At 57.2% G+C, this 110875-nt stretch carries 120 protein-coding genes, 1 tRNA gene, 1 other RNA gene and 1 pseudogene (2 of these 123 running past the window's edge); 54 read left to right on the forward strand and 69 right to left on the reverse strand.

The window, feature by feature from the left end; all coding sequences use genetic code 11:
• Together ACR0AZ_RS04990 and ACR0AZ_RS04995 are read left to right on the forward strand one after the other, a co-directional pair.
• Positions 1 to 1046, forward strand: partial view of a PQQ-dependent sugar dehydrogenase gene (locus ACR0AZ_RS04990; RefSeq protein ID WP_480666910.1) — the 3' portion only. Its footprint begins 58 nt before the window's first position; the window shows 1046 of its 1104 coding nt (coding positions 59-1104); its start codon lies off the left edge, out of view; it ends in the stop codon at positions 1044 to 1046.
• 32 nt (positions 1047 to 1078) lie between these two features.
• Complete coding sequence (locus tag ACR0AZ_RS04995; protein ID WP_480666911.1) at positions 1079 to 1486, forward strand: hypothetical protein; 408 nt, start codon at positions 1079 to 1081, stop codon at positions 1484 to 1486.
• Positions 1487 to 1488: 2 nt separating this feature from the next.
• Here the strand turns inward: ACR0AZ_RS04995 and ACR0AZ_RS05000 are convergent, their stop codons facing one another.
• Complete coding sequence (locus tag ACR0AZ_RS05000) at positions 1489 to 2493, reverse strand: GlxA family transcriptional regulator (RefSeq protein WP_480469794.1); 1005 nt, start codon at positions 2491 to 2493, stop codon at positions 1489 to 1491.
• Positions 2494 to 2662: 169 nt separating this feature from the next.
• Here ACR0AZ_RS05000 and ACR0AZ_RS05005 point away from each other — a divergent pair, with 169 nt between their 5' ends.
• Positions 2663 to 4033 (forward strand): class II 3-deoxy-7-phosphoheptulonate synthase, encoded by a 1371-nt coding sequence (locus ACR0AZ_RS05005; protein ID WP_480469795.1) that lies wholly within the window; start codon positions 2663 to 2665, stop codon positions 4031 to 4033.
• A 54-nt stretch (positions 4034 to 4087) separates the two neighbouring features.
• Here the strand turns inward: ACR0AZ_RS05005 and ACR0AZ_RS05010 are convergent, their stop codons facing one another.
• Positions 4088 to 4762 carry a PAS domain-containing protein gene (locus ACR0AZ_RS05010; RefSeq protein ID WP_480666913.1) on the reverse strand — a complete coding sequence of 225 codons (675 nt, stop codon included), beginning with the start codon at positions 4760 to 4762 and terminating at the stop codon, positions 4088 to 4090.
• Between the two features lie 232 nt (positions 4763 to 4994).
• On the opposite strand from ACR0AZ_RS05010, the gene ACR0AZ_RS05015 reads away from it, so the two are divergent.
• From ACR0AZ_RS05015 to phoB, 10 genes are all read left to right on the forward strand, one after another.
• Complete coding sequence (locus ACR0AZ_RS05015) at positions 4995 to 5885, forward strand: YicC/YloC family endoribonuclease (protein WP_480657666.1); 891 nt, start codon at positions 4995 to 4997, stop codon at positions 5883 to 5885.
• A 16-nt stretch (positions 5886 to 5901) separates the two neighbouring features.
• Positions 5902 to 6543 (forward strand): guanylate kinase, encoded by a 642-nt coding sequence (gene gmk, locus ACR0AZ_RS05020; protein WP_480469798.1) that lies wholly within the window; start codon positions 5902 to 5904, stop codon positions 6541 to 6543.
• Entirely contained in the window at positions 6540 to 7061 is a 522-nt protein-coding gene (locus tag ACR0AZ_RS05025; RefSeq protein WP_480666914.1) for a gamma carbonic anhydrase family protein, read from the forward strand. Before gmk ends, ACR0AZ_RS05025 begins: the two co-directional genes overlap by 4 nt.
• A 6-nt stretch (positions 7062 to 7067) precedes the next feature.
• Complete coding sequence (locus ACR0AZ_RS05030) at positions 7068 to 8099, forward strand: sensor histidine kinase (RefSeq protein WP_480666915.1); 1032 nt, start codon at positions 7068 to 7070, stop codon at positions 8097 to 8099.
• Positions 8100 to 8280: 181 nt separating this feature from the next.
• Positions 8281 to 9321, forward strand: coding sequence for a substrate-binding domain-containing protein (locus ACR0AZ_RS05035; RefSeq protein WP_480666916.1), 1041 nt, complete (start codon positions 8281 to 8283; stop codon positions 9319 to 9321).
• Between the two features lie 88 nt (positions 9322 to 9409).
• Positions 9410 to 10882: a phosphate ABC transporter permease subunit PstC gene (gene pstC, locus ACR0AZ_RS05040; RefSeq protein ID WP_480666917.1), complete on the forward strand. Its 1473-nt coding sequence runs from the start codon at positions 9410 to 9412 to the stop codon at positions 10880 to 10882.
• On the forward strand, positions 10879 to 12210 hold the full coding sequence (gene pstA / locus ACR0AZ_RS05045) for a phosphate ABC transporter permease PstA (protein WP_480657671.1): 1332 nt from the start codon (positions 10879 to 10881) through the stop codon (positions 12208 to 12210). Before pstC ends, pstA begins: the two co-directional genes overlap by 4 nt.
• A gap of 12 nt (positions 12211 to 12222) precedes the next feature.
• The gene (pstB, locus tag ACR0AZ_RS05050; RefSeq protein WP_480469804.1) at positions 12223 to 13020 is read left to right on the forward strand and encodes a phosphate ABC transporter ATP-binding protein PstB; all 798 of its coding nucleotides are present in this window, start codon (positions 12223 to 12225) and stop codon (positions 13018 to 13020) included.
• Positions 13021 to 13036: 16 nt separating this feature from the next.
• Positions 13037 to 13738, forward strand: a complete 702-nt coding sequence (gene phoU, locus ACR0AZ_RS05055; RefSeq protein WP_480469805.1) for a phosphate signaling complex protein PhoU — start codon at positions 13037 to 13039, stop codon at positions 13736 to 13738.
• A gap of 12 nt (positions 13739 to 13750) precedes the next feature.
• Positions 13751 to 14440 carry a phosphate regulon transcriptional regulator PhoB gene (phoB, locus tag ACR0AZ_RS05060; RefSeq protein WP_480469806.1) on the forward strand — a complete coding sequence of 230 codons (690 nt, stop codon included), beginning with the start codon at positions 13751 to 13753 and terminating at the stop codon, positions 14438 to 14440.
• Here phoB and ACR0AZ_RS05065 read toward each other — a convergent pair.
• Positions 14437 to 15348, reverse strand: coding sequence for a LysR substrate-binding domain-containing protein (locus ACR0AZ_RS05065; RefSeq protein WP_480666918.1), 912 nt, complete (start codon positions 15346 to 15348; stop codon positions 14437 to 14439). The genes phoB and ACR0AZ_RS05065 overlap by 4 nt on opposite strands.
• A gap of 95 nt (positions 15349 to 15443) precedes the next feature.
• Between ACR0AZ_RS05065 and ACR0AZ_RS05070 the strand changes: the two genes are divergently transcribed.
• Positions 15444 to 16673, forward strand: a complete 1230-nt coding sequence (locus tag ACR0AZ_RS05070; protein WP_480469808.1) for an acyl-CoA dehydrogenase — start codon at positions 15444 to 15446, stop codon at positions 16671 to 16673.
• Positions 16674 to 16790: 117 nt separating this feature from the next.
• Positions 16791 to 17558 carry an SDR family oxidoreductase gene (locus ACR0AZ_RS05075; RefSeq protein WP_480666919.1) on the forward strand — a complete coding sequence of 256 codons (768 nt, stop codon included), beginning with the start codon at positions 16791 to 16793 and terminating at the stop codon, positions 17556 to 17558.
• Here the strand turns inward: ACR0AZ_RS05075 and ACR0AZ_RS05080 are convergent.
• From ACR0AZ_RS05080 to ACR0AZ_RS05095, 4 genes are read right to left on the reverse strand one after another with little or no spacing between them, the layout of a single operon-like run.
• Positions 17555 to 18421, reverse strand: a complete 867-nt coding sequence (locus ACR0AZ_RS05080; RefSeq protein ID WP_480666920.1) for an acyl-CoA thioesterase — start codon at positions 18419 to 18421, stop codon at positions 17555 to 17557. The two genes, ACR0AZ_RS05075 and ACR0AZ_RS05080, sit on opposite strands and share 4 nt — an antisense overlap.
• Before the next feature lie 49 nt (positions 18422 to 18470).
• Positions 18471 to 19688 (reverse strand): serine hydrolase domain-containing protein, encoded by a 1218-nt coding sequence (locus ACR0AZ_RS05085; protein WP_480666921.1) that lies wholly within the window; start codon positions 19686 to 19688, stop codon positions 18471 to 18473.
• Positions 19689 to 19691: 3 nt separating this feature from the next.
• The gene (locus tag ACR0AZ_RS05090; protein WP_480657679.1) at positions 19692 to 20720 is read right to left on the reverse strand and encodes a phosphotransferase; all 1029 of its coding nucleotides are present in this window, start codon (positions 20718 to 20720) and stop codon (positions 19692 to 19694) included.
• 24 nt (positions 20721 to 20744) lie between these two features.
• Complete coding sequence (locus ACR0AZ_RS05095) at positions 20745 to 21563, reverse strand: SDR family NAD(P)-dependent oxidoreductase (RefSeq protein WP_480657681.1); 819 nt, start codon at positions 21561 to 21563, stop codon at positions 20745 to 20747.
• Between the two features lie 112 nt (positions 21564 to 21675).
• Here ACR0AZ_RS05095 and ACR0AZ_RS05100 point away from each other — a divergent pair, with 112 nt between their 5' ends.
• From ACR0AZ_RS05100 to ACR0AZ_RS05110, 3 genes are all read left to right on the forward strand, one after another.
• The gene (locus ACR0AZ_RS05100) at positions 21676 to 22677 is read left to right on the forward strand and encodes an NADPH:quinone oxidoreductase family protein (RefSeq protein WP_480666922.1); all 1002 of its coding nucleotides are present in this window, start codon (positions 21676 to 21678) and stop codon (positions 22675 to 22677) included.
• A 129-nt stretch (positions 22678 to 22806) separates the two neighbouring features.
• Positions 22807 to 23256 (forward strand): type II 3-dehydroquinate dehydratase, encoded by a 450-nt coding sequence (gene aroQ / locus ACR0AZ_RS05105; protein WP_480657684.1) that lies wholly within the window; start codon positions 22807 to 22809, stop codon positions 23254 to 23256.
• Entirely contained in the window at positions 23253 to 24005 is a 753-nt protein-coding gene (locus ACR0AZ_RS05110; RefSeq protein WP_480657686.1) for an autoinducer binding domain-containing protein, read from the forward strand. Before aroQ ends, ACR0AZ_RS05110 begins: the two co-directional genes overlap by 4 nt.
• A 376-nt stretch (positions 24006 to 24381) precedes the next feature.
• Here the strand turns inward: ACR0AZ_RS05110 and tsf are convergent, their stop codons facing one another.
• The 5 genes from tsf to ACR0AZ_RS05135 form a co-directional block, all read right to left on the reverse strand.
• Entirely contained in the window at positions 24382 to 25257 is an 876-nt protein-coding gene (tsf, locus tag ACR0AZ_RS05115; protein WP_480469817.1) for a translation elongation factor Ts, read from the reverse strand.
• A 76-nt stretch (positions 25258 to 25333) separates the two neighbouring features.
• A complete protein-coding gene (gene rpsB, locus ACR0AZ_RS05120) occupies positions 25334 to 26134 on the reverse strand; it encodes a 30S ribosomal protein S2 (protein ID WP_480469818.1) in 801 nt (266 codons plus the stop codon).
• A gap of 168 nt (positions 26135 to 26302) precedes the next feature.
• Positions 26303 to 27139 (reverse strand): lyso-ornithine lipid O-acyltransferase, encoded by an 837-nt coding sequence (gene olsA, locus ACR0AZ_RS05125; protein ID WP_480666923.1) that lies wholly within the window; start codon positions 27137 to 27139, stop codon positions 26303 to 26305.
• 4 nt (positions 27140 to 27143) lie between these two features.
• A complete protein-coding gene (olsB, locus tag ACR0AZ_RS05130) occupies positions 27144 to 27899 on the reverse strand; it encodes an L-ornithine N(alpha)-acyltransferase (RefSeq protein ID WP_480469820.1) in 756 nt (251 codons plus the stop codon).
• A gap of 113 nt (positions 27900 to 28012) precedes the next feature.
• Positions 28013 to 28195 carry a DUF3553 domain-containing protein gene (locus ACR0AZ_RS05135; RefSeq protein WP_010440107.1) on the reverse strand — a complete coding sequence of 61 codons (183 nt, stop codon included), beginning with the start codon at positions 28193 to 28195 and terminating at the stop codon, positions 28013 to 28015.
• 44 nt (positions 28196 to 28239) lie between these two features.
• Between ACR0AZ_RS05135 and ACR0AZ_RS05140 the strand changes: the two genes are divergently transcribed.
• A complete protein-coding gene (locus ACR0AZ_RS05140) occupies positions 28240 to 28836 on the forward strand; it encodes a histidine phosphotransferase family protein (protein WP_480666924.1) in 597 nt (198 codons plus the stop codon).
• Here ACR0AZ_RS05140 and ACR0AZ_RS05145 read toward each other — a convergent pair.
• The 9 genes from ACR0AZ_RS05145 to ACR0AZ_RS05185 form a co-directional block, all read right to left on the reverse strand.
• Complete coding sequence (locus ACR0AZ_RS05145; protein ID WP_480666925.1) at positions 28833 to 30095, reverse strand: glutamate-5-semialdehyde dehydrogenase; 1263 nt, start codon at positions 30093 to 30095, stop codon at positions 28833 to 28835. The genes ACR0AZ_RS05140 and ACR0AZ_RS05145 overlap by 4 nt on opposite strands.
• A gap of 39 nt (positions 30096 to 30134) precedes the next feature.
• Positions 30135 to 31241 carry a glutamate 5-kinase gene (gene proB / locus ACR0AZ_RS05150; protein WP_480469823.1) on the reverse strand — a complete coding sequence of 369 codons (1107 nt, stop codon included), beginning with the start codon at positions 31239 to 31241 and terminating at the stop codon, positions 30135 to 30137.
• Positions 31229 to 32263, reverse strand: coding sequence for a GTPase ObgE (gene obgE / locus ACR0AZ_RS05155; protein ID WP_480469824.1), 1035 nt, complete (start codon positions 32261 to 32263; stop codon positions 31229 to 31231). The genes proB and obgE overlap by 13 nt, the downstream gene beginning before the upstream one ends.
• Positions 32264 to 32300: 37 nt before the next feature.
• Positions 32301 to 32837 (reverse strand): GNAT family N-acetyltransferase, encoded by a 537-nt coding sequence (locus ACR0AZ_RS05160; protein ID WP_480666926.1) that lies wholly within the window; start codon positions 32835 to 32837, stop codon positions 32301 to 32303.
• A complete protein-coding gene (locus ACR0AZ_RS05165; RefSeq protein ID WP_480469826.1) occupies positions 32834 to 33442 on the reverse strand; it encodes a LysE family translocator in 609 nt (202 codons plus the stop codon). Before ACR0AZ_RS05165 ends, ACR0AZ_RS05160 begins: the two co-directional genes overlap by 4 nt.
• A gap of 95 nt (positions 33443 to 33537) precedes the next feature.
• Positions 33538 to 33807 carry a 50S ribosomal protein L27 gene (gene rpmA, locus ACR0AZ_RS05170; RefSeq protein WP_039535512.1) on the reverse strand — a complete coding sequence of 90 codons (270 nt, stop codon included), beginning with the start codon at positions 33805 to 33807 and terminating at the stop codon, positions 33538 to 33540.
• An 11-nt stretch (positions 33808 to 33818) separates the two neighbouring features.
• On the reverse strand, positions 33819 to 34457 hold the full coding sequence (locus ACR0AZ_RS05175) for a 50S ribosomal protein L21 (RefSeq protein WP_480666928.1): 639 nt from the start codon (positions 34455 to 34457) through the stop codon (positions 33819 to 33821).
• Between the two features lie 208 nt (positions 34458 to 34665).
• Positions 34666 to 35472, reverse strand: coding sequence for a DUF2059 domain-containing protein (locus ACR0AZ_RS05180; protein ID WP_480666929.1), 807 nt, complete (start codon positions 35470 to 35472; stop codon positions 34666 to 34668).
• The gene (locus tag ACR0AZ_RS05185) at positions 35472 to 36305 is read right to left on the reverse strand and encodes a DUF2059 domain-containing protein (RefSeq protein ID WP_480666930.1); all 834 of its coding nucleotides are present in this window, start codon (positions 36303 to 36305) and stop codon (positions 35472 to 35474) included. The genes ACR0AZ_RS05180 and ACR0AZ_RS05185 overlap by 1 nt, the downstream gene beginning before the upstream one ends.
• A 123-nt stretch (positions 36306 to 36428) precedes the next feature.
• Between ACR0AZ_RS05185 and ACR0AZ_RS05190 the strand changes: the two genes are divergently transcribed.
• From ACR0AZ_RS05190 to ACR0AZ_RS05230, 9 genes are all read left to right on the forward strand, one after another.
• A tRNA-Ser gene (locus tag ACR0AZ_RS05190) sits at positions 36429 to 36518 on the forward strand.
• 193 nt (positions 36519 to 36711) lie between these two features.
• Positions 36712 to 37266 carry a hypothetical protein gene (locus tag ACR0AZ_RS05195; protein WP_480469830.1) on the forward strand — a complete coding sequence of 185 codons (555 nt, stop codon included), beginning with the start codon at positions 36712 to 36714 and terminating at the stop codon, positions 37264 to 37266.
• Between the two features lie 185 nt (positions 37267 to 37451).
• Positions 37452 to 38480, forward strand: a complete 1029-nt coding sequence (locus tag ACR0AZ_RS05200) for an alcohol dehydrogenase catalytic domain-containing protein (RefSeq protein ID WP_480469831.1) — start codon at positions 37452 to 37454, stop codon at positions 38478 to 38480.
• 42 nt (positions 38481 to 38522) lie between these two features.
• Positions 38523 to 39398: a branched-chain amino acid ABC transporter permease gene (locus tag ACR0AZ_RS05205; protein ID WP_480469832.1), complete on the forward strand. Its 876-nt coding sequence runs from the start codon at positions 38523 to 38525 to the stop codon at positions 39396 to 39398.
• Positions 39399 to 39403: 5 nt separating this feature from the next.
• Positions 39404 to 40501: a branched-chain amino acid ABC transporter permease gene (locus ACR0AZ_RS05210; protein ID WP_480469833.1), complete on the forward strand. Its 1098-nt coding sequence runs from the start codon at positions 39404 to 39406 to the stop codon at positions 40499 to 40501.
• Positions 40498 to 41262, forward strand: coding sequence for an ABC transporter ATP-binding protein (locus ACR0AZ_RS05215; RefSeq protein ID WP_480666932.1), 765 nt, complete (start codon positions 40498 to 40500; stop codon positions 41260 to 41262). The genes ACR0AZ_RS05210 and ACR0AZ_RS05215 overlap by 4 nt, the downstream gene beginning before the upstream one ends.
• The gene (locus tag ACR0AZ_RS05220; protein WP_480666933.1) at positions 41259 to 42032 is read left to right on the forward strand and encodes an ABC transporter ATP-binding protein; all 774 of its coding nucleotides are present in this window, start codon (positions 41259 to 41261) and stop codon (positions 42030 to 42032) included. Before ACR0AZ_RS05215 ends, ACR0AZ_RS05220 begins: the two co-directional genes overlap by 4 nt.
• Before the next feature lie 5 nt (positions 42033 to 42037).
• The gene (locus tag ACR0AZ_RS05225; RefSeq protein ID WP_480666935.1) at positions 42038 to 43924 is read left to right on the forward strand and encodes an AMP-dependent synthetase/ligase; all 1887 of its coding nucleotides are present in this window, start codon (positions 42038 to 42040) and stop codon (positions 43922 to 43924) included.
• A gap of 30 nt (positions 43925 to 43954) precedes the next feature.
• A complete protein-coding gene (locus ACR0AZ_RS05230) occupies positions 43955 to 45115 on the forward strand; it encodes an ABC transporter substrate-binding protein (RefSeq protein ID WP_480666937.1) in 1161 nt (386 codons plus the stop codon).
• Between the two features lie 60 nt (positions 45116 to 45175).
• Here the strand turns inward: ACR0AZ_RS05230 and rpsI are convergent, their stop codons facing one another.
• Both rpsI and rplM read right to left on the reverse strand, forming a co-directional pair.
• On the reverse strand, positions 45176 to 45661 hold the full coding sequence (gene rpsI / locus ACR0AZ_RS05235; protein WP_209223510.1) for a 30S ribosomal protein S9: 486 nt from the start codon (positions 45659 to 45661) through the stop codon (positions 45176 to 45178).
• Positions 45662 to 45667: 6 nt separating this feature from the next.
• Entirely contained in the window at positions 45668 to 46126 is a 459-nt protein-coding gene (rplM, locus tag ACR0AZ_RS05240; RefSeq protein ID WP_039536983.1) for a 50S ribosomal protein L13, read from the reverse strand.
• A gap of 235 nt (positions 46127 to 46361) precedes the next feature.
• Here rplM and ACR0AZ_RS05245 point away from each other — a divergent pair, with 235 nt between their 5' ends.
• The gene (locus ACR0AZ_RS05245) at positions 46362 to 46727 is read left to right on the forward strand and encodes a nuclear transport factor 2 family protein (protein WP_480469838.1); all 366 of its coding nucleotides are present in this window, start codon (positions 46362 to 46364) and stop codon (positions 46725 to 46727) included.
• Here the strand turns inward: ACR0AZ_RS05245 and ACR0AZ_RS05250 are convergent.
• Complete coding sequence (locus tag ACR0AZ_RS05250) at positions 46724 to 48127, reverse strand: aminotransferase-like domain-containing protein (protein ID WP_480666940.1); 1404 nt, start codon at positions 48125 to 48127, stop codon at positions 46724 to 46726. The genes ACR0AZ_RS05245 and ACR0AZ_RS05250 overlap by 4 nt on opposite strands.
• Before the next feature lie 99 nt (positions 48128 to 48226).
• Here ACR0AZ_RS05250 and ACR0AZ_RS05255 point away from each other — a divergent pair, with 99 nt between their 5' ends.
• Entirely contained in the window at positions 48227 to 48454 is a 228-nt protein-coding gene (locus ACR0AZ_RS05255) for a DUF1127 domain-containing protein (RefSeq protein WP_480657715.1), read from the forward strand.
• A gap of 62 nt (positions 48455 to 48516) precedes the next feature.
• On the opposite strand, the gene ACR0AZ_RS05260 is transcribed toward ACR0AZ_RS05255, so the two are convergent.
• The gene (locus tag ACR0AZ_RS05260; protein ID WP_480469841.1) at positions 48517 to 48960 is read right to left on the reverse strand and encodes a PaaI family thioesterase; all 444 of its coding nucleotides are present in this window, start codon (positions 48958 to 48960) and stop codon (positions 48517 to 48519) included.
• A gap of 49 nt (positions 48961 to 49009) precedes the next feature.
• Here ACR0AZ_RS05260 and ACR0AZ_RS05265 point away from each other — a divergent pair.
• The 4 genes and pseudogenes from ACR0AZ_RS05265 to gluQRS form a co-directional block, all read left to right on the forward strand.
• Positions 49010 to 49804, forward strand: a pseudogene (locus ACR0AZ_RS05265) (enoyl-CoA hydratase); the annotation flags it as partial.
• A gap of 251 nt (positions 49805 to 50055) precedes the next feature.
• The gene (trmFO, locus tag ACR0AZ_RS05270) at positions 50056 to 51396 is read left to right on the forward strand and encodes a methylenetetrahydrofolate--tRNA-(uracil(54)-C(5))-methyltransferase (FADH(2)-oxidizing) TrmFO (protein ID WP_480666942.1); all 1341 of its coding nucleotides are present in this window, start codon (positions 50056 to 50058) and stop codon (positions 51394 to 51396) included.
• 36 nt (positions 51397 to 51432) lie between these two features.
• Positions 51433 to 52047 (forward strand): class I SAM-dependent DNA methyltransferase, encoded by a 615-nt coding sequence (locus ACR0AZ_RS05275; protein ID WP_480469843.1) that lies wholly within the window; start codon positions 51433 to 51435, stop codon positions 52045 to 52047.
• On the forward strand, positions 52044 to 52889 hold the full coding sequence (gene gluQRS, locus ACR0AZ_RS05280; protein WP_480469844.1) for a tRNA glutamyl-Q(34) synthetase GluQRS: 846 nt from the start codon (positions 52044 to 52046) through the stop codon (positions 52887 to 52889). The genes ACR0AZ_RS05275 and gluQRS overlap by 4 nt, the downstream gene beginning before the upstream one ends.
• Positions 52890 to 52932: 43 nt before the next feature.
• Here gluQRS and hisI read toward each other — a convergent pair whose 3' ends face one another.
• On the reverse strand, positions 52933 to 53322 hold the full coding sequence (gene hisI, locus ACR0AZ_RS05285; protein WP_480666945.1) for a phosphoribosyl-AMP cyclohydrolase: 390 nt from the start codon (positions 53320 to 53322) through the stop codon (positions 52933 to 52935).
• A gap of 48 nt (positions 53323 to 53370) precedes the next feature.
• Here hisI and ACR0AZ_RS05290 point away from each other — a divergent pair, with 48 nt between their 5' ends.
• Together ACR0AZ_RS05290 and ACR0AZ_RS05295 are read left to right on the forward strand one after the other, a co-directional pair.
• Positions 53371 to 53823, forward strand: a complete 453-nt coding sequence (locus ACR0AZ_RS05290; protein WP_480657721.1) for an iron-sulfur cluster assembly scaffold protein — start codon at positions 53371 to 53373, stop codon at positions 53821 to 53823.
• Between the two features lie 57 nt (positions 53824 to 53880).
• Positions 53881 to 54519: a MarC family protein gene (locus ACR0AZ_RS05295; RefSeq protein ID WP_480666947.1), complete on the forward strand. Its 639-nt coding sequence runs from the start codon at positions 53881 to 53883 to the stop codon at positions 54517 to 54519.
• Between the two features lie 184 nt (positions 54520 to 54703).
• On the opposite strand, the gene ACR0AZ_RS05300 is transcribed toward ACR0AZ_RS05295, so the two are convergent.
• From ACR0AZ_RS05300 to sciP, 5 genes are all read right to left on the reverse strand, one after another.
• A complete protein-coding gene (locus ACR0AZ_RS05300) occupies positions 54704 to 54826 on the reverse strand; it encodes a hypothetical protein (RefSeq protein ID WP_480469848.1) in 123 nt (40 codons plus the stop codon).
• Between the two features lie 110 nt (positions 54827 to 54936).
• A complete protein-coding gene (gene recG, locus ACR0AZ_RS05305; protein WP_480666949.1) occupies positions 54937 to 57027 on the reverse strand; it encodes an ATP-dependent DNA helicase RecG in 2091 nt (696 codons plus the stop codon).
• Positions 57024 to 59276: an NAD-dependent DNA ligase LigA gene (gene ligA / locus ACR0AZ_RS05310; protein WP_480469850.1), complete on the reverse strand. Its 2253-nt coding sequence runs from the start codon at positions 59274 to 59276 to the stop codon at positions 57024 to 57026. Before ligA ends, recG begins: the two co-directional genes overlap by 4 nt.
• A gap of 125 nt (positions 59277 to 59401) precedes the next feature.
• Positions 59402 to 60118, reverse strand: coding sequence for a response regulator transcription factor CtrA (gene ctrA, locus ACR0AZ_RS05315; RefSeq protein WP_480469851.1), 717 nt, complete (start codon positions 60116 to 60118; stop codon positions 59402 to 59404).
• Between the two features lie 84 nt (positions 60119 to 60202).
• The gene (gene sciP, locus ACR0AZ_RS05320) at positions 60203 to 60496 is read right to left on the reverse strand and encodes a CtrA inhibitor SciP (RefSeq protein WP_480469852.1); all 294 of its coding nucleotides are present in this window, start codon (positions 60494 to 60496) and stop codon (positions 60203 to 60205) included.
• 129 nt (positions 60497 to 60625) lie between these two features.
• Between sciP and mnmA the strand changes: the two genes are divergently transcribed.
• Entirely contained in the window at positions 60626 to 61771 is a 1146-nt protein-coding gene (gene mnmA, locus ACR0AZ_RS05325; RefSeq protein ID WP_480469853.1) for a tRNA 2-thiouridine(34) synthase MnmA, read from the forward strand.
• On the opposite strand, the gene ACR0AZ_RS05330 is transcribed toward mnmA, so the two are convergent.
• The 18 genes from ACR0AZ_RS05330 to ACR0AZ_RS05415 all read right to left on the reverse strand — a co-directional run bounded on the left by ACR0AZ_RS05330 (position 61768) and on the right by ACR0AZ_RS05415 (position 78120).
• Positions 61768 to 62313, reverse strand: coding sequence for a carboxymuconolactone decarboxylase family protein (locus ACR0AZ_RS05330; RefSeq protein WP_480469854.1), 546 nt, complete (start codon positions 62311 to 62313; stop codon positions 61768 to 61770). The two genes, mnmA and ACR0AZ_RS05330, sit on opposite strands and share 4 nt — an antisense overlap.
• A gap of 86 nt (positions 62314 to 62399) precedes the next feature.
• Positions 62400 to 62975, reverse strand: a complete 576-nt coding sequence (locus ACR0AZ_RS05335) for a hypothetical protein (protein WP_480469855.1) — start codon at positions 62973 to 62975, stop codon at positions 62400 to 62402.
• Positions 62976 to 62979: 4 nt separating this feature from the next.
• On the reverse strand, positions 62980 to 64134 hold the full coding sequence (gene lpxB, locus ACR0AZ_RS05340) for a lipid-A-disaccharide synthase (protein WP_480666952.1): 1155 nt from the start codon (positions 64132 to 64134) through the stop codon (positions 62980 to 62982).
• Positions 64134 to 64928 (reverse strand): LpxI family protein, encoded by a 795-nt coding sequence (locus tag ACR0AZ_RS05345; RefSeq protein ID WP_480469857.1) that lies wholly within the window; start codon positions 64926 to 64928, stop codon positions 64134 to 64136. Before ACR0AZ_RS05345 ends, lpxB begins: the two co-directional genes overlap by 1 nt.
• A gap of 4 nt (positions 64929 to 64932) precedes the next feature.
• The gene (gene lpxA / locus ACR0AZ_RS05350) at positions 64933 to 65718 is read right to left on the reverse strand and encodes an acyl-ACP--UDP-N-acetylglucosamine O-acyltransferase (RefSeq protein ID WP_480469858.1); all 786 of its coding nucleotides are present in this window, start codon (positions 65716 to 65718) and stop codon (positions 64933 to 64935) included.
• Positions 65715 to 66188 carry a 3-hydroxyacyl-ACP dehydratase FabZ gene (fabZ, locus tag ACR0AZ_RS05355; RefSeq protein ID WP_480469859.1) on the reverse strand — a complete coding sequence of 158 codons (474 nt, stop codon included), beginning with the start codon at positions 66186 to 66188 and terminating at the stop codon, positions 65715 to 65717. The genes lpxA and fabZ overlap by 4 nt, the downstream gene beginning before the upstream one ends.
• A gap of 72 nt (positions 66189 to 66260) precedes the next feature.
• Positions 66261 to 66743 (reverse strand): OmpH family outer membrane protein, encoded by a 483-nt coding sequence (locus ACR0AZ_RS05360; RefSeq protein WP_480561463.1) that lies wholly within the window; start codon positions 66741 to 66743, stop codon positions 66261 to 66263.
• Positions 66744 to 66848: 105 nt separating this feature from the next.
• Complete coding sequence (bamA, locus tag ACR0AZ_RS05365; protein ID WP_480469861.1) at positions 66849 to 69209, reverse strand: outer membrane protein assembly factor BamA; 2361 nt, start codon at positions 69207 to 69209, stop codon at positions 66849 to 66851.
• A gap of 128 nt (positions 69210 to 69337) precedes the next feature.
• Complete coding sequence (locus ACR0AZ_RS05370; RefSeq protein ID WP_480469862.1) at positions 69338 to 69466, reverse strand: hypothetical protein; 129 nt, start codon at positions 69464 to 69466, stop codon at positions 69338 to 69340.
• 90 nt (positions 69467 to 69556) lie between these two features.
• A complete protein-coding gene (rseP, locus tag ACR0AZ_RS05375) occupies positions 69557 to 70909 on the reverse strand; it encodes an RIP metalloprotease RseP (RefSeq protein ID WP_480666955.1) in 1353 nt (450 codons plus the stop codon).
• Between the two features lie 6 nt (positions 70910 to 70915).
• A complete protein-coding gene (gene dxr / locus ACR0AZ_RS05380; RefSeq protein ID WP_480666956.1) occupies positions 70916 to 72088 on the reverse strand; it encodes a 1-deoxy-D-xylulose-5-phosphate reductoisomerase in 1173 nt (390 codons plus the stop codon).
• Complete coding sequence (locus tag ACR0AZ_RS05385; protein WP_480469865.1) at positions 72088 to 72870, reverse strand: phosphatidate cytidylyltransferase; 783 nt, start codon at positions 72868 to 72870, stop codon at positions 72088 to 72090. The genes dxr and ACR0AZ_RS05385 overlap by 1 nt, the downstream gene beginning before the upstream one ends.
• Entirely contained in the window at positions 72867 to 73598 is a 732-nt protein-coding gene (locus ACR0AZ_RS05390; protein ID WP_480469866.1) for an isoprenyl transferase, read from the reverse strand. The genes ACR0AZ_RS05385 and ACR0AZ_RS05390 overlap by 4 nt, the downstream gene beginning before the upstream one ends.
• 9 nt (positions 73599 to 73607) lie before the next feature.
• The gene (gene frr / locus ACR0AZ_RS05395; protein WP_480469867.1) at positions 73608 to 74171 is read right to left on the reverse strand and encodes a ribosome recycling factor; all 564 of its coding nucleotides are present in this window, start codon (positions 74169 to 74171) and stop codon (positions 73608 to 73610) included.
• A 182-nt stretch (positions 74172 to 74353) separates the two neighbouring features.
• The gene (gene acuI, locus ACR0AZ_RS05400) at positions 74354 to 75349 is read right to left on the reverse strand and encodes an acryloyl-CoA reductase (protein WP_480666957.1); all 996 of its coding nucleotides are present in this window, start codon (positions 75347 to 75349) and stop codon (positions 74354 to 74356) included.
• A gap of 102 nt (positions 75350 to 75451) precedes the next feature.
• A complete protein-coding gene (locus tag ACR0AZ_RS05405; RefSeq protein WP_480666958.1) occupies positions 75452 to 76555 on the reverse strand; it encodes a dimethylsulfoniopropionate demethylase in 1104 nt (367 codons plus the stop codon).
• A 64-nt stretch (positions 76556 to 76619) separates the two neighbouring features.
• Positions 76620 to 77324, reverse strand: a complete 705-nt coding sequence (locus ACR0AZ_RS05410) for a DUF1326 domain-containing protein (protein WP_480469870.1) — start codon at positions 77322 to 77324, stop codon at positions 76620 to 76622.
• Between the two features lie 4 nt (positions 77325 to 77328).
• The gene (locus tag ACR0AZ_RS05415; protein WP_480666959.1) at positions 77329 to 78120 is read right to left on the reverse strand and encodes a DUF2182 domain-containing protein; all 792 of its coding nucleotides are present in this window, start codon (positions 78118 to 78120) and stop codon (positions 77329 to 77331) included.
• A gap of 89 nt (positions 78121 to 78209) precedes the next feature.
• On the opposite strand from ACR0AZ_RS05415, the gene ACR0AZ_RS05420 reads away from it, so the two are divergent.
• From ACR0AZ_RS05420 to ACR0AZ_RS05465, 10 genes are all read left to right on the forward strand, one after another.
• Positions 78210 to 78941 (forward strand): FadR/GntR family transcriptional regulator, encoded by a 732-nt coding sequence (locus ACR0AZ_RS05420; protein WP_480469872.1) that lies wholly within the window; start codon positions 78210 to 78212, stop codon positions 78939 to 78941.
• Between the two features lie 101 nt (positions 78942 to 79042).
• Entirely contained in the window at positions 79043 to 80443 is a 1401-nt protein-coding gene (locus tag ACR0AZ_RS05425; protein ID WP_480469873.1) for a selenium-binding protein SBP56-related protein, read from the forward strand.
• Positions 80444 to 80456: 13 nt separating this feature from the next.
• Entirely contained in the window at positions 80457 to 81107 is a 651-nt protein-coding gene (locus tag ACR0AZ_RS05430) for a hypothetical protein (RefSeq protein WP_480666960.1), read from the forward strand.
• An 81-nt stretch (positions 81108 to 81188) separates the two neighbouring features.
• Positions 81189 to 81605 carry a TenA family protein gene (locus tag ACR0AZ_RS05435; RefSeq protein ID WP_480666961.1) on the forward strand — a complete coding sequence of 139 codons (417 nt, stop codon included), beginning with the start codon at positions 81189 to 81191 and terminating at the stop codon, positions 81603 to 81605.
• 18 nt (positions 81606 to 81623) lie between these two features.
• Positions 81624 to 81839, forward strand: coding sequence for a hypothetical protein (locus ACR0AZ_RS05440; protein ID WP_480666962.1), 216 nt, complete (start codon positions 81624 to 81626; stop codon positions 81837 to 81839).
• A gap of 14 nt (positions 81840 to 81853) precedes the next feature.
• Positions 81854 to 82216, forward strand: a complete 363-nt coding sequence (locus tag ACR0AZ_RS05445; protein WP_480666964.1) for a DUF4345 family protein — start codon at positions 81854 to 81856, stop codon at positions 82214 to 82216.
• A gap of 36 nt (positions 82217 to 82252) precedes the next feature.
• Positions 82253 to 82600: a transfer-messenger RNA gene (gene ssrA, locus ACR0AZ_RS05450) on the forward strand.
• Positions 82601 to 82697: 97 nt separating this feature from the next.
• Complete coding sequence (locus ACR0AZ_RS05455; RefSeq protein ID WP_480657760.1) at positions 82698 to 83129, forward strand: ester cyclase; 432 nt, start codon at positions 82698 to 82700, stop codon at positions 83127 to 83129.
• Positions 83130 to 83257: 128 nt separating this feature from the next.
• Entirely contained in the window at positions 83258 to 84532 is a 1275-nt protein-coding gene (gene chrA / locus ACR0AZ_RS05460; protein WP_480666966.1) for a chromate efflux transporter, read from the forward strand.
• Between the two features lie 77 nt (positions 84533 to 84609).
• Entirely contained in the window at positions 84610 to 85077 is a 468-nt protein-coding gene (locus ACR0AZ_RS05465) for an SspB family protein (RefSeq protein ID WP_480657764.1), read from the forward strand.
• A 29-nt stretch (positions 85078 to 85106) separates the two neighbouring features.
• Here ACR0AZ_RS05465 and ACR0AZ_RS05470 read toward each other — a convergent pair whose 3' ends face one another.
• Complete coding sequence (locus tag ACR0AZ_RS05470; RefSeq protein ID WP_480666967.1) at positions 85107 to 85670, reverse strand: hypothetical protein; 564 nt, start codon at positions 85668 to 85670, stop codon at positions 85107 to 85109.
• Between the two features lie 207 nt (positions 85671 to 85877).
• Between ACR0AZ_RS05470 and fumC the strand changes: the two genes are divergently transcribed.
• Genes fumC through ACR0AZ_RS05490 form a run of 4 tightly spaced genes read left to right on the forward strand, consistent with a single transcriptional unit; the run spans position 85878 to position 88329 of the window.
• The gene (fumC, locus tag ACR0AZ_RS05475; RefSeq protein ID WP_480666968.1) at positions 85878 to 87272 is read left to right on the forward strand and encodes a class II fumarate hydratase; all 1395 of its coding nucleotides are present in this window, start codon (positions 85878 to 85880) and stop codon (positions 87270 to 87272) included.
• Positions 87272 to 87448 carry a DUF4169 family protein gene (locus tag ACR0AZ_RS05480; RefSeq protein WP_480469882.1) on the forward strand — a complete coding sequence of 59 codons (177 nt, stop codon included), beginning with the start codon at positions 87272 to 87274 and terminating at the stop codon, positions 87446 to 87448. Before fumC ends, ACR0AZ_RS05480 begins: the two co-directional genes overlap by 1 nt.
• Entirely contained in the window at positions 87445 to 87666 is a 222-nt protein-coding gene (locus ACR0AZ_RS05485; protein ID WP_480469883.1) for a ribbon-helix-helix domain-containing protein, read from the forward strand. Before ACR0AZ_RS05480 ends, ACR0AZ_RS05485 begins: the two co-directional genes overlap by 4 nt.
• A 60-nt stretch (positions 87667 to 87726) precedes the next feature.
• On the forward strand, positions 87727 to 88329 hold the full coding sequence (locus tag ACR0AZ_RS05490) for a DNA-3-methyladenine glycosylase I (RefSeq protein WP_480469884.1): 603 nt from the start codon (positions 87727 to 87729) through the stop codon (positions 88327 to 88329).
• Positions 88330 to 88332: 3 nt separating this feature from the next.
• Here ACR0AZ_RS05490 and ACR0AZ_RS05495 read toward each other — a convergent pair whose 3' ends face one another.
• The 4 genes from ACR0AZ_RS05495 to ACR0AZ_RS05510 all read right to left on the reverse strand — a co-directional run bounded on the left by ACR0AZ_RS05495 (position 88333) and on the right by ACR0AZ_RS05510 (position 92688).
• The gene (locus ACR0AZ_RS05495) at positions 88333 to 89214 is read right to left on the reverse strand and encodes a fructose bisphosphate aldolase (RefSeq protein ID WP_480469885.1); all 882 of its coding nucleotides are present in this window, start codon (positions 89212 to 89214) and stop codon (positions 88333 to 88335) included.
• 72 nt (positions 89215 to 89286) lie between these two features.
• Positions 89287 to 90636: a cytochrome P450 gene (locus ACR0AZ_RS05500; protein ID WP_480469886.1), complete on the reverse strand. Its 1350-nt coding sequence runs from the start codon at positions 90634 to 90636 to the stop codon at positions 89287 to 89289.
• Complete coding sequence (locus ACR0AZ_RS05505) at positions 90633 to 91847, reverse strand: hypothetical protein (RefSeq protein ID WP_480666969.1); 1215 nt, start codon at positions 91845 to 91847, stop codon at positions 90633 to 90635. The genes ACR0AZ_RS05500 and ACR0AZ_RS05505 overlap by 4 nt, the downstream gene beginning before the upstream one ends.
• Positions 91848 to 91935: 88 nt before the next feature.
• Positions 91936 to 92688, reverse strand: coding sequence for a cytochrome c biogenesis CcdA family protein (locus ACR0AZ_RS05510; RefSeq protein WP_480469888.1), 753 nt, complete (start codon positions 92686 to 92688; stop codon positions 91936 to 91938).
• Positions 92689 to 92793: 105 nt separating this feature from the next.
• Here ACR0AZ_RS05510 and ACR0AZ_RS05515 point away from each other — a divergent pair, with 105 nt between their 5' ends.
• Positions 92794 to 93027, forward strand: coding sequence for a sulfurtransferase TusA family protein (locus tag ACR0AZ_RS05515; RefSeq protein WP_480666970.1), 234 nt, complete (start codon positions 92794 to 92796; stop codon positions 93025 to 93027).
• Between the two features lie 40 nt (positions 93028 to 93067).
• Here ACR0AZ_RS05515 and ACR0AZ_RS05520 read toward each other — a convergent pair whose 3' ends face one another.
• From ACR0AZ_RS05520 to purC, 7 genes are all read right to left on the reverse strand, one after another.
• The gene (locus ACR0AZ_RS05520) at positions 93068 to 95848 is read right to left on the reverse strand and encodes an Rne/Rng family ribonuclease (protein ID WP_480667140.1); all 2781 of its coding nucleotides are present in this window, start codon (positions 95846 to 95848) and stop codon (positions 93068 to 93070) included.
• 507 nt (positions 95849 to 96355) lie between these two features.
• Positions 96356 to 97690 (reverse strand): sigma-54-dependent transcriptional regulator, encoded by a 1335-nt coding sequence (locus ACR0AZ_RS05525; protein ID WP_480469890.1) that lies wholly within the window; start codon positions 97688 to 97690, stop codon positions 96356 to 96358.
• Positions 97691 to 97701: 11 nt separating this feature from the next.
• Entirely contained in the window at positions 97702 to 99480 is a 1779-nt protein-coding gene (locus ACR0AZ_RS05530; RefSeq protein WP_480666971.1) for a sensor histidine kinase, read from the reverse strand.
• A gap of 36 nt (positions 99481 to 99516) precedes the next feature.
• Complete coding sequence (gene purQ / locus ACR0AZ_RS05535; protein ID WP_480469892.1) at positions 99517 to 100185, reverse strand: phosphoribosylformylglycinamidine synthase subunit PurQ; 669 nt, start codon at positions 100183 to 100185, stop codon at positions 99517 to 99519.
• An 11-nt stretch (positions 100186 to 100196) separates the two neighbouring features.
• Positions 100197 to 101240: a zinc-dependent alcohol dehydrogenase family protein gene (locus tag ACR0AZ_RS05540; RefSeq protein WP_480666972.1), complete on the reverse strand. Its 1044-nt coding sequence runs from the start codon at positions 101238 to 101240 to the stop codon at positions 100197 to 100199.
• A gap of 4 nt (positions 101241 to 101244) precedes the next feature.
• Positions 101245 to 101475 (reverse strand): phosphoribosylformylglycinamidine synthase subunit PurS, encoded by a 231-nt coding sequence (gene purS, locus ACR0AZ_RS05545; protein ID WP_170374301.1) that lies wholly within the window; start codon positions 101473 to 101475, stop codon positions 101245 to 101247.
• A gap of 99 nt (positions 101476 to 101574) precedes the next feature.
• Positions 101575 to 102330, reverse strand: a complete 756-nt coding sequence (purC, locus tag ACR0AZ_RS05550; RefSeq protein WP_480469894.1) for a phosphoribosylaminoimidazolesuccinocarboxamide synthase — start codon at positions 102328 to 102330, stop codon at positions 101575 to 101577.
• A 186-nt stretch (positions 102331 to 102516) separates the two neighbouring features.
• On the opposite strand from purC, the gene ACR0AZ_RS05555 reads away from it, so the two are divergent.
• Positions 102517 to 102837 carry a DUF1476 domain-containing protein gene (locus ACR0AZ_RS05555; protein WP_480469895.1) on the forward strand — a complete coding sequence of 107 codons (321 nt, stop codon included), beginning with the start codon at positions 102517 to 102519 and terminating at the stop codon, positions 102835 to 102837.
• A 124-nt stretch (positions 102838 to 102961) separates the two neighbouring features.
• Positions 102962 to 103975, forward strand: a complete 1014-nt coding sequence (bmt, locus tag ACR0AZ_RS05560) for a betaine--homocysteine S-methyltransferase (protein ID WP_480469896.1) — start codon at positions 102962 to 102964, stop codon at positions 103973 to 103975.
• 8 nt (positions 103976 to 103983) lie between these two features.
• Here the strand turns inward: bmt and ACR0AZ_RS05565 are convergent, their stop codons facing one another.
• The 8 genes from ACR0AZ_RS05565 to ACR0AZ_RS05600 all read right to left on the reverse strand — a co-directional run.
• On the reverse strand, positions 103984 to 104760 hold the full coding sequence (locus tag ACR0AZ_RS05565; RefSeq protein ID WP_480469897.1) for an enoyl-CoA hydratase-related protein: 777 nt from the start codon (positions 104758 to 104760) through the stop codon (positions 103984 to 103986).
• 73 nt (positions 104761 to 104833) lie between these two features.
• Complete coding sequence (locus ACR0AZ_RS05570) at positions 104834 to 105295, reverse strand: cytochrome c-type biogenesis protein (RefSeq protein WP_480469898.1); 462 nt, start codon at positions 105293 to 105295, stop codon at positions 104834 to 104836.
• Positions 105292 to 107256 (reverse strand): heme lyase CcmF/NrfE family subunit, encoded by a 1965-nt coding sequence (locus ACR0AZ_RS05575; protein WP_480469899.1) that lies wholly within the window; start codon positions 107254 to 107256, stop codon positions 105292 to 105294. Before ACR0AZ_RS05575 ends, ACR0AZ_RS05570 begins: the two co-directional genes overlap by 4 nt.
• A gap of 74 nt (positions 107257 to 107330) precedes the next feature.
• On the reverse strand, positions 107331 to 107897 hold the full coding sequence (locus ACR0AZ_RS05580; RefSeq protein WP_480469900.1) for a holin family protein: 567 nt from the start codon (positions 107895 to 107897) through the stop codon (positions 107331 to 107333).
• Positions 107888 to 108499, reverse strand: a complete 612-nt coding sequence (locus ACR0AZ_RS05585) for a holin-associated N-acetylmuramidase (protein ID WP_480469901.1) — start codon at positions 108497 to 108499, stop codon at positions 107888 to 107890. The genes ACR0AZ_RS05580 and ACR0AZ_RS05585 overlap by 10 nt, the downstream gene beginning before the upstream one ends.
• Positions 108500 to 108649: 150 nt before the next feature.
• Positions 108650 to 109096 carry a cytochrome c maturation protein CcmE gene (ccmE, locus tag ACR0AZ_RS05590; protein WP_480469902.1) on the reverse strand — a complete coding sequence of 149 codons (447 nt, stop codon included), beginning with the start codon at positions 109094 to 109096 and terminating at the stop codon, positions 108650 to 108652.
• A gap of 7 nt (positions 109097 to 109103) precedes the next feature.
• The gene (argC, locus tag ACR0AZ_RS05595) at positions 109104 to 110132 is read right to left on the reverse strand and encodes an N-acetyl-gamma-glutamyl-phosphate reductase (RefSeq protein WP_480666973.1); all 1029 of its coding nucleotides are present in this window, start codon (positions 110130 to 110132) and stop codon (positions 109104 to 109106) included.
• A gap of 93 nt (positions 110133 to 110225) precedes the next feature.
• On the reverse strand, positions 110226 to 110875 hold the 3' portion of the coding sequence (locus ACR0AZ_RS05600) for a glutamate racemase (RefSeq protein WP_480666974.1). 160 nt of this gene lie beyond the right edge of the window; only the last 650 of its 810 coding nucleotides appear in the window; its start codon lies beyond the right edge, outside the window; its stop codon occupies positions 110226 to 110228.

Consider the following 110875-nt stretch of genomic DNA (forward strand, 5'->3'; position numbering starts at 1 on the left):
CCGATATCCTTGAAACGTCAGAAGGCGCGGTTCTTGTCCAACCTATGATCGAAGAGCTCGATACCCCCTGGGCGGTCGGAATATTGCCAGATGGTTCTTTTCTGGTGACTGAGCGTGACGGGCAGTTGCTGTATGTGTCTGATGGCAAATCCCAGAAAGTGCAGGGTGCCCCGAAAGTTGCTGAGAACGGGCAGGGCGGTTTGCTGGATGTGACAATTGCACGAGACTTCGGCCAGACGCGTGAGATTTTTTTGACCTTTTCCAAGCCGCAAAGCGGTGGGGCGGCAGGCACCGCGCTCGCGGTGGCGCGTTTATCGGAAAACGACAAGCGTCTGACCAACACTCGGATCATCTTTGAGGCCCTTCCCGGCGGCTCCGGTGGACGTCATTTTGGCTCACGCGTTGTCGAGGCCAATGATGGAACGCTCTTTGTCACGATTGGAGACCGGGGGGATCGGCCGCAGGCACAGAACCGGACAAATCACATCGGGTCCGTGATCCGGATTAATCGTGATGGATCGGTGCCTTCGGACAATCCGTTTGTAGGGCAGGGCGATATTCGCCCTGAAATCTGGACCTATGGCCACCGCAATCCGCAAGGGGCCGGTTTGGATGCTCAGGGGCGTCTTTGGACTGCCGAGCACGGTGCGCAGGGTGGTGACGAGGTAAATCTGATTCAGCCGGGGCGAAACTATGGTTGGCCCGTTATTTCGTATGGCAAGCACTACTCAGGCAAGAAAATCGGAGAAGGCACCGCAAAAGAAGGCATGGAGCAACCGCAGCACTATTGGGACCCGTCCATCGCGCCCTCTGGGCTGATGGTATATTCTGGTAAGCTTTGGCCGAGCTGGGCTGGAAACCTTTTCGTGGGGTCACTCAAGTTCGATTACATTTCCCGGCTGGCTGGGACACCGTTGCGCGAGGTCGAACAGATAAAAGGCCCTGAAACGGAACGCGTACGCGATATCGTCGAAGCGCCCGATGGGTCGATCTGGTATATTTCTGTAGGTGAGGGAGCAGTTTACAGGATGACACCCGACAAGTAACACAGAAGCATCACAACCTATTGGATTGCTTTATGCTACGAGTTCAGTTTATTATCGTTGCGCTTTTTTCCGCAATGCCCGTTCTGGCCGAAGAGTTTTCATCCTACGAAGAGTATCAGAGCTTTTTGGACAAGAAGATGAAGAACCGGGAATTCTCTACTGTAATCAGAGATTTCGGCGGTGCGGATGAATATACTGAGCAAGAGCTGGCCCGCATCCAGACCCAGCTTCGAGATGTGGTTCCTTATTATTTGACAAACGCGGCAGTCATTAAGCGTGTTGAATTGGAAAATGGCTTCTCGCAGGAGTTGCGAGCCTATTGGAATGACATGAAAAGCTATGTTTACTTCTACGCGCTGTTACACGAACGCGATGACGATTTGATAGTTATTCAGTTCTATCTCAACACCAATCCCGAGGAACTTTTGACAAGGTTTTAATATTAAACCGACAGCCGTCCGCTCTGCGCACCGCGCTCGCGGTAAGGCGTGGTGTTATAGTGCGCCCGGTAGCATTTTGAGAAATGGCTGGGCGAGGCAAAACCACAGGCCAGCGCCACGTTGATGACGCTCATATCGGTCTGCATCAGCAGATTGCGCGCCTTGTGCAGGCGTAGCTCCATGTAATACCGCTTGGGCGAACGGCTGAGGTAGCGGCGGAACAGACGCTCCAGCTGGCGGGTGGACATGCCCACATCCTTGGCCAGGATCGAGGGTGAGATCGGCTCTTCGATGTTCTTTTCCATCATCAGAATTACCTGACTGAGCTTCGGATGCCGCACCCCGATACGCGTCGGCGTCGACAAACGCTGGGTGTCTTGATCGGTGCGGATCGAGGAATAGATCATCTGATCGGCAACTGCATTCGCAAGATCCTCGCCATAGTCATCGGCGATAATTTTGAGCATCAGGTCAATTGATGAGGTGCCGCCCGCCGTCGTCATCCGGTTCCCATCGACCTGAAACACTGATTTGGTCAGTTCAACAGTGTCGAATTCTTCCGAGAAACTGTCCGAGTTCTCCCAGTGGATCGTGGCCCGTTTGCCTTCCAGCAATCCGGCTTTAGCCAGCGTATAGGCGGCCGTACAAAGCCCTCCGATCTTCAACCCCTTGCGCGCCTCACGGCGCATCCAGTTCAGAACCCGTTTGGTGGTCGCCGCCTGAACATCAACTCCGCCGCAGATCAGGATCACGTCGTCGCGTTGCAATTCTTCAAGATCGGCATCCAGTTTGAAGGTGGTTCCCGCCGAACACTGTACAAGTTCACCGCCTTCACCGGTCAGTTTCCAGGTGTAAAGCTCCCGGTTCGCCATCCGGTTGGCAATCCGCAGGCTGTCGAGCGCAGACGCAAAGGAAAGCAGCGAGAACTTATCCAGCAGAACGAAAACAAAATTGAGCGGCTTGCCCGCTTCTCGATCCACGGTGACAACTTGGCGTTGCTCTTGCATGGCGATGTGTCCTTGATTCGGTGCACGCCGGGTTCGAAACGTCGGCGGATATGGCTGTCACCATGCTCAAAGCTTGTTTGCGGCGTCAAGAGGCGCAAATGTGATATGGTCTCTGACGAATGCATTTTGTATAGAGACCACCTGAATTACCTCAGCGGAGATCCAAGCTATGACGGAATGGCAAAAAACGAACTGGCGCAGCAAGCCCAGGGTTCAGATGCCAGACTATACCGACGCAACCGCGCTGGCCAAAGTCGAGGCGCAGCTTTCGCAGTATCCCCCGCTGGTCTTTGCAGGCGAAGCGCGGCGTCTCAAGCAACATCTGGGTGCCGCTGGTCGCGGCGAGGCCTTCCTGTTGCAGGGCGGCGATTGTGCTGAAAGCTTTGAACAATTCAGTGCTGATGCGATCCGTGACACGTTCAAGGTGATGCTGCAGATGGCCATGGTTCTGACCTATGGCGCCAAGGTGCCTGTGGTTAAAGTGGGCCGGATGGCGGGTCAGTTCGCCAAGCCCCGCAGCGCCCCGACCGAAGTGGTGGATGGGGTGGAACTGCCTAGTTACCGCGGTGACATCATCAATGAACTGGCCTTCACACCCGAGGCACGCATCCCGAATCCCGGCAAGATGCTTCAGGCCTACACGCAGGCAGCCGCGACGCTGAACCTTTTGCGCGCCTTCTCGACCGGTGGTTTCGCCGATATGAGCATGGTGCATTCGTGGACTCTGGGTTTCACGGATGAACAGGACGTTCAGAAATACTCGGAAATTGCCGACCGCATCCAAGACACCATCGATTTCATGGGCGCTGCCGGGATTACCGCAGATAGCACGCATGAGTTCTCGACAGTTGAGTTCTACACCAGCCACGAAGGCTTGCTGCTGGAATACGAAGAGGCGCTGACCCGTCTGGATTCGACTTCGGGCAACTGGCTGGCAGGCTCCGGTCACATGATCTGGATTGGTGATCGGACACGTCAGCCCGATGGCGCGCATGTCGAATTCTGCCGCGGTGTTCTGAATCCGATCGGCCTGAAATGTGGTCCGACAACGACAGCGGAAGACCTGAAGGTCCTGATGTCCAAGCTGAACCCCGAGAACGAAGAGGGTCGCCTGACCCTGATTGCGCGTTTTGGTGCGGGTAAGGCTGGTGAGCATCTGCCACGTTTGGTCAAGGCCGTGAAGGAAGAAGGTGCCAAGGTAACCTGGGTCTGCGATCCGATGCATGGCAACACCATCAAGTCCGCGACGGGCTACAAGACGCGTCCGTTCGACTCGGTCCTGCGCGAGGTGCGCGACTTCTTCGGAGTGCATCAGGCCGAGGGCACCGTGCCCGGCGGTGTGCATTTTGAGATGACCGGTCTTGATGTCACCGAATGCACCGGTGGCGTACGCGCCGTGACGGAAGAGGACTTGTCGGATCGCTACCATACGGCCTGCGACCCGCGCCTGAACGCGACGCAGTCGCTGGAGCTGGCATTCCTGGTGGCGGAAGAATTGACCAATCTGCGCCGCGATCGCGTCAAACGTGCCGCGAGTTGAGAGACCGCGACAGTTTAGAAATCAGAACGGCGGGCCACTGACCCGCCGTTTTTCTTAGTCATCGCGGGAAGATACCAGCCGAAGATATGGTTCGGACCGCACAAACTCGCTTTGCTGTTCGGCAAAACCCATATCCTCATGCGGAGCGGGTTTGGGCGGTTGCCGTAGCTCTGACAGTTCGCGCACCCGATGATCAGTTATCGAGAAACGACGCGGTGTGGTGCCAATCACGCCGTCACTGAGCATGACACCCAGCACGCGGCTGACATCCCCAAGATCGCTTTTAAGCGGCAACAGGATCATACGAGCTTGCAGGCATGCACGGCCCAGTTTGCCTTTTGAGGTCAATCCAAGTTCGACCACAGCCGGTGCCGTGAACACCCGGTCGAGATAGGTTTTGACATCATCACGCGCGCTGGGTTCGAAAAAGGCAGTCAGAGGCATGCCGCGCACCTCCATCCCAGCCAGCTTGTTCAGGTGGCTTCCGGCGAGACGAAACCGTGCCAGACCCGGTGCAATACGTTCGAGTATGAACGTGTATTCCAGAACATTCTCTAACCCGCGAGGATCGATCTGTGACCGCATCGGCACGCCGTCGCCGCCAAGAAGGGCGGTCCAATAAGCTTCGGCCTGACGAATTGGGGACAGGCTGCGCCCGCTGTCAAATCGGTCCATCGCGACGATCTTTCCAAATCCTGAGCCAGAGCCAGTCCCGAAAAAGGTTTTCATTTCATCACCCTATCGTCAATCAGTCGCCATTTTCCTAAAATGCCATCTTTCGGGCATAGCTGGGGTTCATCAGCGCTTCCGACTGTCAGATTGACACGGGTTAATACAATTTTGGATCAATTCTTTAACGAATGGTTAACCGATCGCGTCTCTGCCACAAATGAGCAAGGTCTTGCCCCTAGCCCGTTGTTGGCATTAGGTGCGGCGAGCGGTTTTGACGGAAAGGGCAGGCATGATCAAATCCATGACCGGTTTCGCCTCGGGCAAAGGAGCGTTTGGCCCCCATAGCTGGAGCTGGGAGCTGCGCAGCGTAAACGGCAAGGGACTGGATATGCGCCTGCGCGTGCCGGACTGGTTGACCGGGCTTGAGGCTGCGCTGCGGGGGGAGCTGTCGAAACAGGTCAGCCGGGGCAACGTGACGTTATCGTTACGGCTGAACCGGGAAGAGAGCGCCTCTGACATCAAGCTGAACGTTTCAGCCATGGAGGCCGCTCTGGCGGCGCTATCGCAGACCGAGGCGATGGCCGCTGCGCGTGGTATCGAACTGGCGGGATCCAAGGCCAGTGATCTGCTGACGCTGAAGGGCATGCTTGAAGCGGGCAGCGAAGATGATGATCCCGCTCCGTTGGTTGAGAAGCTCAAGACCGAATTCAGCGGCTTGCTGGCTGCTTTCCTAGACATGCGTAAGGCCGAGGGGCAAGCGCTGGCCGGCATTCTCGGCGGTCAGTTAGATCAGATTTCTAGGCTGACAGAGACGGCTGCCGATCTGGCCGAGCAGCGGCGAGAGGAGATGGCACAGGCGCTAAAGGACAATCTGGCGCGTGTTGTCGATAATGCGCAAGGTGTCGACGCTGAACGAGTCGCGCAGGAACTGGCGCTGATCGCCGTCAAGGCGGACATCACTGAAGAGATCGACCGTCTGGCCGCTCATGTCGCCGCCGCGCGTGCGCTGCTGGATCAGGACGGTCCGGTCGGGCGCAAGCTGGATTTCCTGATGCAGGAATTCAATCGCGAGGCCAATACGCTCTGTTCAAAATCGCAAAATGCCGAGCTGACATCCGTCGGGCTTGAGTTGAAGGCGGTGATCGATCAGATGCGCGAACAAGTTCAGAACGTGGAATAGGAACGAGGGCACACACATGGCAGATCGCCGGGGTCTATTAATCATTCTGTCCTCGCCCTCGGGCGCAGGCAAGTCCACTTTGGCCCGACGTTTGATGCAATGGGACAGCGATCTGGAGTTTTCGATCTCGGCCACCACGCGTGCACCACGACCGGGCGAAGAACATGGGCGCGAATACTACTTCCTGTCAGAAGACGCGTTCAAACAGCAGGTTGCCGATGGGCAAATGCTGGAACATGCCCACGTGTTCGGGAACTTTTATGGCTCACCCGCCGATCCGGTGCGCGAGTCGATCAACAAGGGCCGTGACGTGTTGTTCGATGTCGATTGGCAGGGGGAAGTGCAGATCAGGAATTCGGATTTGGGCAAACATGCGTTGTCGATCTTCATCCTGCCACCGTCGATTCCCGAACTGAGGCGCCGCCTGGAAGGCCGGGGGCAGGACAGCGAAGACGTGATTGCCAAGCGCATGCTGAAAAGCTGGGATGAGATCAGCCACTGGGGTTACTACGATTATGTCCTGATCAACGACGATCTGGACGCGACCGAGGAGAAGCTGAAAACCATCGTCAGTGCCGAGCGGATGCGCCGCATTCAGCAGCCGCGCCTGCAGAACCACATCCGTACCTTGCAGACCGAGTTCGAGGAACAGTCATGACGATCTATGCTTTGGGAGAGCATCAGCCTCAGATTCACGAGGATACCTGGGTCGCGCCTGATGCCAACCTGATCGGTAAGGTGGTGCTGGAACAGGGGGCCTCGATCTGGTTTGGCTGCACAATCCGCGCAGATCACGAAGAGATTCGCGTTGGTGCGGGCAGTAACGTGCAGGAAGATTGCGTGATGCATATCGATGCCGGATACCCGCTGACCATCGGCGCGAATTGCACCATCGGGCATAAGGTCATGCTGCATGGATGCACGATCGGGGACAACTCTCTGATCGGCATGGGGGCTATCGTTCTGAACGGGGCAAAAATCGGTAAGAATTGCCTGATCGGGGCAGGGGCCCTGATCACTGAAGGCAAAGAGATCCCTGATAATTCGCTGGTCATGGGAACGCCGGGCAAGGTTGTGCGTCAGCTTGATGATGAGGCCGCGCAACACCTGACGCTGAGCGCGCTGCACTATCAGGACAACATGCGCAAGTTCCGCGAAACGCTGAAACCGGTCTGATATCGCATGTCGGATCCCTTTCATGCCGAGCTTGTATCTGCCATCCCGATGCCGACCCTGCTGGTTGACCAATCTGAGCGGATCGTTGCGGCGAACACCGAAGCGCGTACTCTGTTGGGTGCGGCGATTGAGGGACGGCACTTCGCCACGATCCTTCGGCAACCTCAGGTGATCGAAGCGATTGAGCAATGTATTGGGTCAAAGCAGCCTAGCAACGCGCGGCATCTGTCCAATGATGGTGCACAAGATACGACCTTTGAGGTGCAGTGCCGGTATATGAACGACTCTCGGGTTGTGCTTGTAGTGTTTCAGGATGTCACCCATCTGGAGCAGGCCGGTCAGATGCGACGCGATTTTGTGGCCAATGTCAGTCATGAGCTGCGGACGCCGCTGACTGCTCTGATGGGGTTCATCGAAACACTGCGCGGGCCTGCGCGCGATGATACGGCGGCCCGAGAGCGGTTTTTGCAGATCATGGCGGACGAGGCCAATCGGATGAATCGGTTGGTGGGGGATCTGCTGTCACTCAACAGGGTGGAAAGCGAAGAGCGGGTCAGGCCAAAGGAACCTCTGGAACTGACCGGCCTGATCCAATCCACATTGAACACCCTTCGACCTCTTGCAGATGATGCCAATGTAAAGCTGTCACTGGACGCCCCGGATGATCCGGTGACGATGGTCGGTGACAGCGATCAGTTACGACAGGTTATCACCAACCTGGTGGAAAACGGGATCAAATACGGCGGCAGCGGGGGGCTGGTTCAGGTCGTAGTGACATTGTCGGAGCGCGATACTGCCATGCGCGGGCCAGCCGTGAGAATCGGAATCATTGATCAGGGTCCCGGCATCAACCCAATACATCTTCCACGCTTGACCGAGCGTTTCTATCGCGCAGACAGCCATCGCTCGCGCGAGTTGGGTGGAACAGGGCTGGGGCTTGCGATCGTCAAACACATTGTCAACCGACATCGGGGCAGGTTGCGGGTGGAAAGTGAGCTGGGGCAGGGTGCCGTGTTCACCGTCATACTGCCCCGTTGAGGTCAGATGGCTGATAGGCGATCCGCCGCTGACGTATCGTCAAGTTAAGAAATTCTCAAAATATCCTAACTTGTCATAAAACCGTTACATACCTGTCACAAAAGGCTTACGCGCGGCTTTTAGGGCTTTGCGCAGATCATCATGGGGATGATCAGTACCCATCCTTCTCAAGGAGACTGAAATGTCCTTTGTAAAACTGTCGGCTTCTGCGCTGGCAATCGCTGCCGTCTCGGCAACTGCTGCTGCTGCACGTGACAACGTTCAGGTTGCCGGTTCGTCGACCGTACTGCCTTATGCTTCGATCGTTGCCGAACTGTTTGGTGAAAATACAGACTTCCCGACCCCGGTTGTTGAATCGGGTGGTTCGTCGGCTGGTCTCAAGCGGTTCTGCGAAGGCGTTGGCGAAAACACAATCGACGTTGCAAACGCATCGCGCGCCATCCGCGAAAAAGAAATCAAAACTTGCGCCGAAAACGGTGTGACCGACATCATGGAAGTACGCATTGGCTATGACGGCATCGTGTTCGCAAGCCAGCAGTCGGGTCCGGCCTTTACTGCATTTCAGCCGGCAGACATCTACAACGCCATCGGTTCGAAAGTCATGAAAGACGGCGCGCTGGTCGACAACAGCTTCAACAGCTGGGCCGAGTTCAATGGCGACCTGCCGGATGTTGAGATCGCGATGTTCATCCCGGGCACCAAGCACGGCACCCGTGAAGTGTTCGAAGACAAGGTTCTGCTTGCAGGTTGTGAAGCAACCGGCGCCATGGAAGCCATGATCGCAGGCGGCATGAGCGAAGATGACGCCGAAGATGCATGCCTCGACGTTCGTACTGACGGTAAGTCGGTCGACATCGACGGTGACTACACCGAGACCTTGGCCCGCATCGACACTAACACCAACGGCATCGGCGTTTTCGGTCTGGCGTTCTACGAGAACAACACCGACAAGCTGAAAGTGGCCACCATGGGTGGTATCGCGCCGTCGACCGAGACCATCGCGTCGGGTGAATACCCTGTTTCCCGCCCGCTGTTCTTCTACGTCAAGAAAGCGCATATCGGCGTGATCCCTGGCCTGAAAGAATACGCTCAGTTTTTCACTCATGATGAGATTGCAGGTGCGTCGGGTCCGCTGGCCAACTACGGTCTGGTTGCCGATCCTGAGCTGGCAAAAACGCAAGATGCGATTGCCAACGAAGTAACCTTGGGTTCGGGCAGCTAATCCATCACCCTGATTGAATTGATTGGGGGCGGCGTTTTCTGTCACCCCCAATTTTTCCCTAATCCCGATCAAGACCTATGGGGGCAGCATGCCAATTCTTTGGCTCTTTCTGATCGTGCTTGCGATCGCGGCAGTCGGATATGTGTTGGGGCGAATGCGCGCCTTGCAAAGTGCCGGAGGGGACAGTCGCAATCTACATTCTCTTCCCTCGTTTTATGGGGCGAATGTTGCGCTGAAAGTTATCGTTCCCGCCTTTGGTCTGTTGATCGTCTGGCTGCTGGTTCAGCCGCTCTACGTGAATTCTCAGGTCTCGGAGATGGTTCCCGAAACGGCGATCAAGGAAGGATCGTCGCGTAGCCTTGTTATGGCCGAAGTGCGCCGGACGGCTAATGGTCTGGACAGTGCGGTCGCTCAGGGGCATCTCACCGAAGAGACCGCACAGGATGCGCAGGCGGATATTTCCGAGATGACCCAGCGGCTGAAAGACGCGGGCCAGGTTGTGACCTCGGATATCACACAGCCCGTGTTGCATGCCGCCCAGGCATACCGGTCGATGAACTCGACCGGCTATACGATTATGTCCATTGCCGTGATACTGATCGCCTTGGCAGGTGCCGCGTTCAGCTGGTTCCAGACACATTCGGAATACCGCGCCCGCAATGTGGTTGAGCAGGGAATTCGTGTGATGCTGCTGGCGGCTGCATCGATTGCGATCCTGACGACGGTCGGCATCGTACTGTCGCTGGTCTTCAACACGTGGGAATTCTTTAAGCTTTATCCAGCATCAGAGTTCTTCTTCGGAACAACATGGGCCCCCAGTTTCTCGGGCCGTGGTGGCGCGTCTGATCTGGGTATCATCCCGTTGCTGTGGGGCACATTCTACATCTCGTTGGTTGCATTGCTGGTGGCTGTGCCGATTGGTTTGTTTGCTGCTATTTACCTCAGCGAGTACGCTTCTTCCCGCGTGCGCTCGATCGCCAAACCGATGCTGGAGGTCCTGGCCGGTATCCCGACCATCGTTTACGGTCTATTTGCCTTGCTAACCGTTGGCCCACTGTTGCTGAGCGTGTTCGGAGATGACGGCTTAGGCTGGATGAAAGCCGGCACCGCGGTGATGACCGCCGGTCTGGTCATGGGCATTATGCTGATCCCGTTCGTCTCATCGCTGTCTGATGACATCATCAATGCGGTGCCGCAGGCGATGCGTGACGGGTCTTATGGGCTGGGGGCCACCCAGTCCGAGACCATCCGGCAAGTCGTTTTGCCCGCAGCATTGCCCGGCATCGTAGGTGCGATCTTGCTGGCCGCCTCGCGCGCAATTGGTGAGACCATGATTGTGGTTCTGGGGGCAGGGGCCGCAGCACGGCTCGACCTCAACCCGTTCGAGGCCATGACAACCGTCACCGCAAAGATCGTCAGCCAGTTGACCGGCGACGCGGATTTCGCCTCGCCCGAAGCGCTTGTGGCCTTCGCGCTCGGCATGACCTTGTTCATCCTCACGCTGGGGCTGAACGTTTTCGCCCTTTATATCGTGCGTAAGTATCGGGAGCAGTACGAATGACCGACGCCAGCATGCAAAGCCCCGAAACCGGCCGTCACGCGGTCTCGCTTACGGCGTCCGATGCACGGACCAAGAAACGCGCTGCTGCTGAAAAACGCTTTCGCGCGTACGGAATCGTTGCCATCGCGACTGGCTTGTTCTTTCTGGTCGTGCTGTTCACCTCGATCCTGTCGCAAGGCATCCCGGCCTTCAAACGCACTGTGATTAGCGTCGAGTTCACTCTGACGCCAGCACAGCGCGACGAAGCCGAAGGTACGCTATTCAAGACCAAAGCTTATTCCGATCTGTTTATTGCAGAGCTGAATGAACAACTGGCCGAAAGCGGTATCACGGTGGATTTCGATCAAGATGCTATTGAGCGTCTACTGGGCAAAATCGGCGGTACGATCCGAACGTTCTATGCAGATAACCCAAGCAAGCTGGATGAGCCGATCATGTTCGATCTGGCCGCGTCAAGTCGGGTGGATGGCTATTTCAAAGGCCGGGTGTCGCGCGACACCCTGCAGGATAGCCGCTTCTTGCAGCTCAGCGATCTGGATCTAGTGGACGCTTTGAAAGAAGCGGGCATCATCAAGCAGGCCTTCAACTGGCCGTTCATCACCGGAGCCGACTCGGGCGTGGATAACCCCGGTGGCGCAGGCATCGGTGCCTCGGTCGTTGGCTCATTCTTCATGATGCTGGTGGTACTGTGCCTGTCGCTGCCCATCGGTGTGGCCGCGTCGATTTATCTGGAAGAGTTCGCACCACAGAACAGGTTCACCGATCTGATCGAGGTGAACATCTCAAACCTAGCCGCCGTTCCGTCCATCGTGTTCGGTATTCTGGGCCTGGCCGTGTTCATCCAATTCATGCATCTGCCGCAATCGGCGCCGTTGGTTGGCGGTCTGGTGTTGACGCTGATGACTCTGCCTACCATCATCATCTCGACCCGTGCCTCGCTGAAGGCGGTTCCCCCGTCTATCCGTGACGCGGCATTGGGGGTAGGGGCCTCGAAAATGCAGGCCGTGTTTCATCACGTGTTGCCACTGGCCGCGCCAGGTATCCTGACCGGCACCATCATCGGGCTGGCGCAGGCCCTGGGTGAAACCGCACCGCTGCTGCTGATCGGCATGGTGGGATTTGTTGCCCGCGGCTATCCCGATGGTTTCCTCGCAGGCTTCACCGAGCCGAACTCGGCAATGCCTGCACAGATTTACACATGGGCCGCGCGTGCTGATGTCGGGTTTTATGAGAAAGCCTGGGGTGGCATCATCATCCTTTTGATGTTCCTGCTGACCATGAATATCATCGCAATCATCCTGCGCCGCCGCTTTGAACGCCGCTGGTAATTGGGGGCTAAAATGAACGACATGACACGAGTGGAGAGAACCGTGGACTCCAAAAACATCAAGATCAACGCCAAGCAGGTTCAGGTCTATTACGGCGAGACCCACGCCATCAAGGACGTGAGCGTTGATATCGAAGATAAGACCGTGACGGCCTTCATCGGCCCCTCGGGCTGCGGCAAGTCCACCTTTCTGCGCTGTCTGAACCGGATGAACGACACGATTGATATCTGTCGCGTTGAAGGTGATATCCTGTTGGATGGTGAGGATATCTATGACAAGCGCGTCGACCCGGTGCAGCTGCGTGCCAAGGTTGGCATGGTGTTTCAGAAGCCGAACCCGTTCCCCAAATCGATCTATGACAACGTGGCCTACGGTCCACGCATCCACGGCCTCGCAAAGAACAAGGCAGAACTGGATGAGATCGTTGAGAAATCCCTACGCCGTGGTGCGATCTGGGATGAAGTCAAGGATCGTCTGGATGCCCCCGGCACCGGCCTCTCGGGTGGTCAACAACAACGCCTTTGCATTGCGCGTGCGGTCGCAACCGAACCTGAGGTTCTGTTGATGGACGAGCCTTGCTCGGCGCTTGACCCAATCGCAACGGCTCAGGTTGAAGAGCTGATCGATGAACTGCGCTCGCGCTATTCGGTGGTGATCGTGACTCATTCGATGCAGCAGGCGGCAAGGGTCAGCCAGAAGACAGCATTCTTCCATCTGGGCAATCTGGTTGAATTTGGCGAGACGGGGCAAATCTTCACCAACCCCGAAGACCCTCGCACAGAAAGCTACATCACCGGCCGGATCGGCTGAGCACAGGATTATTTCAATGAGCGAACAACATATTGCATCCGCGTTCGACCGCGACCTCGAAACCATTCAGGCGCATATCATGAAGATGGGCGGTTTGGTCGAGGCCGCGATCATGGGTGCGGCCCGGTCGCTGGAAACCCGCGACGAAGAACTGGCGAAAGAAGTACGTCAGGGCGACAAGGCCATCGACGCGCTGGAAGAGCTTATCGACGAAGAAACCGCACGACTGATCGCGCTGCGCGCGCCAACGGCGGGTGATCTGCGTCTGGTGCTGTCAGTTTTGAAGGTGTCGACCAACCTTGAGCGGATCGGCGACTATTCCAAGAATATCGCCAAGCGCACGACCGTGCTGGTCAACGCTGGTGAAATCAACGGCAGCGCCGCCGCCCTACGTCGGATGGCGCGCGAGGTTGAGCTGATGCTGCGCGATGCATTGGATGCCTATATTCAACGTGACGCCGAACTCGCGACGGATGTGATTGAACGCGATCTGGAGGTTGACCAGATGTATAACGGGCTGTTCCGCGAATTCCTGACTTTCATGGCAGAAGATCCGCGCAACATCTCGTCCTGCATGCATCTGCACTTCATCGCGAAGAACATCGAACGCATGGGTGATCACGTTACGGCAATCGCGGAACAGGTGGTCTATTTGGTCACTGGTGAACGGCCGACCGAAGCACGGCCCAAGGCCGATAACACCTCGCAAACGATCTAGGAGGCTGACCTTATGTCCGCTGATCAACCGACGGTGCTGGTGGTTGAAGATGAATTGGCCCAGCGTGAGGTTCTTTCCTATAACCTCGAAGCCGAGGGGTTCCGGGTCACAAAAGCCGCGAATGGTGACGAGGGTTTGTTGCTCGTCGAAGAAGACCGCCCGGACATTATCGTTCTCGACTGGATGATGCCCAATCTCAGCGGTATTGAGGTCTGTCGCCGCCTGAAGACACGGCCCGATACCCGATCGATCCCGATCATCATGCTGTCGGCGCGTTCGGAAGAGGTCGATAAGGTGCGCGGTCTGGAAACCGGGGCGGATGACTACGTGATCAAGCCTTACTCGGTGGTAGAGCTGATGGCGCGGGTCCGCACCCAGCTACGTCGGGTGCGTCCAGCGACCGTGGGTATTCGGCTGGAATTCGATGATATCATTCTGGATTCGGAGACCCATAAGGTCAGCCGGGACAACAAGCCTTTGAAACTCGGCCCAACCGAGTTCCGCCTGCTCAGCACCTTTATGGAAAAGCCGGGGCGGGTCTGGAGCCGCGAACAGTTGCTCGACCGGGTTTGGGGCCGCGATATATATGTCGATACGCGCACTGTGGACGTTCATATCGGACGTTTGCGCAAGGCATTGACTCAGCACGGTGGTGAAGACCCGGTGCGGACCGTCCGTGGCGCAGGGTACGCGTTAGGCTAACGCGGCAACGTCTCTTCGGTCTGGGCCTGAGAGGCAAGCCAGTGTCGGAACTGTCGCAACGAATCGTCCTGCGATTTGTCGTGGGGCCAGACCAGATAATAGGCACCCAGCGTCTCAAACGCATCGGGGAAGGCGGCGACCAGATTTCCTGTCGCAAGGTCTTGCTCGATTAGGTAGTTGGGCAGCAACGCAACACCCAGACCGTGCAGGGCCGCCTGATTGATCGTGTTGAATTGATCATGCACCGTGCCGGGCAGGGGGTGCGGAGCCTCGACGCCCATTTGTCGGAACCACTCTTGCCAAGCCCGTGGGCGCGTCTGGATGTGCAGTAACGGCAGTTTGAGCAACTCGTCCGGTGTCGACGGTGTTCCCTGCGGTAGCAACTCAGGCGCGCAGACCGGCAGAACGCGTTCCATTTTTAGCAGCAAACGGTCGGTTCCTGGCCAGTCAGGCTCACCAAAATGCAACGCAGCGTCAAAGGGTTCCGACGCGAAATTGAATGGTCTCAACCTAGTTGTCATATTGATGGTTATGTCCGGATGCAAACGCGCGAAATCCGGTAGGCGCGGTACCAGCCAACGCATCCCAAAGGTCGGCAGGATTGCCAGATTCAACGTCCCTCCAACAGGCGACACATGTAGTTTCAGAGCGGCCTGCGCAATCTGTGACAAAGCTGGCCGAATCTCTTGCACATAATCCTGCCCGGCCTTGGTCAGCGACAATCTCTTTCGGTCACGGCTGACGAGTTCTGCGCCCAGATGCGCCTCAAGCGTTTGCAGCGACCGACTGACAGCGCTCTGCGTCAATGCCATTTCGTCGGCAACCGCCGAGGCAGAGCCTAGTCGATCCAGCGCTTCCAATGCACGCAGGGCGGAGATCGGGGGCAGGATAGGGCGGCGCATACTCATCTATGCGTTTTAGTCATGTAAATGTGCAAATGTCTCGCTGTTTTTTGAGGAAACCTCAGATTATGATGCGCGAGACATTGTATCGGAGACTCATCATGAACGCGCCAGAGACCAAACCCGTTCTAAGGGCCAAAGACGCGCCCGATTTGGGAAATTTTGCTTGGGACGATCCTTTCCGCCTGGCAGATCAGTTGGAAGAAGATGAACGATTGGTTGCTGACAGCGCCCGTGCATATGCGCAGGAAAAGCTGCAGCCGCGCGTCACGCAGGCGTTTCAGAACGAGGAGACCGATCCTGAAATCTTTAGGGAAATGGGTGAAATGGGCCTGTTGGGCACGACAATCCCCGAGGAATATGGCGGCATCGGTGCGGGATATGTGAGCTATGGATTGGTCGCGCGCGAGGTTGAGCGGGTGGATTCCGGCTATCGCTCGATGATGTCGGTGCAAAGCTCGCTGGTGATGTATCCGATCTATGCCTATGGCAGCGAAGAGCAGCGCCGGAAATACCTGCCAAAGCTGGCCAGCGGCGAATGGATTGGTTGTTTCGGCTTGACCGAGCCGGATGCCGGCTCTGACCCAGCTGCCATGAAAACCCGGGCTGAAAAGATTGACGGTGGCTATCGTCTGACCGGTAGCAAGATGTGGATTTCGAATGCTCCGATTGCAGATGTGTTTGTCGTGTGGGCCAAGTCGGATGCGCATGATGGCAAGATCCGGGGCTTCGTTCTGGACAAGAACACCAAGGGGTTGAGCGCGCCGAAGATCGAAAACAAGCTGAGCCTGCGCGCTTCGATCACCGGCGAAATCGTGATGGAAGGCGTTGAGGTCGGCGAAGATGCGTTACTGCCGCATGTGCAGGGCCTGAAAGGACCGTTCGGATGTCTGAACCGCGCACGTTACGGGATCAGTTGGGGCGCTATGGGGGCGGCCGAGAGCTGCTGGCATGCTGCGCGTCAATACGGTCTGGATCGCAAGCAATTCAATCGGCCATTGGCGCAGACCCAACTGTTCCAACGCAAACTGGCTGAGATGCAAACTGAAATCGCTCTGGGCCTTCAGGCAAGCCTGCGTGTTGGGCGTTTGATGGATCAGGCCGAAGCCGCACCCGAGATGATCTCGATCATCAAGCGCAACAACTGCGGCAAGGCGCTGGATATCGCGCGGATGTCACGGGACATGCATGGCGGCAATGGTATCTCGCTTGAGTTCCAGGTGGTGCGCCACATGATCAATCTTGAGACAGTAAATACCTATGAGGGGACGCATGACGTGCATGCGCTGATTCTTGGTCGGGCGCAGACCGGGTTGCAGGCATTCTACTGATATGGCGAATGCCGTATAATCGTGATTATGTAAAATAAGCCATCGCCAGAAAATCCACTCTGGCGATGGTTTTTCAACGTGTTAGGCTGATCTGCGAAACTCAGAGCACAGACAGACATGCACCTGAACGAAAAGACAGTTGTTGTGACCGGCGCCGCTGGTGGCATTGGCAAAGGACTTGCTGAACGATTTGCCAATGAAAGCGCTCGCGTTGTTTGCGCAGATATCGACGCTGCCGGTGCGCAGCACATTGCGGACAAGATCGGTGGTCATGCCATTCATTGCGATGTTTCCCTGGAATCTGACATTTGCAACTTGATCGAAACCGTTGAGGATAGCATCGCACCAATAGATCTGTTTTGTGCGAATGCCGGTATTCTAACGCTTGGCGGGCTTGATGTTCCGGACACCGAATGGGAACGGATTTGGCAAATTAACGTCATGTCTCATGTCTGGACCGCTCGGCATTTATTGCCGCGTATGGTGGCGCGTGGCGGCGGATACCTGATGACGACCGCCTCGGCCGCAGGGCTGCTCAATCAACCTGGTGCGGCACCATACGGCGTCACAAAACATGCCGCCATTGGGTTTGCTGAATGGGTCGCGTTGACCTATGCGCATCAAGGAATTCGAGTGTCGGTTCTATGCCCTCAGGCGGTACGTTCGGACATGACCCGTGGACATGAGGATTCGGTTGCGGCAATCGACGGGATGCTTGAGCCCGAAGCGGTCGCGCAGGCCTGTGTCGAAGCGCTGGCTGACGAGCGGTTTTTAATCCTGCCGCATCCTCAGGTATTGGACTATATGCGTTTAAAAACAGCAGATTATGACCGCTGGATTGGCGGAATGTCTAAGCTAAATCAAAAATATACCAGCGAAACTTAACGCGAGCGACGTCGCCGAAGCAAACCTTCCTGCGCGACCGAGGCAACCAATGTGCCGTCTTGCGAATAAATCGATCCTCGGTTGAAACTACGCCCCTGCCCCGTCCATGGCGATTCCATCGCGTAAAGGTGCCAGTTCTGGAACTGTACCGGCGCGTGAAACCAGAGCGCATGATCCAAGCTGGCACCATCGATCTCACCAGTGAACCAACTGAGGCCATGCGGGCGCATGCCCGAACTCAGCAGACTCATGTCAGACGCATAGGCCAGCAACAGGTGTTGGGTAATCCGGTCGGCCTGTGCCGCAGCATCCATACGGAACCACACTTGGTTTCGGTCATCTGCTTTGTCCGGCGTAAAAAGGTCCAGCGGCGCGACCTCTCGTACTTCGATTGGACGTTCGCGCAGAAGTTCTGTTTTGAGTGCTTCAGGCACGCGACTCAGATACTTCTGACGCATTTCATCGCGCGATGGGTGGTACTTAGCTGGCTCCACGTCGGGCATGGGATGCTGATGATCCCATCCATCGTCCTGTTTGTGGAACGATGCCGAAAGGTTCAGGATTTGCTTTCCATGTTGGATTGCAACCACACGACGGGTGGTGAAAGAACCTCCATCTCGGGCGCGATCTACTTGATAGATAACGGGAATCGAGGGATCGCCGGGCCGAATAAAGTAAGCGTGCAGGGAATGACACAATCGGTCATCGACGGTCCTGTAAGCTGCTGCAAGGGCCTGCGCGATCACCTGCCCGCCAAAGATGCGTGTTGGGGTCTCTCCACCAGAGCCAGTTCCCCGGAACAAGTCGACTTCAAGCGCTTCGATGTTGAGCAGGTCGAGCAGAACGCGTTCAGCTTCGGTCATATGTGGGTCTCCGGCTTAGCGATGTCCCCGGCTATCATCCACACCGAGGTCATTCAACGAGCGCACCATGTACAAGTGCCTTCAATTCCGCACGCGAGGGGTAAGAGCTGGAAGGTGAAAGCTGAGTAAAGAACACCGCTGAGAAATCATTGACTTGATCCACCCAGAAATAGGTGGACGCCATGCCACCCCAACCGAAATCACCGACCGAGCCCGGACACCGCAGGCGCGCCGGGTCCAAAACCACGGCACCTCCAATGCCAAACCCGGTTCCTTCCATGGGTTGCTCGGCAAAGCTTTGGGGGCCCATCGATGCAATGTCGCCGGGTAAGTGGTTGCGTAGCATGAATTCTATCGTTTTTGGCCCCAGAATGCGCTCCCCGTTTCCTGAGCCTTTGTTGCGCAACATTTCAGCGAAGCGACTGTAATCATCGATCGTACCGATCAGCCCGCCTCCACCAGAGAAAGTCGTTGTGGCTTCAAACGGAGAGTCTCCGGCGCAATCAACCAGGCGCAGCGTATCGCCCCCGGTCTTGGCCGCATTCAATGCCATCGCGTCGCCTTCAAGCGGCGTATAGAGCGAGGCGAACCGATCCCCTGCCCCGTTCGGCACTGAAAACCCCGTCTCGTGCATGCCGAGTGGCTCAAAAATGTGATCGGCCAGAAAGCGCTCGAAGGACTGCCCCGAGGTGACCTCGATGACGCGACCGATGACGTCGATACCCACCGAGTATTCCCAGCGGTGGCCCGGTTGAAAAGCCAGAGGCAAAGTGGCCAGGACCTCGACCCGATCCGCGAGCGGACCCTGTGCCGGTGAAAATATCAGTCCAAGCTCATCCATCGCCTCGGGCAGCAACCCGGGATTAAACGGATAACTGAGACCACTGGTATGCGTCAGCAACTGATGCAGGGTTGGCGTTGGTGCGGCCTCGGTCTGATCCAAGCGCGTGGCGCCGGGAATCAGGGCTTGCATCGACTGAAACTCGGGCAGGAACTCGGAAACGGGTGCGTCGAGATGAAACTGCCCGCGCTCAACCAGCATCATGAGCGCAACCGAGGTCACGGGTTTGGTCATAGAATAAATACGCACGAGGCTATCGCGCTGAAACGGCAAGTCATTTTCAAGACACCGGCGACCACAGCTGTGAAAGAACGCCTCCTGCCCGTTGTGCAGAATCAGTAGGCTGCTGCCGACGTATTTTTTCTCGTCTACATATCGCTGCATCCAGGATTGAATGCGGGTTAGTGCGGTTGGGTCAAATTTCATGATCTACGCCTCCAGCGCGGATAGGCCATGTTGAGCAAATACCGGAACATATGCACCAAAGGCGCGCGCCCTTGCAGGGTCTGAGGCGTTGCCATCCAGCGACCGTTTGTAGACACCTTGAAGTATGGCCGCCATGCGGAAGAAGTTGAAGGCGAGATAGAAGCCGAAATTCTCGATCCCCGGCAGGCCGCGCCGCGCGCAATAATCTGCAATAAATGACTGATCCGATGGGAGGCCTAGTGCATCGCGATCCACCCCGGCCAATCCACGCCCTTCCTTACCCGGTGGCAACTGCCACTGCATGATTACCGCCGCAAGATCCGCGTAAGGATGGCCGATGGTCGACAGTTCCCAATCCAGCACGCCAATGCAGTTCGTTCCAGTGTGCTCGAACAACATGTTATCAATCCTATAGTCGCCATGAACCAATGTTCTCTGGCCGTCATCCGCAGGGATTTGTTGTTTAAGTTTGCCGATCAAGCTATTCATATAGTTTATATCTTCGGTTTCCGAAGCTCGGTACTGCTTGGTCCATCGCCCGATCTGTCGTTCGAAGTAATTCCCCGGAGGGCCGAAATCCGACAGGCCTGCGGCATCGATGTCTACCATGTGCAACTCGGCCAGAACGCGGTTCATCTCATCCAATATGCCAGCACGAGTGGCGTTGTTTTCACCCTTCATAACAGGATCAACGAATGAGCGTCCGTCCAGATGCTCCATCACATAGAACGCTGAGCCGATGATGCTGTCGTCTTCGCACAGAAGGTACACCTGCGGCACCGGGACCCTGGAGCTGATCAGAGCGCTTTGAACCCGAAACTCACGATCCACTGCATGCGCAGACTTGAGCAATACGCCCGGTGGCTTGCGCCGCAGAACGTAGTTCTTACTAGGCGTTTGCAGCAGATAGGTCGGATTGGATTGCCCGACCGTGAATTTCGTTGCTTCAAGCGGGCCCTGATAATCACCTAGATGTGTTTCAAGGTACGCATTTACCGCATTTATATCTAACGTATTTTCCTGATCAGTCATCCGAAACCCAGATGTTGAAAGCAGCTATAGAGCGTCGGCAAAGATGTTCCCGCCGCTCTGCACATTTATCCCGCCCGAGACTGGCAGGACCGCCCCGGTGACATAGCTGCCCCCGCGTCCACAGAGGAAGAGCACGCAGCCTCCGATATCCTCGGCACGACCTACGCGGCCAAGCGGGACGGATTTGCCAACACGCTCACGTTTGTCCTCATCTTCGGTGGCAAAGGCTGTCATGCGCGACACGAACGGTCCCGGCGCAAGCGCATTCACTGTCACGCGGTAAGGTGCCAACTCCTTGGCCATGATCTTGGACAGATGGATCACTGCCGCTTTCGACGCGGAATAGCTATAGGCGCCGTCACCCATCGGCGTTTCGCCCATCACCGACCCAACATTGACCACGCGCGCCGGGTCGTCATCCGAGGCGGATTTCATCAACAGCGGCAACAGCTTTTGGGTCAGATCAAAAATACCTGCTACATTGACCGACATCACCTTATCCCATGCTGCATAGGGGAACTGCCCCATAGGCGCACCCCAAGTGACGCCGGCATTATTCATCAGGATTTCTAGTGTTTCTGTCCGTTTCCTCACTTCAGCGATCAGAGCATCTATTCCCTCTTCACTGCCGATATCCCCTGCAAACCCCTCAGCCGATCCGGGCGCATCCATCGCGTTCAGCTCCGCAGCCACGGCCTCACATGCATCGCCCTTACGTGAAGCGATCAATACATGGGCCCCTGCGCGTACCAGAGCCTCGGCCGCCATCCGACCGATGCCTGTTGCACCTCCGGTGACCAGAGCGGTTTTGCCGTTCAGCGAAAACAAAGTCTCAGGCGTCATGTGCTCTCCTCTACCCAGATACCGTTACGGAAGCTGACAGGTCATCTTCTTGACAACCCGTGCCTGTAATCCAACGATTTCAGCACCACCGAAGCAAGGGGCAAGAGAAGGCATGCAAACATTACTCAGCGTCACACCGGGCGGTCCCGAGTCTTTGGAGCTAACCACACTGCCCGACCCGACACCTGGCAAGGGCGAACTGCTGATCCGTGTCCGGGCTGCTGGTGTGAACTTCCCCGATACTCTGATCATTCGCGATCTGTATCAGATGAAGCCACCACGTCCCTTTGCTCCGGGCGGAGAGATTGCGGGCGAAGTCCTCGCGCTTGGTGACGGAGTGTCAGGATTTGAGATCGGCGATCGTGTTTTGGCCCTGTCCGGGCATGGAGGGTTCTCGACACATCTTACCCTCAAAGCTGCGACTGCGGTGAAGATTCCCGACACGATGCCTTTTGATGACGCTGCCTGTTTCATTTTTACCTACGGCACATCTTATCACGCTCTGAAAGACCGGGCACAGCTGCAGGCCGGAGAAACCGTTCTGGTATTGGGCGCGGCTGGTGGCGTGGGGTCTGCAGCAATAGAGCTGGCCAAGGCTATGGGCGCGCGCGTCATTGCGGCGGTTTCTTCCGAAGACAAGGCAGAGTTCTGCAAACAGATTGGTGCGGATGAGACGCTCGTTTACTCGCGCGAATTGGATCGAGGCTCCCAGAAAGCGCTTTCCGCCAAGATCAAATCGCTTGCTGGGGGCGATGGGGTCGACGTCGTCTATGACGCCGTGGGCGGAGACTATGCCGAACCCGCCTTGCGCAGCATGGCATGGGGCGGGCGCTATTTGGTGGTCGGTTTTCCGGCAGGCATCCCGAGCCTTCCGTTGAATCTGACCCTGCTCAAAGGCTGCCAGATTGTTGGGGTCTTTTGGGGCGCATCGGTGTTTCGCGACCCCAAAGGCCATGCTCGAAATATTGAAGAGCTATTTACACTCTACAACGACGGAAAAATCTCGCCACGTATCAGCTTGCGATTGCCCCTGACACGCGCGGCAGAGGCAATTGAGCTGCTGGAACAGCGTTCGGTTCTCGGAAAGGTCGTTGTGACAATGCAGGATGTGTGATCCTTATTACATCTGCAAATATTCCCATCAGCCACGATGCGTCGATGCGACCTTACCTTCTCTGAACGAGGCCGCTGGACGCCCAGATTATTCGAGTTTATGAAAAAGAGAGATGGGGACAGTTTGAAGATGCATAATATCCTGGTTCTGAATGGTCCGAACCTGAATTTGCTGGGCACAAGACAGCCCGAGGTTTACGGCCATACGACATTGAAGATGATCGAAGACCTGTGCGTGTCTCACGGCCAGACGATTGGCCTGTCGGTTTCTCATCTTCAGTCCAATCACGAAGGCGCCCTGATCGATGCGATCCATTCGGCACGCGGGGTGCAGGATGGCATCGTTCTGAATGCCGGTGGCTATACCCATACTTCGGTGGCCCTGATGGATGCGATCTCCTCGGCGCAAGTGCCGACGGTCGAGGTGCATCTGTCTAACATCCACGCTCGTGAGGTGTTTCGTCATACCTCTTACATCGCCCGAGTCGCGATCGGCCAAATCTGCGGATTTGGCGCACAAAGCTATGTCATGGCGCTTGACGCCCTTGCAGCCCATCTCAGCGAGAGGAGCGTGGTATGAACCTCAGGGAATACCTCAGCTTTCTAAGTTATACCAAGACTCTAGAAGAGCTTTGGGACGCGCATTGCCGCCAGATGGCAGGGTATGGTTTCGATCGGCTGCTCTATGGTTATACGCAATATCGCACTGCGACTTCGCTAGGTGATCCCGAAGATTTTGTTATCCTCAGCAACCATTGTACCAACTATCTGGACGGCTTTTTGCGTTCCGGGCTTTATTTTCACGCCCCGATGCTGAAGTGGGCGCTGGATAATGAAGGCGCGGCAAGCTGGAGCATGATAAATGACATGATGTCCAGCGGTGTAATGTCAGCCGAGGAACGCAGAGTATATGACTTCAACAAATCTTTTGGTGTGACGTCTGGCTATACAGTCAGCTTCAATTCGGTCTCGATGCGTTCAAAAGGCGCTATTTCGTTGGCAGCGCGTGACCACGACCAGAAAGAGATGGACGAGGTCTGGCGAAAGCATGGTGATGATATTCTGCTGATGAACAATGTTGCTCATCTGAAAATACTCACCTTGCCGTACAACGCTCCGAACCGCGCCTTGACGAAACGCCAGCGTGAAGCCCTGCAATGGGTGGGTGACGGGAAGACCACGCAAGATATTGCCCTGCTGATGGGGCTGACGGCGGCGACCGTAGAAAAACACCTCCGGCTCGCGCGCGAAGCGCTCTCGGTTGAGACGACGGCCCAGGCCGTATTGAAGGCCGCGCTTCAGAATCAGATGTTCGTGATGGAAGTCTGACCCGGTTCTGACGCCGTATTGCGTCAGATTGACCTAGGGTAAGGAATACATGACTTTCCGAATCTATCTTTAAAATTGCAAATTGATACTGTTCCGTGAGTGGTGGCTTTAGCCAGGGAACATTCTGATCAGATCTTTGCCATAACAAAGCTCTCTGATTGATCTGACCAAGAGGCGCCTATTCGTCCGCGTCACTTAGTTGGAAATTGTTGAGGGGCCCTGTCCATCCCCATCATGCGGGGCCCCTCAATCTCACCAGAAAATCGTGCCATCAGCTTGTACCTACAAGAAACTGATAGCTACTTGTTTCATATGAAAAAACCCGACTGCTTGGGCAGCCGGGTTCTTGAACTTCAATGCCAGAAAAGAGCTTGCGTTAGCCCTGAGCGGCCTTTGCAACTTCTGCGGCAAAGTCTTCTTTTTCGACTACGATACCTTCGCCGACTTCCATGCGAACAAAGCCGGTGATTGTTGCGCCCGCTTCCTTGGCCGCTGCTTCGACGGTCAGGTCAGGGTTCACAACGAAGGATTGGTTCAGCAAGGTCGATTCGGCGACGAATTTCTTCATGCGGCCTTCGATCATCTTTTCGATCACCTGCTCCGGTTTGCCGGATTCGCGGGCGATGTCCATCTGAACCTGCTTTTCTTTCTCGACAACCGCCGGATCCATGTCCGCTTCGGACAGGGCCGCCGGGTTCACAGCCGCGATATGCATCGCAACCTGCTTGCCGATGGCTTCGTCACCACCCGACAGAGCAACCAGAACGCCGATTTTGCCCATGCCGGTTGTCGCGGCGTTGTGGACGTAGGACACAACAGTGTCGCCAGACAGTTTGGCCATGCGGCGCACCGACATGTTCTCACCGATGGTGGCGATCTTGTCGGTCAGGGTGTCTGCAACCGACTTGCCGCCCAGATCAGCAGCCAGCAGAGCGTCGATGTCGTCAACGCCTTCGGCAGCGTAGGTGATCTTGCCGACCATTTCCTGGAAGTCAGCGTTTTTCGCAACGAAGTCGGTTTCCGAGTTCACTTCGACAGCAACACCGTTGCCACCGTTGACGTGAACAGCAACCAGACCTTCTGCTGCGGTACGGCCCGATTTCTTGGCCGCTTTGGCCAGGCCTTTGGTGCGCAGCCAGTCAACGGCTTCGTCCATGTTACCGCCGGTTTCGGTCAGCGCTTTTTTTGCGTCCATCATGCCTGCGCCGGTCGAGTCGCGCAGTTCTTTAACCATTGCTGCTGTGATTGCCATCTTTAGGCTCTCCTCAATTCAAACGGAATTGGGGCAGGTCTACCCTGCCCCATATGTCAATAACGTGACGGGCAGCTTACGCTTCGGCTTTGGCTTCCGGCGCGGCTTCTTCTGCGGGTGCTTCTTCAGCAACCACTTCCTCAACCGGAGCTTCTTCGAACGCGCCCAGGTCAACGCCTGCTGCACCCATCTGAGCGGTCATACCGTCCAGAGCGGCACGTGCGGCCAGATCGCAATACAGCGCGATGGCGCGGGCTGCGTCGTCGTTGCCGGGGATGATGTAGTCAACACCGTCGGGCGAGCAGTTGGTGTCGACAACAGCCACAACCGGGATACCCAGCTTGTTGGCTTCGGCGATAGCCAATGCTTCTTTCTTGACGTCGATGACGAACAGCAGATCAGGAACGCCGCCCATCTCGCGGATACCGCCCAGCGACGCCTGCAGCTTGGCCTGGTCACGCTCCATGCCCAGACGCTCTTTCTTGGTCAGGCCTTCGGCGCCCGATTCCATGGCTTCGTCGATCTGGTTCAGACGGTTGATCGACTGGGAAACGGTTTTCCAGTTGGTCAACGTGCCGCCCAGCCAGCGGTGGTTCATGTAGTACTGAGCCGACTTTTCAGCGGCTTCAGCGATCGGGCCAGCGGCCTGACGCTTGGTGCCAACGAACAGAACGCGGCCACCTTTGGCGACGGTGTCACGAACAGCCTGCAGAGCCTGATCCAGCATCGGAACGGTCTGGGTCAGGTCCATGATGTGGATTCCATTGCGCGAGCCGTAGATGAACGGGCCCATGCGGGGATTCCAACGCTGTGTCTGGTGACCAAAGTGAACGCCAGCTTCCAGCAGCTGACGCATGGAGAACTCGGGAAGAGCCATGCTATTCTTTCCTTTTCCGGTTTACGCCTCGGCGGGGGTGAAAGAAGCGGATGCTCCAACCGGCGGGCCAGATAAGGATGTCTCCCCTATAAAGCCCAAACCCCGCCTGCGGGTTTGAATGGCGCGCGTATACGGCAGGTTTTGTGGCAACGCAAGGGCCTTTTGCCCTTATTTTTCAAGCAAAGCGAGCGCATGGGCGTGGCGCACAGCCTCTTCGCAGTGCGTGGCCAGTTCCTTGCGATTACCGAAGTCGCTTACTTTTGCTGGCGCGTGATAGATCAGCTCAACCGATCCTTGCCTGCGTGCGCCGAGTGTTTTCAACAAGTGAGGCCCGAAATCCATATCGCCCCACCAGCCATAGAACCGGCCCGGCTGCCCTATGGGTGCGTGATAGACAACAGACACCGGTTGTACATACATGAAATCACGCAATTCATCAGCAAAGAATGCAGCGAAAAGCGTTGATTTGAAAGGCAAAACGCGAAGACCGTCAGTCGAGGTGCCTTCCGGAAAGAACAAGAGTTTATGACCCGCTGAAAGTCGTTCTTGAAACACAAGTGTTTGTTCGCGCGCTTTCTTTCGGTCGCGTTCGATAAATACCGTTCCGGTCGCGCGGGCCAGCCAACCGATACCTGGCCATTTCGCGACCTCGGCCTTTGAAACAAAATAGACACGCTTGCGCGCGTTGAGTGCAAAGATATCAAGCCATGAAGTATGGTTCGCGACGACAGCACCGCGTTCTTGCATCAAGGTGCCGGAGGATCGAAAACCGATGCCCAAGATGCGAAATGCATTTCGGCAGACGATCTGAGTGATGAACGGCGTGATCGGCCGACGGAGCCCGAACACGGGACGCTCGATCATGCGCACGATTAGCAGAATGATCAGCCCACCAAAAACAAGCACCGCCAATGGCAAACCGCGCAGGATTGCCAAGAAACAGCCCGCAATTCCCAGCTCTAAAGGATCGGGATCATCGTCACTTTGCCATGAGGTGTCGCTCACCGGTTCAGGCTCCGCTGTAAATTCGGCGCTGCCGTTCGTTCATACGGGCGGTATCAAGGATCAGGCACACATCAGTCGTGTTAAAGGCATGATCGATAAAGGCCCCTTCGCCCACAAAACCTCCCAGGCGCAGGTAAGCCTTGATCAGTGCGGGCACCTGCACCATTGCTGCGCGGCGGTCCAGTGCGTCCTCCGCAACCAGATCCATCGATTGATATACGTCCGGCTGCGCGCGCACCCTGAGATCAAGTGGGGCCAGATGATTGTGATGTAGCATCGACAGCGGCTGCGCCAGAGCATTGATATCGATGCCGTGAAAGCTGGCAACTCCGAATAGAACCTCGATCTCTCGTTCAGCTACGTATGCGGCCAATCCGTTCCAAAGATGGTACATCGCGGTGCCGCCGCGATAGTCCGGATGCAAGCAGGATCGGCCGAGTTCCAGCAGCTTTCGTCCGCTTTCCTTGAGCACGGTTAGATCATATTCATCTTCGGAATAGAACTGCCCAAGTTCTGCGGCGCGTCCACCCGGTAAAAGCCTGTAAACACCGACGGTTTCCCCGGTCTGATTGTCGATAGCCAGCATGTGGTCAAAATACGGATCGAACTGATCTCGTTCCAATCTGGCCTCGTGATCGACCATTTCGCCGCCGCCGCCAAGTTCCTGAACGAATACATCATAGCGCAGACGCTGAGCGGCGCGCAGTTCATCATCGGTTTCGGCCAGCTTAATTGTGAACGAAGGGCCTGTGTCTGGCATCGAGAATTCCGTCTAAGAGTTTTGCGCTGATAGCGCAGGTTTCCGGGCGATGGCAATATTTCCGCGACGGTTCGCACTTATGGTCGACGGCGTTAACCTTTCCTAAACCAGTTTCACGGATCAAAGACCGGCATCAGGGCTATGCGTGTCCCGTCGATTACCACTTTCCCCTGCTCGCGAAAGTTCACGGTGATCTTGCCTCCGATATTGGACTGCACCTGTCCAACGCCCCAATCGGGGAAATCGGGGTGGCGGACATACATGCCCGGTGCAAGAATAGCATTCAGGTCTGTCATATCGGGGCTCCGGCTTCTTGCGGCAGATACAGCAGGAGGTACGCATGGGTGCAACTGACGTCAACCTGGCCGAGTTGATCGGATCGCGGATCTGCCATGACCTGATCAGCCCGATCGGAGCTATCACCAACGGGTTGGAACTGTTGGAGATGGTCGGTGCCGTTCAAGGCCCGGAGATGGAGCTGATCTCGGGCAGTGTCGGCAGTGCGGGCGCACGAATCCGGTTCTTTCGGGTGGCCTTTGGCTCTGCCAGCGATCAGCCTCTGGGGCGGACCGAAGTGAGCGAGCTGTTGCGTGACGTGGAACGCGCGGGTCGGGCCCGCATCAACTGGAACCTGACAGATGCGGTGCCCCGCAATCAGGTCAAACTGGCCTTTTTGGCCCTGATGTGTTGCGAAAGCGCGATGCCCTTTGGTGGTGAGGTTGATATCACGACACAAGACGGCGCATGGGCTGTGACAGGTGTTGCCGACAAGCTGAATATCGACAGCAGCCTGTGGAAGGGCGTCGTGAACGGTTGCTTTGGCGATAAAGTCAGCCCGGCACAGGTTCAATTCGCGCTTCTGCCGCAGACCGCGTCCGCGATGGGGCGCAGGGTCGCGGCGGAAACCACCGCAACCCGCGTCACGCTGAAGTTCTAGCTACGGACGGTTCCGTTACCACGCACCAAATACTTGAAACTGGTAAGTTGAGCGGCGCCAACTGGGCCGCGCGCATGCATCTTGCCTGTGGCAATGCCGATCTCGGCGCCCATGCCAAACTCCCCGCCATCCGCGAACTGGGTCGAGGCGTTGTACATCAGGATCGCGCTGTCGAGCCGTTCGAAGAATCGATCGGCGGCGACGGCATCCTCAGTCATGATGCAATCGGTGTGGTTTGAGCCGTATCTCCGAATATGCGTGATGGCCGCATCAATATCAGCGACGGGTCGCGCGGCAATGATGCTGTCGAGATATTCTTTGCCCCAGTCTGCATCTGTAGCGGGCACAGTATTATCAGTCGCCAATACGCCTTCTGCGTGCACCTCGACACCAGCAGTCTGAAGCGCCGCAACAAGATCGCGACCAAGCGTTTCGGCCACGTCTTGATGAATTAGCAAGCACTCAGCTGCGCCGCAAATGCCGGTGCGACGGGTTTTGGCGTTCAGCACAACATCCAGCGTTTTCTGCGGATCGGCGGCTTTGTCGACATAGATATGAACGATGCCTTCGAGATGCGCAAAGACCGGCACGCGCGCTTCGCGTTGGACAAGGCTCACAAGACCTTTGCCGCCTCGGGGCACAATGACGTCGACGTAATCGGTCATGGTCAAAAGCTCTTGCACTGCAGCTCGGTCGCGGGTGGGCACAAGCTGTATGGCATCTTCGGGCAGATTTGCGGCTTTCAACCCCTCGACCAGACAGGCGTGGATCGCAGTTGATGAATAAAAACTTTCCGACCCGCCACGCAAGATCACCGCATTGCCGGATTTCAGGCACAGAGCGCCCGCATCGGCCGTCACATTCGGGCGGCTTTCATAGATCACGCCAATCACGCCCAGAGGCGTACGCACGCGCTGAATGTTCAGGCCCGAGGCCATGTCCCATTCGGCCATCACCTCACCCACCGGATCGGCCTGATCAGCCACTGTGCGCAGACCGTCAACCATGCCCTGTACGCGCGCCTCATCCAGCATCAACCGGTCCATCATTGCGGGGCTCAGGCCCTTCTCGCGACCGAACTCAAGATCTTTCTTGTTGGCTTCGATGATGTCGGCGCGATTGTTCCAAACAGCTTCGGCCGCCGCAATCAGTGCTGCGTGCTTGCGTTCGGCGTTTGCAAAGGCAAGCTCTTGCGAGGCGGCTTTGGCGCGCGCGCCAAGGTCGGTCATCATTGCGGGAATGTTGTCGAAATCCTTCATCTCAAGCGCCTTTCGGTTTCAGTATATCAGGTCGCGCCGTCACAGCGCCAGATCGTCCCGGTGGATCAGGGCTGCGCGGCCGGGGTAACCCAGTGTCGCTTCGATCTCGGACGATTTCCGCCCTTTGATCGCATCCGCCTCTTGCGCGGTATAGCGGCTGAGCCCTTGTGCCAACCTCCGTGCCTGCGCATCCAGAATGGCCACGGGATCGCCGCGGCCAAAATCTCCGTTCACCTGAACGATGCCAGCGGGTAGCAGGCTCTTGCCATTGGAAAGCGCCTTTGCCGCACCGTCGTCGATCACGATCTCACCGCGCGGTTTCATAGCCGAGATCCAGCGTTTCCGTGCCGCATGCGGGTCAAGCGTTGCCGTGAACCAAGTGCAGTTTGCGCCATTTTCAAGCGTTTTCAGCGGGTTCAGGGGTGATCCCTCAGTGATCGCCATGTCACATCCAGCTGCCGTCGCCATCTTGGCCGCCAGGAGCTTGGTCTTCATGCCACCTTTGGATAGCCCCGACCCGGCGTCGCCCGCCATTGCTTCGATCTCGGGCGTGATCTGTTCGATCACATCATAACGGGTGGCTGATGCGTCCTCGTTAGGATTGCCCGAATAGAACCCATCGACATCCGAGAGCAAGATCAACTGATCCGCCCCGATAGTCACGGCGATCTGTGCCGCAAGCCGGTCATTGTCGCCATATCGGATCTCATCCGTTGCGACTGTGTCGTTTTCGTTGACAATCGGAACTACCCCCAGACCCAGAAGAGTTTCCAGAGTAGCGCGCGAGTTCAGGTACCGTCGCCGATCTGCGCTGTCTTCCAACGTAACCAGCACTTGGGCGGTCTTGATCTCATGCGGTGCCAACGCTTCTTCATACGCACGGGCGAGCCGGATTTGCCCAACGGCCGCAGCGGCCTGCGATTGTTCCAGCGGTAGATTCTGCATCGGCAGGCCAAGTACGCCTCGACCCAACGCGATTGACCCGGACGAGACCAGAACGACGTCCGTCCCCTGCCCCTTCAGCCAGGCCACGTCCTGTGCCAGAGATTTCAGCCAATCCGACCTGAGCAATCCTGTGTCCCGGTCGACCAACAAGGCCGATCCGATCTTGACCACCAGCCGGCGGGCATTGGTCAGGGTTGCCAAGGCGCGGCCTCCTCAGCAGGCTTCTGACGCAGGCGGTTTTCGTCGATTTGTGCCCGCAGGGCCCGCAACACTTCGGTCACGCCCAGATGCGCCACACCAGACATGGTCATAACGGGGCCGCCGACGGCCTCTTCCAGTTCGGTCTTGATCAGGTCGCGTTCCTCATCATCCAGCGCGTCGATCTTGTTCAAGACGGTGATACGCGGCTTATCCGCCAGCTCTCCGCCGTAAGCCTCGAGTTCGGTGATGATGGTATGATAGTCCTCGACCACAGTGTCCGAGGTGCCGTCGACCAGGTGCAGCAACACCGCACAGCGTTCCACGTGCCCAAGGAAACGGTCTCCGATCCCACGCCCTTCATGCGCGCCTTCGATCAGGCCGGGAATGTCTGCCACGACGAATTCAACGTTATCAACGCCGACAACGCCCAGATTGGGGTGTAGCGTAGTGAACGGATAGTCAGCGATCTTGGGTCGCGCATTCGATGTGGCGGCCAGAAAGGTCGACTTGCCAGCGTTGGGCATGCCCAACAGGCCCACATCCGCAATCAGTTTCAATCGCAGCCAGATTGTGCGGTCGATCCCTGCCTGCCCCGGATTGGCGCGGCGCGGGGCCTGATTGGTGGCCGATTTGAAGTGCAAGTTGCCGAAGCCGCCATTGCCGCCTTTGGCCAGCAGGAACCGTTGGCCGACCTCGGTCAGGTCGCAGATCACGGTTTCTTCGTCTTCGTCCAGAATCTCGGTCCCGACAGGTACGCGTAGGATGATGTCGTCACCATCCTTGCCGGTGCGCTGCTGACCGCGGCCAGGCTGGCCGTTCTTGGCGAAGAAATGCTGCTGGTAGCGGAAGTCGATCAGGGTGTTCAGCCCGTCCACAACCTCGGCCCAGACCGAGCCGCCCTTACCGCCGTCCCCACCATCGGGACCGCCGTATTCGATGTATTTTTCGCGCCGAAAGCTGACGCAGCCGCCACCTCCGGCCCCGGACCGGATGTAGACCTTTGCAAGATCGAGAAATTTCATGTGTGTCCCCTACTGCAAAGGCCCCATCGGCCACAAGTCAGAGTTTCTTTGTATAGGTCCAGGTGGGCACATTCGCATCGCGCGCCACCGAATAACTTTCCGCATCGCCAAGATACTGGAACCCGCAATGAGTCAGCACCCGAGCCGAGGCCGGGTTATCCTGAAACACGCTGGCGAACATGTTGGCGTTCTCCAGCGGGTTGGCGTTCACCAATGCTTCGACGGCCAGCGATGCCACACCCGTATTCCAATAGACTGGGGCGACCCAATAACCGACCTCGGACTGGTTGCGGTCCAGCCGGATCAGGGAAATCACGCCGATCAGTTCTGGTCCGCCATCTTTGGTGGCATCCATCGCCCAAACATCCTCGTCCCGGTCCTCGGCCATCGCGCGCGTGACATACGCTTCGATTGAACCCGGCGGGAGTGGATGCGGTATGCTGGATGTCATGCGCGCCACGCGCTCATCGCCTGCATAATGTTCGATGAGACCCATATCCGACCGACGCAAGGGGCGCAGATCGAACCGCTCGGTTTCAATGACCGGCTGGTTTATTATTGTCTCAAGTTTCATGAGTGCGTTCCTCCTCCGAACAACACAAAAAGTACGGACGCAACAGTGACACTCGCTAACGTCCACATCAGATATTTTTCCGCAGGCCGACCTTCAACCGCATGGGCGATCCGATCCCCTGCAAAAGTCCAGATCGGGTGTAAAATCACCTGGCAAAGCAACAAACAGACAGCAATCGTAAACGTTGCATTAAAGCTGGATGTTCCCGCTGCGACAAACCCCGTGAAACCGGCGATAATCATCGCCCAGGCTTTGGGATTAAGCGGATGCACGACCAACCCGGCCAAAAACCCCGGGACCTGCTCATCCGCCTGCCCTCTGGAAAGCCGCAGATTAGCGATTTTCCATGCCAGCCAGCAAATATAGGCAGCAGAGGCGTATTTGAGCGCTTCGAACACCAGCGGCGCCTGATCGGCCACCTGCATCAGTCCAAACCCGACGGGCCAGATGATCAACTGTTTGCCCAGAATGACCCCGCCTACAAAGGGCAGCGCCGCCCGAAAGCCATAACGCGCACCTGTTCCCAGCAGGACCATGTTGGCTGGCCCCGGCGTGCCAACCTGCGAGGCGGCAAAAATCAGGAAACTGGTGGTTGCGACGGCCATCGGGTTCTTGTTCACAACTGCGTTAAAACGAAAAAGGGACCGGCATTTTCTGCCGGTCCCCCATGAATTTTTTATTAAACCTTCTGGGTTTCGGCTTACTCTGCGGCCTCCGCCACTGGCAGGACCGAAATAAAGGTGCGGTTTTTAAGTCCCTTGTGGAACTTCACGGCGCCATCAGTGGTTGCAAAGATGGTGTGATCTTTGCCCATGCCCACGCCTTCGCCCGGCCAGAACTTGGTGCCGCGCTGACGCACGATGATATTGCCTGCGATGGCCGCCTGGCCACCGTACAGTTTCACGCCAAGGCGGCGACCAGCTGAGTCGCGACCGTTACGGGAGGAACCGCCAGCTTTCTTATGTGCCATTCTCTCTCTCCTTAGCCTTTAGCCAGTTCTTTGGCCTGTTCGATCCAGCCTTCACGCTCGATCCGGCCTTTGAACGACAGTTTCTCGTCCATAGCAGCAACGTCTGCTTCCGTCCATGCCGCAATCTGGGCAAAAGTGGTGATACCTGCCTCGAGAAGCTTTTTCTCGAGCGCCGGGCCAACACCGGACAGTTTCTTCAGATCGTCTGCGCCTGCTTCAGCAGCGGGTGCTTCGGCTTTGGCAGCTTTCTTGGCCGGGGCTTTCTTGGGTGCAGCTGCTTCAACAGCAGTTGCAGAAACCGAACCGGTTGCAGCTTTGATGCCCGACTTTTCAGCGCCCGACGACAGGATGTCGGTGATTTTGACCAGAGTCAGTTTCTGACGGTGGCCAACGGTACGCTTCGAGCTGTGCTTACGACGGCGCTTGACGAACTTGATGACCTTGTCACCTTTGATCTGTTCGATCACTTCGGCCTGTACGCCTGCGCCTTCAACGAAAGGTGCACCAACAACCGGAGCGTCGCCGCCCAGCATCAGCACATCGTTGAATTGAACTTTTTCACCTGCGTCGGCAGCCAGTTTTTCAACGCGGAGCACATCGCCCGCCTGAACCTTGTACTGCTTGCCGCCAGTCTTGAGGACCGCAAACATGCGTCTTTCCTTTTCTAACCCGCGTTCTGTGGTCCCCGGTTGGGTGTTACTGGCCTCAGCCACCTCGAACAGCGCGCCCTTTTCGGGCTGTGTGACGACCCGCGGGACCAGCCCGATGGGTCAATAATAACGAGACCCGGCGCGGAGATTCCGGCCGGGATGCGCGCTTATCTAAACATTCAGGGGCAAAGTCAACCCAATTCGGCGATCACAGATCAGAGGCCTGCATTGCCTGTGCAACAATCTGTCCCAACTGGAATGAGATGCCGTCGATCATCTGATCGAACCCTTCAAACAGTGCCTTGTTCAAGGCCCGTCCGGTTTCGGTACGTGAAAAGGCTATATTTTCCCGCATCTCGGATTCGGACAGCGGCTGATAAGCCATTAACAGAAAGGAATACATCCATTCTGTCGTCTCTTCCTTTGTTTCATCCTGTTGCGCGAGCAACTGCTCAAGCCACGCCCCTTCGTCCGCAAGCGGCCCCTGCCCGCTCGCCAGTCCCCGATAGAAGCTGAGATCGGCACTCAGTGTTCCCCGGACATTCTGTTCAATCAAGTCATTGACTTGCACATACTCATCAACCAGGCGGAACAAGGCATCGTCATGATCAGCCTGCTCATAGGCTGCGCGGGCCATCTCCTCAATCGCTTCGTCGGACAAGGCGCGGCGGGCCGAATTCTCGAGCGATACTATGGTCTGGCCCAGATCACTTTCGAAGAAGATTGCGGCCTGTTCCAGCTGAGCGTCGGTCATATTCCGTTCGACAGCGTTCGACATTTGCTGATGCATCCAGACCGGATCATAGAGCTCTTCGATCTGAGCCTCGAAATAGGATCCGCCCGCGCTGCCGAGCATCGTTTCATTTATCGACTGGCCTTGGGTCTGCCCCTCTTCGCTCAGGATTTCAAGGAACTCTGACAGCTGCATGGCCTGCATCAGACGCTCAACCTGCTCCCCAGCGGCGAGCGGAACGGCTGATAGGAACAGCGCCAGTACAGCGGCCAGTAAGCGCATCAGATGTCTTGCGCAGGGCGCAGCTCGGCCATACGCGTGGCCAGAACCTCAAAGCGCATGGCCATGATCTCGTACTGAATGGCATTCAGCAGCTCATAGACCTCTTGCATCAGCGGCTGCTCCAGCGCTTCGACATAGGCATCTACATCCGCATCCGAGAAGTCCTGATATGTATAAGCCGCGCCCGCCAGCGCAGATATCTGCAAGGACCGACGCGTTTCGCCCTCGTTCTGTCGCATCATCTCACGCAATTCGTCGCCATTGAGTTGCAGTTCAATGATGCCGGACGCGCTGGCCGCCAGCAAAAACCGCACCTGAATTTCCTGCAGAGCCCGCAAAGATGTACCGCTTGCATCCACAGCCCGGTTCATCCGTTTCAGGCTTTCGACGCGGTTCGAGCCGCTTTTGATCAACTCGGATACAATTTCCTGCCCTTGCTGCTGTTTCGCCGCGTCATCGTCGTCCATATGCGCGGCGTTCTCAGCAACAACCAGTCTTTGCCCCAGATCCGACGCGTAGAATTCAACCGCATGGTTCAGGGCATCGTCGTTGAGGGTCTGTTCGAGTATCGAAACGGCTGTTTCATGCATCTGCTCGGTGTCGAACACTTCTTCGGTCAACCTGCTCCAATCCGAGCCAAAGCCGTCAGCATCAATCCCCAGCATTTGCGGGGCCGAGGCCGAAGCCAGTGCAATGCTCTCAAGCGCCACATCGAAACCGGTTGTGGTCAGAAACGCCTCGATCCGGTCGCGGTTCGCTGCTTGCGCGGCTGAAGTAAAAGCGAGCAACGGCAGAACAAGCCAAAGGGTGAAGCGGCGTAGATGATAGGTCATGACTATCAGCCTAGGTGTTTTCTGCGTACTGGCAATGGAAAATCCCGTCTTAGTGAATTTCGGGAATTTTCTGCTTGCACCCCTGCGCGTTCCTCACTAAATCCCCCCCTCACAGACCCCCGCGGAGAGGTGCCGGAGTGGTCGAACGGGGCGGTCTCGAAAACCGTTGTGGGTGCAAGCCCACCCAGGGTTCGAATCCCTGTCTCTCCGCCACAATTCTTCAAGCCCCAACATCAAAAAAAATTGGCCACAGCGATCGCTGGCGGCGTGAACCCGCCGTTGACTGTGGGGTTAATCAGCGTGCCATGGCTCAAACCCGGAATATGCTGCAATTTCACGGGTTTTCCCCTTTGAGCCGGGGTAGTTTTAACCCATCTCGGCGACACATCTTTTGAAGGAGACACTTATGTCACGCCTACTACTTATCGTTGTCATCGCCGCCATTGGCGCTGGCGCCTATTATTTTGCAACCAAACCCGAGCCCACGCCGGCTGAAAAGCTGCAAGCCGCTGCTGAGGATGCGACCGAAGCGGTAGGTGAAGCCGCCTCCGCCGCACAAGAAGCTGCAACCGAAGCATTGAATGAAGCAACCGAGCAGGCGTCCGAGGCGGCTTCATCGCTCGCGGATCAAGCCAGCGAAGCGGCCTCTTCGGTCACCGAACAGGCCAGCGATGCCGCAAACGCGGTGGCCGAGCAGGCGGATACGGCAGCCGCTGCGGCAGGCGATCAGGTGGCGGCCCTTGCTGCGCAGGGCCAGGAGCTTTTGAACACTTGGGTACAGGACGGGATGCTGACCGCGCAAAATTTTGACTACGATGCGATGGTTGCTTCTGTGCAGGACAGCGCATTGGCGCAGAATGTCAAAACACAGGTGATCCAGATCCTCGATGACATCAAAGCTTCACCGGAAACCGTGGTGGCCAAGATTCAGGACCTGCGCACGCTGATGTCCCAACCCTAAAACACGTGCCGGGTTGGCCACATCATGCCAACCCGCACTGCCAATCAATGGATTCCGCGGCGTCACTGACTTTGCGGATTGACCCTGACGGCTGACTTTGCTTGCCTCTAAGCAGATATTCCGCGGAATTAGATCGCTTTGTCAGAAGTTTCCGCTGCACAGGTAACGTAACGAAGGAATCCCATATGACCGCCCTGCCCGATACGATGTTCGCCATTGTTCAAACTCATGAAGGGTATTCGGGGAGCGCGACAGGACCAACATTGACTGAGGCGTCTGATTGGCTGGCCGAAGCAGAGCTTCCCGTCCCCACGCCAGGTCCCGGGCAGGTTCTGATCAAGCTTCGCACTGCCTCGGTCAATCCCTCCGATATCCACTTCATCAAGGGTGAATATGGCCAGCCACGCGTCAAAGGCGCCGCCGCTGGATTCGAAGGCTGTGGCGATGTCGTCGCAACAGGTAGTGGGGCCGAGGCGCTGCATGGGCAGCGTGTGGCCTTTGTCGCGGCGGGTTCAGGCGCTTGGGCAGAATATGTAGTGACGCAAGCGATGATGTGCATACCCCTGCGGCCGGACATCTCGGATGAGGACGGTGCTGCTCAGATCGTGAACCCTCTGACGGCGATGGCGATGGTGGATATTGCCCGCGACGCCGGAGAGGCTTTTGTAGTCTCCGCCGCGACCAGTCAGCTAGGCAAACTTATGTGCAGCTTGGGGCGCGATCTGGGTTTGAAGCCAATCGCGCTGGTGCGCCGGGCGGAAACGGCGGACACAATGAAAGAGCTTGGAGCTGCCGAAGTTCTTGTGACCGGTGATGCCGATGTTGCAGATCAGTTTGCAAAGATCAGCGCAGCCCTGAAACCCCGTGTCTTTCTGGATGCTGTCGCTGATCAGCTCTCCGAGCAGGTTTTCTGCGCCATGCCAAATGGCGCGCGCTGGGTGTGCTACGGCAAACTCAGTCCCGAATTGCCGACGCTGACACAGATGGGTCAGCTGATATTCATGAGCAAACAGGTTGAAGGATTCTGGCTGACCCGCTGGATGATGGACACACCCCCTGCTGATCAGATGCGCGTTGTTGGTGAAGTTCAAGCGCGGTTTGCGGATGGCCGGTGGCACACGGACGTGTCGGCCCGGCTTTCGTTGCGGGAGGTTTTGCCAAATCTCGCGAACGCGCTGAAAAAGAGTGACGGCAAGGTGATTATCACGCCATAGTAGAACAAAGCGCCGGGCAAATCCGGCTGAGGGAGGGTGAGATTGGATAACGCACAGCTGCTGATCAGCGGGCTGGCGAATGGCTGTGTCTACGGCCTGATCGCTCTTGGCTTTGTGTTGATTTACAAGGCCACCGAGGCGGTGAATTTCGCGCAGGGCGATTTCATGATGCTGGGTGCTTTCGTCACCATCGGCCTGACCAACACAGAGTATATGGGCCTGCCCTTTTGGTTGGCGCTGCCGATCTCATTGGGGATCATGGGGGCGTTGGGGTATCTGGTCGACCGACTGATCATCAGCCGCCTGTTCGGCGAAAGCCAGACAGCTGTGGTGATCCTGACTATCGCGTTAGGCTTTGTTATCCGATTTGTCGCCGGGCTGATCTGGGGGCATGAGCCGCAGACTCTCCAGAACCCTCTCGCGGGTAAGGAATTCCGTTTTGGTGGTCTGGTCCTGGGGATGGAAGATGTGGCCGTGATCGTTGTCACCGTCCTGCTGACATGGGGCCTATACGTGTTTTTCAGCAAAACCAAGTTGGGGCTTGCGATGCAAGGCGCGTCTCAGAACCAATTGGCGGCGTATTATATGGGCATCCCGGTCAAGCAGGTGCAGGGGTTTATCTGGGCTCTGGCCGGAGTTGTTGCAGGGATTGCCGGGATTTTGTTCGCGGCCAAGGGCTCGGTTGATCCCACAACCGGATTGCTGGGGATCAAGGCTTTCGCGGCTGCGGTGATCGGCGGGTTCGGCAGCCTGCCCGGCGCCCTGGCCGGAGGACTTATCGTAGGAGTCATCGAGCCTTTCGCCAGCCGCTATATCGCTGCTGGGTATAGTCAGATTGCTCCCTATGCCTTGTTGCTGGCGGTGCTGATCTTCCGGCCGCACGGGCTGTTTAGCCAAGTGCGGGTCAAGAAGGTCTGATCGCCATGCGGGTTGTTTTCAAAACCAACTATATGCAGGACATTCGTCCGTGGAAGGACGGTTATCAGCTAAGCCTTTACCTGATCCTGTTGGCCATCGTTGCCGCCGCACCTTGGTGGCTGGACGATTTCTATCTTGGGGAACTGACCAATGTTCTGATCTGGGCCATTGCAGGGCTCGGCCTGATGATCCTGACCGGTCATACCGGGCAGGCCAGCCTTGGCCATGCCGCCTTTCTGGCCGTCGGGTGTTATGCAAATGTCATCCTGATCGAAGCAGGCGTGCCCTTTTTGCTGGCTTTCCCGCTGGCAGGCCTGTTGACCGGCATCGTCGGCGCAACGGTCGCCATCCCTGCCCTACGCCTGCACGGCATCTATCTGGCGATTTTCACGCTGGCCCTGTCCGTGCTGATGGACGACATCATCGTTCTGGCCGAGCCCATCACCGGAGGCGTTGCTGGCAAGTATCTTGGTGGCGTCGAAATCTTCGGGCATCTGGTCGACCGCTGGGCCACGCCGGGACAGTTCTTCTGGCTGGTGCTGGCTGTCGCTGTCATCGTCACGCTTGGCTATATCAACCTGCTGCGCTCGCCCTTGGGCCGCAGCTTTATCGCTGTACGGGATTCTGAGGTCTCGGCGCAAGCCATGGGCGTTGATATCGCACGCACCAAGACAATTTCATTTGCGCTGTCCTGTGCGGTCACCGGTTTGGCGGGTGCGCTAATGGGGCTGTTTGCTGGGGCGTTCAACAATGAGACGTTCAGTGTTGTGATCTCGATCCAGTTGCTGATGATGATCGTGATCGGCGGACTGGGCTCGATCCATGGCGCGTTTCTGGGGGCAATCGTGATCGGGTTTCTTCCGCAGTTCCTGTCGATTTCAAAGGAATACGCGGCCGTCCTGTTTGGCGGCAACACAGTCGCCATTCCGGGGTTGGAGTTTGGCATCTTCGGCATGATCCTGATTGCTTTCATCCTGTTCGAGCCGATGGGCCTCTATGGCCGATGGCTGAAAATCCGGACGTGGTTCGAGTTGTTTCCCTTCTACCGCAAGGACATGTTCAAACGGCAGAAATCCTACCTCAAGACGGAGCGTCTGAGATGAGCATGCTGGAGTTCGAAAACGTAACACTCAAGTTCGGCGGGCTGACTGCGGTGGATGACCTGTCATTCGAAGTCCAGGAGGGCGAGGTATTCGCCATTGTCGGCCCGAACGGCGCGGGAAAATCGACGGTCTTCAACCTGATCTCGCGCTTTTACGACCCCTTTGCCGGGGCGATCCGGTTTGATGGGCATGACCTGCTGCGTGTCAAACCCTCGGCCGTCTCGGCTTATGGCGTTGCGCGGACGTTCCAGAATATCGAGCTGTTCGAGAACGCAACCGTTTTGCAGAACCTTCTGGTCGGGCGTCACCGCCATCGCAAGACCAACCTGATCTCGGAAATCCTGTTCACGCCCTCCGCGCGCAGACAAGAGATTGAAAACCGCGAAAAGGTTGAGGAAATCATCGACTTCCTCGATCTTCAGGCCTTTCGCGACAAGATGATCTCGGGCCTGCCTTACGGCGTGCGCAAGGTGGTCGAGGTCGCCCGTGCGCTTGCCACTGACCCGAAACTGCTGCTGCTGGACGAACCCGCCTCGGGCCTGTCGGTGGAAGAGACCACCGATATGCGCTGGTGGATTGATGATATCCGGCGGCAGATGGGGATCACCGTTCTGATGGTGGAACATGACATGGGACTGGTCTCGGGCGTTTCCGACCGGGTGCTGGCGATGGCAGACGGAGCGAAACTTGCGCTAGGAACCCCGGCAGAAGTTCAATCGCATCCGGCCGTGGTCGAGGCCTATCTGGGAAAGGCCTCATGAGCCAACCGATCCTCAGCATCCGCAATATCGAAAGCTTCTATGGTCCGATCATGGCTATTCGCGGTGTATCGCTGGATGTGCACCCAGGTCAGATCGTCTCGATCCTGGGCGCAAATGGCGCGGGCAAGACGACTCTGATGAAAACCGTATCAGGCGTGATGGATCCTGAAAAAGGCACGATCACATTTGTTGGTCAGCAGATACAGGGATTGGAACCACATAAGGTGGTGCAGAAAGGCATCGTTCATGTACCGGAAGGGCGCGAGGTTTTCCCGCTGCTGACGGTTGATGAAAACCTGAGCCTTGGGGCCTATACTCTTTCGGATAAAGGCCAGATCGATCATGATCGCGATCTGGTGTTTTCGTATTTTCCCGTCTTGAAAGAGCGCCGCACACAAGAGGCCGGAACGCTATCTGGCGGGCAGCAGCAGATGCTGGCAATCGGGCGAGGCCTTATGGCCAACCCGCGCATCATGCTGCTGGACGAGCCTTCGCTGGGCCTGTCCCCGCTGCTGGTGCAAGAGATTTTTGGCATCCTCAAGCGTCTCAATGACGAGCAGAACATGACGATGATGCTAGTTGAACAGAATGCCAATGCGGCGCTGGAGCTTGCCCACCATGGCTATGTGATGGAGATCGGGCGGATCGTCATGGATGGCGCGGCTGAAACCTTACTGCAGTCCGAGGACATCCAGAATTTCTATCTGGGCGTTCAGGAGGAAGGTGCGCGGGAAAACCGCCGCTGGAAACGCAAGAAGACCTGGAGGTGAGCCAGATGGATGCAAGCCCCCTTCCCCCTCAGACCACGATCAACGGCGTGCGGTTCAACGCAACACCCGGACAGCGGCCCCTGCGCGTCGATGGCTGCACCACGATTTGCGAGCTGTTCCAGAAACGATGCGCCGAGTTGGGATCGCGCACCGCGCATCGTGAGAAGGATTTCGGTATCTGGAAGTCCTATTCCTGGGCCGAATACTGGCAGCACGCCAAATGGATCGGGCTGGCCTTGCGCAAGCTGGGCCTGCAGCGTGGCGAGGTCGTCTCGATCCTGTCCGAGGACCGCAAGGAATGGGCGTGGTTCGATATGGGCATCCAATGCGTCGGAGGGATTGCTTCGGGCGTCTACACCACGGATTCGGCCAACCAGCTGAAGTACCTGATCAATGACAGCGACAGCCGGTTTCTGATCGTTGAAGACGAAGAACAGTTGGACAAGTTCCTCGAAGTCGAAGAGGACCTGCCCGATCTGCTCAAGGTCATTATCCTTGAGGACGAAGGCCTGCACGACCTCAGTCATCCCCGCTGCATGATGATCGGAGACCTGTATGCTCTGGGTCAGCAGGCCGAGACCGACGAACCCGGCGCGTTTGAGGCCGAAATCGCGCGGGCCACGCCGCAGGATACTGCTCTGCTGATCTATACCTCGGGTACGACCGGCAACCCCAAGGGCGCCATGCTGAGCCATGAGAACATCATGGCCGCGATTGAGGGCGGAGCGCATTCCCTGCCCTCACTCGCGACGGACGAACAGCTGTGTTTCCTGCCGCTCTGCCATGTTCTGGAGCGCGATGTTTCGATCTATTACCCACTGGCGACAAAAAGCACGGTGAATTTCGCGGAGAGCCCCGAAACGGTGTTCGCGAACCTGCAAGAGGTCTCTCCGGCCACCTTCACTGCCGTCCCCCGTGTGTGGGAGAAGATTTATTCTCACGTCATGTTCATGGCGAAAGAAGCAACACCGACTGGGCGTTTCGCCTTTAGGCAGGCGCTGAAGGCGGGCATGGCGCGGGCAGACTATATCCTTGCCGGCAATCCCGTCCCCCTGATGATTGGGCTGCGGTTCTGGTTATGGGACCGGCTGGTCTTACACAATCTGCGCCGGATGCTGGGAATGGACCGGATGCGGCGCGGAGGTTCGGGCGCTGCTCCGATCTCACCGGATTTGCTCAGGTGGTACTGGGCCATCGGTGTACCCATCGTCGAAGGCTTCGGGATGACCGAAACCGCAGGCATCTCGGCTCTGAACACGCTTGAGGCCAACAAGATCGGCACCATTGGAAAACCGGTTCCCGGCAACGATCTGCGGATCTCGGAAGAGGGAGAGATTCAGGTCAAAGGTCTGAATGTCTTTCAGGGCTACTGGCGCAATAATGCCAAGACAGCTGAGAGCTTCACCTGCGACGGTTGGCTGCGCACCGGTGACATGGGGCATATCGACGAGGAAGGTTTTGTTACAATCACAGGCCGCCTGAAAGACATCATCATCACCGCAGGCGGCAAGAACATCACACCTGCTGAGATCGAGAGTAGTCTGAAATTCAGCCAATATATCTCAGACGCCGTGATCATCGGGGATCGGCGCAAATATCTGACAGCGCTGGTGATGATCGATCAGGAAAACGTCGAGAAATTCGCGCAGGAGCGGAAGATTCCATTCTCGAACTTCGCCTCCCTCTGTGCGGCCTCTGAAGTGACGGCGCTGATCGGCGATGAAATCGCAGCAGTCAATAAGGACTTTGCACGGGTCGAACAGATCAAGGATTTCCGGCTGATCGATGTGTTGCTCACCGCTGAGGATGAAGAGCTGACCGCCACGATGAAACTCAAGCGTGGTCTGGTGGAAAAGAAACACGCACATCTCATTGAAGATATGTACAATTAGTTAAGGGGCGACCCAACAGGGAGGAGAAGAATGAAACATTTGTTTAAGGGCATTGCCGCAGCCACGGCATTGACTGCATCTGCCACGATGGGCTGGGCACAAACCCAAGGCGTGACGGATGATGAGATCGTCATCGGATCGGTGAATGACCTCAGCGGTATATTCGCGGCCGTGGGCGTGCCAGCGACCAAGGGCGCAAATGTGGTCTTTGACCGGGTCAACGCCGAGGGCGGTGTTCACGGGCGCAAGATTCGCTTTGTGGTCGAGGACAACGGCTATCAGATGCCGCGCGCGATGCAGGGCTATAACAAGCTGCTGAACCGCGACAAGGTGTTTGCCATGTTGCAGTCACTGGGCACGCCGATGAATGTCGCTGGGTTCAAGCTGCTGGACCCGAAAGGTATTCCTAACGTCGCCCCCCTGACCGCGGCGCGGCAAATGCTGCAAGAGCCTGTGAAGAACAAGTTTACCTCGTTCTCGACCTACTATGATCAGGCGCGGATCGGTGTGAAATATCTGAACGGTGAGTTTGGCTCGCAAACCGTTTGCACCATGTATCTGCCCACCGATTTCGGCGAGGAAATTCTGGAAGGCAGCAAAGCCGGGGCCGAAGAGGCTGGCATTACTTTTGGTGCAGAGACCACCCACAAGCCAGACGAGACGGATTTCGTCGGGTCCCTGAGCAAGCTTAAAGAGGAAGGCTGCGATATCGTCACGATGGCGCTCGGTGTGCGTCAGGCGATCACCGTTGTTGGAACGGCCAAGAAGATGGGTCTGACCGATATGAAGTTTCTCGGCACCTCGGCCAGCTTTCTGACCGTTGTGGCACAGGTGCCCGGCGGTGTGACGGATGGTTTTTACGCTGCGGCGTCATGGCTGGATCTTTGGGCGCGCGCGGAGGAGCCCGCCCCGGCAGCTTTTATTGCTGAATACAAAGCGGCTACGGGCGAAGACCCGGTCGGTTTCTCGATGCTGGGCTATTCAGCGGCCGAGATGATGGTCAAGGCGCTGGAAGCCGCAGGACCTGACCTCACTCATGACAGCTTTATCGCAGCAATGGAGTCCCTAGACTACATGGACGAGTTGGTCGGCAACCAGATCACGTATGGCCCGGACGATCATCAGGGCGCAGATACCGTCTTTGTCAGCGTCGTCGAAAATGGCGCGTGGAAACTGGTTTACGAAGAATAAACCCACCAAAGAAAAAGGGCTCGCAATTGCGAGCCCTTTCCAATTCTGTGTCCGTAGCGATTAACGCTTCGAGAACTGGAACGAACGACGCGCTTTGCGCTTACCGTATTTCTTACGTTCCACAACGCGGCTGTCGCGGGTCAGGAAGCCAGCGGCTTTCAGTGCGCCACGCAGCGACGGATCGTACAGCTGCAGAGCTTTCGAGATGCCGTGCTTGACTGCACCGGCCTGACCGGTCAGGCCACCGCCTTTGACAGTTGCAACAACGTCGAATTCGCCTTCCACACCGGCAACCTGGAACGGCTGGCGCAGGATCAGCTGCAGAACGGGACGAGCGAAGTACTTGTCCTGGTCTTTACCGTTCACGGTGACCTTGCCGGAACCCGGCTTGATCCAAACGCGAGCAACAGCGTCTTTACGCTTGCCGGTGGCGTAGGAACGGCCCAGCTCGTCGCGCACGGGTTCACGTACAACAACTTCTTCGGCCACGGTTTCAACGCCTGCGACGGCGCTCAGCTCTTCGAGAGTATTGATCTGATCAGCCATCGGTCATTAGCTCCGGGTGTTTTTCTTGTTCATGGACTTGACGTCCAGAACTTCGGGCGCTTGCGCCTCATGAGGGTGCTCGGCACCGGCGTAAACGCGCAGGTTGGTCATTTGCTGACGCGCCAGACGGTTACCCGGCAGCATGCGCTTGACCGCTTGGGTCACGACGCGCTCGGGGTGTGCACCTTCGAGGATCTGCTGTTTGGTGCGCGACTTGATGCCGCCCGGGTGGCCAGTGTGCCAATAGAAGTTCTCTTCGCGCTTCTTGCCGGTCATCTGGATTTTGTCAGCGTTGATCACGATGACATTGTCGCCCATGTCCATATTCGGGGTGAACGACGCTTTGTGCTTGCCACGCAGACGCATGGCGACGATCGAGGCAAGACGGCCCAGAACAACGCCCTCGGCGTCGATCAGGATCCATTTCTTGTCGATGTCTGCAGGTGTTGCAGAAAAGGTTTTCATGGCAGGATAGTCCTGTTTGATGTGAAAGACCGCCCCCTTACGGAGCGGTCCGAATTCGATGGAGGGGGTTTAGACCTACTCGCAATGCAGGTCAACACACGCAATACAGATTATTCTAAACAATAACAATAACTTATAAAATAGGTATTATTTTACCCCAAAAATATCACTACTATGTCGAACCCTGTGAAGCTCAGGTGTAGCCCGCTGATCGAGTTTTAGATTGGAGATTGTCATGCAGGAATTGAAACAGGTCATCGCTGATTATGGAGCGGCGTGGCAGGAAACCGATCCGGAACGCCGGCGCGACCTGCTCGAACGTTGTTTTGCAGAGACCGGCCGCTATGTCGATCCGACGGCGGATGTTTCGGGGCGAGATCAACTGAGCGCACATATTGGCGCGGTCTTGGACGACACTAATGGACGGGTTGATATCACCAGCGAACCAACCACACATCATGATGTGGTTCATTTCACTTGGCACATGGTCGCGCCAGACGGTGCGGTCATGGTCGCCGGTCATGATTTCATTCGCCTGGACGCACAAGGCAAGATCGCCCATCTGGCCGGTTTCTTTGGAGACCCGGTGCCCTTGTCCTAAACGCTGATCTGTTCGGGCGGAGTATCCAGCAATGCCCGCAAACGCAGCATTGCATCTTCGAACTGAGACAACGAAACATGCCCGTTCACGGCAATGCGCACTGCATTCGGCGCACGCCCGTCGCGCAGGGCGAACTCGTCGGCTGATCGCAGTTGGATCCCTTCCCGCTCGGCAGCCCGGCTGAAGGCGGCCGACCGCCAACCCGAGGGCAGGTTCAGCCAAAGGAACGGAATATGCGGGTCCCAGTTCAAATCGAAACCTCCAAGGGCATTCACAGCGACGCGGACATATTCACCCGTCTTGGAGCGAACCTCAGAGGCGAGTTGCCGCGCAGAAGGATGGCTTAACAATAACCGGGTCAATTCTGCCAATGGCTGAGCGAGCCCAAAATACCCATATTCCGCCGACCTGCGCAGATCGACGCTACGCTCTTTTGGAGCGATGGCAAAACCGACACGCAACGCGGGTGTCAGAGTTTTTGAGATCGAAGAGACATGCCAGCCTCGTTCTGGCGCCAGCGCGCGATAGCTGGGCGCGCGAGCGTCGCCCATGCGATAGCAGTCGTCCTCAATGATCTGCAGATCGTGCTTGCGCGCGACCTCAACCACTTCTTTGCGGCGTTCCAGCGGTGAATGCCCGCCAGTCGGGTTCTGCACTTCGGGTGAGACGCAAATCGCCTGTGCCTGTGTTTGCCTTAGAATGTGATCCAAGGCATCGGGGCTAATGCCCCATTTATCCATTTTCACACCAACAACATCTGCGCGCATCAGCTCTCCGGCCCGGCGGAAGCCTGCATAGGACAGGTCTTCGACTAGAACCACGGGTTTGGCTCCGCTGAGGACGGTCTGGAACACAACGCAAAGCCCGCTCTGACCGCCATGCGTCAGAACGATATCATCCGCCGTCACCGCACCCAATGGCAGGTCTGAGAGCCAATCCACCACCACTTGCCGCACAGGCTGATAGGCGTCACGCGTTGGATAGTTCATGAACATGCGCGGATCACCCTGTGCGACCTTGCTCAGGCACTCTCGGATCAACGCAACCTGCCCCACATCAGGCAGGCGTGGACTGAACAGGCTGACATTGGCGTCGTGCTTGTCATCCCGCAAATGCAACTGCCGCGACCAGACATCATCGAGGATCGGTGATCGCGGAGGGGCGACAAATGTACCACGTCCGACTTCGGCTTGTAACAATCCCTCGTCCGTCAGAATGGTATAAGCCCGCGCAACCGTGCCCGGTGTGATCTGCAATCGATACGCAAGTTCGCGCACCGGGGGCAGCTTCACGCCAACCTCCAGTGTTTTGTTTTCAATTGCTTTTCGAATCGTATCGGCGACCAAAGTGTATTTTGGACCCTTCGCTTTGGGTAGCGATTCCGGCCAAATTGTATCCATTACAATTCTTCCTTTGATTTCGACACAATCTTGAATGTATCAACTCAATATATCGAACATCTCAACTTTGTGTCAATACAATTTGAAAGGATACCCACTATGACACGCGCAATGCACAACCCCGCCCTCATACTGCTGAACGACAGCCCCCGGCTGCCGCTGATCGCGGTTCTGGCCGTGCGGTTTGCGGCGTCGGTCACTCAGTGGGAGCAACGCCGCCGCAGTCGCATCAATCTGGGTAAGCTGGATGACAGGCTGTTGCGGGACGTCGGTCTGACCCGCCCTCAGGCTGACGTCGAAACCAGTCGCTATTTCTGGATGAGGTAAGTTATCCCCAGTCCCTTTTTTCATGGGACCTCTTCCTGGCCGGGGCTTGCCCCCGGCCTTTTTTATCCGAACGCGGCCGCTGCCGAGCCTTCGGGCGGTATGGAATAAGTCATGCTGGCCCGCGCAACCGGCTTATCCGATCCCTCGGAATACATAAGCACGTCACCTACAGCCAGTGTCCGCCCGAGTTTCAGCAGGCGACACTCAGCGATCATGTCCCTACCACCTTCGGGCTTCCGAAGAAAGTCCATCGAGCTGCTGGTGGTGACCGCCAGTGATTGCCGTCCTTTGCGCGCCAGAACCATCGCATAGACACACACGTCAGCCAGGCCGAACATAGACGGCCCTGAGACCGTACCGCCCGGGCGCAGATGCCTGTCTTTGACCCGCAGCCGCATTGTGATGGTCGTCTCGGTCAGGTCCTCAACGACGAAATCTCCGTGAACCTGCGGAAATACCTGTGTCAGATACTCAGCCAGTTCTTTTTTGTTTAGCGCTAACGACATGCTTCCCCTCTTCGCCCTGCCCCCCTAGAGTTGGCCCAACAGCCAGCAGGAGGGCAAGATGGCAATTCTGGAACGTAACGACACAGGCGCCATTGCGCGGCTTGAGATGAACGCGCCTGAGCGCCTGAATGCACTGAGCGACGAGATGTTGGCCGCCCTTCAGGCCGAACTGGACGCCCTGCGCGAGGACAAATCGATTCGGGTTGTCATTCTCTCAGGTGCGGGCAAGGCGTTCTGCGCGGGGCATGATCTGAAGCAGATGACTCAGGGGCGGCAAGCTCCGGATGGTGGACTTGGCTATTTCCAGGACCTTTTCGATCGCTGCGCCAAGATGATGATGTCGATTCAGTCCCTGCCCCAACCTGTCATCGCGCAGACCCATGGCATCGCGACAGCCGCTGGCTGTCAGTTGGTCGCCACCTGTGATCTGGCTTTGGCCGCTGAAGGGACGCGATTTGGCGTCAACGGCGTCAATATCGGCCTGTTCTGCTCTACTCCAATGGTGGCGCTCAGCCGGAACATTCCGCGGAAACAGGCGTTTGAAATGTTGACGACCGGAGATTTTATCAGCGCTGACCGCGCCGCTGAGTTGGGTCTGATCAATCGCGTCGTGCCCGCCGATCAGTTGGAACAGGAAACCAATGCCTTGGCCGAGAAACTGGCGGCCAAGCTGGGCGCAGCTGTAAAGATCGGAAAAGAGGCGTTCTATCAACAGCTTCCGATGTCCACGGAACAGGCCTATGACTATACCGCCGAGGTAATGGCACAGAATATGATGCATCGTGACACCGAAGAAGGCATAACCGCATTTATCGAGAAACGACCGCCTAATTGGCAGCAATAACGCGATTATTTTATGCATTTTTACCTACTGTTCGCATTTTTGCACTTTTCAAAAGGGCGACACTGTGGCAATGGTGGGTCAAGGCTGAGGCCTCTTATGACTTTTGGGTCGCCGTGGGCGGAAGGTCCCTCCAAGCTGGTTTCTCTCACCGGCGTTGACATTCCCGCAGCGGCGACCCCAAGACCCTCCTAAGAAAATACACCCAATACTGCGCATTGCGCAGGACGTTGCAGTGCCCTATGTGGCAGCCCATGACAGAGAAATTGCATATCGTGGGCGGCGGCATGGCCGGGTCCGAGGCCGCTTGGCAGGCCGCAGAGATGGGTGTGGACGTCGTGATCCACGAAATGCGGCCTCAAGTGGGCACGTTTGCGCATCAAACCGGCAATCTGGCCGAGATGGTGTGTTCGAATTCGTTCCGCTCGGACGACGATGAGCAGAACGCCGTGGGCCTGTTGCATTGGGAGATGCGCGCGGCCAATGGTCTGATCATGACCACTGCAGACGCCCACCGCTTACCCGCGGGCGGAGCGCTGGCGGTAGACCGCGATCCATTTGCTGAGACGGTAACAGCCAAGCTCAAAGCTCATCCGCGCGTGTCTGTTACCGGCGAAGAAGTTACTTCGCTACCTGCCGAAGGCCACTGGGTCTTTGCAACCGGTCCGCTGACTTCTGCCGCTTTGGGAGATGCCATTCGCGCGGAAACCGGGGCTGAGGCACTTGCCTTCTTCGACGCCATCGCGCCTATCGTCTATGCCGAAAGCATCGATATGAGCCAGGCCTGGATGCAGTCCCGTTATGACAAGGGCGAGACCGAGGAAGAGCGAACCGCCTACCTGAACTGCCCAATGGACCGCGACCAGTATGAAGCGTTCATCGATGCTCTGCTGGCCGCCGACAAGACAGAGTTCCACGAAGGCGAAACCGCCGGATATTTCGACGGCTGCCTGCCGATTGAAGTTATGGCTGAACGTGGCCACGAAACTCTGCGGCATGGTCCGATGAAGCCCGTGGGCCTGACCAACCCGCATCAGCCGGATGTAAAACCACATGCCGTAGTTCAGCTGCGCCGAGACAACGCTCTGGGCACTCTGTTCAACATCGTGGGTTTTCAGACCAAGATGAAATACGGCGCGCAAACAGATGTATTTCGCATGATTCCGGGGCTTGAGAATGCCAGCTTTGCGCGGCTTGGAGGCATTCATCGCAATACCTTCATCAACTCTCCAACCTTGCTGGATGCGCAAATGCGGCTGAAATCTCGGCCCAATGTCCGATTTGCCGGTCAGATCACCGGGGTCGAAGGTTATGTGGAAAGCGCCGCGATGGGCCTGCTGGCCGGTCGCCTCGCCGCCGCTGAAATTCTGGGTCGGACTCTGCCCGATGTTCCGCAGGACAGTGCCATGGGCGCTCTGATCCACCACATCACTGGCGGTGCAGACGCCAAAACATTCCAGCCGATGAACGTGAATTTCGGCCTGTTCCGCCCCGTGGACGGCCTGAAGGGCGGCCGCCGGGGCCGTAAGGATCGCTATAAGGCCTATACCGACCGCGCCAAGTCGGCTTGGTCGGACTGGTTGGCGCATTGCTGACTGGACGATATGCCTCGCCTGCGCCTAACATAAGGTATGAGCGATAAGTTTCTGAAAAATACGTATGGATTGAACTCGGCCCAGGAAACCCGCGACCACTACCAGAAATGGGCGGCCTCATACGATGATGAGGTGGGAGAGCATGGCTACGTTACCCCGGATCGCGTTTCGGCTGCGCTGAAGTCGTATATGCCAGATGATCAGGTCCCTATCTTGGACTATGGCTGCGGAACTGGGCTGTCAGGCGCGGCGCTTTACAAAGCGGGCTTTCGAGTTATCGACGGGATGGACCCGACGCCGAAGATGCTGGAACAAGCCGCAGCCAAAGGCGTATACCGCAATCTCATAGGTTTTGAACTCACTGATCCCGAACCGATCGAGGCAGGCTCCTACACCGCGATTACCGCCATCGGCGTGATCGGTTCGGGCGCGGCGCCGCCAGAGACCTTCGATTTGCTGATGAACGCTTTGCCACGCAACGGATATCTGGCGTTTTCGTTTAACGACTATACTCTGGCTGATCGCACGTATACCTCTCGGCTGAATGACTGGCTGGACATGGGCCACGCGCGGCTGCTGTTTCGCGAATACGGTCCGCATCTGCCCGGCATGGACATGAAATCTGACGTCTACGTTGTTGAAAAAGCTTGACCTTCACCACCCGTTTTGCCCCATCGCCGACAGGACCTCTGCATCTTGGTCACGCCTATTCTGCGCTTTTGGCGCAGGATATGGCCAAAGCCGAAAACGGACAGTTCCTGCTGCGGATTGAGGATATAGATCAGTCCCGATCTCGCCTGCACTGGGAAGAGCAAATCTATGAAGACCTGTCTTGGCTTGGGTTGCGCTGGCCGCAACCTGTTATGCGGCAATCGAACAGGTTGCCGCGATATCAGCAAGCGCTTGAAGAGCTGATCAAGCAGGATTTGGTCTATCCTTGTTCCTGCAACCGCGCTGATATTGAATCTGCCGCCGGGGCACCTCAAGAAGGTGTACCGCAATTTGGTCCGGATGGACGCATTTATCCCGGCACCTGCCGGCAGCGCCTACTTTCCGATTCTGGCGCAAACGATGTTTTAAGGCTCAACATGCGCAAAGCGCTTGAAGTGGCTGATCTAACATCATTTTGTGAAACCGGTCCCAAGTTCTTTGGAACGCATCATCTTCAGCCCGAGCACCTGATCCATTCGGTCGGTGACATAATTCTGGTGCGTCGGAATATGGGAAGTTCCTACCATCTGTCCGTAGTCATCGACGATGCCGATCAGTGCATCACCCATGTCGTACGCGGCGAGGATCTGTTCGACGCGACCCAAATCCATGTCCTGCTGCAGAGCCTGCTTGACCTGCCTACGCCGGTCTATCACCACCATAGCCTGATCCGAGACGAGAACGGCAAGCGCCTTGCCAAACGGGACGACGCGCGCGCCATCACGATCTATCGAGAGCAAGGTGCCTCCCCCGTCGATATCCGAACGATGGTCGGCCTTTGACCCGGCGGCGCCTTTTTCTGGATACCAGTGCCGCGAGCGGTGTTCATTCCATCGGCGACATCAGCTCAACTTCGGTTCCGGCGCGCACAGCAGTGTAAAAGCAGCTACGCCGATTGGTGTGGCATGCAGGTCCTGTCTGCCGCACGAGCAACAACAGGCAGTCACGGTCACAATCGACGCGGAAATCCACCAGTTCCTGTACATGGCCTGAGCTTTCGCCTTTGATCCAGAACGCCTGCCGCGACCGAGACCAATAGGTCACGCGACCGGTCTTCAATGTGCGTTCAATTGCTTCGGCGCTCATCCATGCCATCATCAACACTTCACCGGTACCCTCGTCTTGTGCAATCGCAGGCACCAGTCCTGCTTCGTTATACTTGAGCGTCGACGGATCGAACGAAACAGTTTGTGTCATGGCAAAAACCTTTTGCATCCCGGAACATGGTCACTATGTATGGGGAACAGCCAACGAGGGAAAGCCATGAGCGGCGAAACCGATCTGATCAAGCTATATTCAGGACGCATTCTTGCGCTTGCCGCTGATATCCCCCATCTCGAGCGGCTTGAAAATCCGGACGCAACCGTAAAGAAACGCGCGCCGCTTTGTGGCTCGACGGTGACCGTGGACGTTAAGGTCGAAGACGGGCGGATTTCTGATTTTGCACAGGATGTCAAAGCCTGCGCTTTGGGTCAGGCTTCGGCTTCAGTGGTTGGAAGTGCGGTGATTGGCGCAACCCGAGCTCAGGTAGAAACCGCACGCGAGCAACTGTCTGCGATGCTAAAGAAAGACGGCCCTGCCCCCGATGCACCGTTTGACGGGCTTGAGGTGCTGATGCCGGCGCGCGACTACAAAAACCGTCACGCCTCAATTCTTCTGGCGTTGGAAGCCACTGCCGAGGCGATGGAACAAGCTGAACAGGCCAACTGCGCCTGAGCGTGGTCTTTTTCGACAAACCCGTCTAATCTCCGCCGAAATCCGGGGGAGTAAGGTGTGGAAAAACTGCTCGAACATTTCGTGACCCTCTGGGTTGTCATTGATCCAATTGGCACGATCCCCGTCTTCATAGCCGTCACCGCAAGCGTCGGGGTCGCTGCCCGGCGCAAAACCGCTCTTCTGGCCGCGCTGGTCAGTGCGGGTATACTTCTGTTCTTCCTCGTCTGTGGGCAGCTGGTGATTGAGGCGCTGGATATCGGCCTCAATTCCTTTCAGGTCGCGGGCGGGATTATTCTGTTCCTGTTCGCGCTGACCATGATCTTTGGCGAGAGCAAACAGGATATCGAACAGCGCGAGGCTCAGGAAGATCTGCAAGACAGGATGCATGAGACCAATCCTGCGATCTTTCCACTGGCGGTTCCGTCCCTCGCCTCACCTGGCGCGATGCTGGCGATTGTCGTACTGACCGACAACAATCGTTACAGCATTGCCGATCAAGGCATAACCGCTCTGGTGATGTTGGTGGTGATTGCCATTGCCTTTGTGCTGATGTTGCTGGCCGAGCCCATCATACGTTGGATCGGACATTCGGGTGCCGCGATCATCAGTCGGATCATGGGGATGATCCTGGCCTCGGTAGCGGTGAACTCTGTGCTGTCGGCGATGCTCGAAATCATCAAAACCGGGCAATTATAAAAAAGCCGCCGCTCCTTCCGGGCGGAAAGGGCGGCGGTAGGTTGTGCGTGTCTCACGTAGGGTCCGGATTTCCGCGCGGGGCCGAGGCTGGCCCCTTCAAGGGGTTTGGGACAGGCAGGTCACCCTTGACTGAGATGGGGAAACAAGCGCGGTGCTATCGGCATGAGATCGCAGGCAGAAAAGCTTAAAACCCCGTCGGCAGGTGAAGGGCAACCACCAGCATGACCACCAGAGAGACAGCGCCTACAGCATCTTGCAAAATCGTTGCTTGCGAACGGCTGAAAGCGGTCTTGATCTGGGCCAGCATGGTCTCACCTCCGGTCGGGTTTAATCTTTTGTTGACCTTTTGTTCTCATATTTCAGCGAGTCGGTAAAGAACTTTTTGAGAACATTTGCGAACTTTTGAGGATTTACGACTTAACCCACTGAAATCAAACGGATTGCCTGATCCTGTTTCATCAGCCACAGCAGAACACGCACGGCCTTTCCCCGATCTGAGGTCAAGTCCGGGTCGGTAGTCAGCAATGCGCGCGCGTCGGATTGGGCAACGGCCATCAACCCGGCCTGCCGCTCAAGATCTGCGATGCGGAACTTTGGCAACCCGGATTGTGCGGTGCCAATCAGATCCCCAGCTCCGCGCATCTGCAGGTCGGTCTCGGCGATCCGAAACCCGTCTTCGGTCTCACGCAAGACCTCCAACCGCTTGCGCCCACCTTCGCTGAGCGGTGGCTGATACATCAACAAACAGGTCGAAGCATCCTCACCCCGCCCTACGCGACCGCGCAGCTGATGCAATTGCGCCAGGCCGAAAATCTCGGCCCGTTCGATTACCATGATGGTCGCGTTGGGCACGTTCACACCCACCTCGATCACGGTTGTGGCCACCAGAACCTTGGTCTGTCCAGATTGGAACGCCGCCATGGCAGCGTCTTTCTCAGCTGGTGGCATTTGCCCGTGTACAAGCCCCACGACACCATCGCCCAACAGCGCGCGCAATCGTTTAAACCGCTCCTCAGCTGCTGTCAGATCGGAGACTTCAGATTCGTCCACCAGAGGGCAAACCCAATAGCATTGCTTGCCCGCTTCAATCGCGCCCCGGAGATGGGCCACGACCTCATCCATGCGTTGCGTGCTGACGATGGCGGTCTTGATCGGTTTCCGGCCCGGAGGTTTTTCGTCCAGAACCGAAACATCCATATCCCCGTATTGTGCCAAAGCCAGACTGCGCGGGATCGGCGTTGCGGTCATAACCAAAACATCCGCGCGCTGGCCTTTCTCGGACAGTTCCATCCGCTGACGGACGCCAAAGCGATGTTGTTCGTCGACAATCGCCAATCGCAAAGCGTTGAATTCGACATCGCTTTGGAAAACGGCATGGGTGCCGACGAGGATTTGGATATTACCCTGTTTCAATGCGGCCAGCTTGGCGCGCCGTTCTGCACCTTTGTCACGCCCGGTCAGGATTTCGAGCACAACGCCAGCTTCCTCGGCCAACGGAAGCAACCCTTCCAAATGCTGACGGGCCAGAATCTCGGTCGGGGCCATCATTACGCCCTGCCCTCCTGCCTCGACGGCGACCAGCAAGGCCATGAACGCCACTAGTGTCTTGCCTGCCCCCACATCACCCTGAAGCAACCGATTCATACGGCTGTCCGAGGCCATGTCCGCCGAGATCTCCTCAATCGCGCGCGTCTGCGCCCCGGTTGGACGGTACGGAAGGCTTGCCAATACCCTGGACTGCAGCGCACCTGTTCCGACACTGACGACCCCACGGGTCTTGCGTTCCTTTTGACGCGCGATCGCTAAAGTGAGCTGGTGCGCCAGCAACTCATCATAGGCCAACCGTTCACGCGCCGGAGCAAATGAGGCCACATCATCAGCACCTTTCGGGTGATGCGCCGCTTGCATCGCTGCTTGCCAGCTCGGCCAGCTTTGCTGTGCGACCTGGGCTGGATCAGCCCACTCAGCCAAAGCAGGCGCGCGTGCCAACACGCTTTGTGCGGCTTTGTAGGCCGTCTTCTGAGTAACGCCTTGTGTAAGATGATAGACCGGCTCGAACTCAGGCAACTCCCCGGCACTTTCGGGGGCCACGACATGGTCGGGATGCACCATCTGCGCCATGCCATCGAACAGCTCAAGTTTGCCCGACACCACACGGCGCGCGCCCTGCGGCAGTATTTTCTTCAGGTAGTCCCCGCGAGCATGAAAAAAGACCAGCTGGAAATCGGCCTGAGCATCTTCGACATGAATACGATAGGCACCACCCTTGTTGCGAGGAGGTCTGTGCGGGCCGACGGTCACCTCTACGGTCAGGGTCGTCGGTAAATCCGCGCCTTGAATCGTGTCTCGCCGCCTTCGGTCGATCACTGCATAGGGCAACGCGAACAACACATCACGCGGCGACTCGATCCCGAGCTGCCCCATCAGCTGCGCCGTCTTGGGACCAACACCGTCGAGCGTTTCAAGCCCTGCGAACAGCGGAAAGAGTTGTTCGGGTCTGCCGCTCATGCATCCCCGATCAGCTGCAGCCAGCCGTCTTCGTCGAGTGTTTCTATACCCAGATCAGCTGCCTTCTTCGCCTTCGATCCGGCCCCGGGACCAGCCACAAGAAGATCAGTCTTCTGACTGACCGAGCCGGAAACTTTTGCACCTAATGCTTCAGCCCGTGCCTTGGCCTCGGCACGGGTCATCTTTTCCAGCGTTCCGGTAAATACAACGGTTTTGCCCGCGACCGGGCTGTCCGACGACGGCGCCTCGGGTGGAACAATCGTCAGGTGCGCGCTTAGATCGTCAAAAGCCTTGCGCTCTTCGGCGTTAGCGAAAGCGTCGGATAGTGACAGGCCCAGAGTAGCCCCAATTCCATCGATTCCGATCAGATCAGACCATGCATTTGCAGCTGAGGCAGGTACGTCCAACCGCGCCGCGGCCGCATCGCGCGCTTCCTTCAGTCGTGCGCGCCGACCCTCGCCACTGGCGGCGATCCGTTCAGCCTCTTCCGCTTCGTCCGCCGCCCGCTGTGCCAAGGCCGCAGGGCGTGCAGTGTCAATCGCTGCGGCCATAACGTCCCAATCGCGGTAAAACAGTGCTAAATCGCGCGCGCCGACCTCACCGACATGGCGAATACCAAGGGCAAACAAAAGTCGTGCAAAGGGAATTGTCCGCTTTTCATCGATGGCCGCAAACAGGTTACTGGCCGAGGTGTCGCCCCAGCCATCCCGATTCTTCAGGCGCGCCAGATTGCCCGCGTCACGATCCTGCAGCGTGAAAATGTCAGCAGGAGTATTGATCGGCAGGATCGAGTCGCCATGGAACATCTCGATCTGTTTCGCGCCCAAACCTTCGATATCGAAGGCCTTGCGCGACACAAAGTGTTTAAGCTTCTCAACCGCTTGTGCCGGACAAATTAAACCACCGGTGCAGCGCCGAACCGCATCGCCCTCTTCGCGGATCGCATCGCTGCTGCATTCGGGACATTTCGATGGGAAATCATAGGGTTCGGAATCGTCGGGCCGCTTGGATAGGTCCACATCCGAGATCTTGGGGATCACGTCGCCCGCGCGATAGACCTGCACCCAATCCCCGACACGAATGTCCTTGCCATCACGGATTACCCCGCCTTTGGCGTCTCGCCCGGCGATATAGTCCTCGTTGTGCAAGGTCGCGTTCGAAACAACGACGCCACCAACCGTGACCGGATGCAACCGAGCAACCGGGCTGAGCGCTCCGGTTCGGCCGACTTGAATGTCGATCGCCTCCAGCCGTGTCCAAGCAAGTTCTGCCGGGAATTTATGCGCGATGGCCCAACGAGGCGTCGTCGAGCGAAACCCCAGACGAGCCTGCAGGCCAAGGTCATCGACCTTATAGACCACGCCATCGATATCGTAGCCCAAGGTTGCGCGCTGCGCTTCGATCTCACGGTAGTGTTCGAGCATCTGATTTGTTGTGGCACACAGGCGGGTCAGATCATTGACCTGAAATCCAAACTCACGAAGCCGCCCGATCGCAGCCATCTGCGTTTCCGCTAATGGTTTGGACAACGTCCCCCAGGCATAAGCAAAGAACCGCAGCGGTCGAGACCGGGTGATTTCTGAATCAAGCTGCCGTAGAGAACCCGCTGCCGCATTGCGCGGGTTTGCGAAAGTTTTTCCACCGGTTTCGGATTGCCGAGCGTTCAGCGCGTCGAAGTCCTGATGAGACATATAGACTTCGCCCCGAACCTCCAGAATCTCTGGGGCGCCCTCAATCCGGTGTGGGACATCCTCGACCGTGCGGGCATTTGCGGTGACGTTTTCACCGACTTCGCCATCTCCGCGCGTGGCAGCCTGTACCAGCTCGCCGTCTTCGTACCGCAGGGACAGGGACAAGCCATCAATCTTGGGCTCGGCTGTATAAGCCAGCGGTGCATCTGTGCTCAGGCCCAGATATTTACGAATCGAGCGGTCGAAATCGGCGACGTCGTCGTCTTCAAAGGCGTTGCCCAACGACATCATACGCATCGAATGGGCCACCTTGGCAAACCCGTCTGCAGGCCGTGCGCCGACCTGATCCGATGGGCTGTCGACGCGCTTCAGATTCGGAAACCGGTCCTCGATTTCGGCATTTCGGCGCTTGAGCGCATCGTAATCTGCATCCGAGATCTCAGGGGCATCTTTGGCATGATACAGATCATTGGCGCGCAGCAAAGCCGCGGCGAGCCGGGCAAGTTCTTCCCGTGCTTCGTCTTCGCTCAAATCAGCTACCGCAATGGTCTTGCTCATGTCCCCGCCCTGTCACGTTGTCTTGGACCCCAGTGATAGGGCGAGGCCATGGTCAGGTCCAGTGTTGTGCTGAGCCGCGAGTGGGATTGCCGCCCTGGACCGGCGGCGGCAAACTTCTTATGAGTTCAGGCGCCAACCGCGATACGGGTTTCGTCGACGCTGCCCGACTGTGGATCGCGCAGGACATAGCCACGGCCCCACACCGTCTCGATATAGTTCTCTCCACCCGTGGCATTGCTGAGCTTCTTGCGCAGTTTGCAAATAAACACGTCGATGATTTTCAGCTCGGGCTCATCCATGCCGCCATAGAGGTGGTTGAGAAACATCTCTTTGGTCAGCGTCGTACCCTTGCGCAGGCTCAAAAGCTCGAGCATCTGGTATTCTTTGCCGGTCAGATGCACGGTTTTGCCGCCAACCTCGACCGTTTTGGCATCCAGATTTACTGCCACCTGACCGGTATGGATCACCGATTGTGAATGCCCCTTGGAGCGACGGATGATCGCGTGAATGCGCGCCACAAGCTCTTCGCGATGGAACGGTTTAGTCAGGTAATCGTCCGCACCAAAGCCGAAGCCCTTGATCTTGCTTTCAGTATCGTCAGCACCCGAGAGGATCAGGATCGGCGTTTCAACCCGGGCAATACGCAACTGCCGTAGCACTTCGTGTCCGTTCATGTCCGGCAGATTCAGGTCCAGGAGGATCAGGTCATAGTCATACAATTTGGCCAGATCGATCCCCTCTTCACCCAGATCTGTCGCATACACATTCAGATTTGCATGCGTCAGCATCAACTCGATGCTTTTGGACGTGGTGGGATCATCCTCGACAAGAAGTATTCGCATTCAACTGCTCCAATTCGGTTAAAAATCTTCGGTTCGAAATGAGACTGGTCAAAAATGGTTAACCTGCCGTTACCGTTGATTCATTTATTCATGTTCTCCTTTAGGTTGTCGATATTTTTTTAGCGCCGTGACCTTCAGTGCATCAGCTCCATGTTCGGCTACGGCAGAAACCCAGGCATTGAATTCTTCATCACTGAGCCCGTATCGCTTTTTGGCATCCGACAAAGAAATCAGACCGTACAGCACGCCACGCACGACGACGATTTTACGTGATGCGACCCAGCGTCGTGTGTCCGCAGGTGGCAGATCTGCCCGCGTCAGAACAGTTCCATCTGGTAAGGTAACTGACCTTGGCCCTTCCACTTTGTGCAAATACATCTGTTAAACCTTCTTTTGCTGCGACAAAGCTGCGCCCAGCCTACTTAAAACAGCGTGAAACCGCCCCTTGAGAGTGTGTAGAATTTTCCTATATTCTGCCGGTCTTCTTTAAACCTGACTGGAATCGATATGGCCCTCGATACCGAGACACCGCTGAACTCGCTTGGCTTCGCCAAACCGCCCTCGGAAACGCGGGTGGTGGTCGCCATGTCCGGAGGTGTGGACAGTTCGGTCGTGGCCGCACATCTGGCAGAACAAGGTTACGACGTCGTCGGGGTGACCTTGCAGCTTTACGATCACGGCGCAGCGCTGGCCAAAAAAGGCGCCTGTTGTGCTGGGATTGACATCCACGACGCGCGGCGCGTGGCCGAGGAGCGCGGGTTTCCGCATTATGTCCTGGATTATGAAAACATCTTCAAGGACGCGGTAATTGATGAGTTCGCCGATAGCTATCTGGCTGGCGCGACCCCAGTGCCCTGCATCCGCTGCAATGAACGGGTAAAGTTCAAGGACCTTCTGGAAACGGCGAAGGACCTTGAGGCCGATTGCATGGCCACCGGTCATTACATCCAGCGCAAGATGGGCCCCAATGGCCCGGAACTGCACAGCGCCGAGGATGCGAACCGCGATCAGTCATATTTCCTGTTCTCGACAACACCTGAACAGCTGGATTTCCTGCGTTTCCCGCTGGGGCACCTGCCCTCCAAGGACGCCACCCGCGAGATGGCGGCCCAATATGGGTTGGCCGTAGCAGACAAGCCGGACAGTCAGGACATCTGTTTCGTGCCCAACGGCAACTATGCCAGCGTGATCGAAAAGCTGCGCCCCGGTGCGGCAGAGCCCGGCGAGATCGTTCATGCCGATGGCCGCGTACTGGCGCAGCATGATGGTGTGATCCACTACACGATCGGTCAGCGCCGCGGTCTTGGCATTGGCGGCCTCAGCGAACCGCTCTACGTGGTTAAACTGGACGTGGACAAGAAGCAGGTCGTCGTCGGCCCAAAAGAGATGCTGGCCACCCGCGTCGTACCCGTGCGCGAGATCAACTGGTTGGGCGATGAACCCTTCACCTCGCGCGACGAATGGCATCTATCGGTAAAGGTCCGCTCGACCCGGCCGCCGCGTGAGGCGATCATTCGCCCCCTTTCCGACACAACGGCAGAGGTCGAATTGCTGACGCCGGAAGAAGGGATATCGCCCGGTCAAGCCTGCGTGTTCTATGCAAGCGAAGGCAGCCGTATCTTTGGCGGCGGCTGGATCTGGCGTGGCTATTAAGCCGAAATCGGATCGACCTCGGCCTCGATCTGTATCTGAAGCGCATCGTTGAAGCGATTGAATGCGCCGGTGAGAGCGATGCGCCAAGTCAGCTCAACGATCTGCGCATCGCTGAACCATTCACGCAGGTCCGAAACCTCAGCATCTCGCATCCTGCCTGATCGTGTCGTCACCGCTTCGGCAAACCGGACCACCGCTTTGTCACAGTCGTCCAGTTCGGGATGATCGTCGACATCGGGCAAACGCGCCGCGCCTTCCGGGCTTAGCCCGGTCACGGTCAGCAGCGGTGTATGATGCGACACGCAATAGTCGCAGGCATTCAGCTTGGAAACAGTTACCATCGCTAATTCGAGTGCACGTCTCGGCAGATTTTCCTGAGCACGCAATGTGGTCAGCAGACCCGTCACATGCTCAAGCACCGGCGGGCAATAGGCCGCGACGCGTGCCCAGTTATCGAATGGTCCATAGCCCTGCAGCGCCGCAAAAGACGCGCAGGCCGCGTCGGTCATTTCATCATCGCTCAGCGGTGGGATTCGGGTCATGGGCTATCTCCTTCGCAGCCAGCATATCCAAGCCTTCAGGTGCTGCAACAGATGCCGACCGATCACAATACGTTGGTTACGTCAGATCAGAGCACATCAGTTGGTGAGTTGAACAGGATGTAGAGCCCGACACAGACCATTATGTAAGGTGCGACCCGATCCATCCGGGCCACCTGCGGGCCAAGGCTTTTGGCCCGTGGCGCACCCCATGTTGCAACGGCGACCAAGGTACAGGCAGCGATGGCTGCTCCCACCAAGGCGGCAAAACGGAACGATGGCGTCGAATCTGCTAACAGCGGGGTCATGACCGCAAAGCTGTCGACCGACAGGCTCAGAAATAAGGTTATAACCGAGCTGACGGCACCTTTGGAACTTACGTCCTCCGCTTCCGTCCCCCGAAACTGCTGCCAGATTCCGCGCAGGCCGAAGATCAACGGAACGATACCAAGGTATCCGATCCACTCGGGAATACCGCTCTGATCCAATCCGACCGCAACGGTCATCGCGAGAGACAAGACAATGGCCTGTGCAATGGCAAAACCGACGATGGCGCGGCGTTGTTCCATGATCAGGATCAGGCCCAGCAATACCGCCAGATTGTCGAGGTTCGTCGACACCATCGCCACCCCAGCCGATATGGCGAAAAGGACATGCTCGAACATGGTGTTACGACATCCGTTCCAGGACTGCGCGCGCCGCACGTAAGCCGGGGGCCTCGCCGCCTCGCCCCAGACGCTGCATCGTCTCAGTCATCGCCTGTTGCTGGTTTCCGGGGGTCGCCGCGACGTCTCTTAATGCATCAGCAATCTTACCGGGCTGGCAGTCGTCCAGCAGACATTCAGGGACCGTTCGTGTTTCTGACACCAGATTGACCAGAGTGACCGTGTCCAGTTTCACCATACGCTTTGCGATCAGCGTGGTTAGCCAGTTCAGGTTATAGGCAATCACCATCGGCGTCGCCTGCGCCGCGAGCTCCAGAGAAACGGTGCCAGACGCCGCAAGCGCAAGATCGGCTGCGGCAAAGGCTGCCCGTTTCTGCGCCTGAGCCTGATCCGAAGGCAATTCTCGTGGATCGATAACAACCGGCTGACCCGGCCAATCCTTCACCTGCTCAGAAACCGCATCCACCATATGCGCAACAGCGGGAACAACAACGCGCATGTCAGGCCGATCTTGCAGAAATTGCCCGAGGGCGGCGCCAAATATCGGAGCCAACCTTTCAACCTCACCCCGGCGAGAACCAGGCAGCGCAAGGATAATCGGCGCATCACCCAGATCGTGATCGGTGCGGAACTGCGCTATGTCCTGATCTGTGGCGACGGGTTCGTTCACAACCGGATGGCCAACGAAATCGCACTCCATTCCGGCGCGTTCCATATATGGCGGTTCGAACGGCAACAGGGCGAGGACGTGATCAATCACTTTCGCCATTTTATCGGCACGCCCCGGCCGCCAAGCCCAAACGCTGGGCGCAACATAGTGCACGGTGCGGATGTTGCTTTCGGCCTTTACCAGCTTCGCGACACGCAGGGAAAAATCCGGGCTGTCGATGGTGATCAATACATCCGGTTGCGTCTCAAGCACTTCCTGAGAGGTTTCAGCAATACGACGTTTGAGGTGAAAAAACTTGGGCAAAACCTCAACCAGCCCCATGACGCTGAGTTCTGACATGGGAAATCGGCTGCTCAGCCCCTGCGCCTGCATCAAGGGACCACCCACGCCGTCAAACGTGACATCAGGAACCAGCACACGCAGACCTTCCATCAACGCGGCCCCTAAACGGTCGCCCGAAGGTTCCCCCGCGACCAGAAAGACGCGCATCAGACCGCGCGCTCACGGACCTGCAGGAACAGGCCAAGACGATTGCATTCCTCGATGACACGGTCGCGCTGCAGCACGATGACACCGCCCTTTTCGATCACAATACCAGCCAGACCAGCAGCCACAGCGCCAGATACCGTATCAGGCCCGATGGCGGGCATATCCGCACGCCGGTCCTGATCGGGCTTGGGGCCCTTGAACAGAACACCACCGCCCGCATCGGGTCGTTGTGTCAGAGATTGCAACATCCATGCGGTGCCAAAGATACTCTCGACCGCCAGCGCCTGTCCTTTCTGTACCACACAAGCCTGACCGATATCGGCAGCACCCATCGCGCGCAGGATACCCGCAGCGCGATCCGCATCTGCCAGATCGGCCTCGGACGGGTGCGCTTCGGTCAGGCAACCCAGCGGAGGCAGCAGATCAGGCGCAATCTCATGCGCGGCCCGAACGTTCAGTCCGGCGTCTTCAAAGATGCCGATGACCGCTCGCAGCGCGCCATCGTCTCCGGACATGATGGCCTGCTGCAGGATCGGAACCAGCGGCATCGTTGCAGCGTCGATCCGCGCCGGGTCAACAACAGGGCGGCGTACTGCTCCGGCCATGCAGATCTCGGTTACGCCCCGCGTTTTGAGGTCAGCGATGAAACTGCCGAGATGTTCTAGAGGAAAGATCACATCTGCTGTCAGAGTGTCCGGTTCGAACTCCTCCATGGCGCAAATCAGCGGGCGATCGGACAGGCACGAAAGCACCATATCCGGTAGCGCACCTGTTCCCGCGATCAGAGCCAGCATCGGATTACTTCCTCGGCGTCAGGAACGAGCGATCGGATTCACCGGTGACGAAATCGACGATCCGGCGCACATATTCGCTTTCGTGATCGTCGCCCAATCGCTTGGCACGATCCATGAAGGTGCCCTCACCCTCGGACAATTCGCGAAACGCGGCACGCAGGGCCGAGATATCTGCACGCGCCACGCCACGCCGTTTCAACCCCACAAGGTTCAGACCATCCAGTTCGCCGCGCGGAGCTTGCACAAGGCCGTAGGGAATCACATCATTTGCCACCATCGTCAGCGCGCCGATGATCGCACCGCGACCGACACGCACAAATTGATGCAGACCGGAAATGCCGCCGACGATCACGTCATCCTCAATAATGCAGTGACCGGCCGCGCCGGCATGGTTGACCATGATCACCCGGTTGCCAATCTGCACGTCATGGGCGACATGGACACCGGCCATCAGCAGGCAATCGTCGCCGATACGGGTCACACCACCGCCACCGTCTGTACCGGTGTTAACCGTCACATGTTCACGGATGCGGTTGCGTTTGCCGATTTCCAATCGGGTATTCTCGCCGCCGAATTTCAGATCCTGCGGTATTTCTCCAATGACCGAGAAATTGAAGATCACAGTGTCTTCGCCGACGCTGGTGTCGCCGGTCACCACCACATGAGATTTCAGCTCAACCCGATCACCCAAACGGACCTGCGATCCGATGTAACAGAAGGGACCGATGATGCAGCCCTGCCCGATCTGAGCCCCGTCTTCGATAATGGCGCTGGGATGGATACCGCTCATGTCGTCTTTTCCATATCCCAATCGACATAGGCCGAGAATTCGGCCTCGGCGGCAACTTCGCCTTCAACGGTTGCGCGACCGCTGAATTTGAAGATTTTACCGCCTTTCTTGCCACGCACCGTTTCGACATGCATCTCAAGTACGTCGCCGGGCACAACCTTGCGGCGGAACTTACACTTATCGATGTTCATGAAATAGATCAGCAGTTCACTGTCGATCACGTCCATGCCGACGCCCAACATGACACCGGCGGTCTGCGCCATCGCCTCGACAATCGTGACGCCGGGCATGATTGGAGTGCCCGGAAAATGCCCCTGAAAATGGGGTTCATTCATGGTGACGTTCTTGATACCAACTGCGGATTGATAGCCCTGGATGTCCACGACCTTATCGACCAGCAAAAACGGATAGCGATGCGGCAATATCCGCTGAATCAGCTGAATGTCGGCGCTCTTGGTTTCCGTGGTCATGGTTTGGATGTCCTGTTTTGGATGTCTCGTTCAAGCGTGGTTAGCAATACCGATACGTAAGGGCAAGTCAGCCTATTCGCCGTTGGTGCCGCCAAGCGCGCTTCCATCGCCAATCGCGGCATTGATGCGTTCAATCGCGGCGTCCGTGATGTCTGAGGCGTCCGTGCTAAGCACGACCGTCGCCCTTTCAATTACAACCGAAGCCTGGGATTCGCGCAGCAACTCGATCAGAACAGGCTGCGCCAGCTCGAAAAACCGGCCGCGCGCCTCTTCACCGCGCCGTGCCAGAAGGTCCAGCTTGGCGCGCTGACCCTCGCGATGGGACTGGACCTTTTCGTCAAACGCTTCTGCCAGGGGTCGAAACTCTTCAGCCGACAAAGACTTACGCTTTTCGGTCAGGTCTTTTTCTTCCTCGCTCAACTCAGAAACGATCCGCTCGTTCTCCTGAGCCAACAAGGCGCTCTCGGTCTCGATTTCACGAAATACCCGCTGACCAAAAGCGGATTCGGCGAAAAACCTTTCGCTGGAAATTGTCAGTACGCCGGTTTGAGGCACACCAAGCTGCTGTGCCCTTACGGGCAATACAGACAAAAAGACCAAAATACACAGGGCCCAAAAAGGGCCCTGCAATAACATTATGTTCCTGTTACGCATTCGGGATCAGAACTGAGCCTGAATGGTCAGGTCGAAGTTCCGCTCGTTATCGAACTCTTCCTTCTTGAGAGCCTTCGAGAAGTTGAAGCGCAGTGGACCAAAGGGCGTGGTCCACAGAACCGAAACGCCGATGACATGACGGATCGAACCGTTGGCACCCACAATATCAGATCCTGCAGTGTTCACGTTGTCAATGTTGTAGAGATTGCCAACGTCATAGAACACACCGCCCCGCAATCCCAATTCCTCGGGCAGGCCCAGCGGGAAGTCGGATTCGAAACGGGCTACCCAATAGTAGTTGCCCCCGATCGCGTCATCCTGGCCATTCGAGAGATCACGCGGGCCGAGACCAGCGGGCTCAAAGCCGCGGAACGTATTCGGACCCAGCACGAAACGATCGATTGTTCTGCTGAAGTCGTCACCAGTCCAATTCAACGCCCCAAGTTCCAGACTGGCGCGAAGCACAACTTCTTCATTCCATACCCGCTTTTGCGCGATGGCGCGCGCGGTCGTCTGAATGAATTCGTTGTCACCACCAAGTCCGGCCGCATCCACACCAACCTCGAAAAGAACACCAGCTGTTGGATTCAGCCCGCCCAAACGGCTGTCATAGACATAAGACAGGCCAATCGAACTCGTGGTGCGTTTGCCTTGGGCAATTTCCGAGGCAATCACAGCACCGTTGGTTTCGTTGCTTTGCTGTGTCATCTCGCTGCGGTCCCACCCATAGCGCAGGCGCAAAGCCGAAAGCTCACCGATGGCATAGCTGATCTGAGGGTTGAAGAAGACCGTTTTCGTATCAAAGCTGGCAAAGCTCGAGTTCGTGGTAGAAAGCCCCAAACCCAGATCAAAGCGCAGCTTTCGGCCCAACAGATAAGGCTCGGTAAAGTTGATCGAGTATTCTTCCGAATCCTGCGCAGTCGACAGGGTCACACCCAGATTCTGCCCACGTCCCAGAAAGTTGGATTCATTCAGACCAATTGCGATCCCGAAGCCATCTGTGGCCGAAAAACTACCACCAAGGCTCAGCGACCCGGTTGGTTGTTCTTCAACATCGACGTCAACAATAACCTGGCTGGGTGTCGACCCTTCACGTGTCTCCACATCCGCGACCGAGAAGAAGCCAAGCGCACGAATACGCTCAGCGCTCTGGCGAATTTCACGAGGATTGAACGGGTCACCTTCGACTGTATCAAACTGGCGTCGGATGACACGGTCCAGAGTGGTCGTATTGCCTTCGATATCGATCCGCTCCACGAAGATGCGCGGCCCGCGGGTCAGTACGAACTGCACGTCCAAGGTCAGATCTCGCGCATTTCGCGTAATACGAGGCTCAACGCGCAGGAAGTCGACGCCGTTCTTGATTCCCAGCCGCTCCATCCGAGCGATCGAGTTTTCCACCAGCGACGGCGAGTAGATAACGCCGGGTTTGATCTTCAACGCGTCTTGATAGACCGCAGGGTCCACACCCGGAATTTCGCTGACTGTGGAAATCTGGCCAAACGCGAAACGCTGGCCTTCCGTAATATTCATGACCAGGAAAAAGGCGTCACGTTCACGCGTAAATTCAACATTCGCGCTGTTGACCCGAAAATCGACATAGCCCCGCGACAGATAGAAATCGCGGATCACTTGTTTGTCGAACTCGATACGGTCCGCGATGAAAGTGTCTCCACGCAGGAACGTACGAAGGAAGTTCGCCTGCTTGGTTTCGAGCACACGGCGCAGACGACGGTCCGAATAGGCCCGGTTGCCCACGAAGCTTACGCGCTCCACCTCGATGGTCGTGCCTTCGGCAACCTCAAAAACCAGATCGACCCGATTGTCGCTCCGACGAATGATGCGCGGGATAACAGTGGCCGACACCCGGCCTTGCGAGGAATAGATCTGAGCGATCAGCTCGGCATCCGCTTCGGCCACCTGCGGTGTGAAAACGCGCCGTGTCTCGGATGAAATCGCGTCCAGTAGAACATCGTCTTTAACACGGCGGTTACCTTCGATGCTGATCTGGTTGATTGTCGGGTATTCTTCGACCTCGATAACCAGGGTATTGCCACGCGGTGTCAGCTCGACTGTCTCAAAAACACCACTGTCAAGCAAACGCTGGAAGGCGTCATTCAGCTCTCCAGCGCTTACCGTCTGCCCTGGCTCGATTCCCGTCCGGGCGATGATGGTCGAGGTTTCGATACGGCGATTGCCTTCAACATCGAAGCTGTTGATCGTGTAAGACTGCGCCTGTGCCGGCTGCGGCAATACCAGTAAACCCGGTATAGCAAAGAAGAAAAAGAACGTTAGTGCCTGCCACAAAATATTGTTTTGCCGCCCGCGAGAGCCGCAGTATGTGCCCGTGCCTCTGCTGTCAGTCATTTTTGTCACTACCCAGAATTTTCAGACTTTAGCTGCTGAGTAGCCCGATTGTGGCATCATGTCAAAAGCGCAAAACGTAAAAAACGGCCCGCAGGCCGTTCCAAGATGTCACAGTGGTGCAGAAAGAATCACAGACCGACGAGATACCCGCCAACCGCCAGCGCCAATGCGGTGACTCCAAAGCTGAGCAGCACATCCCAGTTCAACAGAAACAGATAGCTGAAGCTCTGATACGATTTCTGCAGTGTCTTGGTCATAGCCCTTGAGCCCATTCTTTAAAATGCACCCAAGAGCATAGGACCGAAATGAGGCAATTTTGCGTCCGAACCGTGCCGTGCCTGCCTTAATCAGCAGAACAGATCATTGCTGACCGAAAAGATCATCAACGACAGGATCAACGTTACTCCGATGCCCATCAGAACACGCAGTGCCTTATCGCTGGGCGGTTTACCGGACACCGCCTCATAGGCGTAAAACAACAGATGTCCGCCATCCAGCGCCGGGATTGGGAAAAGGTTCAAAAGGCCTACCGCAGTGGACAACACAGCGATGAAAAAGATGAAGCTTTGCGTGCCCTGGCTGGCCATTGCCCCCGAAACTTCGGCAATCCCAATTGGCCCGGAAATGTTGCAGGTGCTGATGGCCCCCGTAATCATATGCCATATGCCCGAAAGTGAGCCTTCGATGATACGCCCTGTCTGAGCGACACCACCTTTTAACGAGTCCCAAACTCCGGCCGGAACCTTCTCGGGTTCGATCATCATGCCGCCGACGATGCCAATACGCCAATGGGTGACAAATCCGCCTTCCGGCTTTGGTTCGTCCGTCCGGCGCGGGGCCAGAGCGAACTCCAGATCTGCGCCGTCGCGCCAGACCGTCAGCAACAAAGCCCGACCATCCGAGCCTTCGACATGCTCCTTCAGTTGATCGAAGGCAAAGATCGGATCACCATCAACAGCCGTGATGACATCGCCTGACTGCAGCTGGATATCCATGGCTGCGCTGCGTGGCGTAACTTGTTGAATCAAAGGCGGAAACAGCCATGGACCCTGGACGTCAATCGTCTCACCACCGCGGATGACCGTGTAGTCCAACTCCGGCAGTACCGGCAAGGCGTCGATAAAGTCCGACCAGTTGTTCTCGTCGTCGAAATCCGGGGTTTGCAGCCCTGCGATGGCGATGATCTCATCGCCCTCCTGCAAACCTTGCACCGTCCCCGGTAGCGGTTGCAACGCACCAACCGTAAGTGGTTCACGCGACACGCCGTCCGACCAGAAAACCAGGCCAAACACCAAAATCGACATCGCGAAATTAAAGATCGGTCCGGCCGCCACGGTCGCTGCGCGCGCCCAAAGGGGAGCACCATGCATCGTGCGACGCAGTTCTTCCGGGCTTTGATGGGCGATGTCGGCCATCGCTTCTTCATCTTTGCCCGAAGCAGCATTCGCATCGCCCAGGAACTTTACATAGCCTCCGAACGGAAGCAGCGCGATTTGCCAGCGGGTGCCGCGCTTATCGATGCGGCTCCAAAGCACGGGACCAAACCCGATCGAAAACACTTCGGCATGAATGCCTGACCAGCGGCCAACAATATAGTGCCCGTATTCATGCACGGCTACGATCGCAGAAAGCGCCACAACAAAGGCCAGGATCGTATAGAGAAGATTGCCGAATTGCGGGATCAGAGAGAGTATGTCCAAAGGTGTTTATCCTGCTCGTTGCAATACGGTTTCATCGACCCATTGCCGTGTCAGATGGTCCGTTTGCTGCACATTATCAAGTGTCAAAGGGGCATCAATAAGGCCGTCCGAAGCCTCAAATCGATCAAGCGCTGCAGCCACTGCATCTGCCATATCCAAGAACCCGATCCGGCGCGCAATGAAATGATCCAGAGCACGTTCCTTGGCCGCGTTGAAGATTGCGCCGGACAGACCACCGCGTGTCATAACCTCTCGCGCAAGCCGCAGGGCGGGATAGCGCGTCTCGTCCGGCGCAACAAAGCGCAATTGTCCAAGTTTGGCGAGGTCCAACCGTTCTACCGGTAATTCGTGCCGTTCAGGCCAATGAAGCGCATATCCGATTGCATGGCGCATATCCGGCGCACCAAGATGAGCCATCAACGCACCGTCCTGAAACCCAACCAGCGCGTGGACGATTGATTCAGGATGAACCAGCACTTCAATTCGGGAAGAGTCGATTCCAAAATATTCTTTGGTCTCTATGACTTCTAGCGCTTTGTTGAACATCGATGCGCTGTCGATCGTGATCCTTTGACCCATATCCCAATTAGGGTGACTCGAGGCTTGTTCGACCGTGGCATGAGCCAGATCAGCCAATGGCCAATCGCGGAATGCCCCGCCACTGGCCGTTATGATAACCCGCTCGACGCAGTTGATGTCCTCGCCCACAAGGGCCTGAAACACCGCCGAATGTTCGCTGTCGACGGGCAACAGCTTTGCGCCGTGTGCTCGCGCAGTGTCCAGAACCAGTGAACCCGCGCAGACCAGCGTCTCTTTGTTGGCCAGCGCGAGTGTCGCGCCCTGTTTCAGCGCTTCGATCCCCGGAGCCAGCCCTGCTGCGCCAACGATGGCCGACATGACCCAATCCGCCGGGCGCGTGCCTGCCTCAATCAAAGCCGCCTGCCCCGCAGCAGCCTGAACGCCGCTTCCAGCCAGAGCGTCACGCAGATCATCCAACCGATCTTCGAATGCGGTCACCGCGATATCGGCGCGCAGGCGTATGGCATCCTGCGCCAACTGGGCGATGTTACCAGCACCGGTCAGCGCCACCACCTTGTAGGCGTCGGGATGTCGTGCGATCAGATCAATGGTGTTCTGCCCTATCGATCCGGTCGCCCCGAATATCGATACTCTGCGCATCACATGCCTCCGGGTGCGTATATCAGCCCTGCAATCAACACAAAGACCGCTGCGCCCATCATTCCATCAAAACGATCCAGGAACCCTCCGTGCCCCGGGATCAGGTTCGAGCTGTCTTTGACCCCGAGCTTACGCTTCACGGCGCTTTCGACGATGTCGCCGGCCTGGCTGGCCATAGAAGCAAGCACCGATACCAGAACGAAAGCTGCCCCAAAGCCCACATAAGCGGCGAAGATAACCCCGACCAACGCGGCAGCCAGCCAGCCTCCGACCGTACCCGACCACGTCTTCTTGGGGCTTACCTTTGGCCAGAACTTAGGTCCACCCAGCGTTTTGCCTACAAAATATCCCGCGACGTCGGTGGCGACCACGATCAGGATCAGCCAAACCATCCAGCCGAACCCCATATTTTCTCGGATCGAGATGAAGCCCAACCCTGAGGCCGCAATCCAGAACGCAAACATAACATAAAGTCCGCGCGCGCGGCTGACCTGCCCCGCCCCAACCAGAGCTGGAGCCAGCAGGAAAGGAAGTTTGTAAAGCGGGGGCAAATGATAACTCAGGATAACGGCAACGCCTGTCAAGATCGCAAGCTGAATGGCGACGCCTTTGCGGTCGGGGTCCACCATACGCACCAGTTCCCAGGTCATCAGACCACAGGCTGCAGCAATGAATACCTCGAACCACAATCCGCCCAGCCAGACTTCGATCGCGCCGACGATGACGAGAACCGCAGCCGACAGGACCCGGGTGGTCAGATCAGACCATCGGCCATCAGTCATGCTGGAACCGCTCCAAACCTCCGCTCGCGCGCGCCATAACTGCGGCACAGGCGCTCGAGCTCGGCGGCGGTGAAATCGGGCCACAGCGTATCGATGAATTCATATTCGGAATAGGCGGATTGCCAGAGCAGAAAGTTTGAAATCCGCGCCTCGCCACTGGTCCTGATCACAAGATCCGGATCCGGAAGTACGCGCGTATCCAGATATTTAGGCAGGGTTTCCTCATCCACGTCTTCGGGCCGCAGGCGCCCCTCAGCCACATCACGAGCCAGACGTTTGGTTGCGCGAGCCACCTCATCACGCCCGCCGTAGTTAAGGGCTACGGTCAGATGAACCAGCTCGTTATCCTGCGTCTCTCGCTCTAGCGTGTCCATCAACTCAATCAGCTTCGCGTCCAGACGCACACGATCGCCGATGAACCGCACTCGGATACCATTATCCTTCAACGTCTTGGTTTCTTTGACGATATACCGCCGAAACAAGCTCATCAGACCAGCAACTTCGACCTGCGTGCGTTTCCAGTTTTCCGTCGAAAAGGCGAATATCGTGAGGTATTTGATCCCCAGCCCAGGACAGGCCTCAACCACCTCACGCACACGGCGCGCGCCCGCGTGATGGCCAAACAACCTGGGCCGCCCGCGCGCCTGCGCCCAGCGGCCATTTCCGTCCATGATGATGGCCACATGGCGCGGCCCTGTATCGAGGGCGGTATGGGGATCTTTCGGCATGTCTCGCGCTCAGACCTGCATGATCTCGGCTTGCTTTGTCTCAAGCGCATCATCAACGGCTTTGATCATCATGTCGGTCAGGTCCTGCACCTCGGCTTCCCAGAGCTTCTGGTCATCCTCAGACAGGCCATCGGCTTTGCCCTTCTTGATCTGATCCATGCCATCGCGCCGAACATTACGGATCGAAACCCGCGCGCTTTCTGCATATTGTCCTGCAACCTTGCCCAGCTCTCGGCGGCGTTCTTCGTTCAATTCTGGGATCGGCAGCATGATGATCGTGCCGTTCAGTTGAGGGTTGATCCCCAACCCACTCTCACGGATTGCCTTTTCAACCTTTCCCACAAGCGACTTGTCCCAGACATTGACCGTCACCATTCGCGGCTCGGGCACGTTCACTGTCCCCACCTGATTGATCGGCGTCATCGAGCCATAGGCGTCAACCATCACCGGTTCGAGCATTGAGGCCGAGGCCCGCCCTGTCCGAAGCGATGCGAATTCGGTTTTGAGGTTTGTCATAGCGCCGTCCATGCGGCGTTTCAGATCATCGGTGTCCAGGTCAAAATCATCAGACATGCTGCTCACTCCCCGTCTTCAGGTGCTGTTCGGATGGGTCTTAAGCCATCACAAATGGGATGTATAGCAATCATGGGCAGGAATTGTGGCAATGACCAGAACTGTTTCTGGTATCTTCTGCACAATCACAACGACAAAGCCGGTCGGATAGCGTACCCGACCAGCTTCAGACCTCATGCTGATCAGCTGTTAACGTCGACCACGACGCGCCCTTTGACCTGTCCGTTCAAAATATCTGCCCCCAATGCGGGCAGATCTGACAATGTTGCCGGATGCACCATGGCTTCAAGCTTATCCATCGGCAAATCGGTTGCGATGCGCTGCCAGGCCCGCACGCGGTTTTCATATGGCTGCATGACGCTGTCGATCCCAAGCAAGTTGACCCCACGCAGAAGGAACGGAATCACGGTCGCGGGCAAAGCAGCCCCTCCGGCAAGGCCAACAGCCGCAACCGAGGCACCATACTTCATCTGCCCCAGAACCCGAGCCAACATCGCACCACCAACGGCATCCACACAGCCAGACCAGGTTTCACTCTCCAATGGGCGCTTGGTGGTTTCGTTCAATTCATCCCGAGGCACAATTGTCGTCGCCCCCAGCGAGGTCAGATACTCTGCTGTCTCGGGGCGCCCTGTGACAGCGGCAACTTCATAGCCAAGATGCGCTAATATCGCAGTCGCGACCGAGCCTACGCCGCCGGCGGCCCCCGTCACCAGCACCGGGCCATGCCCCGACTCCAAGCCATGATCTTCAAGCGCCATAACGGCCAACATCGCGGTGAACCCGGCGGTCCCAACCGCCATCGCCTGACGTGCTGACAGACCTTCTGGCAGAGGTACAAGCCAATCTGCGCGCGCGTTGGCTTTTTGGGAATAGCCACCCCAATGCGCCTCGCCTACGCGCCATCCGGTCAGCACAACCTTGTCACCGGGTTTGTACCGCTCGTCTGAAGACGCCTCGACCGTCCCCGCATAGTCGATCCCTGGAATATGAGGGTAGCTGCGCACCAGTCCGCCCCCTTTGGGCGACATACACAGACCATCCTTGTAATTCACGGTCGAATAGTCGACAGCAACCGTCACCTCGCCCGCAGGCAAGTCATCCACGTTGATCTGCTTGACCGACGCGCTCGCCAGACCGCTCTCTTCATCCTTGTCCATGACCAATGCGTTAAACATCTGATATCCTTTCTGTTTCAAACGACCAGATCCGCTTCTTCATCTGGCCCAAAATACCCCGGGGGAGTCGCGCAGCGACGGGGGCAGAGCCCCCTTCCCCGATCAAATCCAAAACCCGTCCTTCACGACCGCGCTTCGCTGCCCGTCGGGCGTCTCTACCTCCAGCGCGGTGCCCGGATCCCAATGGCTCAACCGCAGCATTCCAATCGAGACATTGACCTGAAAATCCGGCGACCACGCGGCCGAGGTCACTTGCCCAACAGGCTTGCCGCCACCGTAGACAGGCCAGGGCCGATCGCATGGCGGGACAGTATCCCCGGAAATCTCAATCGGTCTGATCTGCTGCACAGGACCCTCTTTGGCGACACGCAGCAAAGCATCGCGCCCGACGCAACCGATAGCTGTGTGAGTGTTACAGAACTTGCCAAGACCGCATTCATGCGGAGTGTTGTCGTCGGTCATGTCGTTGCCGTAAGACAGCAAACCGCCCTCAATCCGTTCGATCAGGTTCGGGCAACCGGCGCGCACGTTCAGGTCTTCACCTGCGGCGAACAGAGCATTCCAAAGTGGCATGCCGACATCTCCGCCCTCGACGTAAATCTCGAACCCGCCTTGTTTTGAATAGCCCGACCGCGCAACGGCCAGATCGCGTCCTTCAAACTGGAACATATCGAATTTGAAGAACCGAATGTCGCGCACGCGGTCGCCGAACACCCGTGCCATCAGATCATCGGCTTTCGGTCCTTGTACCGCCAGCGGAGAGACATCCGGCTCATCTACCAGAACATCCAGACGATAGCCGTTGGCTAATCCTTTCACCCAAAGCAGCAAATCGCTGTCGGCGATCGAGATCCACCACCGGTCGTCCGATAGTTTTACTGCAACCGGATCATTCAGCATACCGCCCGTTTCATCCACGATCGGCACATAGAAACACTGACCGGGCAGCATTCCGCGCAGATCGCGCGGTGTCAGCATCTGCATCAGACGGGCTGCATCAGGCCCCCGCAGCTCGACCTGGCGTTCGCATGAGACGTCCCAGACCTGCACATGGGATTTGAGATGCCGGTAGTCTGCCTCGACGCTTTCGAAAACCGTGGGCAGTAACATACGATTATAGACGGTGTATCCCTTGACCCCCGCCGCCTCGACACCCTCAGAGAAGGGCGTGCGACGCAGTCGGCGAGAAAGTGAGATTTGAGCCATTCATGCCTCCTCAGGCAACACCAGCATTGATGCCAATCACTTTGGGCTGAAACGCCCGCGTGACTTACTTGGGTCCATGCCAGTCAATCGGACAAATTTCGGCGGATTTGCCACCGAAATCCCAGACACGACCATAGTCGCGCACCTTGGATTTGGTGCCCTTCGCCACGATGATATCTGGCCCCATCCAGTATTTCGAGTTCGAGACCATCACCGGATGCTCCGGGTCCTTGCCTGCCAGCATCTCAATCTCGCCTTGAATCTTGCGCCCGATCACAATGCGCCGCTTGGTGCCGTCACGCTCGATCACAACCGGAGCACGCTCTGCCCCGATGATCTCGCTGACCAGCATAGTGAACAGACCCGTTGTGCCACCTGCCTGACCGCTGAAGATCTGCAGAAGACCGTTATAGGCTTTGCCGCTGGCGCGTTCGTCGACATAGGCCGCGACCTTCCACTGACCTTCGCCCATACGGCCCGGGATATCGACCAGCAGGCCCACATTCAGGCCTGACAGGTCTTCGCCCTCATAATGACCTTCATCGATGATGATGCCCATCCAGGCATGGCAGTGCCCTTCTGTCGGAGGGTGCGCCCCAAGCGATACAACGCAGGGGCAGAACACATCGCAGGAACAGTTCAGGATCAGCTCACCTTTGATGGCCCAGTCCGTCGGGCTCATCTCGCGGCGCTTGGGATTTGGCATCCGGCTGTCGATCCGTTGACTGATCGGCAGTTTGTCCGATTCCGGTTTTCTGTTTTTTGCCATCGGCTTATCCTCCGTATGCAATGTGATACGCCAGCAGTCCAAAACCGCTCGCAATCAGCGCGAACCCCAAGGGGCGCGTTACCGCGTGCCCGATCTGAGGAAGTTTCTCCAACACCATGAACAGGGTCGCGAGACCCATCCACAACAGGCTCATAATCCCACCAACAAAGCCGAGCGCCATGAACCCCCAACAGCATCCGACGCAGAACGAGCCCAGCCCCAAGCCCATTCGCAGACCGCCGGTGAAACCCGTCTTCCAGTGCCCAAGAAAATAGGTCATCGGGGCGTGGCAAACCCCATGGCAGACCTCTTTCACGCGGGTGAACTGGAATGCGCCAACCGCGATCAGCAGCCCAGCTGCCAAATAGGGTGATTTGGCGATACCCAGCATGTCAACCGCGCCACCAAACAGCAGAGCCAGCTGCAGACCGGTGATCAGGGCCGCGAAACCGACCCAAACAATGAAGTAACCGCTCAGAACGCCCAGCCACCCTGCCCGCGTTCCGTTTGCACTGCGGATCAGGTCGTCATAGCTGCGCAGGGTGGGCACAAGCGTTGGTAGCATCATCGCCGCCATCATGATGGCCCACATCCAGAACAGCGGGCCAAACTCGGCCATGGGCATATACATGTCCATCCGCGGATCCATCGCGGCCATGGATTGTCCCATCGGGCCCGGTCTGCCGATCCAGTCCAGATCCATATCGCGGCTCATGCTGAACATCATCCACCACGCCCAAAGGATCGTGATGTAGAAGCCCAACCAAAGCGCGCTGCGGAAAACTGAGCGACTCACTTGCCCCTCCCGACTCAACTCTCTTGCTTTTCAAATGTCAGACTTTTAAATGTCAGACAAATGAAAATTCTCGAATCCGCATAAACACCATGAAAATCGACCCGCGAAACCCTGCTGATCTGTCGGCCCAAATTGCCCAGGCAATCCGGGACGCGATCGTTTCTGGCCGGTTGATTGTGGATGAGCGGTTGCCCTCCGAATCCGAGCTCGCTGATCAGTTTCAAGTCTCGCGCCCGACTGTTCGTGAGGCATTGAAGCGGCTTGCCGCACAGTCTCTGATCCGCACGCAACGCGGGGCATCGGGTGGTGCATTCGTGAACAGGCTGAACTTTGAGGATGCTTATTCTCAGCAGATTACGACCTCAACCTTGCTACTGTCGATGAACGCAGTCAGCTTTGATACCGCTTGCGAGGCCCGCTATGCGCTAGAACGCGCCTGTGCCTCGCTTTCGGCGCAGCGTCGCACAGCCGATCAACTGGCCACGATGCGGGCTGAAATCTTTCGGCAATCGCAACCGGGTTTGACGGATGAGGCATTTTGCGCCTCTGACGTGGCCTTTCACCGCGCGCTGGTCGATGGCGCGGGCAATCCGGTTTTGTCCTACCAACTTGCTGGGGCTGTCGAAGCAATGCAGCCCCTGATGAACATGATTACCTTTACAGCTCGGTCGCGCGAAGAGATCATCGCGCTGCACACCGACATCGCCGATGGGCTGGAGGCAGGCGATGCGGCGACCGTGGATGCCGCGCTGATCAAACTGGAAAGCTATACGAGACAACTGGCGCAAGATGTCGCCGAACAGCGGCGCAAACCCGCATAAGAACGAAACCAACGAGGACCCCGAGCAGGCAGCATGACATCCGGCGACAAGACCGGAACTCTCACTATGAATTGAATATCAATGACTTACGGGAGGAAGTTATGAACCAAAGACCGGACCCAACCTTTTACCCATCGGCCAAACTGGCAATGGAGGGCCCAACCGAGACGTTGGCCTTCACGTTGATGCTCAGCCCCGATTTTTCGCAACCTGACGGGCTGGCCGTGGTGAATGTCGATCCGACATCGGATGACTATGGCAAGATCGTTCATCAGGTGATCATGCCGGAAAAAGGGGATGAATTTCATCACTTTGGCTGGAACGCCTGTTCATCAGCACTGTCACCGCTCAGCGGCCATGCATTTCTGGAACGCCGCTATCTGATCATTCCCGGCATCCGGTCTAGCCGCATCTACATCATCGATGTAAAAAACCCACTGGAAGCCAAGATCCACAAGATCATCGAGCCCGAGGAAGTCTTTGCCAAAACAGGCTATTCCCGGCCTCACACGATCCATTGCGGACCCGAAGGTATCTATGTCAGCACGCTTGGCGGCGGTGGAGAAGACGGAACCGATGGCCCTCCGGGTATTTTCATCATGGATTGTGAGAGTTTCGAGATCATCGGACGGTACGAGATCGAACGCGGCGTGCAGGACAAACATTATGATTTCTGGTGGAACCTGCCGCGCGACTACATGGTCAGCTCGGAATGGGGCCTGCCGCCGCAATTCGAGAACGGGTTGGTGGCTGAGGATCTATTGTCGAACAAATACGGCCACAGTATCCACTTCTGGAATCTGAGAAACCGCACCAACATCCAGACCATTGATCTGGGCGAAAACCATCAGATGGCGCTGGAAATCCGGCCTGCGCATGACCCGGTCAAGCAACACGGGTTCTGTGGCGTTGTTGTGGACACAACGAACTTGCAGGGGGCAATTTTCACTTGGTGGCGCAACGATGATGGTACGTTTGAAGCCAAGAAAACCATCACCATCGACCCGCAACCCGCTGATCCGGATGACTTGCCGGAACTGCTGAAAGGTTTTGCGGCCGTGCCGCCTCTGGTCACGGATATCGACCTCAGCCTCGACGACAAATACCTCTACGTCGCCTGTTGGGGCACCGGAGAAATGCATCAATATGATGTGTCAGACCCGACGAACCCTACGCTTGCGGGTAAGGTTGAAATCGGCGGGATCGTGAAGAAAACGAAACATCCCAACGGTCAGACCTTCGGCTACGGCCCGCAGATGGTGGAGATCAGTCGTGATGGCAAGCGCGTCTACTGGACGAATTCGCTCTACTCCACCTGGGACGATCAGTTCTATCCCGAAGAAGGAGGGGCGGCGATGGTCAAGGCGGATGTTGGTGAAAACGGTGGCCTAACGCTTGATCCCAAGTTCTGGGTCGAGTTCCCAAAAGGCTATCGCAGCCACCAGATTCGTCTTGAGGGTGGGGACTGCTCGACTGACAGCTTCTGCTACCCTTCAGTCTGACTTGGAGGTTCTGATGACATCAACGGCTGGCCTTTGGCTGGCCGTTGTTCTCAGTGGTGCCTATCACGGATTGAACCCCGGGATGGGTTGGCCTCTGGCCGTATCGTCCGCCCTGATGGAGCAACGGCAATCCGCCCTCTGGCGCGCCCTTGCTGCGCTTGCCGGAGGACATTTTCTGGCCATGCTGGGCGTCCTTTTGCCCTTCGCATTGATGGCCGTACTGGTTGATTACCAACGCGAAATCCGGATCGGCGCCGCCCTGATCGTGATCGCGATGGGGGCTTATATCGCCATCATCCGGCGCCATCCTCGCATGCTGTCCCGCATCCCGCCCGGCAGGCTGGCGCTCTGGTCCTTTCTGGTGGCGCTGGCCCACGGGGCTGCGCTGATGTTGGTGCCAATATATCTGGGCCTTTGCGGGCTGGATGAGCTGGATGCGGGCCATCGGGCAGTGTCTGAAATCATGACCACGAACGGGATACTGGTGCTTGCCGTTGCCGCGCTGCATACCGCTGCGATGGTACTTGGCGGGGGCATTCTGGCCTTTGCCGTCTATCGCTGGCTTGGCCTGCAATTCCTGTCGCGCAGTTGGTTCAATCTGGAACTGGTCTGGGCGCTGAGCCTGATTCTGGTCGGTGGTCTGGGACTGTGGTCGGCGATCTGATCAAATCCCATTTCTGTAAGGCCTTGTATCTTGGACAAAAACCGGTTTTGTCTGCCACCAAGACAGTCAGGAGGCATCGAGATGCAAAACAGCGCACGCCCAACCGAAATCCTTCGTCAAGGTCGATTGGAGCAATGGCAGGCGGCCACAACTCATGCCTTCACTCGCGAACTCGCAGCGGGCACCCTGCCCGCTGACAAGATGCGCTGGTATCTGCAACAGGATTATCAGTTCGTCGATGGTTTCGTACGTCTTCTGGCCAGCGCGATTGCGCATGCACCTAGCCTTGCAGACAGTGTGCCCGCGGCGCAATTCCTTGCGGTGATCACCGGGCCAGAAAACACCTATTTCTTGCGCGCGATGGAGGCTCTGGATACGGCGCCCATCGATCAGCCTGCGCCTGCGACTTTGGCCTTCCAACAACTGATGGCCGAAGCCACCGCATCGGGCCGGTATGAGAACATGCTGGCGGTTCTGGTGGTCGCCGAATGGGTCTAACTCAGTTGGGCCACCCCGGTGAATCCCCCGGCCCCGGACCTGCCGTTCTGGTTTGCCGAATGGATTACGCTACATGCAGGCGAAGGGTTCGAAGGTGTGGTCGCCTATTTGCGCGACCAGTTGGACAGGGTCTGGCCCACGCTGGATGCCGATGCGCAGGCTGAGGTGACACGCCTGTTCCACCGCGCCGTCGAACTTGAACTGGAGTTCTTTGAAGCCGCGTACGCGGCCTGACAGAGGGGAATAAGATGGTCTCGGCGTTGAACATTCTTGCCGCAGTTCTGACGATCGGATTCGGCGCATTTGGCTTTCTGGCCCCTGCTTTCACCGCGAATGCGCTGGATCTGGCCCCTACCAACAGTACGATGGGCCTTAGCGAGATGCGTGCCTCGGTTGGAGGCTTATTTGTGGTCACAGGCATCGCGGTTCTGTGGCTGAACCATCCGATGGCCTACGTAATGCTGGGCGTGGTTTATGCAGGTGCTGCGCTGGGACGGTTCGTCTCGGTGGCACTGGACAACCCTCCGCTGATCAAAGCGCTGACATTCGGGGGAATCGAACTGGTTCTGTCCCTTTGGTTGATCCTCGCAAACATGAACAAGACGGCGTAAGTTATTGGCTTTATTGTGCGCTGCAATCTTCAATCTGAGTTTGCATCGGGCCTGATCCTCACCTATATAAGGTATGTCCTTCGGGACTATGGACATAAACGCGCTCGTAATAAGCGGATCGGACCCGGGGGCGGTACCCGGCGGCTCCACCAACCATCCTTCGTTTGGGGATCATGGGGCCGAAACAGGATCGACGAACGTCTAAAGGGGTTAGCTTTGTCTCGGCTGTCTGCCACCGTTATCGGCGAAACTAGTACAATTGCAAACGACAATCGTGCTCCGGTTGCAGTTGCTGCGTAAGCAGTAGCAAGACCGAAACTTAAGCCCTTGCGCCTAGCCGCGTAAGGCGGGGTTCGCAGGTACCTGGCAACAGAAACCTGCATTTTTCCCCTTATGTCTGTTTCTTGCTCAGAACTCACCCGAGATTCAGAGTTTATTCACTTCTCTGTTTCATCCTTTCGTCGGATGACAGGAGGTCGAGATGTCGAAAGCAGACAAGTTGCGCGCGTGGTATTCTGAGGTCTGGGAAAAGGGAAACATCGACGCTATCGACCAATTCTTTGCCCCCGATACACTGGCCGAGGGGCTGATCCCCGAGATGCAGGTTGGCGCGGATGATTTCAGGGATCTCGTAATGGCCTTTCGACATGTTCTTGGCGACATCTCGGTAGAGTTGCCAAAGATCATCGAAAACGGCGATTGGGTATCTGGTATTCTTCACGTTCGAACGTTCCGAGCTGATAATGGCGCTCCGCTTGAAGTGACCGGGCAAGTGATGGCGCGGTTCAAGGGTGATAAAATGGTCGAAGCCTACAACCAGTTTGACTTCATTTCGCTCTTTGAGCAGTTGGGGCAATTCCCTCAGGACACGTTGCCCGTCTGTATGACAGGCCAAAGACTAGACTGGGCCTGACGCAAGCAACCGTATGCTTGACCGCAGCTGAGTTTCCGCGCTAGCAGAAAGCGCGGGGTTGGCTTGCGGACACCCCATCAGATGGCAGGTCAAGTTCGCATGTATCCGAACCACGAAGGAGACATGCGATGGCTGCCACCGGGTCACAGGCACTGGATCCGTCCATGTTGGAACTGGTCCGAGTGTTCGGTCGTATCGGCCTTTTGTCCTTTGGCGGCCCTGCAGCGCAGATTTCCCTGATGCATCAAGAGCTTGTCGAGCGGCGCACGTGGCTCGACGAACAGACCTATCTGCGCGCGCTATCGTTGTGCATGCTGCTGCCGGGCCCCGAAGCGATGCAACTCGCCACCTATGCAGGTTGGCGGCTACGCGGCGTCGCCGGAGGTTTGGTCGCCGGCACCCTATTTGTCCTGCCCGGTGCCTTTGTAATCGCGGTTCTGGTCGCGCTTTATGCCGTGTATGGCACGCTCCCGCTGGTGCAAGCCGGATTTCTGGGCGTGAAAGCAACGGTCATTATCATCGTTCTGAAAGCGCTGCGAAATCTCTCGCGCAAAGCGCTGACAGATCGTGAACACCAAGTGATCGCCGTGCTCGGGTTTCTGGGTATATTCGTCTTCAACCTGCCCTTCCCCTTGATTATCCTGTGCGCAGCGCTCTGGGGATATGCTACATCGAAGGACACTGCGCCGGTTCCGACTAGGCCGCGCCCCACGTCTTCCCACCCGATCCGAACCTGCATGATCTGGCTGCCCTTGTGGCTGGGTCCGCTGGTGCTTCTGGAACTGAGTGATCAGAATTTGCTCAGCGATCTTGGCTGGTTCTTCGCCAAGCTTGCCGTGGTCACGTTCGGCGGCGCATATGCGGTTCTGGCGTATATGACTCAAACTGTAGTTGAGACATATCAATGGATCAGCATGGACCAGATGATCGATGCGCTGGGACTGGCTGAAACCACACCCGGGCCCTTGATACTGGTGACACAGTTCGTCGCCATGCTCAGCGGTCAACTTGCCGGGGGCGCGGCATTAGCGCTGGCGGCAGGTGCGGTCGCTCTCTGGGCGACTTTTGTACCGTGTTTCTTATGGATATTCCTTGCGGCTCCACATCTGGAGCGAATCTCCGCTCGCCCACACCTGGCAGCGGCGATGCACGGGATCACGGCTGCGGTTGTCGGAGTGATTCTCAACCTGTCCGTGTGGTTTGGTCTGAACGTGTTGTTCGGCAATATCGTCGGATGGGCTTGGGGGCCGGTTTCTCTTCCCTTGCCTGACCCGAACACGCTGAATATCGATGCTTTGACCCTTACCTTGGCCGCTGGCATGTTGATTTTCCGTTTGAAATCCGGTTTAGCCACCACATTGTTCTTAATGGTTCTGGCCGGAATCGGATTGCACTTTTTGTAATCAATGCAGCCCAGCACGGCCTTTCGTTTCCGTCCAAATCCCTTATGCTGAGATCAACCACTTTCGAAGGATCAACCATGTCGCAAGACATCGACTACGGGAATTTGATGCACACGGCCATGCGCGGCCTGATCAAGACCGTCCTGACGGGCGTGTCTGAACATGGCCTGCCCGGTGCTCATCATTTCTTTATCACGTTCGACACGCGGCAAGAGGGTGTCGAACTGGCTGACTGGCTGCGTGAACGGTATCCGGACGAGATGACAATTGTCATGCAGCACTGGTTCGAGAATCTTGAGGTCGGAGAAAACGGGTTTTCGATCACTCTGAATTTTGGTGACGCGCCGGAACCGCTGTATATTCCATATCTTGCCATCAAGACCTTCGTGGACCCTTCGGTCGAGTTCGGCCTGCGTTTTGAAAGCCCCGAAGATGAGGACGAGGCGGATTACCAGCCTTCCGAAGCTCCGATGGAGGTGGATGTGGAAGAGCCCGAGCCACATCATGATGCCGATGTGGTCTCGTTGGACAGCTTCCGCAAATAAGCCGCTTCAAACCCCGCCTAGTGCGGGGTTCATTCCTTTTTCAGGAAAGTCTCAACCGAGCGTGATTTCACACCATTCCGAAACCTGGAAAATGACAGATCCAAACCACCTTCAGCGAGCGTGCGATCGAATTGTTGCAATTCGTAATCGCCTGTCTCTCCGATAAACAACGAGAATACGGTTAGCGTATCACCCTCGATCCGGCCCCAGACAAAGGGCTCTCCCTTCATCGGGTCCAGCGGCACTTCGTGACCGAACACATTGCGCTTCATGGCGGCGGAATACACATCAGGACGTTCAGTTGTCTGGAAATCGACCGAGTATTTCCCCTCTTTGATCCGCCCATCTTCCTTATAAGTTGTCGTCGTCCAGCTGATATTGAAACCGCCCCGTATTTCCTGAATCGAAACGCTCATATCCCGGGGCATGGACCTACCATCAGAATCAACCACATCGGCTGAACCGACGTAATCCCCGACAAATGGTTTGATGGTGTTAGCCAAAGCATGCGGCGCCAGCAGCGCCAGGAAAGTCGTCACGACGAGGGCGAATATGATCCCGTATAGGGCCGATCCAAAAACTGTCACGCGCATAGCTGCCTCCGTCGCGAGTCTTCTTTCCATTCTAACTCTAGCCCGCCCGTGTACAATGGCACTGTTTTCGCTAACAGAAATTATTTGAGCGGGTGCCTCATCTATACCTTTGAACAGTCGATGTTTAAGGTGCGCGCAACTGGCCGATTGCGTCACGACACCGCTCGGGCTAAACGGCATACAACCGCATACCAGACGGAGTGACAGATGTCTCAGACCCGCACCGAATCCGACAGCTTTGGCCCGCTTGAGGTTCCTGCTGACAAGTATTGGGGCGCTCAAACGCAGCGTTCGATCATGAACTTTCCCATTGGTTGGGAAAAGCAACCCGTCGCCATCGTGCGTGCGCTGGGCGTGATCAAGAAAGCCTGCGCGATGGAAAACAAGGCCATCGGCAAGCTGGACGCCAATATCGCCGATGCAATCATTCAGGCCGCTGGTGAGGTGATCGAGGGCAAGTTCGACGACAACTTCCCGCTGGTCGTTTGGCAAACCGGATCCGGTACCCAGTCGAACATGAACTCGAATGAGGTCATTGCGAACCGCGCTATCGAAATTATGGGCGGCGTGATCGGCTCGAAAGACCCGGTGCATCCGAACGATCACTGCAACATGGGCCAGTCGTCGAACGACACCTTCCCCACCGCCATGCATATCGCCACTGCTGTCAGCGTGCGCGACGTGTTGCTGCCCGGCCTGACCAAATTTGCGGAGGCGCTTGAGAAAAAGGCCGCTGAGTTCGCTGGTATCATCAAGATTGGCCGCACACACACCCAAGATGCAACGCCGCTGACGCTGGAGCAGGAATTCGGAGCATATGCCCATCAGATCCGTCAGGGTATCGCTCGGGTCGAGGCCGCGATGCCTGGCATCTATGAGCTTGCTCAGGGCGGCACCGCCGTTGGCACCGGTCTGAACACCCATGGTGGCTGGGACGAAGCCGTCGCTGCCAATATGGCTGAAATCACCGGCCTGCCCTTCGTGACCGCTCCGAACAAATTCGAGGCTTTGGCGGCGCATGACGCCATGGTTTTCCTGTCGGGTGCTTTGGCGACCATCGCTGGTTCTTGCTACAAGATCGCCAATGACATCCGCCTATTGGGTTCTGGCCCGCGTTCGGGACTGGGTGAGCTAATCCTGCCCGAGAACGAGCCGGGTTCGTCAATCATGCCGGGCAAGGTCAACCCGACTCAAGCCGAGGCGCTGACGCAGGTGGCTGCCCACGTCATGGGTAATGATGCTGCAATCAAATTCGCGGGCTCACAGGGTCACTTCCAGTTGAATGTCTACAACCCGATGATGTCCTATAATCTGTTGCAATCGATCCAGTTGCTGGGTGATGCCACTGACAGCTTTACCGAGCGGATGTTGCTGGGCATTCAGGCCAACGAGCCGCGCATTGACAAGCTGATGAAGGAATCGCTGATGCTGGTCACTGCACTGGCTCCGACGATCGGTTACGACAACGCAACTACGGTCGCCAAGACCGCGCACAAGAACGGCACCACCCTCAAGGAAGAGGCGATTGCGCTGGGCTTTGTGGACGAAGCGACGTTTGACGCAGTCGTGCGTCCTGAACAGATGATCGGCCCGAAAGACTGATGGGTAAGCCGGTCAATCTGAACCGGTATCGAAAAGAAAAGGCGCGGGCCGACAAGAAGGCCCGTGCAGACCAAAACTCTGTGGCTTTCGGTCGAACCAAGGCCGAGAAAGAGGTGGTGAAGCTGCAGCAGGACAAGCTGAAGCGGGACCTCGACAATCACGAGCTGGATGAATGAGCGGCCGCCCGGTCAAACGCTCGCTGACCCTCAAAGGTCATCGCACATCAGTATCCCTTGAGGATGAATTCTGGCGGGCATTCCGTGACATAGCCGAAGAAAAAGATCAGGCAATCAACGCTCTGGCCGCCGAGATTGATGTAGAGCGTGATCCGGAAACCGGTCTCGCTTCGGCTATTCGGGTTTTTGTTCTTAATTGGTATCGAACCCGCGATTGACGCTTGTCACACACTTTCCAGAGCGTATAGCTTATGAAGGAACAAAAAGGGTACATTGTCATGAGCAAAACTGTTACCGGACCCGATGGCCAACCGCGCTGCGCCTGGTGTCAGGCCGCGCCCGAGTTCTTTAACTATCACGATGAAGAATGGGGCCATCCGGTTGCGGATGACCAGCGATTGTTCGAGAAACTGTGCCTCGAGAGTTTTCAGTCAGGCCTAAGCTGGCGGACGATCCTGAATAAGCGAGAGAACTTTCGCAAAGCCTTTAGTAACTTTAATTTCAACAAGATGGCTACGTTTTCTGAAGCAGATGTTGAACGTCTTCTGCAAGACAGTGGCATCATACGGCACCGTGGCAAGATCGAAGCGGTGATCAACAACGCCCGTCGCGCGCAAGAGTTGATCAAGGCCGAGGGCTCTCTGGCCGCTTATGTCTGGCGGTATGAGGCCGAAACGCCTCCGCCGCCGCAAACGGCATCAACCTCACCGGAATCCATCGCAATGTCGAAGGATCTGAAGAAACGGGGGTGGAAGTTCGTCGGCCCCACCACGGTCTTTGCCTTCATGCAGGCCATGGGTCTGGTCAATGACCACGCCGAAGGGTGCATCGGACGTAAAAAAGCGGCGCAGTTGCGCCGCTCTTTCACCAAACCTGTCTGAAGATCAGATCGAGGCGCGATAAATCTTTTCGATATTGCTGCCCAACGCGGCATTGAACTCTGCATCCGACTGCTGCTTGGACAGGCCTTCGGTTAGCGCGCGGGAGAATGAGGCGATCATCTTGCCGTTCTGATCCAGCAAATCACACGCTTGTTCGGTCGAATATCCGCCCGACAACGCGACCACGCGCAGAACACGCGGGTGATCTGCCAGCGCATCATAGAGGTTTACCTGACTCGGGATAGTCAGTTTCAGCATGACCTCCTGTCCCTCGGCCAGTTGATCGAGGTTTTTTAGGATCTCGGCTTTCAGAATATCCTCAGCCTCAGCTTTGGTTTCCGAGTGGATGTTCACCTCGGGCTCGACAATCGGCACCATGCCCGCATCTGTCACAACACGCGCCACTTCGAACTGTTGCGCGACAACCGCGGCGATACCTTCGGCGTTGGCCTCATGAATGACCGAACGCTCTTTGGTGCCGAATACGCCTTCTGCCTTGGCAAGCGTTTCGGCTAGACCCGGGATCGGTTTCATCATTTGAACGCCATTGGCCTGATCTTCAAGACCCTTGTCGATCTTCAGGAACGGCACGATCTGCTTGGCCGACCAAAGGTAATCCGCGACCTTCTTCCCATCAATTTCTTCACCAAGAGTCCGTTCGAACAGGATCGCACCGATCACCTTCTGACTGGTGAAGTCATCGGCCAGAATGATGCGCGCACGCATTTTCTGGATTTCACCGAACATTTCTTCGTCTGAGCTGTAGTCCGACGCCTCAACGCCATAAAGCGCCAGCGCCTTAGGTGTCGAACCCCCGCTTTGGTCCAGTGCTGCAATAAATCCTGCGCCTTCGGACATCTGTGCGCGCTGTTCTGCCTTGGACATAACTCATTCCCGTTCAATATGATTCCGTATTTGTCCTCCGCATACAGCAAGCCGTCGGACGATGGTAGTTTGTTAGCGCTCAACCAGCCGTAACCAAATACCGTCTTTCGAGCGGACCGTCAGATGCGCGACCGGTATGGGCGTTTTGCCCTCGATTGTTTCGAAGCGAAAACGCCGTAGCAGAATCGACAGGATCAGTGGGCCTTCAATCATGGCAAAGCCCGCACCTGTGCAGACCCGTGGCCCGGCGGAAAACGGGATATAAGCCTCTCGCAGGCATGTTCGACCATTTTCAGTGGCCCAACGAGCAGGATCGAAATCGTCGGGGTTGTCCCACAGGCGCTCCTGCCGGTGCAGGTGCCATGGGCTGATCACGATCTGCGCGCCCTTCGCAATATCCCGGTCGCGGAAGCGTTCCGGGCCTGTCGTCTCACGCACCATCATGGGTACAGGCGGGTAGAGTCGCAGCGCTTCACGAAACGCGTCTCGGCTGAGCCTCAGCTTCGACATCACGGCAAAATCGTCGATATTGACCGCCTGCGCCTCGTTTGCGACCTTCTCTTGCCAATCAGGATAAAGCGCCATGAGATAGAGCGTCCAAGCCAAGGCCGAAGCACTGGTTTCGTGCCCTGCAAGAAAGAAGATTGCCACCTGATCGATCATTTCTTCGGTGCCAAAACAAGCTCCTGTCTCCGGGTCGGGCGTCGTCATGATCTTCGTCGCGAGGTCATCCGGAGCGTTACCCGCAGAGATCGCGTTCGCACGTTCCGCTGTCAGACGACCAATCAGTGTCCGGATTTCCCGCGCCGTCTCCCGGGTTCGGCGCACATGAAACCGAGGCATCCAACGTGGCAGCGGAATAAACGCGGCCAGATTCAGCAGCGGTTGCGCACGTTGATAGGTGCGGAACTTGTCAAAAACCTGCGTTGCGACCTCATGCTCAATCGGGACCGAGAACAGGGTGCGAAAGATCACATCGGCAGCAACGTGGCTGGTGATCTCTTCGCATTCCACCACCTGACCGGCCTGCGCGGTCAATCTATCGACACAAGCCTGCGCCGCATCGACCATGGCCGGAAAACTGTCTTTCAGCCGCCCGCCCTCGAACGCCGGGTCGATGATCCGCCGCTGACGCTTCCATGTTTCTCCATTGGTCAGGAAAACCGATTGCCCCAACAACGGACGCAGCCCTTCGCTGATACGCTCGGATTTGGGGAAATCGTCTGGCCGGTCTTTCAACACGGTTCGGATCAGATCGGGCTGGTTGATCATGTAAGACCGAAAGAACGGCGTTTTGAATTCGGCCATCCAAGCGCGGTAGAGCCTTTGTGGCTGAGCTGACAACAGATCCTTTCGGAACAGGCGCATGTACTGCCAGAGAGATACCTTGTCGGGGCGCGCCTGTGGCTTCGGTGGTCTCATGCGCGCACCGAAGTGTATTTCGAGGTTGGTTTCTCGATACGTGATTGTGAGGGTGTGCGGTCCCTAAACCGGTTCGCCAAGGTCCTGGGGCCTGCGGTAATACGGAAATAGTCATAATCTCCGGGCCGATCGAATGCGCCGAGATATTGAAAATGCAGACGGAAGAATCGCCATCGTAACTGCTTCCAGCGTTCAGCGGACAGGGTCTGGGTGAAGGCGGCTGACAACACCAGAGGCCCGCGCTTCTGAGATGTCGCGACACCACTGACGGCAACCGGATCGCATAACGCGAATGCGCAGCCATCCCCCGGAGCTGAGACATCGACCCATGTCAGATCAGGGTGCTCTGATAGATAACGCAGGTCCGAACGTAACCCGCTGGCATCTGGCAGAAAGGACACCATCGGTACAACCTGCCCCAATGTCAGGAAAGATAATGCAGGACCGTCGCTTGGAATCTTCTGGCCCCGCAACAGCTCTGCCAGTACCGAGATACCCAGATGGGCTCCTGAACTGTGGCCTACAACCAGAACCTCATCCACATCGGCCTCAAGGGCGTCTGAGATCAGGTTGGAAAATTGCCTCAGCCGTTGTTTCATTTCTGGCGCATACGAGCCCCGCAGGCGCGCTGAATGCGCGTAGTCATGCATCAGGTAATAGGCAAACAACCGATTATCGAGCTTCCGAAACCAGAGCAGTAGCGCATAGGCGACCCCAATCGCAGGCAACAGTCCCCACCCCCCGATCAGTGGATGCAGCGCAGCGGACAGACCCCAGGCAAACCCCAGAGCGGCGATCAGTTGCAACAACAGCATACCGACGGGATAAAGCGCTGCGATCACCGGGCCTTTGCGCAACTGCATCAAGCGCCAAAGTGTTCCCGTCGAGATATAAATCCAAGCAGTGCGAGCAAGCTGCAGATAGGTCGCAGGGATTGAGCGCGCCATGCTCTGGCGCACGATATCGGACCATACCAGCACATCGACCACCGCCGCGACCGTGGCCCCTTCCTGTTCCGAATGTATCTGCCAACCATAAAGGTCATTCCCGGTTCGCCCGCGGATCGAGATTTCATATCCCGAAATCGCAGCCTGGGCCTGGCCTTCGGTGCGGTAAAGCTCACGATAGCGGCGCGGATGAATCGGGTCGTAGCCGGGAATATAGAACACCCGGCGTTTGCGCACTTCTGGATGGGGTTGTTGACTGCTCATTGACCCGGCCCTCTGCCGCGCAGATTAGCGCAGAGCGGCAAGCGGTGTAAGACCCGCCGTCGCGACATCCACGTTTAGCGCCAGAGGGTTAACCGAACGTGGCCAGAACCGGGAAAGTTTCCAGCAGCCACCAGCTGAATTCGGTGAACAGACCTGTAATCAGCATAATACCCACGAACAGCAGTAGCCCGCCCATCACCTTCTCAATAGTCGCCATATGCGGTTTGATCCGGTTCATCACAGCCATCGAGCGGTTCAGGAACATTGCCGCCAGCAGGAAAGGAATTCCCAAGCCCGCCGCATAAACACCCAGCAATAGGGTGCCCCGCGCAACCGAGGCTTCGGATGCAGCCAGCGATAGAATTGCACCCAGCTGAGGCCCAATGCAGGGCGTCCAGCCGAACGCAAAGGCAAGGCCAAGAATATAGGCACCGAAGACCGAACCACCGGAATCCCCGGTCTCAACCCGCGCTTCACGATCCAATAGTGGGATACGGAAGACGTTCAGAAAGTGCAGTCCGAAAACGATGACCACCGCACCTGAGAGCTTGGCGAAAAGCACCTGATTTTGCAGAACAAACGCCCCGAAGGCAGAAGCAGTAAAACCAAGCAGCAGGAAAACCGTCGAAAGACCCAAAACAAAGAACAGTGCCGACAGGGTCGCCTTGCGGCGTGCGCGCGCCTCGTCCTTCATCTCGTTGATCGAAACGCCGCTCATATATGCCAGATATGGTGGCACAATCGGCAACACACAGGGCGATAAAAAGCTGATCAAACCGCCGAGCATGGCGATGAACATGGCGGGCAGAAGCCCCGCGTCGATGATATCTATTCCGAACATGGAATAGCACATATGGTATCAGATCGATTTCGTCACGGGGCCATTCAGTCACATCCTCGTGGTTGCACGCTGGACAGCATCGCGCGTTGGAAATATCTCAATCCCATGACTGATGAGACCGAAACACTCGACGCGTTGGGGCTGTTGTGCCCGTTGCCCGTACTGAAAGCGCGAAAACGGCTGAAATCCCTACCCGCCGGAGGGTTGCTGCGCGTGCTTGCCGATGATCCGGCGGCCATCATCGACGTGCCGCATTTCTGCAGTGAGGCCGGGCATACGCTGGTTTCGCAGGGCAAGACGAATGGATACCAGGTTTATCTGATCCAAAAATCCGGTTGATCAAAAAGAAAAAGGCGGACCTGATGGCCCGCCCTTTCGATCACTGCCCCAGTGACCACCAACCGCGCCTTTTCGGCTTGGCCGGGGTTGGCTCGGGCTCTTCCGCAACGGTTTCAAGAACAGGTTCCGGTGTTTCTTCCGCAGGAGCTTCCTCGGTCGCGACTTCCGGTTCAGGCTCAGCAACCTCGGCTGTTTCTGCCTCGGGGGCTGCTTCGGGTTCCGACACGTCGTCTGCGACGGCTTCTGGTTCCGGCTCCACTGCGGCGCTCTCAGTTGCCGCATCCTGCTCCTCAGCTGCCACTTCAGCAACCTCTGCCTGGACCGGCTCAGGCTCCGAAGTGCTCTCTTCGGCGGCAGGCTGAACCTCCTCAGAAGCGTCCGCTTCGACCTCTTTCTTGCGACGACGCGGAGCACGGCGTTTCTTGGGCTTCTCAGCCTTCTCTGCCGCTTCGACAGCAGGCTCTTCTTCGGCTGCTTTTTCCTCAGCGGCTGCATCGTCATTCGCAGCATCCGACGCGACAGCATCATCCGCATTGTCGTCCGAAGTCTCGGCGCCAACCTCTGCGGCCTCAGCATTGCCAGAACTCTTCTTCCGACGCCGCCGACGCCGCTTGCGCTTGGGTTTTGCTTCTTCTTCGGACTGTACGTCGGTCTCTTCGACGGCTTCTTCCTCTTCCGAGGCATCCACCATGTCCATCAGCGAGGCATCAACCGACACTACAGGTGCCGTCGCCTCAGGCACCACACGACTGGCGGTCTTGAATTTCTCCATCGAGAAATCGGGGCTGACCAGATGCACATCACCTTCGATCCGCACCGACAGGCCATAGCGTGCCTCGATCTGCGCGATATGCTCGCGTTTCTGGTTCATCAGGAAGTTCGCAATGCTGACCGGGCAGCGCACCAGAACCTCGCGCGAACGGCGGCGGGTGCCTTCCTCTTCGATCTGGCGCAGGATCGACAACGCCATGTTGTCGTCCGAACGGATCAGGCCGGTGCCATGACAGGCCGGGCACGGTTGTGTGGTGGCCTCGATCATGCCGGGGCGCAGACGCTGGCGGCTCATCTCAAGCAGTCCAAAGCCCGAAATCCGGCCCACCTGAATGCGTGCACGATCAGTCTTCAGTTTGTCTTTCAAACGCTTCTCGACGGCCGCGTTGTTCTTGCGCTCGTCCATATCGATGAAATCGATGACGATAAGACCGGCCAAATCGCGCAGACGCAGCTGACGCGCCACCTCTTCGGCGGCTTCAAGATTGGTCTTGAGCGCGGTTTCCTCGATCGAACCTTCCTTGGTCGCCCGACCCGAGTTCACGTCAATCGCCACCAGCGCTTCGGTTACGCCGATCACGATGTAGCCACCGGATTTCAGCTGTACCGTCGGGTTGAACATCCCCGCCAGATAGCTTTCGACCTGATAGCGCGCAAAGAGTGGCAGCGCGTCCTCATACCGTTTCACATTCTTGGCATGGGACGGCATGATCATCTTCATGAAGTCCTTGGCAATGCGGTAACCGCCCTCGCCTTCAACCAGAACCTCATCAATATCGCGGTTGTAGAGGTCGCGGATCGACCGTTTGATCAGATCGCCTTCCTCATAAATCTTCGCAGGCGCGATGGATTGCAGCGTCAGCTCGCGGATTTGCTCCCACATGCGCTGCAGGTATTCATAGTCGCGCTTGATTTCGGATTTCGTCCGCTTGGCCCCAGCCGTACGCACGATCAGACCTGCGCCGGTCGGGACGTCAATTTCAGCGGCAATATCCTTGAGTTTCTTCCGATCCGCCGCGTTGGTGATCTTGCGGCTGATCCCGCCGCCACGTGCTGTGTTTGGCATCAGCACACAATAGCGGCCAGCCAGCGACAAATAGGTGGTCAGCGCTGCACCTTTATTGCCACGCTCTTCCTTGACGACCTGCACCAGCAGAACCTGGCGCACTTTGATCACTTCCTGGATCTTGTAACGACGCGGGCGCGGCTTGCGCGGAGGACGAATGTCTTCGCTATCATCTTCATCCGCCACGGATTCGATCGAGTCGTCTTTCGACGCTGCATCGGTGCTTTTGCCCTCTGCCTCGTCATCTGCATCCGGATCGTCGTCAGAAACCTTCGCCTCTTCAACATCAGAATCGGCCTCGACCTCCTCCGAGATGACCTCCTCGGCTACTTCCTCTGCTTCAGCAGGAGCTTCTTCTTCCGCGTCAGCGGTCTCATCAACGGCCTCAGCAGGCTGTTCTGCCTCTTCTGATGTGGCATCCTCTACCGGCGCTTCCTCAGCCGCAGGCTCAACACTATCGCTGGGCTCTTCTACCGGAGTTTCGGCAACGATCTCCATCGGCGATGTCCCCTCAGGCACATCGGCTTCTTCGCTGTCATCCAGATCGATGGTTTCCATGCCAGTCGGCTCCGAGGAAACCTCCAACGTTTCGACCGGATCGTCCGATTTCACATCAGCAGCTTTGGACCGCGAGCGCGACCGGCGCTTTTTCGGTTTTGCCTCCTCGGCCTCATCCCGCGCCTTCATTGCCTCGGCATAGGCGCGCTCTTCCTCCATCAGCGCCTCGCGGTCAGCGACGGGGATCTGGTAATAGTCGGGATGAATCTCGGAGAACGCCAGAAACCCATGCCGGTTCCCGCCGTAATCCACAAAGGCCGCCTGCAGCGACGGCTCAACCCGTGTTACTTTTGCAAGATAGATGTTGCCAGCAAGCTGGCGTTTGTTTTCGGATTCAAAGTCAAATTCCTCAACCTTGTTTCCGTCGACCACCACAACGCGGGTTTCCTCCGCGTGGGTGGCATCGATAAGCATTTTCTTAGCCATGTGTCCTTGGTGCACCGCGCCAAACGCGTTGTCCTGACCCGTCCAGGCGGACAGGCGCTTTTGGGGAGGTGTCTTGTACGGGCGATATCGGACGGCGCGCGGCAGGGTCTGGCGCATTGGCCCCCTGCCCGTATACTCAATCGTTGCGCGCGCGTCATCGCGGTTCTTCTCCGACAGGCGCGTCTCGACGCGGCCCGCCCATTTATTCCTTTCGCCCGCATTTACGGGCTCAGGCGTTCATCTGCCCCAACCAGGGCACAATCGGTCTGCCGTGCCGCGCGGGATCGATCCTCACCATCAGCTCAGCAGCGAAACTCAAAATAACGGGGCTTGCAGGCACAAATGCCCGGCCCGTCTGCTCACAATAAAAGCAGTCCTGTGGAAAAGACAATGGGCAAACTGCACGACACTGCCCTCAAGCGCCACTGGATCCCTTCATCTGGCCATAAATATCTCGGGGGTGAATTGAACCGAAGGCTCAAGAGGGGGCTGGCCCCCTCACGACCCTTACAAATAGTCCGAACGCTGCAGCCCGTATTTGGCCATCTTCTCGTTCAACGTCCGGCGCGGCAGGCAAAGCTCATCCATCACCGACGCGATTGAGCCCTTGTGACGCCGCATGGTATTATCGATCAGCATCCGTTCGAAGGCTTCGACATATTCCTTCAGCGGCTTGCCCTCAGTCGTCATTACCGGCTGCATTTCCTCATGATCGGACATCAGCAGCGAAGCAATCGTCCCCGAGCCGCGTCGTGACTGCAGCACAGCGCGTTCCGCGATGTTGATCAACTGACGCACGTTCCCCGGCCACGGTGCCTGCAACAGCTGTGCCGCCTCCTGAGCGCTGACCTGAGGTGAATCACAGCCGTATTCCTCGGCGAACTGCTCGCTCAAACGCGTGAACAACGTCAGAATGTCTTCACCGCGCTGACGCAAGGGCGGCATCGTGATGCGCAACGCCGCAAGGCGATAGAATAGGTCCGGTCGCAGAACATCCTCGGAGGTTTTGCCCGCTTCCTGCAGGTTCGAAATCGCCACGATCCGCGTTTCTGCAGGCGTCCCCTGCTCATTCATAACACTTAGCAAACGCGCCTGCAGCGTGTCACTCAGCGCTTCGACATCTTCGAGGACCAGCGTACCGCCACGCGCCTCTTCGATGGCAGGCAATTGGGTGTCCTCGGGCAACATCGGACCGAACAGGCGTTTCGACAACGCTTCCTCTTCCAGCGCAGCACAAGAGACCAACACAAATTTCTTTCCAGCGCGGCTGCCAACCGCGTGCAGCGCGTGGGCCACCAACGTTTTGCCGGTCCCGGTTTCCCCATCAATCAGGACATGGCCGTCCGCCTGCCCCAAATCCAGAATATCCTCGCGCAGCCGTTCCATGACTGGGCTAGCCCCGATCAGCTTGTTCATGATCTGCGTACCACCCGACAGCTCGCGCCGCAGGGCACGGTTGTCCAAAGTCAGACGCCGCGCATTACTGGCGCGTTTGGCCAGTTCAGACATCCGGTCAGGGTTGAAGGGCTTTTCGAGGAAATCGAACGCCCCGACGCGCATCGCCTCAACAGCCATAGGAACGTCGCCATGACCTGTGATCATGATCACCGGCAGCGTGCTGTCCGCCCCCATCAGCTTTTTCAGCAATTGAATGCCATCCATCCCAGGCATCTTGATGTCCGAGATCACGATTCCCGGATATTCGGGCCCGAGCACCTTGAGCGCATCCTCAGCGCTGGCGAAAGTTTCGGTGTCATATCCCGACAGAGCCAGCCATTGGCTGATCGACTGGCGCATGTCCTGTTCATCATCCACGATGGCGATTTTCATGGCCTGTGCCATAGTCATTTCCTTTATTCCGCGGCCTCAAGGCCGTCGCTTCCCAGAATGGGCAATTGCATCTCAAACACCGCGCCGCCCTGTTGGCCGTTGCGCGCGGTCAGCCGTCCGCCATGGTCGTTCACGATCCCGGACGAGATGGCAAGCCCCAGACCCACGCCGTCTCCTGGGCGCTTGGTCGTGTAGAACGGTTCAAACAGGTTCTCGATATCCTCGATCCCGTGACCATTGTCGCGCACGGTCAGTATGGCCGTGTCGCCCGCGGCGAGGATGATCTCGACATCCGGTTCCTGCACAGATTTGGTGGCGTCCAGCGCATTGCGCAAGAGATTGACCATAACCTGTTCGATCCGCATCCGATCTCCCATCACTATAACAGGTTCTTCGGGCAAAATCTGCGTGATCTTAACATGCCGCTGGCGCAGCTGCGGTTCCATCATCGATAGGCTTGATGCCAGCGCTTCGCCAAGGTTTACAGGCGAAAACGCATCCGCGCCCTTACGCGCATAAGATTTGAGCTGGCGCGTGATTGCCCCCATCCGTTCGATCAGCCCGTCGATGCGGCCAAAGCTGGCCAGCGCCTCTTCGGGCCGGTTCCGACGCAGCAACAGACGCGCGCCCGCAAGATAGGTTTTCATCGCAGCCAGCGGCTGGTTCAACTCGTGACTGACCGCCGCAGACATCTCACCGAGCGCCGCCAATTTCGAGCTTTGCGCAAGAGTTTGCTCGGCAACTTCCAGCGTCTTTTCAACGCGTTCCCGCTCAGCAATTTCCCGCTGCAGCCTTACGTTCAATGCGCGAAGCTCCGCCGACTCGCGTTGGAACAAAGTCATGCGTGACGTGGCCCTACGGCTGAGCGCATAGAAAGCCAGCGCCAGAAGAATCGCAAACGCCATGATTTCCAGCGCCAGAACGCTATTCACCTTCTCCCGTATCGAGGAATAGGTGGTAAACGACATCATCTGCCATCCTCGGAAGGGAATACGGGTCTCCATCCGCATCACCGCCTCGCCCTGCAGATACGCGTCGGGCGGCAACGCATTCCAGTCCGTTGTAGCTCGGATCGCGCGCTGTATCGCACTTTGCGGAGGTTGCCGCAGGATAGCGGTGCTTTCGTCCAGACCACGCCATTGAGGTTCCGTCGAAAGAATAATTGTTCCGGTACTGTCCGTAACCATCACCGCATCCGAAATCCCGGCCCAGGCGCGTTCGAATTTTTGAAGGTCTACCTCAACCACGATCACGCCAAGGATTTCGGAATTGGCCTCGATCCGGCGCGAATAGGTAAAACTGTAACCGCCTGCTTCGCGCGGAATCACCGAAAATATGGTGGCGTTGGAGCGCATCGCGTCAATGAAATAAGGAGAACTGCGATGTCCCTCGCCCAGCCGATTCCGCTCGGTCGCCGCCCGTGTCAGCCCGTCCCGATCCAGCAGAAAGATTGAGGCCGCCCCGATCTCTTCAACAAAAGAGATCAGGCGTTGGCTGGACAACGTATAATCACTGGATTGAAGCGCAGAGATCAGCGTCGGGTCCCGCGCAAGCAATTGCGGCACAATCGAGTTGCGCCGCAGTTCACTCAGCAGGTTGCCGGAATACAGCGTCAGGCGCAGTTCGGCGCGGTTGCGTGTGGATTCCGTAAAGCGGTCGGTCAGAAGGCTGTTGGTGATCCATACCGTGGCGACGGTCGCAATCAGCAACAAGAAGACGGCAAGGCGCAGTCGCCAGCCCATAGGCGACCCGCGCAGCCGATTCAAAAATCCAGCGCTGTGTGGTTGATCTTCCGCACTCATCCTTTGACGCTACGCGTCCCGACCGATCACCTCAAGTCACGCTGGTGCCAGCACCCCTGCCAATGCGCGGAAGAGCGCCGTCCCATCGGTGCCTCCGTGGCCTGAATCCGCCGCCCTTTCAGGATGCGGCATCATCCCCAACACGCGACGGTTGTTTGACAAAATGCCTGCGATATCGTCACGCGAACCGTTGGGATTGTCGGCATATGTAAAGGCGATGCGGTCCTGATCTTTCAGCGCCGCCAGAGTCTCATCATCAGCGAAATAATTGCCGTCATGATGCGCAATCGGAATGTCGATCACATCCCCGGCATTGTAGCCTTCGGTGAAAGCGCTGTTGCTGGTTGCGACTTTCAGACCGATTGTCTTGCAGATGTATTTGAGACCCGCGTTCCGCAGCAGCGCGCCCGGCAGAATGCCGGTTTCGGTCAGGACCTGAAAACCGTTGCAAATACCTACTGCATAGCCACCCCGTTCGGTATGAGCGGCCAATGCCTTGCAGATCGGCGATTGCGCGGCAATCGCGCCACAGCGCAGGTAATCGCCATACGAGAAGCCCCCCGGCACGCCGACAATATCGACGCCCTCAGGCAGTGTGGCGTCTTTGTGCCAGACCATATCAACCGAGAACCCGGCCTGTTCGAAAGCAACGGCAAGATCGCGGTCACAGTTGGACCCGGGGAAAACGATGACGGCTGCGCGCATGGCGGACCCTCCTAAGAGACAAAGTCAGTGATAACGGCAACACCCGGAGGCGTTGGATGGTCAAAGGCGGCAAGCTCAGCGCTTGCTTGATTCAGTGTGATTTGACGCGTGACCAGCGGGCTCAGGTCGACCCCTCCGCCTGCGATCAACGACAGAAGCGACGGATAGCGCCAACTGGGCATGCCGCGTGTTCCGTAGACGGACAATTGACCGGAATAGAGAACATCCATCGGCAGAGCCATTGTGGTGTGATCGCCAGCAGGCATACCGATCTGCACCATCCGGCCCAGTTTGCGCAGTGAACGCATGGCGGATACGGTTGTGACCTCGATGCCCAGAGCCTCGATAGCAACGTGTGCGCCACCGCCCGTCAGGTCTTTGACCGCTTGTGGCGCGTCACAGGTGGCCGCGTTGACCACTGCGTCTGCGCCAAGGTTTTTTGCATAGGCCAGCTTGTCGTCTGCAATGTCGACCACAATCACGCGAGCGCCTAACGCTTTGCCCAGCAGCAGCAGCGAGATACCGACCCCTCCGCCACCGAAGACGGCCAGCCATTCCCCGCCCTGTATCTGCGCCCGACCGACCAAGGCCTGCCACGCGGTCGTCACCCGGCATCCCAGCGCCGCCGCAATCTCAGGAGCCAATGTGTCAGGCAGAGCGGTCAGATTCGCATCTGCATGGGCAACCGAAATGAATTCGGCGAAGGCACCATCACAGGTGAACCCCGGAACAACTTGATCGGAGCAGATCGTCTGATGGCCCTGCGCACAATCGGAACAATGCCCGCAGGCCAGAATGAAAGGTGCAATCACCCGATCCCCGACGCGCCACCGGCTGACCCGGCTGCCGACCGCGACAACTTCGCCGCAGTACTCATGGCCTGGGATCATCGGCAGGACAACATCCGGGTCCGAACCGGACCATGCGTGCCAGTCAGAGCGGCATACGCCACAAGCCAGAACCCGCACGACAACGCCATCCTCCGCCGGTTCCGGGTCAGGAACCGTCGTCACCTCAAGCGGCTGTCGATAAGAGATCAGACGCGCGGCCCGCATGCCCTTAGACCAGTTCGATCTCGTAGCGTTCGATGACCGTGTTGGCCAACAGCTTTTCGCACATCTCGGTCACGTCAGCCTCGGTCGCACCTTCGGCGAGTTCCAGATCGATGACCTTGCCCTGACGCACACCTTCGACCTGATCAAAACCCATTGCACCCAATGCGTGACGCACAGCCTCGCCCTGCGGGTCCAGAACCCCGTTCTTGAGCATCACATGCACACGTGCCTTCATGTTCGAAAACTCCAGTCGTGGACCGCTCTCCGGTCCGTTTCGTTGCGTGCGGGATATCCCGCTTGGGTCTGTCGGACAACCCTGCCTCAAGGGGCAGGATCAGTTGATCAGGGTCGGCTTGGTTACATTGCTTTTCGGCAGAACGCCAAGGCGGCGTGCGACCTCGGAATAGGCGTCGGTCAAGCTGCCCAGATCGCGCCGGAACACGTCCTTGTCCAGCTTCTGGCCGGTTTCAATGTCCCACAAACGGCAGCTATCGGGGCTGATCTCATCCGCGACGATGAGGCGCTGATAGTCGCCTTCAAAAACCCGGCCGATCTCGATCTTGAAATCAACCAGACGGATACCGACGGCCAGCATCACGCCGCTCATGAAATCATTCACGCGCAGCGCGAGGCTGAGGATATCGTCCATGTCCTGCTGGCTGGCCCAACCGAAGGCCGCAATGTGTTCTTCGGTGACCAGCGGATCACCCAAAGCATCATCCTTATAGCAATATTCAACGATCGGGCGCGGCAGCTGCGTACCTTCTGCAATGCCCAGACGTTTGGACATAGAGCCAGCGGCATAATTGCGCACGATCACTTCCAGCGGAACGATCTCGCAATTCCGGACCAGTTGCTCGCGCATGTTGAGGCGGCGGATGAAGTGGTTCGGAATGCCGATCTGTGTCAGGCCGGTCATGAAGAATTCGCTCAGGCGGTTGTTCAGAACCCCCTTACCGTCGATGACATCTTTCTTTTCGGCGTTGAACGCGGTGGCGTCGTCCTTGAAGTACTGCACGATGGTGCCCGGCTCGGGGCCCTCATACAGAATCTTTGCCTTACCTTCGTAAATCTTCTTGCGACGCGCCATGAGCGACCTTTCCAGGCTGAAGAAAGGGAATGAGTCCCTTCACGTTGGCGCCCTCATAGTGCAAGCCCCGCGTTCTCGCAAGTTCGCTACCCCGAGGGCCTTTGACGCAGCGCAAATACCTTGCGCCCCGGGTGTCGTATTGTCATATCATCAGAAAGAAATCGTAATCCAAGGGGTCCCCAACCAATGACCACATTCGACGAACGTGAAGCCGCGTTTGAAAGCAAATTCGCCCATGACGAAAAGATGCAGTTCATCGCACGTATGCGCCGCAATCGATTTATGGCGGTTTGGGCGTCGACGCTGAAGGGCGAAACCGTTGAACAGGCACGGAAATACGGCGAGGTATTGGTCCATGCCGATCTGCAGAATGTCAGCGAAGACGATGTTGTCGAGGCGGTCAAGGGCTATCTTGGCGATCTCGCAGACGAGGCCAAGATCCGTTCGAAAATGGCAGAACTTCTTGTCGAAGCCAAAGAACAGGTGATGGCAGAAGCCGAACACTGATGGCCTGAAAATGCAATACTCATGATCTTCATGAGTTTTATGAGTTTGATTTGACGCCCCGGTCGTGAGACACGGGGTGTCTCACATTTTTTGGGCTCAAGCCCCTATTTTTTGGAATTCCCAAATGACAAACGCGCTCAGCAAGCTTCTGGAAACGGTCGATGTCATCCTTGCGGATGGTGCGACTGGCACCAACCTGTTCAACATGGGCCTGCAATCCGGCGACGCGCCCGAGCTGTGGAATGTCGATGCGCCCGACAAGATCCGCGCGCTGTATCAGGATTCGATCGATGCAGGCAGTGATCTATTCCTGACCAACACATTCGGCGGCACTGCGGCGCGGCTGAAATTGCATGACGCTCAGGGTCGCGTGGCTGAGTTGAACCGTATCGGTGCGGAACTTGGCCGTGAGGTCGCAGACAAGGCAGGCCGCCCCGTGATCGTGGCGGGTTCGGTCGGCCCGACCGGAGAGATCATGGAACCCGTTGGCAGCCTGACCCATGCGGAAGCGGTCGAGATGTTCCACGAACAGGCCGAGGCACTGAAAGCCGGTGGTGCCGATGTGCTGTGGCTTGAGACCATTAGCGCGCCGGAAGAGTTCCGCGCCGCAGCCGAGGCCTTCGCACTGGCCGATATGCCCTGGTGCGGCACCATGAGCTTTGACACTGCCGGTCGCACGATGATGGGCGTGACCTCATCCGATCTGGCGACAATGGTTGAAACTCTGCCTAATCCGCCTTTGGCCTTCGGTGCCAATTGCGGAACGGGTGCTTCGGATATTCTGCGCACCATCCTGGGATTTGCAGCGCAGGGTACCGAGCGTCCCCTGATTTCCAAGGGAAATGCGGGTATCCCGAAATATGTGGACGGGCACATCCACTATGACGGTACACCCGAGCTGATGGGGCAATACGCTGCGATGGCCCGTGATTCAGGCGCGACCATTATCGGCGGCTGCTGCGGTACGATGCCTGCGCATCTGCGCGAGATGCGCAAAGCACTGGACACGCGACCGCGTGGCAATCGCCCAACTCTGGATGAGATCACGCTGGCGCTCGGCCCGTTCACCTCTGCCTCGGACGGCACCGGGGACGACGCCGCTCCAGAACGGCGTACTCGTCGTCGTCGCCGGGCATAATGTGACGATCAGCGTCCCTCGAACTTCGCGGGGCGCTTTTCAAGGAAAGCAACGACTCCTTCGGCAAAGTCGCGCGTGCGTCCGCATTCACCTTGCAGATGCGCCTCAGCCGCCAGTTGCTGCGGCAGAGTGTTGTCGTAGGTGCCCCGAATTGCCTGTTTGATCGCACGGAAACCTGCGGTCGGGCCGTTGGCCAGATAGGCAGCCCTTTTACGCCAATGCGCATCAAACTGATCATCCGCCACGGCTTCCCAGATCAGACCCCACTCATCCGCTTGTCGCGCGCTGATCTTGTCAGCAAACAACGCCGCGCCCATCGCCTTGGCAAACCCCATCTGGCGCGGCATGAACCACGTGCCACCGGCATCGGGCAACAGACCGATCCGGGCAAAGGCCTGCAGGAAATAAGCGCTCTCAGTCGCGATCACCACATCCGCGCACAGTGCCAGATTGGCCCCTGCCCCTGCCGCCGGCCCGTTGACAGCGGCGATGGTTGGAACCGGACAGTCGTAGACTGCTTCAAGCATCGGCTCATACTCATCCCGCAAAGCGCGTTCCAGATCGATCGAACCTGTGCTTGAGGCGTCTCCCAGATCCTGACCGGAACAGAAGGCAGGCCCCGCACCAGTCAGAACGATAGCGCGCGCCTGCCGTGCGGCCTCTTTCATGGCATAAGTAACTTCAGCCCGCATCTGAGTGGTCAGTGCGTTCATTTTGTCCGGCCGGTTCAGTGTCAGAACCGCCAGATCATCTGCAATCTCCAATTGGACTGCTTTGTATTCCATCGAAAAACCTCACCAGCGCAGCGTTTTGCAAAACCTTACGCAAATGTGAGGGAAGGAAAAGAAGAACCGCGCGTCAGTCTTTCAGAATTTGGCGCAGACGCTCTTGTTCTTCTTCGCTGAGTTTATCACCGGGGCCGGAAGCCTGTGCATGCGCCCGTTTGCGCAAGAAGCTCCACCCCATGCCTGCTGCGATCAGCAACATGACGGGACCAGCCAGCCACAACATAAGGTTCGACCCTGTTATTGTGGGCTTTAGCAGTACGTATTCACCATAGCGGTCGACAATGAAATCCACCGCCTCCTGATCCGTGTCTCCGGCCACCAACCGCTCACGCAGAAGAATACGCAGGTCGCGCGCAAGATCGGCGTTGCTTTCGTCGATGCTTTCATTCCGGCACACCAGACAGCGCAGCCCGGTGCTGAGTTCCCGCGCGCGCTCTTCAAGCACGGGATCGTCCAGAATTTCATCCGGTTGCACGGCCATAAGCGGGCCAGCCATCAACATCAGGATCAGGATCAGAACGAGGCGTTTCATTCTGCGGGTACTCCGCTTGCTGGCGTCTTGCGTGCGCCTGCCGCCACTCGGAAGCGGCGGTCCGACAGGCTGAGCAAACCGCCCAGAGACATCAAAATGCACCCAGCCCAGATCCAGTTGGCCAGAGGTTTGATATAGGTGCGCATGACCCAACCTCCGTCCGCTTGCTGGTCTCCGATCACTACGTAGAGATCGCGCAGGAAGCGATAGTCAATCGCCGCCTCTGTCGTGGGCATACGCGCCACCGGATAGTCGCGTTTCTCGGGGTGTAGCATCGTGATCGGACGGCCATTCAACTCAACTGCAACGTCGGCGGTGGTCGAGAAATAATTCGGCCCCTCAACGCGTCGTACATCCTGCAGCGTCAATGTGAACTGACCAACCTCGAACGGCTCACCAGGTTGCGCAACGCGGATATCTTCCACCTCCCAAGCGGTTAAACCTGCGATGGCAAACATGGTGACACCCAGACCCGTATGAGCGACGGCCTTGCCCCAATCGGCACCCGGCAAGCGGAACAAGCGAGCAAGGCTGCCCTTGCGCCCCGTACGGCTCCACAGATCAACAATGGCTCCAAAGGTAATCCACGCCCCGAGGAACAGCCCCACTGGCCCCAACGCGCTACGCCCGGTCTGAAGAACCCAAACCAGTATCGCCAGTGCAACGGCCAAGACGAAAGCATAACGCAGAGACCACGCCGCCTTGCCTAAGCGACCGCGCTTCCACGGTATCATCGCACCCAATGGAAGGACTATCCCAAGCACTACCATAAAGGGCGTGAATGCAGCGTTGAAGAACGGCGCACCGACCGAAAGCTTTCGATCAAACGCCATCTCAGCCACCATCGGCCAGAGTGTGCCAAAGAACACCACGAAACAGCTGACTGCCAGCAGGATGTTGTTCAAAACCAGCGCACTTTCGCGGCTGACCATACCAAAGACACCCTTCGCCTCCATCGCTTGCGCGCGTGCGGCAAACAGGGTCAGGGCACCGCCTGTGAAGACCACGAGGATGAACAGGATGAACACGCCGCGCTCGGGGTCGTTGGCGAATGCGTGGACCGAAGTCAGCAGACCTGAGCGTACGATGAAGGTACCGATCAACGAGAAGCCGAAGGCGATGATCGCCAGCAAGATGGTCCAGCTTTTCAGCGCCTCGCGCTTTTCGACCACAATGGCCGAATGCAGCAGCGCGGCAGCAAGAAGCCAGGGCATGAAGCTGGCATTTTCAACCGGATCCCAGAACCAGAACCCGCCCCAACCAAGCTCGTAATAGGCCCACCAGGACCCAAGCGCGATGCCGATGGTCAGGAAGATCCAAGCAGCCAGAGTCCAGGGACGCACCCAACGCCCCCATGCCGCGTCAACCCGGCCTTCGATCAATGCAGCAACAGCAAAGCTAAACGCCATGCTGAGACCAACGTAGCCCAGATACAGGAACGGCGGGTGGAAGGCCAAACCCGGATCTTGCAAGAGTGGGTTGAGATCACGCCCGTCAAACGGCGGAACAGGCAACCGGTCAAAGGGGTTCGAGGTGAACAGAATGAAGGCATAAAACGCTACGCCGATCGCCGCTTGAACAGCCAGCACCCGTGCTTTCAACGTTGGTGGCAGCCCCCCGCCAAAGACCGCAGCCATGGCACCAAACAGCGCGACAATCAGCACCCACAGCAGCATCGATCCTTCGTGGTTACCCCAGGTTCCACTGACCTTGTAGAGCATTGGTTTCGCCGAATGGCTGTTCTCAACCACGATCCGTAACGAGAAGTCAGACGTCGTAAAAGCCCAGACCAGAGCGCCAAACGAAAACGCAGTCAGAATGAACTGTGTTATGGCTGCCGGCTCAGCAAATACCATCCATCCGGTCCAGCGTTTTGCGGCGCCTACAAGCGGTACCAAGGTCTGAACGATGGCAACCAGAAAGGCGAGGATCAGTGCGAAATGTCCGAGCTCTGTAATCATGGCGGACTTATAGTACGAAGGCCCGCCAAGCGCCATTCACATTCGCCCGCAACCGCCGTACACAATGTCGCGCCTTAGCTTCTGCGCAAGCGTCTCCATTCATTAAGCGCGGGGTTGGAGTCGGCCTTAACCTCTTCCGTCTCAATCGCTGTATCTGTGGTGTCGGAGCTATCGCTTTTCAAGGCACCAAGCGTTTCGAGGTTGGCGACAACATCGGGCAGAAGACGCATCGAGCTGCTGATTTCCCGTTGGAAATCCTGTGCTTTAACCTGATGGCGTGCCCCGAAATAGAAGGTGACGATAACGCCCAACAACCACCAGAGAGGCTCGGGTACAAGTGCGATGCCCTGCATTCGCTGGGCAAACCAAACCGGATCGATCATTGCGGAGACAAATAGTCCCAAAGTGCCCAATGCCATTGCCGGGCGCGGCAGGCGATTCAAACCGTCGATGAACCGATCAAAACAACCTTTCCCCTGAGCCTGAAACTCGGCTCCGAACTGGGTCATCGCCGAAGCTTGCAACATCGTCGCGCGCGCGGCCCCGCTTTCGCTGTTTTCGCGAAAAACTTCTGCCGTTTCCCTAACCACATTTCGACCACTGCCGAACAACAGGCCCAAAAGCCCCGAAATCAATCCCATTCCGAAACCCTCCGCTGAAACTCTGCATCATTCAGGTGATAGATGGGCGACAAAAACTCCTCAGCCCGTCTGATCCATCCGCCTTTCCCACCGGCCCTGGTTCTGGCGTATTTGCGCAATGCTGGTTTTCGATCCGCCAGCCGCAAGTAGTAGTTTCGACGTTCGATCCCATAGGCATCCCTCAGCACGGTTGGTTTTGGCTCTGCCGCATTCTCGCAGGCCTGCGCAGTCTGGGGTCCGACCAGCCCATCTATGGCAAGATCATATCCCATCCGGCGCAACAGATTCTGCAGAATCGTCACCGCCTGCACCCCCGCATTTACATGCATGTCGAATACCGTGGGCCATAACACCTCGGGTAACCGATCAATCTTGGGCCTCGAAAAATAGTGTTTCAGATAGATCTCAACGGCCTGCACTCGGGTCAACGCTCGCACATCGGCGCGGTTCACTGCCCTATCACCGGTCAAGTCCAGGCCCAAGCGTCGTATCGTGTGAATTGTGACACCGTACTTCGTCGCGCCGCCGGGATCATCCGGATCATCAACAAAGCCACCTTCGCGCGTAACGATACCTTCAGCTATCTGCCGAACCGTCTGCATTGAACCACCCCTTTGCTCAGATGGCTCAAACGGTCAAGCAAAGGCATTAACACCTCGACAAATCAAAGGGCGTTGCCCGCTTTCTGCGCGCAACACCCTGTTTCTTCTGTTCTAAAAAACCTCTGTCGGAGGAAGGCCGCCATGGCCTGTTCAGCTGTCGCCGCTCTCTTTGTAAACACCCTGCTCTTTCAGCGCGTCTACGACCTCTTTCGGCATGTAGGTTTCATCATGTTTCGCAAGAATTTCAGTCGCTTCGAAGACGCCATCGACGTAACTTCCAGTGCCCACCATCCCTTGGTTTTCAGAGAACAAGTCAGGCAGCACACCGGTGAAAGCCACGGGCACGCTCTCGCCCCCATCGGTCACAACGAAACGCACCGTCTCACCCTGCCCGCGAATGATCGAGCCTTCCTCGACCAGACCGCCGATGCGAAACACTTCGTTCGGTTGTGGAGGCTCGGCGATCACCTGACTAGGAGAGCGGAAGAAGTTAATGCCATCTTTCATGGCAACGCCAATCAACGCCGTCGATAGGGCCAAGGCCACCGCGGCTAGCACAATGATCTGAATTCGACGACGTTTCTTGAGCGTTTTCATACCGTCCTCACGGGAACAGAGGGGCCATCATCAGCCCCAGGGTTTCATCCTCACCTAACATCAGGTTAGCGTTCTGCAAGGCTTGCCCGCTGCTACCTTTTGTCAGGTTATCCAGTGCCGCAATCACGATGGCGCGGCGTTCGATCCGATCACCGACCACCCCGATGTGACAGAAGTTCGAACCGCGAACATGATGGGTCGAAGGTGTTTCTCCGAAGGGCAACATCTCAATGAAGGGTTCGCCTTCATAGGCCGATTGAAGCGTCTCATAAACGCTCTGCGGATCGCCCTTCACATATGTGGTGGCCAGAATGCCCCGGTTGGCCGGGATCAGATGCGGTGTGAACTGCACATGTACGGTACGACCCGCCAGTTCCGAGAACTCCTGATCGAACTCACCCAGATGCCGGTGCGTCCCACCTACCGCATAGGCGTTCGCGCCTTCGCTTAGCTCTGCGTGCAGCAGGTTCTCTTTCAAAGCGCGACCCGCACCCGAGACAGCGCATTTCAGGTCCAGAATGATGTCATCCAGATCAATCACGCCCGCCGAGATCAGCGGCCGCAGCACATATTGCCCGGTCGCGGCGTTGCATCCGGTCCCGGCGACCAGCCGCGCGGCGCGAATGTCATCCCGGTAAAACTCGGTGAGGCCATAGACGGCTTCTTCCTGATGCCCCAGCGCGGCGTGCGGGTTGCCGTACCATTTCTGGTATTCATCACCATCCCGCAGCCGGAAATCCGCCGAAAGGTCGACGATTTTCAGAGTATTGGGAAAGTCCCGAATGACTTCCTGACTGGTTTTATGCGGCAAGGCACAGAAACACAGATCGATCTGCGAAAAGTCGATCTCGGAGATTTTGCAGAGCACCGGCAAATCCATATGACGCAAATGTGGAAACACCTGTGCCATGGTCTGCCCTGCCTTGCGCTCGGCGGCCAGAGCTTTGATTTCCATATTCGGATGCCCGGCAATCAGCCGCACGAGTTCTGCGCCGGTATAGCCGGAAGCACCTAGGATTGCGATTTTGTGGGTCATGTCAGACCTCTTTCATTCATGTGTCACATGGGTGACCGCCGCTGTGACGGTCAACGAAATACGAGATGGAAAAGGTGCCGTCCTTGACCTTGGTCAGGCGGCCGCAAAGGTGATTTGTCGTCGGAGGAACTGGGTCGCACGATCCGTCACCACCCCCGGCTTGCCCGTTGTGAGGAAGCCAGACTTACCTTCACCCAGCATATTTGGATGGCGTTTCAGGTAATCTGCCAAGCTCTCAGCAACCAAGTCACCCTGACTGTAAACCTTCACATCCGGACCAAGCGCCTTCTGGAACGTCTCTGCCATCAGAGGATAATGCGTACAGCCCAGAATCGCTGCTTGCGGTTCCGGCATCTTGCGCTTCAGGGCATCAACATGGCTGCGCACCAAAGCCTCGGCCAAGATCATGTCACCGTCTTCAATGGCGTCGACGACACCGCCGCAAGCTTGTGCCTCAACGTCCACGCCAATCGCCCGAAACGCCAGTTCCCGCTGAAATGCGCGGCTGGACACGGTCGCGGGTGTCGCAAACAGCGCGACATGCTGCACCTGCACCTCGCGTGGTGGAGAGTTATCGCCCCATTGCCGTTCCGTCAGCGCCTCGATCAGAGGCACAAAGACACCCAGCACGCGCTTTCCCTCGGGGACACCCGCCTCTTGCATCCGGCGCAGTGCGGCAGCGCTCGCGGTGTTGCAGGCCAGAATCACCAGATTGCAGCCGCTATCCCACAGGCTCTGCACAG

The organism is Ruegeria sp. BE3, assembly GCF_056538865.1.

Excerpts from the sequence above, each read along its gene's own strand:
- ACR0AZ_RS04995 (WP_480666911.1), top strand. The coding sequence starts at position 1,079 with ATGCTACGAGTTCAGTTTATTATCGTTGCGCTTTTTTCCGCAATGCCC.
- ACR0AZ_RS05000 (WP_480469794.1), bottom strand. The coding sequence starts at position 2,493 with ATGCAAGAGCAACGCCAAGTTGTCACCGTGGATCGAGAAGCGGGCAAG.
- ACR0AZ_RS05005 (WP_480469795.1), top strand. The coding sequence starts at position 2,663 with ATGACGGAATGGCAAAAAACGAACTGGCGCAGCAAGCCCAGGGTTCAG.
- ACR0AZ_RS05010 (WP_480666913.1), bottom strand. The coding sequence starts at position 4,762 with ATGAAAACCTTTTTCGGGACTGGCTCTGGCTCAGGATTTGGAAAGATC.
- ACR0AZ_RS05015 (WP_480657666.1), top strand. The coding sequence starts at position 4,995 with ATGATCAAATCCATGACCGGTTTCGCCTCGGGCAAAGGAGCGTTTGGC.
- gmk (WP_480469798.1), top strand. The coding sequence starts at position 5,902 with ATGGCAGATCGCCGGGGTCTATTAATCATTCTGTCCTCGCCCTCGGGC.
- ACR0AZ_RS05025 (WP_480666914.1), top strand. The coding sequence starts at position 6,540 with ATGACGATCTATGCTTTGGGAGAGCATCAGCCTCAGATTCACGAGGAT.
- ACR0AZ_RS05030 (WP_480666915.1), top strand. The coding sequence starts at position 7,068 with ATGTCGGATCCCTTTCATGCCGAGCTTGTATCTGCCATCCCGATGCCG.
- ACR0AZ_RS05035 (WP_480666916.1), top strand. The coding sequence starts at position 8,281 with ATGTCCTTTGTAAAACTGTCGGCTTCTGCGCTGGCAATCGCTGCCGTC.
- pstC (WP_480666917.1), top strand. The coding sequence starts at position 9,410 with ATGCCAATTCTTTGGCTCTTTCTGATCGTGCTTGCGATCGCGGCAGTC.
- pstA (WP_480657671.1), top strand. The coding sequence starts at position 10,879 with ATGACCGACGCCAGCATGCAAAGCCCCGAAACCGGCCGTCACGCGGTC.
- pstB (WP_480469804.1), top strand. The coding sequence starts at position 12,223 with ATGAACGACATGACACGAGTGGAGAGAACCGTGGACTCCAAAAACATC.
- phoU (WP_480469805.1), top strand. The coding sequence starts at position 13,037 with ATGAGCGAACAACATATTGCATCCGCGTTCGACCGCGACCTCGAAACC.
- phoB (WP_480469806.1), top strand. The coding sequence starts at position 13,751 with ATGTCCGCTGATCAACCGACGGTGCTGGTGGTTGAAGATGAATTGGCC.
- ACR0AZ_RS05065 (WP_480666918.1), bottom strand. The coding sequence starts at position 15,348 with ATGAGTATGCGCCGCCCTATCCTGCCCCCGATCTCCGCCCTGCGTGCA.
- ACR0AZ_RS05070 (WP_480469808.1), top strand. The coding sequence starts at position 15,444 with ATGAACGCGCCAGAGACCAAACCCGTTCTAAGGGCCAAAGACGCGCCC.
- ACR0AZ_RS05075 (WP_480666919.1), top strand. The coding sequence starts at position 16,791 with ATGCACCTGAACGAAAAGACAGTTGTTGTGACCGGCGCCGCTGGTGGC.
- ACR0AZ_RS05080 (WP_480666920.1), bottom strand. The coding sequence starts at position 18,421 with ATGACCGAAGCTGAACGCGTTCTGCTCGACCTGCTCAACATCGAAGCG.
- ACR0AZ_RS05085 (WP_480666921.1), bottom strand. The coding sequence starts at position 19,688 with ATGAAATTTGACCCAACCGCACTAACCCGCATTCAATCCTGGATGCAG.
- ACR0AZ_RS05090 (WP_480657679.1), bottom strand. The coding sequence starts at position 20,720 with ATGACTGATCAGGAAAATACGTTAGATATAAATGCGGTAAATGCGTAC.
- ACR0AZ_RS05095 (WP_480657681.1), bottom strand. The coding sequence starts at position 21,563 with ATGACGCCTGAGACTTTGTTTTCGCTGAACGGCAAAACCGCTCTGGTC.
- ACR0AZ_RS05100 (WP_480666922.1), top strand. The coding sequence starts at position 21,676 with ATGCAAACATTACTCAGCGTCACACCGGGCGGTCCCGAGTCTTTGGAG.
- aroQ (WP_480657684.1), top strand. The coding sequence starts at position 22,807 with ATGCATAATATCCTGGTTCTGAATGGTCCGAACCTGAATTTGCTGGGC.
- ACR0AZ_RS05110 (WP_480657686.1), top strand. The coding sequence starts at position 23,253 with ATGAACCTCAGGGAATACCTCAGCTTTCTAAGTTATACCAAGACTCTA.
- tsf (WP_480469817.1), bottom strand. The coding sequence starts at position 25,257 with ATGGCAATCACAGCAGCAATGGTTAAAGAACTGCGCGACTCGACCGGC.
- rpsB (WP_480469818.1), bottom strand. The coding sequence starts at position 26,134 with ATGGCTCTTCCCGAGTTCTCCATGCGTCAGCTGCTGGAAGCTGGCGTT.
- olsB (WP_480469820.1), bottom strand. The coding sequence starts at position 27,899 with ATGCCAGACACAGGCCCTTCGTTCACAATTAAGCTGGCCGAAACCGAT.
- ACR0AZ_RS05135 (WP_010440107.1), bottom strand. The coding sequence starts at position 28,195 with ATGACAGACCTGAATGCTATTCTTGCACCGGGCATGTATGTCCGCCAC.
- ACR0AZ_RS05140 (WP_480666924.1), top strand. The coding sequence starts at position 28,240 with ATGGGTGCAACTGACGTCAACCTGGCCGAGTTGATCGGATCGCGGATC.
- ACR0AZ_RS05145 (WP_480666925.1), bottom strand. The coding sequence starts at position 30,095 with ATGAAGGATTTCGACAACATTCCCGCAATGATGACCGACCTTGGCGCG.
- obgE (WP_480469824.1), bottom strand. The coding sequence starts at position 32,263 with ATGAAATTTCTCGATCTTGCAAAGGTCTACATCCGGTCCGGGGCCGGA.
- ACR0AZ_RS05160 (WP_480666926.1), bottom strand. The coding sequence starts at position 32,837 with ATGAAACTTGAGACAATAATAAACCAGCCGGTCATTGAAACCGAGCGG.
- ACR0AZ_RS05165 (WP_480469826.1), bottom strand. The coding sequence starts at position 33,442 with ATGGCCGTCGCAACCACCAGTTTCCTGATTTTTGCCGCCTCGCAGGTT.
- rpmA (WP_039535512.1), bottom strand. The coding sequence starts at position 33,807 with ATGGCACATAAGAAAGCTGGCGGTTCCTCCCGTAACGGTCGCGACTCA.
- ACR0AZ_RS05175 (WP_480666928.1), bottom strand. The coding sequence starts at position 34,457 with ATGTTTGCGGTCCTCAAGACTGGCGGCAAGCAGTACAAGGTTCAGGCG.
- ACR0AZ_RS05180 (WP_480666929.1), bottom strand. The coding sequence starts at position 35,472 with ATGCGCTTACTGGCCGCTGTACTGGCGCTGTTCCTATCAGCCGTTCCG.
- ACR0AZ_RS05185 (WP_480666930.1), bottom strand. The coding sequence starts at position 36,305 with ATGACCTATCATCTACGCCGCTTCACCCTTTGGCTTGTTCTGCCGTTG.
- ACR0AZ_RS05195 (WP_480469830.1), top strand. The coding sequence starts at position 36,712 with ATGTCACGCCTACTACTTATCGTTGTCATCGCCGCCATTGGCGCTGGC.
- ACR0AZ_RS05200 (WP_480469831.1), top strand. The coding sequence starts at position 37,452 with ATGACCGCCCTGCCCGATACGATGTTCGCCATTGTTCAAACTCATGAA.
- ACR0AZ_RS05210 (WP_480469833.1), top strand. The coding sequence starts at position 39,404 with ATGCGGGTTGTTTTCAAAACCAACTATATGCAGGACATTCGTCCGTGG.
- ACR0AZ_RS05215 (WP_480666932.1), top strand. The coding sequence starts at position 40,498 with ATGAGCATGCTGGAGTTCGAAAACGTAACACTCAAGTTCGGCGGGCTG.
- ACR0AZ_RS05220 (WP_480666933.1), top strand. The coding sequence starts at position 41,259 with ATGAGCCAACCGATCCTCAGCATCCGCAATATCGAAAGCTTCTATGGT.
- ACR0AZ_RS05225 (WP_480666935.1), top strand. The coding sequence starts at position 42,038 with ATGGATGCAAGCCCCCTTCCCCCTCAGACCACGATCAACGGCGTGCGG.
- ACR0AZ_RS05230 (WP_480666937.1), top strand. The coding sequence starts at position 43,955 with ATGAAACATTTGTTTAAGGGCATTGCCGCAGCCACGGCATTGACTGCA.
- rpsI (WP_209223510.1), bottom strand. The coding sequence starts at position 45,661 with ATGGCTGATCAGATCAATACTCTCGAAGAGCTGAGCGCCGTCGCAGGC.
- rplM (WP_039536983.1), bottom strand. The coding sequence starts at position 46,126 with ATGAAAACCTTTTCTGCAACACCTGCAGACATCGACAAGAAATGGATC.
- ACR0AZ_RS05245 (WP_480469838.1), top strand. The coding sequence starts at position 46,362 with ATGCAGGAATTGAAACAGGTCATCGCTGATTATGGAGCGGCGTGGCAG.
- ACR0AZ_RS05250 (WP_480666940.1), bottom strand. The coding sequence starts at position 48,127 with ATGGATACAATTTGGCCGGAATCGCTACCCAAAGCGAAGGGTCCAAAA.
- ACR0AZ_RS05255 (WP_480657715.1), top strand. The coding sequence starts at position 48,227 with ATGACACGCGCAATGCACAACCCCGCCCTCATACTGCTGAACGACAGC.
- ACR0AZ_RS05260 (WP_480469841.1), bottom strand. The coding sequence starts at position 48,960 with ATGTCGTTAGCGCTAAACAAAAAAGAACTGGCTGAGTATCTGACACAG.
- trmFO (WP_480666942.1), top strand. The coding sequence starts at position 50,056 with ATGACAGAGAAATTGCATATCGTGGGCGGCGGCATGGCCGGGTCCGAG.
- ACR0AZ_RS05275 (WP_480469843.1), top strand. The coding sequence starts at position 51,433 with ATGAGCGATAAGTTTCTGAAAAATACGTATGGATTGAACTCGGCCCAG.
- hisI (WP_480666945.1), bottom strand. The coding sequence starts at position 53,322 with ATGCAAAAGGTTTTTGCCATGACACAAACTGTTTCGTTCGATCCGTCG.
- ACR0AZ_RS05290 (WP_480657721.1), top strand. The coding sequence starts at position 53,371 with ATGAGCGGCGAAACCGATCTGATCAAGCTATATTCAGGACGCATTCTT.
- ACR0AZ_RS05300 (WP_480469848.1), bottom strand. The coding sequence starts at position 54,826 with ATGCTGGCCCAGATCAAGACCGCTTTCAGCCGTTCGCAAGCAACGATT.
- recG (WP_480666949.1), bottom strand. The coding sequence starts at position 57,027 with ATGAGCGGCAGACCCGAACAACTCTTTCCGCTGTTCGCAGGGCTTGAA.
- ligA (WP_480469850.1), bottom strand. The coding sequence starts at position 59,276 with ATGAGCAAGACCATTGCGGTAGCTGATTTGAGCGAAGACGAAGCACGG.
- ctrA (WP_480469851.1), bottom strand. The coding sequence starts at position 60,118 with ATGCGAATACTTCTTGTCGAGGATGATCCCACCACGTCCAAAAGCATC.
- sciP (WP_480469852.1), bottom strand. The coding sequence starts at position 60,496 with ATGTATTTGCACAAAGTGGAAGGGCCAAGGTCAGTTACCTTACCAGAT.
- mnmA (WP_480469853.1), top strand. The coding sequence starts at position 60,626 with ATGGCCCTCGATACCGAGACACCGCTGAACTCGCTTGGCTTCGCCAAA.
- ACR0AZ_RS05330 (WP_480469854.1), bottom strand. The coding sequence starts at position 62,313 with ATGACCCGAATCCCACCGCTGAGCGATGATGAAATGACCGACGCGGCC.
- ACR0AZ_RS05335 (WP_480469855.1), bottom strand. The coding sequence starts at position 62,975 with ATGTTCGAGCATGTCCTTTTCGCCATATCGGCTGGGGTGGCGATGGTG.
- lpxB (WP_480666952.1), bottom strand. The coding sequence starts at position 64,134 with ATGCGCGTCTTTCTGGTCGCGGGGGAACCTTCGGGCGACCGTTTAGGG.
- ACR0AZ_RS05345 (WP_480469857.1), bottom strand. The coding sequence starts at position 64,928 with ATGCTGGCTCTGATCGCGGGAACAGGTGCGCTACCGGATATGGTGCTT.
- lpxA (WP_480469858.1), bottom strand. The coding sequence starts at position 65,718 with ATGAGCGGTATCCATCCCAGCGCCATTATCGAAGACGGGGCTCAGATC.
- fabZ (WP_480469859.1), bottom strand. The coding sequence starts at position 66,188 with ATGACCACGGAAACCAAGAGCGCCGACATTCAGCTGATTCAGCGGATA.
- bamA (WP_480469861.1), bottom strand. The coding sequence starts at position 69,209 with ATGACTGACAGCAGAGGCACGGGCACATACTGCGGCTCTCGCGGGCGG.
- ACR0AZ_RS05370 (WP_480469862.1), bottom strand. The coding sequence starts at position 69,466 with ATGACCAAGACACTGCAGAAATCGTATCAGAGCTTCAGCTATCTGTTT.
- dxr (WP_480666956.1), bottom strand. The coding sequence starts at position 72,088 with ATGCGCAGAGTATCGATATTCGGGGCGACCGGATCGATAGGGCAGAAC.
- ACR0AZ_RS05385 (WP_480469865.1), bottom strand. The coding sequence starts at position 72,870 with ATGACTGATGGCCGATGGTCTGATCTGACCACCCGGGTCCTGTCGGCT.
- ACR0AZ_RS05390 (WP_480469866.1), bottom strand. The coding sequence starts at position 73,598 with ATGCCGAAAGATCCCCATACCGCCCTCGATACAGGGCCGCGCCATGTG.
- frr (WP_480469867.1), bottom strand. The coding sequence starts at position 74,171 with ATGTCTGATGATTTTGACCTGGACACCGATGATCTGAAACGCCGCATG.
- acuI (WP_480666957.1), bottom strand. The coding sequence starts at position 75,349 with ATGTTTAACGCATTGGTCATGGACAAGGATGAAGAGAGCGGTCTGGCG.
- ACR0AZ_RS05405 (WP_480666958.1), bottom strand. The coding sequence starts at position 76,555 with ATGGCTCAAATCTCACTTTCTCGCCGACTGCGTCGCACGCCCTTCTCT.
- ACR0AZ_RS05410 (WP_480469870.1), bottom strand. The coding sequence starts at position 77,324 with ATGGCAAAAAACAGAAAACCGGAATCGGACAAACTGCCGATCAGTCAA.
- ACR0AZ_RS05420 (WP_480469872.1), top strand. The coding sequence starts at position 78,210 with ATGAAAATCGACCCGCGAAACCCTGCTGATCTGTCGGCCCAAATTGCC.
- ACR0AZ_RS05425 (WP_480469873.1), top strand. The coding sequence starts at position 79,043 with ATGAACCAAAGACCGGACCCAACCTTTTACCCATCGGCCAAACTGGCA.
- ACR0AZ_RS05430 (WP_480666960.1), top strand. The coding sequence starts at position 80,457 with ATGACATCAACGGCTGGCCTTTGGCTGGCCGTTGTTCTCAGTGGTGCC.
- ACR0AZ_RS05435 (WP_480666961.1), top strand. The coding sequence starts at position 81,189 with ATGCAAAACAGCGCACGCCCAACCGAAATCCTTCGTCAAGGTCGATTG.
- ACR0AZ_RS05445 (WP_480666964.1), top strand. The coding sequence starts at position 81,854 with ATGGTCTCGGCGTTGAACATTCTTGCCGCAGTTCTGACGATCGGATTC.
- ACR0AZ_RS05455 (WP_480657760.1), top strand. The coding sequence starts at position 82,698 with ATGTCGAAAGCAGACAAGTTGCGCGCGTGGTATTCTGAGGTCTGGGAA.
- chrA (WP_480666966.1), top strand. The coding sequence starts at position 83,258 with ATGGCTGCCACCGGGTCACAGGCACTGGATCCGTCCATGTTGGAACTG.
- ACR0AZ_RS05465 (WP_480657764.1), top strand. The coding sequence starts at position 84,610 with ATGTCGCAAGACATCGACTACGGGAATTTGATGCACACGGCCATGCGC.
- ACR0AZ_RS05470 (WP_480666967.1), bottom strand. The coding sequence starts at position 85,670 with ATGCGCGTGACAGTTTTTGGATCGGCCCTATACGGGATCATATTCGCC.
- fumC (WP_480666968.1), top strand. The coding sequence starts at position 85,878 with ATGTCTCAGACCCGCACCGAATCCGACAGCTTTGGCCCGCTTGAGGTT.
- ACR0AZ_RS05480 (WP_480469882.1), top strand. The coding sequence starts at position 87,272 with ATGGGTAAGCCGGTCAATCTGAACCGGTATCGAAAAGAAAAGGCGCGG.
- ACR0AZ_RS05485 (WP_480469883.1), top strand. The coding sequence starts at position 87,445 with ATGAGCGGCCGCCCGGTCAAACGCTCGCTGACCCTCAAAGGTCATCGC.
- ACR0AZ_RS05490 (WP_480469884.1), top strand. The coding sequence starts at position 87,727 with ATGAGCAAAACTGTTACCGGACCCGATGGCCAACCGCGCTGCGCCTGG.
- ACR0AZ_RS05495 (WP_480469885.1), bottom strand. The coding sequence starts at position 89,214 with ATGTCCAAGGCAGAACAGCGCGCACAGATGTCCGAAGGCGCAGGATTT.
- ACR0AZ_RS05500 (WP_480469886.1), bottom strand. The coding sequence starts at position 90,636 with ATGAGACCACCGAAGCCACAGGCGCGCCCCGACAAGGTATCTCTCTGG.
- ACR0AZ_RS05505 (WP_480666969.1), bottom strand. The coding sequence starts at position 91,847 with ATGAGCAGTCAACAACCCCATCCAGAAGTGCGCAAACGCCGGGTGTTC.
- ACR0AZ_RS05510 (WP_480469888.1), bottom strand. The coding sequence starts at position 92,688 with ATGTTCGGAATAGATATCATCGACGCGGGGCTTCTGCCCGCCATGTTC.
- ACR0AZ_RS05515 (WP_480666970.1), top strand. The coding sequence starts at position 92,794 with ATGACTGATGAGACCGAAACACTCGACGCGTTGGGGCTGTTGTGCCCG.
- ACR0AZ_RS05520 (WP_480667140.1), bottom strand. The coding sequence starts at position 95,848 with ATGGCTAAGAAAATGCTTATCGATGCCACCCACGCGGAGGAAACCCGC.
- ACR0AZ_RS05525 (WP_480469890.1), bottom strand. The coding sequence starts at position 97,690 with ATGGCACAGGCCATGAAAATCGCCATCGTGGATGATGAACAGGACATG.
- ACR0AZ_RS05530 (WP_480666971.1), bottom strand. The coding sequence starts at position 99,480 with ATGAGTGCGGAAGATCAACCACACAGCGCTGGATTTTTGAATCGGCTG.
- purQ (WP_480469892.1), bottom strand. The coding sequence starts at position 100,185 with ATGCGCGCAGCCGTCATCGTTTTCCCCGGGTCCAACTGTGACCGCGAT.
- ACR0AZ_RS05540 (WP_480666972.1), bottom strand. The coding sequence starts at position 101,240 with ATGCGGGCCGCGCGTCTGATCTCTTATCGACAGCCGCTTGAGGTGACG.
- purS (WP_170374301.1), bottom strand. The coding sequence starts at position 101,475 with ATGAAGGCACGTGTGCATGTGATGCTCAAGAACGGGGTTCTGGACCCG.
- purC (WP_480469894.1), bottom strand. The coding sequence starts at position 102,330 with ATGGCGCGTCGCAAGAAGATTTACGAAGGTAAGGCAAAGATTCTGTAT.
- ACR0AZ_RS05555 (WP_480469895.1), top strand. The coding sequence starts at position 102,517 with ATGACCACATTCGACGAACGTGAAGCCGCGTTTGAAAGCAAATTCGCC.
- bmt (WP_480469896.1), top strand. The coding sequence starts at position 102,962 with ATGACAAACGCGCTCAGCAAGCTTCTGGAAACGGTCGATGTCATCCTT.
- ACR0AZ_RS05565 (WP_480469897.1), bottom strand. The coding sequence starts at position 104,760 with ATGGAATACAAAGCAGTCCAATTGGAGATTGCAGATGATCTGGCGGTT.
- ACR0AZ_RS05570 (WP_480469898.1), bottom strand. The coding sequence starts at position 105,295 with ATGAAACGCCTCGTTCTGATCCTGATCCTGATGTTGATGGCTGGCCCG.
- ACR0AZ_RS05575 (WP_480469899.1), bottom strand. The coding sequence starts at position 107,256 with ATGATTACAGAGCTCGGACATTTCGCACTGATCCTCGCCTTTCTGGTT.
- ACR0AZ_RS05580 (WP_480469900.1), bottom strand. The coding sequence starts at position 107,897 with ATGGGATTGATTTCGGGGCTTTTGGGCCTGTTGTTCGGCAGTGGTCGA.
- ACR0AZ_RS05585 (WP_480469901.1), bottom strand. The coding sequence starts at position 108,499 with ATGCAGACGGTTCGGCAGATAGCTGAAGGTATCGTTACGCGCGAAGGT.
- ccmE (WP_480469902.1), bottom strand. The coding sequence starts at position 109,096 with ATGAAAACGCTCAAGAAACGTCGTCGAATTCAGATCATTGTGCTAGCC.
- argC (WP_480666973.1), bottom strand. The coding sequence starts at position 110,132 with ATGACCCACAAAATCGCAATCCTAGGTGCTTCCGGCTATACCGGCGCA.